The organism is Megasphaera sp. AM44-1BH, from assembly GCF_003467125.1.
In the GTDB taxonomy this organism is placed as follows: domain Bacteria; phylum Bacillota; class Negativicutes; order Veillonellales; family Megasphaeraceae; genus Megasphaera.
Map to the genome: position 1 here is coordinate 5,725 of NZ_QSFA01000008.1, position 99,065 is coordinate 104,789.

Annotated in this window: 87 protein-coding genes, 1 pseudogene, 2 riboswitches and 1 other annotated feature; of the genes and pseudogenes, 37 read left to right on the plus strand and 51 right to left on the minus strand. The window is 50.0% G+C overall.

Translation table 11 applies throughout. The annotated features are described in order from the left end of the window. Positions 1-1,058: acetyl-CoA hydrolase/transferase family protein (locus DW949_RS06770; RefSeq protein ID WP_233539519.1), on the minus strand; the 1,058-nt coding region annotated here is incomplete at its 3' end. 275 nt (positions 1,059-1,333) lie between these two features. Here DW949_RS06770 and DW949_RS06775 point away from each other — a divergent pair. Continuing rightward, positions 1,334-3,208 (plus strand): sigma 54-interacting transcriptional regulator, encoded by a 1,875-nt coding sequence (locus DW949_RS06775; protein ID WP_118022485.1) that lies wholly within the window; start codon positions 1,334-1,336, stop codon positions 3,206-3,208. A gap of 68 nt (positions 3,209-3,276) precedes the next feature. On the opposite strand, the pseudogene DW949_RS13945 reads toward DW949_RS06775, so the two are convergent. Beyond that, positions 3,277-3,396 (minus strand): annotated as a pseudogene (locus DW949_RS13945) (lactaldehyde reductase); the annotation flags it as partial. 341 nt (positions 3,397-3,737) lie between these two features. On the opposite strand from DW949_RS13945, the gene DW949_RS06785 reads away from it, so the two are divergent. Next, a complete protein-coding gene (locus DW949_RS06785; RefSeq protein ID WP_118022486.1) occupies positions 3,738-4,034 on the plus strand; it encodes a type II toxin-antitoxin system RelE/ParE family toxin in 297 nt (98 codons plus the stop codon). Between the two features lie 22 nt (positions 4,035-4,056). After that, the gene (locus DW949_RS06790; protein ID WP_118022487.1) at positions 4,057-5,118 is read left to right on the plus strand and encodes a HigA family addiction module antitoxin; all 1,062 of its coding nucleotides are present in this window, start codon (positions 4,057-4,059) and stop codon (positions 5,116-5,118) included. Between the two features lie 55 nt (positions 5,119-5,173). Here DW949_RS06790 and DW949_RS06795 read toward each other — a convergent pair whose 3' ends face one another. The 7 genes from DW949_RS06795 to iorA all read right to left on the minus strand — a co-directional run bounded on the left by DW949_RS06795 (position 5,174) and on the right by iorA (position 14,210). Beyond that, positions 5,174-6,952, minus strand: a complete 1,779-nt coding sequence (locus DW949_RS06795; protein WP_118022488.1) for a thiamine pyrophosphate-dependent enzyme — start codon at positions 6,950-6,952, stop codon at positions 5,174-5,176. Positions 6,953-7,192: 240 nt separating this feature from the next. Further along, positions 7,193-7,900, minus strand: coding sequence for a B3/4 domain-containing protein (locus DW949_RS06800; protein WP_059076282.1), 708 nt, complete (start codon positions 7,898-7,900; stop codon positions 7,193-7,195). Continuing rightward, positions 7,897-9,234 (minus strand): acetyl-CoA hydrolase/transferase family protein, encoded by a 1,338-nt coding sequence (locus DW949_RS06805; protein WP_118022489.1) that lies wholly within the window; start codon positions 9,232-9,234, stop codon positions 7,897-7,899. The genes DW949_RS06800 and DW949_RS06805 overlap by 4 nt, the downstream gene beginning before the upstream one ends. A gap of 57 nt (positions 9,235-9,291) precedes the next feature. Beyond that, entirely contained in the window at positions 9,292-10,476 is a 1,185-nt protein-coding gene (locus DW949_RS06810; protein ID WP_118022490.1) for a pyridoxal phosphate-dependent aminotransferase, read from the minus strand. Positions 10,477-10,657: 181 nt separating this feature from the next. Beyond that, positions 10,658-11,854: an MFS transporter gene (locus tag DW949_RS06815; protein WP_118022491.1), complete on the minus strand. Its 1,197-nt coding sequence runs from the start codon at positions 11,852-11,854 to the stop codon at positions 10,658-10,660. Next, positions 11,851-12,426, minus strand: coding sequence for an indolepyruvate oxidoreductase subunit beta (locus DW949_RS06820; RefSeq protein ID WP_118022492.1), 576 nt, complete (start codon positions 12,424-12,426; stop codon positions 11,851-11,853). Before DW949_RS06820 ends, DW949_RS06815 begins: the two co-directional genes overlap by 4 nt. 2 nt (positions 12,427-12,428) lie before the next feature. Beyond that, positions 12,429-14,210 carry an indolepyruvate ferredoxin oxidoreductase subunit alpha gene (gene iorA / locus DW949_RS06825; protein ID WP_233539521.1) on the minus strand — a complete coding sequence of 594 codons (1,782 nt, stop codon included), beginning with the start codon at positions 14,208-14,210 and terminating at the stop codon, positions 12,429-12,431. Positions 14,211-14,421: 211 nt separating this feature from the next. On the opposite strand from iorA, the gene DW949_RS06830 reads away from it, so the two are divergent. The 4 genes from DW949_RS06830 (at position 14,422) to DW949_RS06845 (ending at position 20,235) form a co-directional block, all read left to right on the plus strand. Then, positions 14,422-16,299 (plus strand): sigma-54-dependent Fis family transcriptional regulator, encoded by a 1,878-nt coding sequence (locus DW949_RS06830; RefSeq protein WP_118022494.1) that lies wholly within the window; start codon positions 14,422-14,424, stop codon positions 16,297-16,299. Between the two features lie 44 nt (positions 16,300-16,343). After that, positions 16,344-17,531, plus strand: a complete 1,188-nt coding sequence (locus tag DW949_RS06835) for a M20 family metallopeptidase (protein WP_118022495.1) — start codon at positions 16,344-16,346, stop codon at positions 17,529-17,531. Positions 17,532-17,615: 84 nt separating this feature from the next. Continuing rightward, positions 17,616-17,830, plus strand: a binding site (T-box leader). Positions 17,831-17,886: 56 nt separating this feature from the next. Continuing rightward, positions 17,887-19,068, plus strand: a complete 1,182-nt coding sequence (locus tag DW949_RS06840) for a M20 family metallopeptidase (protein ID WP_118022496.1) — start codon at positions 17,887-17,889, stop codon at positions 19,066-19,068. A gap of 15 nt (positions 19,069-19,083) precedes the next feature. Next, the gene (locus DW949_RS06845) at positions 19,084-20,235 is read left to right on the plus strand and encodes a hypothetical protein (RefSeq protein ID WP_118022497.1); all 1,152 of its coding nucleotides are present in this window, start codon (positions 19,084-19,086) and stop codon (positions 20,233-20,235) included. A 145-nt stretch (positions 20,236-20,380) separates the two neighbouring features. Here DW949_RS06845 and DW949_RS06850 read toward each other — a convergent pair whose 3' ends face one another. From DW949_RS06850 to DW949_RS06905, 11 genes are all read right to left on the minus strand, one after another. After that, a complete protein-coding gene (locus DW949_RS06850; protein ID WP_118022498.1) occupies positions 20,381-21,055 on the minus strand; it encodes a GntR family transcriptional regulator in 675 nt (224 codons plus the stop codon). A 46-nt stretch (positions 21,056-21,101) separates the two neighbouring features. After that, on the minus strand, positions 21,102-21,785 hold the full coding sequence (locus tag DW949_RS06855; RefSeq protein ID WP_118022499.1) for a GntR family transcriptional regulator: 684 nt from the start codon (positions 21,783-21,785) through the stop codon (positions 21,102-21,104). Between the two features lie 42 nt (positions 21,786-21,827). Then, positions 21,828-22,514: a GntR family transcriptional regulator gene (locus DW949_RS06860; RefSeq protein ID WP_118022500.1), complete on the minus strand. Its 687-nt coding sequence runs from the start codon at positions 22,512-22,514 to the stop codon at positions 21,828-21,830. A gap of 273 nt (positions 22,515-22,787) precedes the next feature. Then, on the minus strand, positions 22,788-23,465 hold the full coding sequence (locus tag DW949_RS06870) for a cyclase family protein (protein WP_118022502.1): 678 nt from the start codon (positions 23,463-23,465) through the stop codon (positions 22,788-22,790). Positions 23,466-23,514: 49 nt separating this feature from the next. Then, on the minus strand, positions 23,515-24,216 hold the full coding sequence (locus tag DW949_RS06875; RefSeq protein ID WP_118022503.1) for a cyclase family protein: 702 nt from the start codon (positions 24,214-24,216) through the stop codon (positions 23,515-23,517). A 54-nt stretch (positions 24,217-24,270) separates the two neighbouring features. Continuing rightward, complete coding sequence (locus DW949_RS06880) at positions 24,271-25,551, minus strand: MFS transporter (RefSeq protein ID WP_158570653.1); 1,281 nt, start codon at positions 25,549-25,551, stop codon at positions 24,271-24,273. Between the two features lie 438 nt (positions 25,552-25,989). Then, positions 25,990-27,009 carry a zinc-binding alcohol dehydrogenase family protein gene (locus DW949_RS06885; protein WP_118022505.1) on the minus strand — a complete coding sequence of 340 codons (1,020 nt, stop codon included), beginning with the start codon at positions 27,007-27,009 and terminating at the stop codon, positions 25,990-25,992. Positions 27,010-27,054: 45 nt separating this feature from the next. After that, the gene (locus DW949_RS06890) at positions 27,055-28,656 is read right to left on the minus strand and encodes a mannitol dehydrogenase family protein (RefSeq protein ID WP_118022506.1); all 1,602 of its coding nucleotides are present in this window, start codon (positions 28,654-28,656) and stop codon (positions 27,055-27,057) included. Between the two features lie 34 nt (positions 28,657-28,690). Then, positions 28,691-29,770 (minus strand): mannonate dehydratase, encoded by a 1,080-nt coding sequence (uxuA, locus tag DW949_RS06895; protein ID WP_118022507.1) that lies wholly within the window; start codon positions 29,768-29,770, stop codon positions 28,691-28,693. A 156-nt stretch (positions 29,771-29,926) separates the two neighbouring features. Further along, positions 29,927-30,874: a 2-hydroxyacid dehydrogenase gene (locus DW949_RS06900; protein ID WP_118022508.1), complete on the minus strand. Its 948-nt coding sequence runs from the start codon at positions 30,872-30,874 to the stop codon at positions 29,927-29,929. 134 nt (positions 30,875-31,008) lie between these two features. After that, positions 31,009-31,563: a 3'-5' exonuclease gene (locus DW949_RS06905; protein WP_118022509.1), complete on the minus strand. Its 555-nt coding sequence runs from the start codon at positions 31,561-31,563 to the stop codon at positions 31,009-31,011. Positions 31,564-31,768: 205 nt separating this feature from the next. Here DW949_RS06905 and DW949_RS06910 point away from each other — a divergent pair, with 205 nt between their 5' ends. Beyond that, positions 31,769-32,488, plus strand: coding sequence for a M48 family metallopeptidase (locus tag DW949_RS06910; protein ID WP_147349049.1), 720 nt, complete (start codon positions 31,769-31,771; stop codon positions 32,486-32,488). Positions 32,489-32,499: 11 nt separating this feature from the next. Here the strand turns inward: DW949_RS06910 and DW949_RS06915 are convergent, their stop codons facing one another. The 6 genes from DW949_RS06915 to DW949_RS06940 form a co-directional block, all read right to left on the minus strand. Continuing rightward, positions 32,500-33,369: a cation diffusion facilitator family transporter gene (locus DW949_RS06915; RefSeq protein ID WP_233539522.1), complete on the minus strand. Its 870-nt coding sequence runs from the start codon at positions 33,367-33,369 to the stop codon at positions 32,500-32,502. Positions 33,370-33,579: 210 nt separating this feature from the next. Then, positions 33,580-34,767 carry an ABC transporter substrate-binding protein gene (locus DW949_RS06920; protein ID WP_233539523.1) on the minus strand — a complete coding sequence of 396 codons (1,188 nt, stop codon included), beginning with the start codon at positions 34,765-34,767 and terminating at the stop codon, positions 33,580-33,582. Positions 34,768-34,845: 78 nt separating this feature from the next. Continuing rightward, positions 34,846-35,790, minus strand: a complete 945-nt coding sequence (locus DW949_RS06925) for a peptidoglycan DD-metalloendopeptidase family protein (protein WP_233539524.1) — start codon at positions 35,788-35,790, stop codon at positions 34,846-34,848. 14 nt (positions 35,791-35,804) lie between these two features. Then, positions 35,805-36,329 carry a DUF4446 family protein gene (locus DW949_RS06930; RefSeq protein WP_118022512.1) on the minus strand — a complete coding sequence of 175 codons (525 nt, stop codon included), beginning with the start codon at positions 36,327-36,329 and terminating at the stop codon, positions 35,805-35,807. Between the two features lie 89 nt (positions 36,330-36,418). Further along, positions 36,419-37,360 carry a ParB/RepB/Spo0J family partition protein gene (locus tag DW949_RS06935; RefSeq protein WP_233539525.1) on the minus strand — a complete coding sequence of 314 codons (942 nt, stop codon included), beginning with the start codon at positions 37,358-37,360 and terminating at the stop codon, positions 36,419-36,421. After that, positions 37,350-38,126 (minus strand): ParA family protein, encoded by a 777-nt coding sequence (locus DW949_RS06940; RefSeq protein ID WP_118022513.1) that lies wholly within the window; start codon positions 38,124-38,126, stop codon positions 37,350-37,352. The genes DW949_RS06935 and DW949_RS06940 overlap by 11 nt, the downstream gene beginning before the upstream one ends. A 196-nt stretch (positions 38,127-38,322) precedes the next feature. Here DW949_RS06940 and DW949_RS06945 point away from each other — a divergent pair, with 196 nt between their 5' ends. Then, positions 38,323-38,979: a hypothetical protein gene (locus tag DW949_RS06945; RefSeq protein WP_118022514.1), complete on the plus strand. Its 657-nt coding sequence runs from the start codon at positions 38,323-38,325 to the stop codon at positions 38,977-38,979. Between the two features lie 155 nt (positions 38,980-39,134). Here DW949_RS06945 and DW949_RS06950 read toward each other — a convergent pair whose 3' ends face one another. Next, positions 39,135-40,418, minus strand: coding sequence for an adenylosuccinate synthase (locus tag DW949_RS06950; RefSeq protein WP_118022515.1), 1,284 nt, complete (start codon positions 40,416-40,418; stop codon positions 39,135-39,137). A 259-nt stretch (positions 40,419-40,677) separates the two neighbouring features. Here DW949_RS06950 and DW949_RS06955 point away from each other — a divergent pair, with 259 nt between their 5' ends. The 6 genes from DW949_RS06955 (at position 40,678) to DW949_RS06980 (ending at position 47,137) form a co-directional block, all read left to right on the plus strand. Then, positions 40,678-41,787, plus strand: coding sequence for an NADH:flavin oxidoreductase (locus DW949_RS06955; protein ID WP_118022516.1), 1,110 nt, complete (start codon positions 40,678-40,680; stop codon positions 41,785-41,787). A gap of 85 nt (positions 41,788-41,872) precedes the next feature. Further along, positions 41,873-42,607, plus strand: coding sequence for a hypothetical protein (locus tag DW949_RS06960; protein WP_118022517.1), 735 nt, complete (start codon positions 41,873-41,875; stop codon positions 42,605-42,607). Continuing rightward, positions 42,600-43,025 carry a GerW family sporulation protein gene (locus tag DW949_RS06965; protein ID WP_118022518.1) on the plus strand — a complete coding sequence of 142 codons (426 nt, stop codon included), beginning with the start codon at positions 42,600-42,602 and terminating at the stop codon, positions 43,023-43,025. The genes DW949_RS06960 and DW949_RS06965 overlap by 8 nt, the downstream gene beginning before the upstream one ends. Before the next feature lie 118 nt (positions 43,026-43,143). Further along, positions 43,144-43,572: an OmpH family outer membrane protein gene (locus DW949_RS06970; protein ID WP_118022519.1), complete on the plus strand. Its 429-nt coding sequence runs from the start codon at positions 43,144-43,146 to the stop codon at positions 43,570-43,572. Between the two features lie 378 nt (positions 43,573-43,950). Then, entirely contained in the window at positions 43,951-44,253 is a 303-nt protein-coding gene (locus tag DW949_RS06975) for a metal-sensing transcriptional repressor (RefSeq protein ID WP_118022563.1), read from the plus strand. 10 nt (positions 44,254-44,263) lie between these two features. After that, on the plus strand, positions 44,264-47,137 hold the full coding sequence (locus DW949_RS06980) for a heavy metal translocating P-type ATPase (protein WP_118022520.1): 2,874 nt from the start codon (positions 44,264-44,266) through the stop codon (positions 47,135-47,137). A 137-nt stretch (positions 47,138-47,274) separates the two neighbouring features. On the opposite strand, the gene DW949_RS06985 is transcribed toward DW949_RS06980, so the two are convergent. The 4 genes from DW949_RS06985 to DW949_RS07000 all read right to left on the minus strand — a co-directional run bounded on the left by DW949_RS06985 (position 47,275) and on the right by DW949_RS07000 (position 50,282). Then, positions 47,275-47,553, minus strand: a complete 279-nt coding sequence (locus tag DW949_RS06985) for a DUF1294 domain-containing protein (protein ID WP_118022521.1) — start codon at positions 47,551-47,553, stop codon at positions 47,275-47,277. Between the two features lie 110 nt (positions 47,554-47,663). Continuing rightward, positions 47,664-48,767, minus strand: coding sequence for a cell wall metabolism sensor histidine kinase WalK (locus DW949_RS06990; RefSeq protein ID WP_118022522.1), 1,104 nt, complete (start codon positions 48,765-48,767; stop codon positions 47,664-47,666). Beyond that, complete coding sequence (locus tag DW949_RS06995) at positions 48,760-49,461, minus strand: response regulator transcription factor (protein WP_118022523.1); 702 nt, start codon at positions 49,459-49,461, stop codon at positions 48,760-48,762. The genes DW949_RS06990 and DW949_RS06995 overlap by 8 nt, the downstream gene beginning before the upstream one ends. A gap of 155 nt (positions 49,462-49,616) precedes the next feature. Then, positions 49,617-50,282, minus strand: a complete 666-nt coding sequence (locus tag DW949_RS07000; RefSeq protein WP_233539526.1) for a DUF6803 family protein — start codon at positions 50,280-50,282, stop codon at positions 49,617-49,619. Between the two features lie 308 nt (positions 50,283-50,590). Between DW949_RS07000 and DW949_RS07005 the strand changes: the two genes are divergently transcribed. From DW949_RS07005 to DW949_RS07015, 3 genes are all read left to right on the plus strand, one after another. Continuing rightward, positions 50,591-51,697, plus strand: coding sequence for a histidinol-phosphate transaminase (locus DW949_RS07005; RefSeq protein WP_118022524.1), 1,107 nt, complete (start codon positions 50,591-50,593; stop codon positions 51,695-51,697). 60 nt (positions 51,698-51,757) lie between these two features. Beyond that, positions 51,758-52,903, plus strand: coding sequence for a hypothetical protein (locus DW949_RS07010; protein WP_233539527.1), 1,146 nt, complete (start codon positions 51,758-51,760; stop codon positions 52,901-52,903). Positions 52,904-53,156: 253 nt separating this feature from the next. Continuing rightward, positions 53,157-54,563 (plus strand): sodium:solute symporter family protein, encoded by a 1,407-nt coding sequence (locus tag DW949_RS07015; protein ID WP_118022526.1) that lies wholly within the window; start codon positions 53,157-53,159, stop codon positions 54,561-54,563. A gap of 83 nt (positions 54,564-54,646) precedes the next feature. On the opposite strand, the gene DW949_RS07020 is transcribed toward DW949_RS07015, so the two are convergent. Both DW949_RS07020 and DW949_RS07025 read right to left on the minus strand, forming a co-directional pair. Further along, positions 54,647-55,453 (minus strand): basic amino acid ABC transporter substrate-binding protein, encoded by an 807-nt coding sequence (locus DW949_RS07020; RefSeq protein ID WP_118022527.1) that lies wholly within the window; start codon positions 55,451-55,453, stop codon positions 54,647-54,649. A gap of 221 nt (positions 55,454-55,674) precedes the next feature. Then, positions 55,675-56,928 (minus strand): NADP-dependent malic enzyme, encoded by a 1,254-nt coding sequence (locus DW949_RS07025; RefSeq protein ID WP_118022528.1) that lies wholly within the window; start codon positions 56,926-56,928, stop codon positions 55,675-55,677. Positions 56,929-57,088: 160 nt separating this feature from the next. Here DW949_RS07025 and DW949_RS07030 point away from each other — a divergent pair, with 160 nt between their 5' ends. From DW949_RS07030 to DW949_RS07040, 3 genes are all read left to right on the plus strand, one after another. Further along, positions 57,089-58,045: a LysR family transcriptional regulator gene (locus DW949_RS07030; protein ID WP_118022529.1), complete on the plus strand. Its 957-nt coding sequence runs from the start codon at positions 57,089-57,091 to the stop codon at positions 58,043-58,045. Positions 58,046-58,237: 192 nt separating this feature from the next. Next, a complete protein-coding gene (gene nifJ, locus DW949_RS07035; RefSeq protein WP_118022530.1) occupies positions 58,238-61,771 on the plus strand; it encodes a pyruvate:ferredoxin (flavodoxin) oxidoreductase in 3,534 nt (1,177 codons plus the stop codon). 84 nt (positions 61,772-61,855) lie between these two features. Beyond that, entirely contained in the window at positions 61,856-63,061 is a 1,206-nt protein-coding gene (locus tag DW949_RS07040) for a CaiB/BaiF CoA-transferase family protein (RefSeq protein ID WP_118022531.1), read from the plus strand. Between the two features lie 59 nt (positions 63,062-63,120). Here DW949_RS07040 and DW949_RS07045 read toward each other — a convergent pair whose 3' ends face one another. Beyond that, a complete protein-coding gene (locus tag DW949_RS07045; RefSeq protein WP_158570654.1) occupies positions 63,121-65,007 on the minus strand; it encodes a PrpR N-terminal domain-containing protein in 1,887 nt (628 codons plus the stop codon). A 228-nt stretch (positions 65,008-65,235) separates the two neighbouring features. On the opposite strand from DW949_RS07045, the gene DW949_RS07050 reads away from it, so the two are divergent. The 6 genes from DW949_RS07050 to DW949_RS07075 all read left to right on the plus strand — a co-directional run bounded on the left by DW949_RS07050 (position 65,236) and on the right by DW949_RS07075 (position 70,854). After that, positions 65,236-66,363 carry an aconitase family protein gene (locus DW949_RS07050; protein WP_118022533.1) on the plus strand — a complete coding sequence of 376 codons (1,128 nt, stop codon included), beginning with the start codon at positions 65,236-65,238 and terminating at the stop codon, positions 66,361-66,363. A gap of 16 nt (positions 66,364-66,379) precedes the next feature. Then, a complete protein-coding gene (locus DW949_RS07055) occupies positions 66,380-66,877 on the plus strand; it encodes a 3-isopropylmalate dehydratase (protein ID WP_118022534.1) in 498 nt (165 codons plus the stop codon). Between the two features lie 10 nt (positions 66,878-66,887). Further along, positions 66,888-68,141 (plus strand): aconitase/3-isopropylmalate dehydratase large subunit family protein, encoded by a 1,254-nt coding sequence (locus tag DW949_RS07060; protein ID WP_118022535.1) that lies wholly within the window; start codon positions 66,888-66,890, stop codon positions 68,139-68,141. Positions 68,142-68,152: 11 nt separating this feature from the next. Further along, complete coding sequence (locus DW949_RS07065) at positions 68,153-68,785, plus strand: RraA family protein (protein WP_118022536.1); 633 nt, start codon at positions 68,153-68,155, stop codon at positions 68,783-68,785. Between the two features lie 18 nt (positions 68,786-68,803). Next, positions 68,804-69,823 (plus strand): 2-keto-3-deoxygluconate permease, encoded by a 1,020-nt coding sequence (locus DW949_RS07070; protein ID WP_118022537.1) that lies wholly within the window; start codon positions 68,804-68,806, stop codon positions 69,821-69,823. Between the two features lie 116 nt (positions 69,824-69,939). Beyond that, positions 69,940-70,854, plus strand: coding sequence for a LysR family transcriptional regulator (locus DW949_RS07075; protein ID WP_118022538.1), 915 nt, complete (start codon positions 69,940-69,942; stop codon positions 70,852-70,854). 91 nt (positions 70,855-70,945) lie between these two features. Here the strand turns inward: DW949_RS07075 and DW949_RS07080 are convergent, their stop codons facing one another. The 16 genes from DW949_RS07080 to rpmH all read right to left on the minus strand — a co-directional run bounded on the left by DW949_RS07080 (position 70,946) and on the right by rpmH (position 87,402). After that, the gene (locus DW949_RS07080) at positions 70,946-71,983 is read right to left on the minus strand and encodes a sirohydrochlorin cobaltochelatase (RefSeq protein WP_118022539.1); all 1,038 of its coding nucleotides are present in this window, start codon (positions 71,981-71,983) and stop codon (positions 70,946-70,948) included. A gap of 124 nt (positions 71,984-72,107) precedes the next feature. Further along, positions 72,108-72,286, minus strand: a riboswitch (cobalamin riboswitch). Between the two features lie 92 nt (positions 72,287-72,378). Continuing rightward, the gene (ptsP, locus tag DW949_RS07085) at positions 72,379-74,010 is read right to left on the minus strand and encodes a phosphoenolpyruvate--protein phosphotransferase (protein WP_118022540.1); all 1,632 of its coding nucleotides are present in this window, start codon (positions 74,008-74,010) and stop codon (positions 72,379-72,381) included. Between the two features lie 62 nt (positions 74,011-74,072). Next, on the minus strand, positions 74,073-74,330 hold the full coding sequence (locus DW949_RS07090; protein WP_118022541.1) for an HPr family phosphocarrier protein: 258 nt from the start codon (positions 74,328-74,330) through the stop codon (positions 74,073-74,075). Positions 74,331-74,396: 66 nt separating this feature from the next. Further along, positions 74,397-76,346, minus strand: coding sequence for a fructose-specific PTS transporter subunit EIIC (locus tag DW949_RS07095; RefSeq protein WP_118022542.1), 1,950 nt, complete (start codon positions 76,344-76,346; stop codon positions 74,397-74,399). A 35-nt stretch (positions 76,347-76,381) separates the two neighbouring features. Further along, entirely contained in the window at positions 76,382-77,287 is a 906-nt protein-coding gene (gene pfkB, locus DW949_RS07100; RefSeq protein WP_118022543.1) for a 1-phosphofructokinase, read from the minus strand. After that, positions 77,284-78,048, minus strand: coding sequence for a DeoR/GlpR family DNA-binding transcription regulator (locus tag DW949_RS07105; protein ID WP_118022544.1), 765 nt, complete (start codon positions 78,046-78,048; stop codon positions 77,284-77,286). Before DW949_RS07105 ends, pfkB begins: the two co-directional genes overlap by 4 nt. Before the next feature lie 242 nt (positions 78,049-78,290). After that, complete coding sequence (locus DW949_RS07110; protein WP_118022545.1) at positions 78,291-79,577, minus strand: OFA family MFS transporter; 1,287 nt, start codon at positions 79,575-79,577, stop codon at positions 78,291-78,293. Between the two features lie 78 nt (positions 79,578-79,655). Beyond that, positions 79,656-79,742, minus strand: a riboswitch (ZMP/ZTP riboswitch). Positions 79,743-79,804: 62 nt separating this feature from the next. After that, positions 79,805-80,848, minus strand: a complete 1,044-nt coding sequence (locus tag DW949_RS07115; RefSeq protein WP_118022546.1) for a D-alanyl-D-alanine carboxypeptidase family protein — start codon at positions 80,846-80,848, stop codon at positions 79,805-79,807. 26 nt (positions 80,849-80,874) lie between these two features. Next, on the minus strand, positions 80,875-81,588 hold the full coding sequence (gene rsmG / locus DW949_RS07120; RefSeq protein WP_118022547.1) for a 16S rRNA (guanine(527)-N(7))-methyltransferase RsmG: 714 nt from the start codon (positions 81,586-81,588) through the stop codon (positions 80,875-80,877). Beyond that, positions 81,575-83,461 (minus strand): tRNA uridine-5-carboxymethylaminomethyl(34) synthesis enzyme MnmG, encoded by a 1,887-nt coding sequence (gene mnmG / locus DW949_RS07125; protein WP_118022548.1) that lies wholly within the window; start codon positions 83,459-83,461, stop codon positions 81,575-81,577. The genes rsmG and mnmG overlap by 14 nt, the downstream gene beginning before the upstream one ends. 41 nt (positions 83,462-83,502) lie before the next feature. Then, positions 83,503-84,882, minus strand: coding sequence for a tRNA uridine-5-carboxymethylaminomethyl(34) synthesis GTPase MnmE (mnmE, locus tag DW949_RS07130; RefSeq protein WP_118022549.1), 1,380 nt, complete (start codon positions 84,880-84,882; stop codon positions 83,503-83,505). Between the two features lie 129 nt (positions 84,883-85,011). Next, positions 85,012-85,863, minus strand: a complete 852-nt coding sequence (jag, locus tag DW949_RS07135) for an RNA-binding cell elongation regulator Jag/EloR (protein WP_118022550.1) — start codon at positions 85,861-85,863, stop codon at positions 85,012-85,014. After that, the gene (locus DW949_RS07140) at positions 85,860-86,546 is read right to left on the minus strand and encodes a YidC/Oxa1 family membrane protein insertase (RefSeq protein WP_370448730.1); all 687 of its coding nucleotides are present in this window, start codon (positions 86,544-86,546) and stop codon (positions 85,860-85,862) included. Before DW949_RS07140 ends, jag begins: the two co-directional genes overlap by 4 nt. A 68-nt stretch (positions 86,547-86,614) precedes the next feature. Further along, positions 86,615-86,824, minus strand: a complete 210-nt coding sequence (gene yidD / locus DW949_RS07145) for a membrane protein insertion efficiency factor YidD (protein ID WP_118022551.1) — start codon at positions 86,822-86,824, stop codon at positions 86,615-86,617. Further along, on the minus strand, positions 86,821-87,180 hold the full coding sequence (rnpA, locus tag DW949_RS07150; protein ID WP_118022552.1) for a ribonuclease P protein component: 360 nt from the start codon (positions 87,178-87,180) through the stop codon (positions 86,821-86,823). The genes yidD and rnpA overlap by 4 nt, the downstream gene beginning before the upstream one ends. Before the next feature lie 87 nt (positions 87,181-87,267). Further along, positions 87,268-87,402: a 50S ribosomal protein L34 gene (gene rpmH / locus DW949_RS07155; protein WP_059076227.1), complete on the minus strand. Its 135-nt coding sequence runs from the start codon at positions 87,400-87,402 to the stop codon at positions 87,268-87,270. A gap of 441 nt (positions 87,403-87,843) precedes the next feature. Here rpmH and dnaA point away from each other — a divergent pair, with 441 nt between their 5' ends. The 8 genes from dnaA (at position 87,844) to DW949_RS07195 (ending at position 96,046) form a co-directional block, all read left to right on the plus strand. Then, positions 87,844-89,451, plus strand: a complete 1,608-nt coding sequence (gene dnaA / locus DW949_RS07160; protein ID WP_233539528.1) for a chromosomal replication initiator protein DnaA — start codon at positions 87,844-87,846, stop codon at positions 89,449-89,451. Between the two features lie 221 nt (positions 89,452-89,672). After that, entirely contained in the window at positions 89,673-90,788 is a 1,116-nt protein-coding gene (dnaN, locus tag DW949_RS07165) for a DNA polymerase III subunit beta (RefSeq protein ID WP_118022554.1), read from the plus strand. Continuing rightward, entirely contained in the window at positions 90,785-91,003 is a 219-nt protein-coding gene (locus DW949_RS07170) for an RNA-binding S4 domain-containing protein (RefSeq protein WP_366516751.1), read from the plus strand. Before dnaN ends, DW949_RS07170 begins: the two co-directional genes overlap by 4 nt. 4 nt (positions 91,004-91,007) lie before the next feature. Next, a complete protein-coding gene (gene recF, locus DW949_RS07175; RefSeq protein ID WP_199595794.1) occupies positions 91,008-92,096 on the plus strand; it encodes a DNA replication/repair protein RecF in 1,089 nt (362 codons plus the stop codon). Next, on the plus strand, positions 92,089-92,967 hold the full coding sequence (locus DW949_RS07180; protein ID WP_158570655.1) for a DUF721 domain-containing protein: 879 nt from the start codon (positions 92,089-92,091) through the stop codon (positions 92,965-92,967). The genes recF and DW949_RS07180 overlap by 8 nt, the downstream gene beginning before the upstream one ends. 2 nt (positions 92,968-92,969) lie before the next feature. Then, positions 92,970-93,215 (plus strand): DUF370 domain-containing protein, encoded by a 246-nt coding sequence (locus tag DW949_RS07185; RefSeq protein ID WP_118022556.1) that lies wholly within the window; start codon positions 92,970-92,972, stop codon positions 93,213-93,215. Between the two features lie 75 nt (positions 93,216-93,290). Beyond that, positions 93,291-95,210 carry a DNA topoisomerase (ATP-hydrolyzing) subunit B gene (gyrB, locus tag DW949_RS07190; protein ID WP_118022557.1) on the plus strand — a complete coding sequence of 640 codons (1,920 nt, stop codon included), beginning with the start codon at positions 93,291-93,293 and terminating at the stop codon, positions 95,208-95,210. Between the two features lie 26 nt (positions 95,211-95,236). Beyond that, positions 95,237-96,046, plus strand: a complete 810-nt coding sequence (locus DW949_RS07195; RefSeq protein ID WP_199595795.1) for a hypothetical protein — start codon at positions 95,237-95,239, stop codon at positions 96,044-96,046. Positions 96,047-96,065: 19 nt separating this feature from the next. Here DW949_RS07195 and DW949_RS07200 read toward each other — a convergent pair whose 3' ends face one another. Beyond that, positions 96,066-97,388, minus strand: a complete 1,323-nt coding sequence (locus tag DW949_RS07200; protein ID WP_255417802.1) for a hemolysin family protein — start codon at positions 97,386-97,388, stop codon at positions 96,066-96,068. 209 nt (positions 97,389-97,597) lie between these two features. On the opposite strand from DW949_RS07200, the gene DW949_RS07205 reads away from it, so the two are divergent. Further along, the gene (locus tag DW949_RS07205; protein WP_199595796.1) at positions 97,598-98,134 is read left to right on the plus strand and encodes a DUF2148 domain-containing protein; all 537 of its coding nucleotides are present in this window, start codon (positions 97,598-97,600) and stop codon (positions 98,132-98,134) included. Positions 98,135-98,216: 82 nt separating this feature from the next. Next, on the plus strand, positions 98,217-98,966 hold the full coding sequence (locus tag DW949_RS07210; protein ID WP_118022559.1) for a hypothetical protein: 750 nt from the start codon (positions 98,217-98,219) through the stop codon (positions 98,964-98,966). Positions 98,967-99,065: the final 99 nt, after the last annotated feature.

Genomic DNA, 99,065 nt, shown 5'->3' on the forward strand with positions numbered 1-99,065 from the left:
TCTGCCGTATAGGCACCGGTGACGAAATCGAGCTGGCCGCCGGTCCCACTGATCTGCCGCGTCCCTGCCGATTCGGAACTGACCTGGCCATAGAGGTCGCAGGCGATACAGCCGTTGATGGAGACGAAATGGTCCAGCTGACGGATCGTTTCCGGATCGTTGACATAATTCATAGGCGCCGACAGGATGTCGATATTGTGGTCCAGAAAATCATAGAGCTCCTGCGATCCGTTACAGACGGAAAAGACGCCTTTCCCATGCTGCAGGGATTTGCGCTTGTTGGTGATCTTACCGGCCTTGTACAGGTCGAGATAACCGTCACTCATAAGCTCTGTATGCATGCCCAGGTCTTTGAGGTCCGATTCGGCAATGAGAGTTCCCAGGGCATTGGGCATGCCGCCGATGCCGAGCTGCAGCGTGTCCCCGTCGTGGATGAAGGGGAAAATCTGGGCGGCAATCTGCTTATCCAGCGCGCTGGCACCGCGGCTGGACACGGTACACATGGGCTGTGTACTTTCGACAACGGCATCGACGTTGCGGATGTTGATGTGGTCATCGGCCATGCCATAGACAAAAGGCGCCCCTTCATTGACTTCCACGATGATATGCTTTGCCGCACCGAGGATTTCCTGGGTGCAGCAATTGGTCAGGCTGTAACTGAAATTCCCATAGCGGTCCATGGGCGATACGGTAATCATGGCCACATCGACCGGTGCCTGGCCGCGGCGGTAATAGGAGCCGCAGAAGCGGAACATCATGGGCGAGAAAAAGGCCCGGCCTTCATCGATATACTTCCGGTCCACCCCCGAGCAGTGCCAGACATTATACGTAAATGCCTGCTGTAACGGATCCTGCTCTACGACCTGGATGGGGCGCATGGAAATGGCATTGCGCACCTTCACATCAGTGAGCTCATCCCGGCGGGCAGCCAGGGCCGCATCGAGGTCCGGCGGAAACGAACAGGCCTGCCCATAATCGACCCAGTCACCGGATTGGACCAGCCGTACCGCCTCTTCCGGCGCACACTGTTTTTCTTCATATAATGATGCAATATCCATAACCAAGATCCTTTCTGATTGTCACCGGAAAAACCGGATTTCCTGTACAGCCCGGTTTTCCTGCCTGTGCATGGTATTTATATCCCGCTCATAGATATGAAATTCTCATGCCATATAGATGTCCCGGTGGGCAGCCCCAGTCTGCCCCCGATTCACCGCCTTGTACCCGGAAGTGCCGCGCCCTCATTTGTATATATTTTTTTACCTTCTTTACATCGGGCATTTACAGCCGTCTCATTCCGGTATACACTGGTACAAAGAAAAGGAGGCCGACTATGGATACTATTTATTTTTTAATCGCCGATACCGTGCAGGAACGCATGATAGAACAGACCTTGTGGTCCTATCAGGAAAGCTTCAATATGCATCACGTCGCCATCAAAATTGAAATCATCGATTTCCCCCGTCTGCTGGACCAGGCCCGCGCCATGATCCGCAAAGGAGCCCGCGTCATCATCACCAACAGCGGGTCCTATCAGATACTATCCAACGCCATCGACGAGGTCCCCGTCCTCTGCCTGTACAGCTCGACCAACGACGTCCTGTACACCCTGCGGGACATCCCCTGCCGGAAAATCCACCTTTTCCTGAACAAACACTTCATCTTCAACATCAACGCCTGCCCGCCGGATATACGCCAGCGCCTCATCGTCCATCCGCCCTACGGGATCGAGCCGACGTATCACAAGCTGCTGAAAATGGTGCAAAGCCTGCCGGTGACGCCCGATACGGCCATCGTCGGCTGCACTCTGCTGCCCCAGATTGCCCGGAACAGCCCCATGCCGATTTATCCCATCCGGCCCAGCGAATCGACCATCCTGTCCGTATATCAGTACGCCCTGGAACTCATTGCCTTCAATAAAAAAGACTGCCGCCAGCTTTCTCTCCTGGCCTCCATCCTGTCCCACGTGACCGATGGCATCATCCTGTATTCCACAGGTGGCGTCATTTCCCATATCAACCGGCAGGCCCGGGCCTTTCTGTCCCTGCCACCCGATACGCGGAACATACGCGATATTTTCCCGGACTGGCAGGAGGGGAGCCAGCCATCGTTCAAAGAAAAAATCATCCAGCGGCCGCCCTATACCCTGGTAGCCAATTCGGACGTCTTCCTCATGGATAAGGAAAAACAATACATCCTCACCCTGCGCGACGTGACCGAGCTGCAGCGCCTGGAAAAAAATATCCGTTACAAACTCTCCCGCACAGGCCTCACGGCCAGCCATCATTTCTCTGATATCAAGACGACTGATCCAGCCCTGCAGACGCTGATCCGCCGGTCTGCCACCATGGCCTCTTACAATGCGCCTATCCTCATACAGGGAGAAAGCGGCACCGGCAAAGAACTCTTTGCCCAAAGCATCCACAACGCCAGTCCCCGGCGCAACGGGCCCTTCGTCGCCATCAACTGCGCCGCCCTGCCACCGGATATCCTCGAGAGCGAATTATTCGGGTATGTCGGCGGTACCTTTACGGGAGCCCGCAAAGAAGGCAAGGCCGGTCTCTTTGAAATCGCCCACAACGGTACGATTTTCCTCGATGAAATCAACAGCATGACTCCGGCTATCCAGTCCAAACTCCTACGGGTCCTGGAAACAAAACAGGTCATGCGTCTAGGGTCAGACTACGTCATCCCCCTCGACATCCGTATCATCTCCGCCAGCAATGCCGATATCATCCAGTCCGTCCGCAAAGGGACATTCCGGCGCGACCTCTTTTTCCGCATCAACACCCTGCGCCTGACCCTTCCCTCCCTCAACGACAGGCCATCGGATATCCCGTACCTGTTCTCCTATTTCCTCAATACCATCTCCGGCACCTCGGTCCCGGTCCCGCAGGCACTGAAAAAAATACTCATCCATCATCACTGGTGGGGAAATATCCGGGAACTGTACAGCGTAGCCCTGCGATACCATATCTATGGCGATACCGGTGATTCGTCCTACCAGTACCTGTTTGATACGACAGAAGACGAACAGACACCGCAGCTCCTCGATACAGGCTCCTTATCCCTCAATATGAAAAACCTGGAAACGACCATCGAACAGATACTCATACAGGAACTATCCGACAAAGGCTATACCCAGACAGACATAGCCAGACTCCTGAACGTCTCCCGCCAGACCGTATTCAACAAGATGAAGAAATGACAAGCAAAAACAGGGACTGTCGCATGAAGGTTTCTACTATCATGCGACAGTCCCTGTTACTTTATATCGATGTCTTTTTCCTGTACGCCCAGTTCGGATAATCTGCGGGGGATACCGACGTCATCGGCCAGTTTCTGGCAGGCGTCGATGGCGGCTTTGCGGTATTCTTCCTGAGTCATGTCATCGACACCGCGGCGCCGGCATTCCTGCCATGACTGGGCTACGAGAGGCGGCAGGAGCGGGTCCAGTGTCCCCTTTTCCATGAACTGCTGCCAGATTCGTTTCCGTTCTTCATTATCCATACTGTCTTACCTCCCAGTAAAAAATAACTCCTGTCTATAAGCGTACCATGACAGGAGTCATTTTTCCATGGGTTTACCCTTCTTTTTTGACAACAGCACTGACCGGGCAGACATTATCTGTATACCTTATGTATTTACAATTTACCTTATAGGTAAATTGTAATGTTGATTTTCTTCTTTAATCAGGGTAAAATATAATTAACCTTAAAGGTAAATGAGGTGAAGCATTGAAAGTCCGTTACAGGAATAATAAAATACGCAAAGTGTGTACAGATGCCAATGCTGCACGTAAAGAATACGGAGAAAAAATGGCTAGGAAAATTCATCAGAGAATCGATGAACTTACTGCAATCGATACCGTTGAAATGATGATTATGTATCATATCGGAAGATGTCATCCATTAAATGGGAACAGAGAAGGGCAATATGCATTGGATTTAGTACATCCTTATCGTTTAGTATTTACCCAAAAAGGCCATGAAATACAGATTGCAGAGGTACAGGAAATTGTAGATTATCATTAATCATTTAAAAGGAGTGAAAGTCATGTTGGAAAGCAAGAGCTACATTGCTACGCCTCCTGGCGCTACAATTAAAGAACAGCTTGAAAACCGGAGCATGACGCAGAAAGAGTTTGCAAAACGAATGGGAATGTCGGAGAAACATATAAGCAGACTTATTAATGGAGAAGTACATCTGACTCCGGATATGGCCGAAAAACTGGAAAGAGTCTTAGGTTTACCTGCTGGGTTCTGGAATAAATTGGAAGCCATTTACCAGGAAAAATTAGCCAAAGTCAAAAATGAGAATGAATTGAGCAAAGAAAAGGAATGGATGAAAAAGTATCCATATACCAAAATTGCGGAATGGGGAATGGTTCCTTTTACCCATAATTGGAAGGATAAAATTGTCAATTTATGTAAATTTTTTGAAGTCAGTAATTTAAAACTGCTCCAAAACAAAGACCTTATCCCTATCGCATGCCGAAAATTATCCGCCACAGAAAAAAGCACTTACATTATGCTTACTCTGGCTCAATACGCAAAAATCAAGTCCCGGCAAATAGAGGTTGCCCCGTTTTGCAAAAATACGCTCGAAGAAAAAATTAACGATATACGTTTGTTAACCAGACATAAAAGCATGGATTTCATGGAGGATTTATCCGATATTTTGAAATCTTGTGGCATAGCACTCGTATATCTTCCTCAAGTCAAAGGATCATTTTTACACGGCATCACCTTTTATGACCGTAATACGAATAAAATTGTTCTTGGTATTACGATGAGGGGAAAGTATGCCGACCGATTTTGGTTCAGCCTTTTCCATGAAATCTCTCATGTCATTCAGGGCCATATTTATCAAAAAAACGGTACTTCAGATGCGGATGAAACAGACGCAGATACGATGGCAGCAGAAATATTGATTCCTTCCGCAAAACTTAAATCATTTTATCAAGAGAAAGATTATTCTATTCGTTCTATAAAGCACTTTGCCGACCTTCTACAAGTCGGTGAATCTATCGTCATCGGAAGGCTGCAAAACGATAAAAAAATCAAACAGAGCCAGTTAAACCAGTACAAATCAAAATATGAGGAGCTTATTTCTTAATTTCATCAGCTGTATGCAGTTATCTACTGGCGAAATTGCGGTAGAACTGCAGCTTTTACCCTTCTTTTTTGACAATAGCACTGACCGGGCAGACCTGGGCACACAGGGAGCAGCCGGCACAGTCGGCCTGGGAGATGCTGGATTTCTTCTGTTCCGTATCATAGCGCAGGGCCGGACAGCCCGTAGAGAGGCATTTGCGGCAGCCGATGCAGAGATCCTGCCGGATTTCATAGGTCGCATCGGTGCGGGTAAATTCTCCCGTATCGAGGGGCGTCCATTTTTTCAGGGCGCAGGGATATTTCGTGACGATGACCACCGGTTCATCGGTAATGGAGAAGGCCCAATCCAGCGTTTCTTTCATGACCGTCAGGTTCTGGGGATTGACCGTGCGGACGTGGCGGATGCCCAGATCCCGTACGATGGGTTCGATATCGATAGCATAGGCTTCCTGACCTTTCAGGGTATAGCCCGTGCCGGGGTTATCCTGATGGCCCGTCATACCTGTCGTACGGTTGTCCAGGATGGCACAGATGACCGGGGATTTATTATACGATACTTCCATGAGGGCATTGATACCTGTATGGAAGAAGGTTGAATCCCCCATGTAAGCGACGATGCGTTTCTGCTGGTCGCTCATGGCAAAGCCGTGGGCCATGCCGTGGCCGATAGAAAAGGCACTGCCCATATTGAGGCCCAGATCCTTGGCATTGAGCGGCGCCGTGCCGCAGAGACCGTAACAGCCGATGTCGCCAATCATGACGACATCTTTGTGTCTGGCCAGTTCGTAGGCAAAGCCCCTGTGGGGACAGCCGGCACAGAGAACGGGCGGCCGGGGGACGCAGAGATGTTCCGGCGCCGATTTTCCAGCATAGCTTTTGCCCAATATGCCTTCGGCGACGATATGGGGATCCAGTTCGCCGATATTGGGAATGACGTCGTGCCCATGGCAGGCAATGCCAGCAGCCTTAATCTGGTCTTCCATGAAGGAGTCCAATTCTTCCACGACGTACAGGGTATCCACTTTTTCGGCAAAGGCGCGGATTTTTTTCATGGGAAGGGGATACGAAAAGCCGATTTTCAGGACCGATACGCTGTCGCCGAAGACTTCCTTGACATAGTTGTACCCGGCGCCGGATGTGACGATGCCGATACTCGTATCACCCGGTTCTTCTACATTCCAGGGGCAGGTTTCCGACCATTCCTGCAGTTTTTTCTGCCGCTGTTCAATGATGACACGGCGCACGCGGGCGACGGCCGGCACCGAATCGATTTCCCCGGTCCGCCTCGTATAGGGAATAGGCGGAGCCGGGACCCGTTCCTGTTCCGTAACCAGGCTCTTGGAATGGCAGATACGGGTCGTCATGCGGACCATGACTGGCACATGGAAGCATTCGCTCACGTCATAGGCCGCTCTGGTCATGTCTTTTGCTTCCTGCGAGTCCGACGGTTCAAACATGCAGATTTTGGCAAATCTGGCAAAATTGCGGTTGTCCTGTTCATCCTGGGACGAATGCATACCCGGATCGTCGGCAGAAACGAATACAAACCCGCCGTGGACCTGCATATAGGCATAGGTAAAAAGGGGATCGGCGGCAACGTTGACGCCGACCATCTTCATGGCGGCAAAAGAGCGCACCCCTGCAATCGATGCCCCGATAGCGGCCTCCATAGCCACTTTTTCGTTCGGTGCCCATTCGGCGTCGATTTCTGTATACGTTCCTGCATTTTCCAGGATTTCTGTACTCGGTGTACCCGGATAGGCTGACGCAAAGCTGACGCCGGCTTCATACAGTCCCCGGGCCACTGCTTCATTTCCTGTCAATAGCTGTTTCATGTACATGCCTCCTATTTCCATCATGCAAATAGGTGATTACGTGATGTGTTTTCTTATCTATATGGAATTGTCATGCCAACAGCCCGTTTCTTCGCAAACCGCCGTCTCTGGCGGTTCAGATAGGGAAAAGCGACCGGAAGGGATGGGGAAATGTAAAAAATATTTGCTCTCTTTGACAAAAAAAGCGGTCAGCAGGCCTATATCAGGCAGTCTGCTGACCGTTCTTTTTAAGTGGACATATTACAGTGTCACATCGACAGACGGATGATCTTTGGTGACGACGCCGCTTACGACAGGGCATCCGAAGACATTTTTCAGGATGTCCGACAATTCGGCGATGACGGCATCGACCCGGTCTTTATTGAAATCGACGAAGCCGTCGATCGGAAAGAATACATAACTCGTATCAGCCGTGATTTTTCCGTGTTCGCTCTGACGCCAGGTCCAGCGGCGCGTGCGGACTTCATGGCCGACGGCATAGACGACTTCATCTTCGCCGGGCGCTTCTTCTTCCGTTTCCCCGAAAGGCAGGAAGTGGTCGCCTTCCCGGGCATAGCGCATTTCCATATCTTCCGGCGACCGGCCCAGGTCATGGGTCCCCATGGGAATGGTATATTTCAGGGACAGGGCATTGTTCAGATCTACCAGCGGATTGATATGGGGCATCCCCTTGCCTTTGCTGATGCGGTTGAACATGGCTTCGACAGAGCAGGGAAAGCGGTTGGGATTGAGGCCCAGCGTACGGAACGCTTCGCGGTAGGGCACGATGTCCGGCGATGTCTTGACTTTGACACCATCGAATTTCTGCTGTGCCGCAGCGATGGATTCGTCCAGCATGGCTTCGATCTGCGGATAGGATTTGCTGTTGTCCACGCCTTTGACGGCGACGACGCCAATATATAAATCAGGTACGTTTTCAAAAATGCGGTCTTCTACGATAAATTTCATCTCTTATTACTGTTCCTCCAGATTTTCTGTTGTTCTGCGGCTTTAATGAGGTCTTCCCGGAAATCGGGATGGGCGATGCCGATCAGTTTTTCCGCCCGCTGCCACGTCGTAAGGCCTGCCAGATTGACCGCCCCGTATTCGGTGACGATGTACATGGTCTGGGCCCGCGGCGTCGTGATGATGTCGCCACCGGTAAAGCACGGCACGATGTTGGAATGGCGGACGCCTTTCTTATCGACCCGGCTCGACGCCATGGCCAGGAAGGTCCGGCCGTGTTCTGCCGTATAGGCACCGGTGACGAAATCGAGCTGGCCGCCGGTCCCGCTGATCTGCCGCGTCCCTGCCGATTCAGAGCTGACCTGGCCATAGAGGTCGCAGGCAATGCAGCCGTTGATGGAGACGAAATGGTCCAGCTGACGAATCGTTTCCGGATCGTTGACATAATGCATAGGCGCCGACAGGATGTCGATATTATGGTCCAGGAATTCATAGAGTTCCTTCGACCCGCTGCAGATGGAGAACACGCCTTTTCCGTGCTGCAGGGGTTTGCGCTTGTTGGTGATTTTGCCCGCTTTATACAGGTCGAGATAACCGTCACTCATGAGCTCTGTATGCATGCCCAGGTCTTTGAGATCCGATTCGGCAATGAGAGTTCCCAGGGCATTGGGCATACCGCCGATGCCGAGCTGCAGCGTGTCCCCGTCGTGGATGAAGGGGAATATCTGGGCGGCAATCTGCTTATCCAGCTCACTAGCTCCCCGGCTGGGAGCTTCACTCAGAGGCTGATTATTTTCTACGACAACATCGACATCGCGGATGTTGATATGATCATCGGCCATACCGTATATGAAAGGCATATTGGGATTGACTTCCAAGATAATCCGGTCGGCGGCTTCGAGCATTTCCTGCATGCAGCAGTTGGTCAGGCCGTAACTGAAATTACCGTGGCTATCCATGGGCGATACGGTCACCATGGCTACGTTGACCGGTGCCTGGCCGCGGCGGTAATAGGAACCACAGAAGCGGAACATCATAGGCGAGAAGAAAGCCCGCCCCGTATCGATATACTTCCGGTCCAGTCCCGAGCAGTGCCAGAGATTGTATGTAAAGGCCTGATGCTGCGGATCCTGTTCTACTACCTGGACAGGACGCATCGATATGGCATGGCGTATTTTGACATCGGTGAGCTCATCCCGGCGGGCAGCCAGGGCCGCATCGAGAGCCGCCGGGAAGGAGCAGGTCTGGCTGTAATCGACCCAGTCACCGGGCCGGACGAGCTGCACCGCTTCTTCCGGAGTACGCCGTTTTTCTTTATATATATCGAATGGATTCAAGGGTAAGACTCCTTTAAGACAAATTCAATTTTCTTTCCGGGCGCATCAGCACCACCATCATTTATACTGATCGATGAGCTTCTGGAAAGCGGCAAAGCTGCGGCGGATCATATCAGCTTCGACGCAGTAGGAAACGCGGACGTAGCCCGGGCATCCGAAGCTGTCTGCCGGTACGATAAGCAGGTTCAGGGCCTTTGCCTTGTCGGAAAACGCCTTGGCATCCGGTTCCGGCGATTTGACGAAGAGATAGAAGGCTCCCTGGGGATAGACGCAGTCATAGCCCATATCTTTCAAGCCATTGTACAGGAGCTTGCGGTTAGCATCGTAGATGCTCATATCGCTGGTCTTGCCCAGGCACTGGAGAACCACATCCTGGAAGAGGTGGGGTGCGCAGACGAAGCCCATGGCCCGGCCGGCACCGCAGACGGCAGGATAGACAGTTTTGTCCGATACGGAATCCGGTACGAGGATGTAGCCGATACGTTCGCCGGGAAGGCTCAGGGATTTGCTGTACGAATAGCATATGAGCGTATCGGGATAAATAGCCGGCATGTAGAGGATTTCCAGGCCGTCGTAGGTGATTTCCCGGTACGGTTCATCGGAAATGAGATAAATCGTGTGGCCTGTTTCGCCACTTTTCTTCTTCAGGATAGCTGCCACTTTTTCCATTGTTTCCCGGGAATAGACCGTGCCTGCCGGGTTGTTCGGCGAGTTGACGATGAGAGCCCGCGTATGGGGTGTGATAGCTGCTTCCAGTTCGTCGAGTTTGATCTGGAAATGGTCCGTATCAGGCGGCAGCATGACTTCTTTAGCGCCGGCATTGGCAATGAAGACCGTATATTCAGGGAAGAATGGTGCTACGACGATGATTTCATCATCGGGATCTTCGACGATGGCTTTGAGAGAAATGGTCAGCGATGCCGCAGCCCCGCAGGTCATGTAGAAATTATCGGCACCGACGCCGGCATTATAGGTCTGGTTCATATACTCTGCCAGGCCTTTGCGGACGGCCAGATCCCCGGCAGCCGCTGTATAACCATGGATAGCGGCGGATTCCCGTGTAGCCAGGATATGTTCAATCGATTCCCGGATGCATGAAGGAGCCGGTACGGTCGGATTGCCGATACTGAAATCGAATACGTTTTCTTTACCAACTTTGGCGGCCTGGGCCTGTCCGTAAGCAAACAGTTCACGGATAGCCGAACCTTGTGAACCCAGTGCATACATTTCTTTATTTGCCATAGAAAATCACTCCTTTGTGATGAATACTTATATTGTACCACAGGTTACCCCTGCAGCGCATTTGTTTCTACAGGCAGCACACAGATAAACCGGAAAGCGTCGTTCCGGCGGGGACCGGAACGGTGAGAGAAGGGAGTACAGCTAGTGCCTTCCGATTCATCCATCTGCTGCCTGTTGCTGGTTACCGGCGGATTGCCGTCGTAATGACGGCACCGATGACGGCCAGTATGGCAATGATGATAAAAGCCGTCATAGGCGCACCATTGGCGAACATAGGGCCAATCGTCGAAGCGCCGATAAGATTGAGATTGACAATACTGAAATTCATGCCATAATTCCGGGAGCCATAGAATGAAGCGGCAAAGGCAGAACCCGTCGGCGGGCATGCGCCATAGGCAAGGCCCGTGAGGATAAAGGCTGCCAGGAGGACAGCCAGGCTGTGGCTCACGTCGGCACCGGCAAGGGCGGCAGCTGCCGCCAGGTAGAACACGGAGACGGTATACATAGTGACTTTATAGCCCTTACTGTCAAAGAGCTGCCCCGAAAGGACCCGGCCTGCACCATTGGCGATAGAAATGACACCGGCAATTGCAGCGGCCTGGGTGAGGTCTCCGCCCACGAAGGTCCCGGCATATCCGGCAGAAATATTGATGATGGAAAGTCCGGCTGCACTCAGAAGAATAGCCCAGAGAAAAAACAGCCAGAACGACCGGCGGCGGAGCATATCCTGCCAGCCGATTTCTTCCCGTGCCGCTTTTCCCTTGGGAAGAGATTCCGACAGAGCTGCCGTAAAGTCTGCATCAGGCTGCCTCAGTATGACGATGGCCAGGGCAATGACGACGGCATAGGACGCGGCGATGAGGAGAAAAGTCATACGCCAGCCGGCCAGAACAATCAGCGAAGCTCCGGCCGTACCGAGTATCATGGCACCAAATCCGAATCCCATGAGGGCAATGCCTGAGACGAGGCCCTGCTTATCTGGAAACCAGCGCATGATAGTGCTGATGACCGCATTATAACCAAGGCCCACGCCGAGGCCGGCCATGCCGCCGTACGTCAGGTATATGCCCATGAGGGAGGTAATCTGCGAGGCCAGCCCGAACCCGGAGGCGAGGAGGACCGCCGCCAGGATGAGGGTCGTCCTCATGCCCTTTCGGGCCGTCAGGACGCCTGATATGAGGCCGCCCAGGCAGAACATGATCATAGAGATGGAAAAGGTGAGCGATGTCCCGCTTTTAGACCAGCCAAATTCCTGTTCCAGCGGTACGCGGAATACAGACCAGGCATAAATGAGTCCGAGGAACAGCAGGAGAAAGACGCTGAGGATCAGATAGGCCCAGCGTCTCCGTTTCTTCTGCATCACAAGCGCCTTCATCATACCGCTGCCATGCCGGCGGCGAAAGCTTTGCGGTTCACGTCAATGAAAGCCGGTTTGACTGTTTTGGCAATGATTGGATCCCAGTCGATGTCAGTCAGCCCCATGGCTTTTACCAGAGCCCCCAGCAGGACGACATTGGCACTCTTGGGATTTCCCACCTTTTCTGCAATTCCCGTCGCATCGAGAGCCATCGTCGATACGCGCTGACGGAGCATGCCGATGATATCATCGGGATAGTCCCGGGTGCCTGTCAGGATCGGCATGGACGGGATACGGTACGTATTGACGACAGCCTTGCCGTCTTTTTTCAGGAAATGAGCATACCGGGCAGCTTCCATTTCTTCAAAAGAAACGAGGATATCTGCCGTCCCTTCCCCGATGATGGGGGAGTAGACTTTCGTGCCGAACCGCACCTGAGTGCTGACACTGCCACTGCGCTGACTCATGCCGTGGACTTCGCTCATTTTGACATCGTATCCATTTTCTATGAGACCCTGGGTGAGAATTTTGCTGGCCAGGATCGTACCCTGCCCGCCGACACCGACGAGGAGTATGCTTTTTACATCGTTCATGATTATTCTCCTTTCTTTACGATAGCCTGTACCGGGCAGACCTGGGCACAGACAGAACAACCGTTGCAGTCAGCCGGAGAGATGCTGGATTTCTTCGTTTCCTTATCAAAACGCAGGGCCGGGCATCCCGTCGAAAGACATTTGCGGCAGCCGATGCAGGCATCTTCCTTCACTCCGTATACGGCTTTTTCTATAGTGAATTCTTTCTTATCAAACGGTGTGAGTTTCTTCAGGGCACACGGCCATTTGGTGATGATGACTACCGGTTCATCCGTGATGGCAAAGGCCCAGTCCAGCGTTTCTTTCATGGCTGTCAGATTCTGGGGATTGACCGTGCGGACATTCTGGATGCCCAGGGCCCGGACGATGGTTTCAATGTCGAGCATGGTCGTGATTTCTTCTTTGAGGTTGTAGCCCGTGCCAGGGTTTTCCTGATGGCCTGTCATGCCCGTCGTACGATTGTCGAGGATGACGCAGATCGTATTGGACTTATTATAGGATACTTCCATGAGAGCATTGATGCCGCTGTGGAAGAATGTGGAGTCACCCATATAGCCGACGACGCGTTTTTGCTGCCCGCTCCGGGCGAAACCGTGTACCATGCCGTGTCCCATGGAAAAGACGGCGCCCATATTGAGGCCCATGTCTTTGGCATTCAGCGGGGGTGCACCGCACAGGCCATAGCAGCCGATATCGCCGAGCATGACCGTATCCTTGCGCTTGGCCAGTTCAAAGGCAAAGCCGCGGTGAGGACAGCCGGCGCAGAGAACAGGCGGACGGGAGACGATGGCTTCTTCCGGGACAGATACCCCCGTATTTCCCGTGCCAGTCAGGGCTTTCTGTACAATATCCGGATTGAGTTCGCCTATATTGGGGATAACATCATGTCCGTGGCAGGGGATGCCGGCGGCTTTGATCTGGTCTTCCATGAAAGAGTCCAGTTCTTCCACGACGTACAGCGTATCTACTTTTTCCGCAAAGGCACGGATTTTCTTCATGGGAAGGGGATAGGAAAAACCGATCTTCAGGACCGATACGCTGTCGCCAAATACTTCTTTTACATAGTTGTAAGCGGCACCGGACGTGATAATGCCCATATTTTTATGGCCTTCTTCTTCCACGTTCCAGGGACAGGTTTCGGAATACGCTGCCAGATCTTTTTCCCTCTGTTCGATGACGACGCGGCGTTTGCGGGAAATAGCCGGTACGGGATCCATTTTTTCCGGTTGTTTCACATAGGGGACGGCCGGCACTTCTACACGGGCCCCTTCTTCGATGAGGCTCTTGGAGTGGCAGACACGGGTCGTCATGCGGATCATGACCGGCGTATGGAACCGTTCGCTGACGGCGTAGGCATCTTTGGTCATATCCTTGGCTTCCTGGGAATTGGACGGTTCAAACATGCATATTTTGGCAAATTTGGCATAATTGCGGTTATCCTGTTCGTTCTGGGATGAATGCATGCCCGGGTCATCGGCTGATACAAAGACAAAGCCACCGTTTACGTGGAGATAGGCGTAGGTAAAGAGCGGATCCGCCGCTACATTGAGGCCGACCATCTTCATGGCCGCAAAGGACCGGACACCGGAAACAGAAGCGCCGATAGCAGCTTCCATAGCTGTTTTTTCATTCGGTGCCCATTCGGCATCGATTTCTTCATACTTGGCTGCATTTTCCAGAATTTCCGTGCTCGGAGTGCCCGGATATGCCGAAGCAAAGGTGACACCTGCTTCATACAAGCCCCGTGCCAGGGCTTCATCGCCCGATACTAATCGTTTCATCATGATACCTCCTCATAGGTTGTACATCCCTTTTGTATAGTGCGGGATAATCTCATATCTTTCGACAATGTATATGAAATATACACGCCAATTTAAACAATGGCCGTATATCCCCATTTTTTTACATTTCCTCCATTTTCCCGTTCAAATTTGTATATATTCGTTGACATACCTTGACAGATTTTCTATGATAGAAAAAATCAGGAGGTACGTTATGGAATCTATTTATTTTCTCGCAGCCAGTGAAACCCTGAAGGAAGAAATAGAAGCAGTCCTCCATCAGGCTTCTGTGGCAGAACAAAAAAACTATATACCCACGAAGGTAGCCGTCCTCGATTTCCCCAACCGCTTCGAGCAGGGCCGGAGCCTCGTAGAGCAGGGGGCCCAGGTCATCATTACCAACACGGGGCCATACTACGAATTGTCCCAGGCCATACGGGATATCCCCGTACTCTGCCTGCATTATTCGACCAGCGACATCCTCTATACGCTTCATCAGGTAGAGAATTATGAAAAAATCCACTTATTCCTCAGTCAGCACGTCATCTTCAACGAAGATATGTGCTGGCCGGAAATCCGCAGCAAACTGGTCATCCATCCTTATAGTGCCGATATTTCCCCCCAGACGCTGGGAGCTCTGGCCGATGCCATCCCGGAATCGCCCGGCACGGCAATCGTCAGCTGCCTGCTCATGCCCCAGATCACGCACACGCGGCTGCCGGTATTTCCCATTACGCCCGGCGAATCGGCCATCTTATCGGCCTATCAGTACGCCCACGATCTGGTGCTCCTGAACCGGCGCGAACAGAACCAGATTTCCCTTCTGTCCTCCGTACTGAATAACGTAGACGAAGGGATCATTATTTATGATAAGAAGGGGAATATTACTCATTTCAATCCCAAGGCGCATCATTTCCTGAAATTTCCCAAGACGCCGGATACGATCCAGCATATGTTCCCCGATCTGGAGGAGGCCTTCAAAAAGCCGCCGTTCTTCCAGAACCGCATCCTTCACTGTCCGCCATACACGCTGGTAGCCACGACGCGGCCCTTCACGCTCAACGACAAGCCATATTTCATCCTCAATATCCGTGACGTCACGGAACTGCAGCGCCTGGAAAAAAATATCCGCTATAAACTGTCCCGGACGGGGCTCACAGCCCGTCACACGTTCAGCGATATCCTGACCCGGGATCCGGCTATGAAACGCTGCATCGCCACGGCAAAAATCATGGCAACCTACAATTCACCGGTCCTCATCCAGGGGGAAAGCGGTACCGGCAAGGAACTCTTTGCCCAGAGCATCCACAATGCCAGCCCGCGTCGCAGCGGTCCTTTTGTCGCCGTAAACTGCGCCGCCCTGCCGCCAGAACTGCTGGAGAGCGAGCTCTTCGGCTACGAGGGCGGCTCTTTTACGGGGGCCCGCAAAGAAGGGAAAGCCGGACTCTTCGAGCTGGCTCATAACGGCACGATTTTCCTTGATGAAATCAATAGTATGTCCGCCAACATCCAGTCCAAACTGCTGCGCGTCCTGGAAACGCGGCAGGTCATGCGCATCGGATCGGATTATGTCATTCCCCTTGACATCCGCATCATCTCTGCCAGCAATGCCGATATCATCCCCCAGATCGAATCGGGCCGTTTCCGCCACGACCTCTATTTCCGCCTCAACCCACTGACACTGGACCTGCCGTCCCTCAATGAACGGCCATCGGATATTTTTTACTTGTTCTCCATATTCCTGGAACGGCTGACAGGCCATGCCGTAGATATTCCCCCTGCCCTGCGCCCGGTCCTGGAAAACCACCGCTGGTGGGGCAACATACGGGAATTGTACAGCGTCGCCTTGCGCTATCATCTCTACGGCGAACAAGAGGACCCGTCGTACAGCTACCTCTTCGACCAGGCCGGTCACGGCTGGACCCGGCGCGATGCCGGGACATTGCACATCGACCTCAAAGGACTACAGGACACGCTGCAGCAGTCGCTCATCCACGGGCTCATCGAACAAGGGTGCAGCCATACACAGGCGGCGCGCATCCTCGGCATCAGCCGTCAGGCCTTATACAATAAATTGAAAAAAGAATCGTAACTACTGTTCTGCTTATATATCCATAACCAGAGGAGGCCACTATCATGTCTGAAACAATGAAAAAATTAGCAGCAGCCTATGCATCGGAAGTCATCAGGAACCGCCGCTATCTCCACGCTCATCCGGAATTATCCTTCCACGAAACGAATACGGCCCAATGGATCCGGGACCATCTGGCAGCCATCGGCATTCCCACACTGCCCGGCATTACCGGCAACAGTACCGTCGGTGTCCTGAAAGGGACACAGCCCGGCCCTTCTATCGGACTGCGCGCCGATATCGACGCCCTGGGCCTCACGGAAGCCAATGACCTGCCTTATAAGAGTACTCATCCCGGCGTCATGCATGCCTGTGGTCATGATGCCCATACAGCGGTCCTCATGGCCATGGCGGAAATCTTTGCCTCTCACCGGGAACTCGTCCACGGCACGATATACTTCGTGTTCCAGCAAGGGGAAGAATTTCTCCCCGGCGGCGCCCAGCAGCTGGTCAAAGACGGCATCATGGACCACATTGACTACATGTTTGCCTGGCATGCCGCAGCCCTTGAAAAAGTAGGCACTGTCGATATCGCCGCCGGCGTCCGCGAAGCCGCTGTCGGAACCTATGACCTCAAGATCACCGGCAAAGGCGGCCACGGCGGATTCCCTCACAAAGCCAACAATCCGGTCATCCCCGCAGCCGAACTGGTCAGCGCCATCAATCTGATTCCGGCCCTGAAATGCGATCCCCTGGAAAATTGCACCGTTTCGGTGAGCTACTTCCAGTGCGGTGTAGACGGCGTAGCCAATGTCATCCCTGAACGGGTCAGCATGGGCGGCAATATCCGCGTCCTCAATACGGATCTGCGCGACTACGTCATGAAAGAAATCGAACGACTGGCCAAAGCCATCTGTGCCGCTCATCAGTGCCAGTGTGACGTACATCTGGTTTATGGCTATCCCGCCAATACGGTCGATGCCACATGTAATGACATATTCCGCAAAGCTGCTGCATCCATGGGGCTTACGGTCCTCGACAACCCGCCCGTCCTCGGTGCCGAAGACTTCGCCTATTATGCCCAAGAAAAACCGGCTGGCATCGCCAAACTCGGCATGGCCGATCCGACCGGTACCATCGCCCCCACGTCCCATCACAACCCCTGCTTTTACATCGATGACGAAAAGGGCCTGCCCCTGGCACTGGAATACATGCTTACGGTCTACGAAATGGCTCTGCAGGAATTGATGTAATGTCAGACTAGACATGTATCTTGACAGAAAAGATTTTTTCAGTATAATTTAGATATATCATTTTTTAAAAATATAAAGCAATTGCAAAAAGTAATGAAGGAACGAGTAGTATGGCTGAACATTTCAGAGAGCTGCCGCCTGGTGCAAGACAGCAGGGACGGCCATATGAAGTACATTCCTGAACTGCCCGGCTGAACGATAAGTAGGCCTGGCCGGAAAGCTCCCGTTACAGAGCACAAAAGCTGATCTAAATTCTTTAGATTAACAGGGTGGTACCGCGGATATATTTCGTCCCTCACGTACCGCCCTTTTTTGTTACCTTCTATCATGATATTGCAGAAAGAGAGTGATTCCTATGACCGATGTAAAAAAACTCGTAGAAGAATATGGTGACCAGATTATAAAGAACCGCCGCTATCTCCACGCCCACCCGGAACTGTCCTTCCAGGAAACGAATACGGCCGCCTGGATCCGGGACCATCTGACAAAGGCCGGCATCGAACTGATGCCGGGCATTACGGGCAACAGTACCGTCGGCGTCCTCAAAGGCAGCCAGCCTGGCCCATCTATCGGACTGCGCGCTGATTTCGATGCCCTGGGCCTTACGGAAACGAATGATCTTCCTTACAAGAGCACCAATCCCGGCGTCATGCACGCCTGCGGCCACGATGCCCACGCCTCTATTCTCATGGCCGTTGCCGAAACCCTGGCCCGTCACCGCGAACTCGTCCGCGGCACAGTCTATTTTGTCTTCGAACAGGGCGAAGAATTTCTCCCCGGCGGCGCCCAGCAGCTGGTCAAAGACGGCGTGATGGACTCTATCGACTACATGTTTGCCATCCACGTCAATGCTTCCGCCCCCCTCGGTCAGATTGATATCCATGATGGCGTCCGCTTCGCTGCTGTCGGCACGTACGACTTCAAGATCCGCGGCAAAGGCGGCCATGGCGGTTTCCCACACAAGGCCAACAATCCTATCTTTGCGGCATCGGAACTGGTAAACGACATCGCCCTTATCCCGGCCCTCAAGTGCGACCCTCTGGCCAACTGCACCGTCTCCGTCAGCTACCTCCACTGCGGTGTCGAAGGCGTAGCCAATGTCATTCCCGAAACGGTCAGCATGGGCGGCTGCGTCCGCGTTCTCGACACGGCTCTGCGCCAGTCGGTCATGGAAGAAATCGAACGCCTGGGCAACAGCATCTGCGCTGCTCACCAGTGCGAAATCAAGACCACCATGGTATATGGCTATCCGGCCTGCAAGAATGATACAGGCTGCGTATCCATCATGCAGGATGTTGCCACCAGTATGGGCATTACCAATGCCGACTGCCCGCCCAGCCTGGGTGCCGAAGATTTCGGCTATTTCAGCGAACAGAAGCCGGCAGCCGTCGCCTGGTTCGGTATGGGCGATCCGACCGGTGCCCACGAACTGACGCCGCATCACAACCCCAAATTCTACCTGTACGATGAAAAAGGCCTGCCCCTGGCCTTTGAATATCTGCTTTCCGTTTACCTGAAAGCAGCCAATACACTATAAAAAGGAGTTGTTACTATGAATGCCCTGGTTGCCCTCGGCCTGGTCTTCCTCATTTATTCCATCGGAGATTTCATCGCCGACAAGACAAAGGCCTTCGTCTCTATGCTGCTGGCCTGTGCCGTCATTTTCACGGCCGGTTTCTGGCTGGGCCTTCCCAAGACGATTTTTGCCGATTCGGGCCTCATCGCCTTTGCCAAAATTACCCTCTGCATGTTTCTCATCCATATCGGTACGGCCATCAAGATCAATGATTTCGTCAAAGAATGGAAGACCGTCTTCGTCACCTTCTTTGCTACCCTTGCCGTAGCCGGTGGCGTCTTCTTTATCGGCCGCCTGTTCATCGACGCCTACTACGCCCTGGTCGGTGCCCCGGTCCTGGCCGGCGGGGTCGTCGCCTACCTGGTCATGTCGCCCATAGGGGATGTCCTGGGCCGGCCCGATATCAAGGTCTTTGCCGTACTGGTCCTGGTGTTCCAGAATTTCGTCGGCATCCCCATTGCCAGCTTTTTCTGTAAAAAAGAAGGGGACCGGGTCCGCACGGAATTCAACAATGGCACACTTACTGGCGGGGAAACAGAAAAGCATCTGAACCTTCGTCTGTTTCACATCCCGGAAAAATACAGTACGCCCAATATCATCCTTTGCAAACTCTGTTTCGTTTCCTATATTTCCATGCTACTGGCCCAGGCTACGGGCATCAGCATCCTCATCTTCGGCCTCATCTTCGGCATCATCCTTCATGAACTGGGCCTTCTGGAAGAAAACTGCCTGACTCAGGCCAATGCCCTGACCTTCGTCATGGCTGGCGCCGTCGCCATGATTTTCGTCGGCCTGACCAACACGACACCAGACATGCTCCTCGGCATGATTGCACCACTGCTGGTCGTCCTGGCCGTCGGTACAGTCAGCTGCTCTGTCATCGCTGTCATCGTCGGCCGGATCGTCCATTTCGACTGGAGACTCTCCATCGCCATGGCCGTCACGGCTTTCTTCGGCTTCCCCGGAACCTACCTCATTTCTCTGGAAGTATCCCGGGCCTGCGGCAGGACCGATGAAGAAAAAGAAGCTATCCTGCATTACATCATGCCCAAACTGGTCATCGCCGGCATCGTATCCGTATCGGTCGTCTCCGGCCTCCTGGCCAGCATCATGGTCCATTGGATCTGATCTGTCTACAGATTTAACGGCAGAACCAAAAGGGTAATCTGGCAGATTCTCACCCGTGATAAACCAAAAGGAAACCGCAACAAAACGGCCTTGAGTGGTCATTTTGTTGCGGCTTCCTTTTTTCTGCCCTTATTCGATGCAGGCCTTACTGAAAATAGCCGGGAAAAGATTGTTTGATCATTTCCTTTTCTTCATTATACCGGTTCAGGTGTGTCCGGGCCAGTTCATAGGCCTTATCCTCATCGCGGGCTTCTATGGCATCGATGAGCTGCATATGATCGGCCAGGACCTGGGAGGCAGGCATGCACTGGAAACTCAGGACAATCGCCCGGTCGAAATGCGGTGCCGCCGCTTCGACGATTTCACTCCAGTAGGGCTTTCCGCACAGCGTATAGAGGAGTCCATGAAATTTCTTGTCCAATTCAAAAATTTTGCGCACCTGCTTGCGGCCGATGTAATATTTCCAGACAATGACGTTTTCCCGCAGCCGGTCCAGATCGTCTGTCGTCAGTTTCCGGCAGGCTTCCCGGGCGATTTCCGCTTCCAGGACGGCCCGCAGCTGGCGCACTTCTTCCACCCGGTCTTCGTCAATGTACGAAACAAAGGTGCCACGCTTAGGCATGACGTCAATGAGATGATTCTTGTGCAGGTCCAGAATGGCCTCCCTGATGGGCGTACGGCTTACCTGAAACAAATCGCAATATTCCTTCTCGATAATCCGTTCACCCGGTTTGATTTCTACATTGACAATGTTATAGAGCAGACAGCGCCGTACATACTGCCGCGATGACTCGTCTTCTTTTTTTGCCAGAATTTCCATACCTATCACCTGTTTCAGCCTGGTTCATCACGCCAAAAACCTCTTTTTATATAAAATAATCGGGATAGAGCTGCATCAATTTACGGATACCCGTTTCCTGATTGGTCATATGCTGGCGGACCAGCCGGGCCGCCTTATCTCCCTCATGCGCTTCTATCGCTTTCAGCATATCTTCATGGACAGAAAGGGGAATATTTTTCGGTTCCAGAAAAGCATTGAGCATGCGGGCACGGGAATAATCGAGGCTGGCCCGCATCAGGGTCTGCCAGATATGAGGCCGGCTGCAGCCAGAAAAAACCGTTTCATGGAAGGCATTGTCGGCTTCAAAAAAAGCCTGTTTGTCCCCATCACCGGCTGCCTTCTGCTGCCGCTCCAGAATCTGATGCAGCTTTTTCAGACCCTCCTGGGGAAAATGCACGCAGGCTTCTTTCATGACCGCTTCTTCCAGGACAATGCGCATAAAGCGGGCTTCCCGTATCATCTGGGTATGCAGCCGGGATACGAAGGTGCCGCGCTGGGGGAGAATATCCAGCAGGCGGTCCTGTCCGAGATGGATGATGGCCTCCCGTACAGGCGTACGGCTCGTCTTCAGAAGATCGGCCACTTCCTGTTCGGACATGGCCGTTCCCGGCGTCAGATGGAGTGACATAATATTATCGTACAACATGCGGTATACATAGGAACGCACCGTCTCCCGCCGGAGAGGTGGCGTAATTGTCAGATCAATCATCGTTATCACCTGATTCACATAGAGTAGCAGACGGGGCCCTCATCACTTGAAAAAATCGGGATGGGCCGCCCGCAGCGCCGCCAGGTCGATGAGGATGCGGTCAATGTGTTCATTAATATCCGCTTCTGCCTGGTCCGTTTCATGCTGCCGTATATGATTTACAAGTGACTGATGTTTGGCATATACAATGCCCATTTCTTCTTTGTTCAGTACAGAAAGCGCACGGGAACGCAGATAATCCAGATTGGCCTGCATCAGTGTCTGCCAGACGTGCGGCTTGCCGCAGCCGGCAAAAATGATGCCGTGCATTTCGTTGTCCAGGGTCATGAAGCGGGCGCTGTCACCGGCATCCATAGCATCCTTCTGATCCTGCAGGGACTGATCGAGCTGTCTCAGGTACATATCCGGCAGGTCCTGACAGGCCAGACGGATGACGGCCCGTTCGAGAGTCAGGCGCATGAAGCGGTTTTCTTCGATCAGTGCCGTATCTATTTTTGAAATGAACGTGCCCCTCTGGGGCAGGATTTCTACGAGTCCGTCCTGGGACAGATGGATAAAGGCCTCCCGTACCGGTGTCCGGCTGATATCCAGGTAGGAAGAAACTTCCTGTTCGGAAACAGCCGTTCCCGGGGTCAGCCGGACCGACATGATATTATGATACAACAGCCGGTATACATAAGCCCTGACGTTTTCCCGCGGTTCCATAGGTGTAATAGTAAGTTCAATCATGGTGTAACCTCATGCAGCTGATTACAGCTGCTTTCTTTATAATATCGATATTCCTGATAATAATATTATATCATACCGTCAATACATAAGCCAGTTCTAATATACGTCCATCACAGGTAAGAAAGAAGCTTCCTGGCAGACCGTTTTTCTGACAGAAAGCATACAGATGACGGCAGTTGCCTTCATATTTACGTAAAAAGGCCAGGCAGGTTGAAAAAAAGACCTGCCGCATGATAGCAGGACTTTTCATGCGACAGGCTTATGATTCATTCCTTATTCAACTTCGGCAATGATAGTAACAGGCGCGCTGTCCACATCCAGTGCCCGGATAGGTGCCACGATGATACTCTTTACCGTTTTTCCATCAAGCGGCGAGAGCATCATATCTTCAATGACGGTTACGAATTTATCCGTATAGTAACCCAAAAGCCAGTGATGGGCTTCTGTCGCGTAGTCATTGCATACCGATCCGAGGGACAGAGAATCGAGACCGATGGTGCAGAGATTGGGGAAATTTTCGACGAGATACTTGCACAGGCCTGGATGGGCGCTCGGGTTTTCGTATTTATATCCCTGGGGATTCAGTTCTTTCTGCTTTTCAAATCCCGTGCGGAACAAGAGCAGTTTTGCTTTGGCAATCTGATCTTTGTACGGCATGACATCTTCCGCCGTAATGACTTCTTTAAATGTTTTTGGAATGTCGAGGATGAGGATATCATCGCCTTTGAAGCAGAAGTAATCCATCGGCAGTTCTGTAATTTTCGGTCCTTTGGCATTGAAATGGCGCGGTGCGTCGTAGTGTGTACCATAATGATTGGGAATAGTCATGACCGACGTATTGCAGAAACTGCCATTGATACCGATGATGTCGTGCCGTCCGGATGTGTAGACCGGCGCGTCAGGCCAGGCAATCTGCCCTTCGGCAATAGGATAAGAAAGATATACGTACATACTAAATCACTCCTTTTTATCAATGGGTAACGCTGTATTCAAGGCAGCATTATTTCTTTTCTACGAAGGCAACGGCACGAATAGGGGAGCCGGAGCCATCTTTAATCTTGAGGGGCAGCGTTGCAAACAGGACTTCATCGGGAAGGGTTCCCAGATTGTACAGGTTTTCGATGATCAGGATACCTTTGGGAAGGAGCGTCTTATGAGTCGGATCCGTCCCGCCGAATACGTCGAGAGCCAGGGCATCGCAGCCGACGATTTTCACTTTCTTTTCTGCCAGATACTGGGCACCGTCTTCTGCCAGACCCGGCCAGTCCGACAAGAATTTATCATAATCCGGTTTCAGGGCGTACAGTTTGTCCCATCCGAAATGGAGAAGTACGACATCGCCTTCCTGAATTTCTACGTGCTCTTTTTCCCATGCGATGATATCGTCTTTATGAAGAAGTCCCAATGCCCCGACCTGTGTCGCTTCGATTTTGACGGCATGACCGAAGAACTGTTTGAGCGGCACTTCATTGACCGGCGTTGCACCTGTTATAAAGTGACGCGGTGCATCGAGGTGGGTACCGCAGTGTTCACCCATGGTAACGGCATAGTGGGTAGCGGGATCGCCCATTTCTGTCGATTCTACAATATTGTGATAGAAATGCTGGTGTGTCGGCCAGACCGGCATGCCTTCTTCCATAGTAAGCGTCAGATCGACAACATCCATTCCTTCTAATGCAGCAGCTAATTCTTTCGTATTCATGTAAAAACATCTCCCTTTCGAAAAATCACACAGTTGCTATCATGAAGACAGATTTTATGCTTCTGCCTTTTCTGCATCTTTATGTACCGTTTCTTTGATAATGGTCAGCGGGATATAGGACAGAGCCAGCATGACAGCCAGTACGACGTAGTGGGTCGTGAAGCCAAAGGTTTCGATAATCCAGCCGGCAGTCGGAGCGGCAAAGAACCCAGAAAGACCGAGGGCGATACCAATCATGAGGCCCATAGAGGAACCAGCCGATTTGGGCAGGGAATCGATGAGCAGGGCATACATGACCGGGAACGGCGAATTACGGAAGAGGCCCCAGAAAATGAGGATCATCCAGGCTGACATTTCCGTATTGATGAACATGCAGGCCAGAGTTGCTACGATCCAGCCGGCAGTGATGATGCGCAGGGCAAATTTACGGCCCGTAGAATCCGATACAGTACCCCAGCCAATCTGGCCGATCCAGCCGGTCAGGCCGGAAGCCCCGGATACGACGGCAGCAGCTGCCAGGGAAATACCGGCAACAGTCGTCAGCTGCAGAGTCATAAATGTGGTGATAGCCGCTTCAGACCAGAGGAAAATGAAAATCGTAATGATAGCCATGACACAGTTGCGGTTCTGAAGGCAGACACCGACGTTTTTGACCATTTCTTTGAGGGACGGCTTTTTGCCTTCTGCTTCGACTTCATCGAGCGGTTTTGTCATCTGATGATCTTCAATCCATTTATATACCTTTTTCTGATTCTTTTCCGTACCAAAAATCAACTGCAGGATGATAATAGGAATGGCCAGGAGGGGAACAAAGGTAAAGGCATCATGCCAGGTGCCTACCGCCAGGATAAAGCTGATGATGACCGGTCCCAGGAACTGGCCAAAGGGGAAACCCGTGTGATGGACGCCGATAGCAAAACCACGGTGTTCTTTTGGCCACCATTCACCGATAATAGCTACGTTTACCGGTTCGGCACCGCCAGTCCCCATACCGAGGACAGCCAGAGCTGCACGCATGGCATTAACCGTCGTACACATAGCAGTGAGGATGCCACCGATGGCTGCAACTACCATGCAGCAAATCCAGGTCCAGCCCCGTTTATAGCCGGAACCGACGGAATCAGAAAGGATACCGAAGAACGTAGCGCCGATAAATGCGCCGATGAACATAGCCGAATTCAGGAACCCGACTTCGGTAGCACTCCAATGAAATTCTTCCATAATGGCCGGCAGAACCGTCGGCAGAATAATACGGGATACAGACGTTGCCAGGATAGCCAGGGTCGTAACCAGCAAAAGGATCCATGATATAGGATGGGCCTTAGGCATTTTCATACAAATACACTCCCTTTTCTTTTTTCCTTCATGACACATAATAAATAACAGTAAGCTTTATTTTCCGCTCATCAAAGACGTACGGTTCTGCCTCCTTTCCTCATTACCTGAACGATGCCGGGACACATTGCGATTTACCGTTCGTATATACATATGTTATTTTATATCCGTACCTCCTTGATATACTAACATTCTAGCACTTGTATGTTAAATTATCAATGAAAGCAACACATTTTTGCATATATATTTCTCATTGATTTATCCATAACGTTGCCTATTTGTAATATAACTTCTTTTTATAAATAAAGTCTAAACCGGAACAACTACAAAAAGACCGTTCCTATTTTCTCGCATTGTGTAACGTTTTAAGAAAAAAATGGGGCCGGCGCATTAAGCAAAAACGCATAATGCACCGGCCTCATTCAAGGTCTTGCGTAATTAATCAAAGGTAAGGACGATTTTCAATACTTTATCCGGATGTTCGTCATTAAAGGCAAAGGCTTCGGCAGCTTTTGCAAATGGGAAGGTATGGGTAATGATTTCTTTCGGCTGGACTTTTCCTTCTTTGAACCAGCCGATGACTTCGGGGAAGCGGTAGTTATTGAGCCGCGTACCGATGATTTCTAGTTCCCGTCCCATGATATCTACCTGGCGGATAGGAAGTTCCTGTGTCGTGAAACCGAGGACGACGATGCGGCCAGCCTGGCTGGGCAGGTCGCGGATGCACGTAGCCAGGATTTTCGTATTGGCTGTCGCTTCATAAATAAGGTTAAATCCTTCACCGTTCGTAAATTCCTTCATGGCATCGACGATATCTGTCGTCTTTCCGTTGACGACCATATCGGCACCCAGTTCTTTTGCTTTTTCCAGACGGCTTTCGACGATGTCGAGGATGGCGACTCTGGCCCCTTTCATCTTGGCAACCTGGAGGATGATCAAACCGATCGGGCCGGCACCGCAGATGAGTACCGTATCGTCACCGGTAAGGCGGCCGCGGTGTGCGACCTGGGCACCGATGGAGTATGGTTCTACTGTCGCTGCGATTTCCCAGGGAAGATTATCGGGCAGCTTATAGGCCTGGCGGTAGTCGGCTGCGACGTATTCCTGGAACCCCCCATCGCGATGGACACCCATGACCTGCAGGCTGGAGCAGACATTGTGCCGGCCGATCCGGCAGGCATAGCAGTGACCGCAGGAAACGACAGGATCGACGGCTACGCGGTCGCCGACAGCTATATTTTCTGTCTGGCTTCCCACTTTGACGACTTCGCCGACAAATTCATGGCCGACGACACGGGGATAGGTGGCAAAGGCATTTTTTCCATGGAAGATATGGACATCGGAGCCACAGATACCGGCAGCCTTCACTTTCACCAATACCTGATTTTCCGTAATTTCCGGTATATCCCGTTCGACAACGGCAATACTGCCCGGTTTTTCAACTACAACTGCTTTCATGATAGTTCCTCCTTCGTATGAGCACAGAGATGTATATGACAGGCTTTAGCCTACATACTTCTTCAGGACGGCACGGACTGCGCCGGGACCGGCGATGAGTTCTTTGAAATAGCCTTCGATGACCGGTTCGAGTCCTGCTTCCGCAAGATCCATACCGCCGAAAATGCTGCGGTTGGACAGAATGGAATGCAGCGCCCCTGCTGCCGTTTCCGGATGGCCGAAGCGGACGCCGGCAAGGGTCTTCTGCAAGTCTTCCAGAAGGGGATCCGGGCTGGGCGTAAAGGCATGACCTTCGTCGTCGATGCCGAGGAGATAGCGGCACCAGCCAGCGATAGCCAGGGGAATATATTTCAGGTCCTTTGCCTTATCGCCATAGGCTTTAATAGTAATACCATAGCGGACACCCACTTTCTGTGACGTATCGGTAGCAATGCGCTGTGGCGTATCGGGGACATTGGGATTGGGCAGGCGCTGTTCCAGAAGTTCATCGATGAACGCTTTCGGATTGAGGACGCCGGGATTGACCACGACGGGCAGGCCTTCGTCATAACCTATTTTTTCAATGAGACCTTTGAGCTGGGGATCTCTGATTTCGTCAGAAATCTTGACGTAGCCCAGAAGGCAGCCGTACACGGCCAGTGCCGTATGGAGCGGATTGAGGCAGGTGCCGACTTTCATGCGTTCGCACTGATTGACCGTTTCCCGGTCGGTAAAGATGACGCCGGCTTTTTCCAGGGGCGGGCGGCCATTGGGGAAGGTATCTTCAATGACCAGATATTCCTGCGGTGCCGCATTGACAAAGAGAGCATAGGTACTGTGGCCGGCTTTGATATATTCTGTATCAGCAAAGCCGCATTCTTTGAGGTACGACTGGACTTTTGGCGACGGACCGGGGACGATTTTATCGATCATGCTGTAGGGAAAGGCCGTCTTTTCTTCAATGTATGCCGTAAAGCCTTTGTCGGTATATCCTTTTGCTTCCCAGGCGCTGGCAAAGGTCAGGAAGGCCTGACGGATCCGTTCGCCATTGTGAGAGCAGTTATCCATGCTGACAAAGGCAATGGGACTGACCGCCGCTTTATACCGGGCATATGCGAGAGCCGCAAGGCTGCCCATGGCGCTTTGGGGATGAGCCGGTCCTTCTTTCAGGTCAGACGCTACGTCATCATAGTAATTGCCGTCATAATCCTTGAGATTATACCCTTTTTCCGTAATGGTAAAGCTGACCATCTGCAGCGACGGCGCCGTAAAGATGTCAAGCAGACGCTGCCAGTCTGCCGGACGGTTTTCCTTGACCGCCACGGATTCACAGACGCTGCCGATGACTTCTTTGCCAAAGTGCCCATCGGCTTCCATAGTGACGTTGACATGGAGATTATCATACGGGCGGAACACATCATCGATGACGGCTGCATTATGAGTCGTAGCGGCAATGATGCCCGTACGGGCCAGGCCCTGGTCCAGAAGGCGCTGCTGGAGGACGGCAATATAAGCACGGAACAGATTACCACTGCCGATGTGAAGCCACTGCGGTGCTTTTTTTGTTTCCTCTATGACCGCTTTATCATCAAACGAATAGAGAGCGAATCCTTTTTCTTCCCAAAGTGAACGATTTTCAGCAATTTCCTGCCGGTTCAGATGCAACATACATAATCCCTCCACTACTAAAATTCAATATGCCTTAAAACTGCCCGCACAGGCGGTTGACCGCATCCCAGAGACCGCAGATATAATTGGCACCGAGAGCCCGGTCATAGAGTCCATAACCAGGCCGGCCTTCTTCACCCCAGATCATACGGCCATGGTCAGGACGGATGGGACCGTCAAAGCGGATGTCATAAAGAGCCTTGACGATTTCAAACATGTCGAGAGAACCAATAGCCGATTTGTGGGCGACTTCGTTGAATACCCACGGTTCGTGCACCTGGACATTGCGCAGATGGACGAACTGGACGCGGTGCTGGCGGCCGAATTTGCGGATAATATGAGGAATATCATTCTGACGGTTCGAACCCAGAGAGCCTGTACAGATAGTAAACCCATTGCTTTCACTATCTACCATGGCAGCGATTTTGTCAAGGTCCGCTTCGTTTTTGACGATGCGGGGCAGGCCAAAGACGGAAATAGGTGGATCATCGGGATGGATTGCCATCTTGATACCGCATTCTTCGGCTACGGGTACGACGGCTTTCAGGAAATAGGCCAGATTCTTGCGCAGCCCGTCTTCATCCATGCCTTCATACTGTTCAAACAGCCGGGACAATTCCTGAAGCCGTTCTGGTTCCCATCCGGGAAGGACAAAGCCGTTGCTGTTATCCAGGATTTCCCGGGCCATATCCTGCGGTGTCTTGCCAGCTACGAGATGATAGTCATAGGCCAGGCAGGTCGAACCATCATAGAGCGGTTTGGCCAAATCCGTACGGGTCCAGTCAAAAATGGGCATGAAATTGTAGCAGACGACTTCAATCCCTGCTTTAGCCGCATTTTTTAAGGACTGGATATAATTTTCGATATATTTGTCGCGGCTGGGCAGGCCCAGTTTGATATCTTCATGGACATTGATGCTTTCCAGATCTTTGAAGACTAAATTATGGGCTTCGGCCTGCTGCTTGATATGAAGCAACGGTTCTACCGGCCATACTTCGCCTACAGGAATATCAAATAACGCCCCGACGATACCATCCATCCCGGGAATCTGGTCAATCTGCTGCAATGTAATATTGTCATCATTTTCGCCATACCAGCGAAATGTCATTCTCATGTTGGTATTCCTCCTTAAAAATTACAGAAGCAGTGTATACTGTTTTTTGCCTCATCTTTGTTAAATACTACCATACAAGAAGATCTGTGACAATAGAAAAGAGAGAAAAAAACAGACGGATGCTATATCTGCATCCGTCTGTCAAAACGTATCTCTTTAGAGAATAACATTCTTCTGATTCCCGGCTAAGTACGCATCGATATTGTCAAAGACGATGACGGCCCGTTTGGCCATGGATTCTGCCGTGGCGAAGGCGACGTGCGGCGTGACGATGGTGTTCCTGGAGTGGAGCAGCGGGTGATTGGTATCCAGTGGCGGTTCGTTTTCAAAGACGTCGATGCCGGCACCGGCAATCTTACCGCTGTTCAGTGCATCTGCCAGGTCCTGGGATACGACGACAGGACCGCGGGCTTCGTTGACGAGGAATGCCGTCGGCTTCATGTAAGATAAGGTTTCCTTATTGATCAGGCCCTTCGATTGATCCGTAACCGGACAATGGAGGCTGACGATATCAGCCTGTTCCATCATTTCTTTCATGGGCAGGTAGGTAATCAAATCCGTATTGGCTTTATGGGAAAATCCGTTATAGGCGATGACTTTGGCTCCAAAGGCATGGACCAGTTCGGCGACGCGATGGCCGATATGACCGGTGCCAACGAGAGCAACTGTCTTGCCTTCCAGTTCATTGCCGACAAGGCCGGCCTTCGTACCGCCAGCACGGCAGGCTGCATCGACCTGAGGTACGCGGCGGAGCAGATCGAGCATCATGGCGATGGTCAATTCAGCTACGGCAACGGTCGAATAGCCGGACGCATTGCTGACCTTAATGCCTTTAGCTTTGGCAGCATCGAGAGCGACATGATCGACGCCTGTAAAGGCCACATCGATATATTTCAATTTCGGGCAGGCATTGATGACTTCTGCCTTCAGGGGCATGTTGGCGATGATGAGGATATCGGCATCCTTTGCTTCTTCAATCTGGACGGCCGGGTCATCATTGCGTTCATACGCAGCAAATTCATACCCTTTTTCTTTCAGGGGTTTCACATACGAATCAAGTAATTCCTGACTGATACCTAACGATTCCAATAAGACAATTTTCATCATAAAAATCTCCTTTCCTCATAGGCAATATCTGGTTTCATTATAGCTATTTTTACACAAATTGTAAGTGCTATATAGCAACTCGGCATAGAGAAATACTGTATATGCAAAAGCCGTATATTGTTTACCTGAAGCTATAACGGCTTCAAAGATAATCCCGTTTTTTCCAGTAGTTCTTCCATGGACGAAGCCCCGACGGCTTCGGCTGCCTTGACGACGATGAGGGCACAGGCCCGGGCATCATCCAGAGCCTGGTGATGGTGGAAGGTATATCCCAGGAAATCCGCCACTGTATCCAGCTTGTGGTTGGGCAGGTCAGGCCAGACGCGGCGTGAAATTTCGACAGTGCAGGCATAGGACGCCTGCGGTTTTTCCAAGTGATAGGTCTTCAAAAGACTGCGCAGGACCCGCGTATCGAAGACGGCATAATGGGCAACCAGGATGCGCCCTTCCAGATGGAGCCGCACCGATGGCCAGAGGCGGTCGAACTTCGGTTTATGCGCTACCTGGTCGGGAGTAATGCCATGAATCCGTACATTATCAGGAGAAAATACCATAAAAGGCGGCCGGATGAGCGTATATCCCTCGCGGACGCACTGGCCGTCATGCATGGTGACAGCCGCTAGTGAGCAGGCACTATTGGCATATTTATTGGCTGTTTCAAAATCAATCGCCGTAAAATCTAACATAAGGCAGACACCTTTCTACAGAGGAAATAACCGTATATCACGGTATTATGTAAAACGTACCACACCTGACAGGGAAATGCAACATGGAGCCTATAGACAAACAGGGTATTTCAGTATAAAGTAGAGGAAGTATGAAAAAGTGCGGGGCCGGTATCATCCCTATACCGGTCCTGCCACAGGAATCTTTCCTTTCAAAGGAGTCACTATGCCACGTTCTGCCCAATGTCATTTCCAAAACGGTGCCCATTCATTTTCCTATGAACTGACCCGGAAAGCCGTCAAAAACATCAATCTCCGCATCCGCCGCGATGGTTCTATTCACGTATCCGCTCCGGCCTTCGTTTCTAAAGACCAGATTGATACCTTTCTGCTCCGGGAAACGCCATTCATTATAAAAACGCTGGCCCAGATAGAGAAAAAGCCGGCATTCAGACTGAATACCGGTGATGTCCTTTATATTCATGGCCGCCCGCTGACACTCTGCGTCGTTCCCGGCCCGGTTGGAAAGGTATATGAAAGAGGGGATTTCCTGTACATGGAAATGCCTCATGGTGATGAGGAGAGCCAGCGGGCCCGTCTCTATCACCAATACCTGCGTCAGCAGGCAGGCCCTTTATTTACTGCCAGTATAGCCCGCATCTATCCCCGGCTGCAGCCATACGGCGTGCCTCTTCCCACGGTCACATTGCGGCGGATGCGCTCCCGCTGGGGTTCCTGTACGCCAGCCCGGAAGCGGATCAGTCTCAATACCTATCTGGCTGTCATGCCCGATGGCTGTATCGATCAGGTCGTCCTCCACGAGTTATGCCATTTTCTGGAATGTAATCATTCCTCCCGTTTTTACGGCTGGATGAGCCGCTTCATGCCCGACTGGAAAGCCTGGCGGCAGGAGCTGGTACGCTACGCACCGTACTGTAACATCTGAATATCATCCGTTTATCTCGGGTCCAGGTGAATCATAGGATCACAGGGCCCGTATTTTTTTTGCAATGCCGATTCTACTTTATCCGAAATGGCATGAGCCTGGGACAGGGGAAGCGTGCGATCCAGTTCCAGGTGGAAATCCATGATAGTTTCCGAGCCGGAAATGCGGGTACGCAGATGGTGATACCCTTTAACTCCCGGTGTTTCCATGATGATATGGCCGATTTTGGATTCTTCCGCATCACTGAGAGACGCATCGGTCAGGTCATCGTAACTGCGACGGCACATTTTATACCCGACGCGGAGAATCCCCAGGGCGACGAGGCAGGCGATGAGCGGATCCAGAATGGCCCAGCCCGTGATTTTCATGAGAAAAATCCCTGCCATGACGGCAGCCGACGTCCATACGTCAGCCCGCAGATGCATGCCATCAGCCTTCAGGGCTTCTGAACCGGTCTTTTCCCCGACATAATACAGACGGGCAGACACAACAGCATTGATCAGGCTGGATGCCAGCATGATGACGATAGCCCAGTCCAGGGATTCCGGTATCTGGGGATGGAAAAATTTACCGGCCGCTTCATAGAGAATGCTCAGGGCCGCTACGATAATCAGCAGGGATTCGAATGCCGCCGAGACATTTTCCACTTTGCCATGACCATAATCATGGTCCTGATCCGGCGGCAGACAGGATTTTCGCACGGCCAGACAGGCAATGGCCGCGGCGAGGAGATCGACGCCGGAGTGGATGGCTTCAGAAATGAGGCTGACCGTACCGGTCAGGAGCCCGATGGATAATTTGCCTATTACAAGAAGAGTATTGCTGAGTACGGAAAGACAAGCCGTACGGCGTTTGAGTGCAATTTCGTCAGTAGTCATCATAAAAACTTCCTTTATCATGAAATAAACAAACAGGACCTGCGGAACCGCATATCCTTACTTATATGTAGTCCCGCAGGCCCTGCCTGCTGCTTGCGCCCGACCGTCTGTGCAGTCTGTTCTTTACGCATATAGTATCATCTTAATTCTCATTTGTAAATATTTTTTGAGAATATCTGTATTGCAATTTTACATATTTTCTATGCCTTTATGCTATTGTATATTGACTGCCGGCTGTTTTTCCAGAAGAGCCGGTTCGCCTTCCCAGAAGGTAAGGATGAAGACGGCCTTGATGGCATCGTGGTTGGAATCAAGGATGATGTGTCCCGTCGCTCCTGTAAAATCGATGGTCTTGGCCAGTTCCTGGGCAATCTGCTGTGGCTTGTCAGAATTCCCACGGCGGATTGCCTCAGCAATCATCATGAGTGAATCATAGCCCAGCGCAGCATAACTGTCCGGCCATTCCCCGTATTTTTCATAATACCGTTCGGCAAAGGTTTCTGCTGTTTCTTCGTGAACGTCATTGGCATAATGATCGGTATACACCAGATTTGTCAGATACGCCGGATCCACGCTTTTGGCAAGAGCCGGCCCGTTCCAGCCATCAGCTCCCAGAAGAGGAGTCGTCATACCGGAAGAGCGGGCAAGGACAATCAGCTCCCGCGCTTTTTTATCATAGAGCGGCACATATACGGCCTGTCCGGGATCCTGCCGCACAGCATCGAGTGCCGCTGCCAGATTGCCATCGTAATCAGCCAGATCGACAAACGTCGTGACGGTGCCGCCGCGGGCTTCTATGGTGCTGCGGTAAAATTCCGCCAGCCCCTTGGAATAGGAGCTTTCCCCGTTATAAAGAACTGCCGTCCGGGTCACATGAAGATCTTCCATAGCATATTCTCCCATAGCCCGGGCCTGATAGGGATCGATGAAGGTAGCCCGGAACATATACTGGTATACCTGCCGTGATCTGGCATCGACGGTAATATCCGGGTCAGTACATGCCGGACTGACTACGGGGATGCGCAGCGCTTCTGCCGGCTGCATGACAGCGGTCGCACAGGCCGTCATGTTGGGGCCTATAATGGCACTGACATGGCGTGTCGCCAGCTGCTGCACTGCCGTAGCCGCATCATCGGCATTGCCATGATTATCTACGCTGACCAGATTGACTTCCTTGCCCAGAAGTCCGCCCTGTTCATTCAGTATATCCCGGGCCAGCTCTACACCCTGTTCCGTAGAACGGCAGTACGTCTCGCCAGGTCCGGTGAGGGAGAGATTGGTGCCAATCAGCACTTCTTGGCGCTGAACGGCCTGTGGAGCCTGTTTGCTGCATCCTGAGGCCAGAAAAGCCAGGGACAGCAGGCAGAGGCCTGCCGCCAGCAGGGTGCTGATACGTTTCATAGCATGTGTCTCCTTTTCGTAAAAAAACAGGGTGGTCCCGTTATCCGTCCCCCCCCTGTTTTATCTTCTTGTGATAAATTATGGTAAAAACAGCAACGGATCCGTCGGAGTGCCGTTGACACGTACTTCATAGTGGCAATGCGGTCCCGTACTGCGTCCCGTACTGCCTGCCAGCGCGATGATATCGCCGGTCTTCACTTCCTGGCCTACGACGACGAGAAGCATCGAATTGTGACCATAGCGGGTGACAAAACCGCCACCGTGATCGATTTCTACGAGATTGCCGTAGCCATCGACCCATCCGGCCATAGTGACTTTGCCTGAAGCCGTAGCCCGTACCGGTGTCCCGTAATCGACAGCGATGTCCAGCCCTTCATGGTAGCCTGTACCACCGCCAATGGGGTTGCCCCGGTAGCCAAAGTTCGACGTAATCGTACCGTTAACCGGCCAGATAGACGGATAATTGGAAGCCTGATACTTTTTGGAAATCTGCTGCATCTCCCGGACCTGCTGACCGGCTGTATCACTGAGCACGGTTTTCAGCGTGATGAAACTGATGATGCGGGCATTTGTTTTAGTTTCCAGCCGCGAGGTGGCATGGAGCAGGTCGTTGTAGTCAGCATGAGAAACGTCCGGTGATTTCTTCTGCTGTCCTGCTACGCCACCTTCACCTTTTGGGCTGTCACCTGTACCTGCCCCCTTGACCATCTGCCGGAGCTCCTGGTCGAGGGCATCCATTTTATCCATTTTTTCCTGGAGAGATGCCGTTTTTTCCCGCATCAGCTCCAGCTGCTGTTCGTGAAGCGCGTTCTGTTCCTTCATGTGCTGCAGCGATATAAATTCATATATGCCGATGCACAGTCCGGCAGCAATCACGACAACGCCTGCGATGACAGCTGCCATTACTTTTTTATACTGCCCCGGTGTCAGAATCAGCGGCTCCGTACGCCTGAGGCGGGGAGCATGGGCTGTCATACCGGCGGCGCTCTGTTTCAAACGCGCAAGAAAATCCTGAAATTTCAAAGATAGTCCCCTCTTTAATCCTTTTGTACCGTATCCAGTGTGCCCGTGTACTGCAGGGCATTATCCAGACTTTCTTTTTCTTCTTCGCTCATACCATACAGACATTTGCCATCGACAATGGGTTTGGCAAAAATACGGGATTCATTACGGCCATAGACGCTGGAAAGACAAAAGCCATCGTTTTTGCCGTCCAGTACGGTAAAGGCAAAACTCAGATTGTTGCCTATATTATCAAAGGCATTGTATTTGACAAAGCCGATTTTGCGGAAACAGTGATTCTGCACGGCCATAATATCTTTCTGGGTCTTGTGGATGAGTTCCAGTGAATCCTGCAGATCATGCAGTCTGGCAACATCTTCATGCAGCTTGGCCTCTACACTCTTTCCCGTTTCATCCTGCATAAAAAACTCGTATTTTTCTTTGAGTTTACCCATGCGATGGGTCAGTACGCCTATGTAGATGATCAACAGCAACAACAGCACTCCCACAGCGCCGGCGGCAGCCAGATAAATAATCTGCCAGTCTAATCCGTAAAACATGTCTTTCCTCCTGCCGTATTTCAAAAAAAGTCTGTACCTTATATTACACAAAAGAACTCTAAAAAACAACCGGTTTCCAGGATTTTTTTCTAAACTGTAAAAGAAGATGGCGTTTCCGTGCCATCTCCGGTCTTTTCTTCTGTCAAAAGAGCCAGGAGCCGCTCGAATTCGGCTTCTGACGCTACGGAGATTTCAATTTTCCCCTTCTGCCTCTTCCGGTTGAACCGGATGGAAACATTGGTCCCCAGGTGCATTTTAATCCGGTCCTGCATGGCTTCCAGATAGGCATCGGGTTCTTTCTGTTCCTTATCCGTACCCCCCTGCAGCATGCGGGCAACGAGGGCCTCACATTGCCGCGCCGATAATCCCTGGCGGATAATCTGACCGGCCGCTGCCAGCTGCCGGTCTTTGTCCGGAAGCTGGAGGAGAGGACGGGCCTGCCCCATAGATAGCGTCCCGTCTCGCAGGAACTGGTGGATTTCGTCAGGCAGTTTCAGCAGACGCAGCATATTGGCTACGTGCGGACGGCTTTTCCCTACTTTCTGCGCCGCTTCTTCCTGAGTCAGCCCAAAAGTGTGGATCAGCATGTCATATGCCGCCGCTTCTTCCATGACATTCAGATTCTCCCGCTGCAGGTTTTCGATGAGGGAGACTTCGGCTGCCGCATCGGGCGTATACTCCCGTACCAGTGCCGGAATCGTTTTCAGACCAGCCATTCTGGCCGCCCGCAGCCGCCGTTCCCCGGCTACCAGTTCGTAGGTGCCATCGGGCTTCTTCTGCACGACCAGCGGCTGAATCAGGCCATACTGGCGGATAGAAGAAGCCAGTTCTTCCAATGCCGCCTTGTCGAACTCCCGCCGTGCCTGACGGGGATTCGGTACAATCGCCGTAATATCCAGTTCGGCCGGCATAGTGCCATCACCGGATGCCGCCTTATCTATTTCATCTATCTTTTTTTCTTTTAATCCCAGTGCCTGAAGCCGGCTTCCCAGAATGGCATTGCTGCCAAGTCCCTTTTTCTTAACCGACACGGCGAATCACCTCTCTGGCTAATTTTCGATACACTTCAGCTCCACGGGAATGAGGATCGTACACGGTAATAGGCTCCCCATGGCTCGGCGCTTCTCCCAGTCGCACATTGCGCGGGATAATCGTGCGGAACACCTGGCCGCTGAAATACTTTTTCACTTCTTCGGCAACCTGCAGGGACAGATTCGTACGTCCATCGAACATGGTGAGCAGCAGGCCCAGCAGGCGCAGACTGCTGTTCATATTATCCCGTACCATCTCAACGGTCTGCATCAGCTGGGCCAGACCTTCCAGTGCATAAAACTCACACTGCACAGGAATCAGTACGTGATCCGATGCCACCAGGGCATTGATGGTCAGGAGTCCCAGGGAAGGCGGACAATCGATGAGCACGAAATCATAAGGCTTCTTCGCCGCTTCCAATAAGGCCGTCAGGGACTGCTTCAGTACCTGTTCCCGCTTATCCATATTGACTAATTCTACGGCTGCCCCGGCTACATCCATGGTCGCCGGAATGACGGATAATTTTTTTACTGCCGTCTTCTGCAGTACCTGTTCCATCGGTACGCCGTCAATCAGGCAGTCATATAAGTTGCCCGAAAGGCTCTCTTTATCGATACCCAGGCCGCTCGTCGCATTGCCCTGGGGGTCCAGATCCACCAACAAGGTACGCTTGCCGCAGTCTGCCAGACAGGCGCTCAGATTGATGCTGGTCGTCGTCTTGCCCACGCCGCCTTTCTGGTTTGTTACGGCAATAATATGAGCCAACGCAGTCACCTCATTTCTAAATTTAAGTCTATATATTAGTATACCTTGCTATGATTATTTTAGCAAATATTTCATGCTCATCAAAAAGGCCCATCCCCGCCTTTCTGTACCTTTTGCTAGCCACAGGAAGAAAAACTTGCTATAATGGAACAAAAAGTCAGGATTATCACCGATAATCCGGGAAAAGAGGATATCTATGCCTGTATATAAAGGAAATCTGAAACATATCGATGCCAATAATGTACTCACCCTGGCAGGTCAGCGCGCTGTTGACGATGCGACACCGGAACTTGCGGAAGAAGTCTGCCAGACCGTCGTACGCCTGGCCCAGCCGGTCAGCGTATTTTATCAGTTCTTTTACGACAAAGATACGCACACATTTTTATGTAATGATCCGTTCGTCATCGAAGGAGAAACGGTCCGCAATTATCTGGAAAATACAGAAGTCGCCATCATCATGGCCGTCACCCTCGGGAAAGAAGTAGAAGATGCCTGTGACGAATTGTTCATGCAGAAAAATTTCACCAAGGGAATTCTCATGGATTCTGCCATTTCCATCGCAACGGAACAGATGGTAGGACAATTATGCGGATATATCGACACCCTCGGCGCGCCGGAAGGTTATAAAATTCTGTGGCGCATCACGCCGGGACACAGCGATACGCCGCAGAAGCAGGAAGTCACGCTGGTGCAGGCCCTGCAGGCTGCCCAGATTGGCATTTCTGTTACGCCGACCAATATGCTCGTACCGCGCAAAGCCGTCACGGCCATCGTCGGCATGAACCATGTCGGTGGAGAAGGGGGCTGCAGCCCGTCCGGTTGTGCCAGCTGCTCCCATAACTGCCATGAATAATCCTGGTACGTCATACCTCTGAAAACTAAAAACGGAACGCTCAAAAAGAGGCTGTCTTCATGGATAGCCTCTTTTTCCTGCCCATAAACGAAAAGCAGGCCCCGTGAGCAGGGCCCGCTTTTCGTTTATCGTTATGGTGAAAACCCAAAATAGCGTTAGAAAATCGGCTGAAGGATAATCGTCTGGCTGCGGTTCGGACCGACTGAGACGATACCCAGAGGTACGCCGACGAGTTCACTGATGCGTTCTACATACTTGCGTGCCGCTTCCGGCAATGCATCATAGGTCTTGCAGGCGGAAATATCCGTCTTCCATCCCGGCATGTCTTCATATACCGGTTCGACCTGTTCCAGCACTTCCAGACTGGCCGGATATTCCGGCAGGAGCTGGCCATTGTACCGGTAACCGGTACAAATTTTTATCGTATCCAGGTCATCGAGGATATCCAGGCGGGTAATAGCCAGATAATCCAGGCTGTTCAGCATGGCTGCATATTTGACAACAGCCGTATCCAGCCAGCCGCAGCGGCGCGGACGGCCCGTTACTGTGCCGAATTCATGACCTGTATTGCGCAGATATTCCCCAACTTCATTATTCTGTTCCGCCGGGAAGGGGCCGGCTCCGACACGGGTCGTATAGGCTTTGACGACGCCCACGATATTTTCCATGCGGCGCGGGCCGACACCAGAGCCTGTGCAGGCACCGCCAGCTGTCGGATTGGAGCTGGTGCAGAACGGGTACGTGCCATGATCGATATCGAGCATCGTTGCCTGGGCACCTTCAAACAGCACTTTTTTGCCTTCATTGACATATACGTTGGCAGAATAGTTTGTATCTTTTACATAGGGACGGATGCGTTCGGCATATCCAAGGTATTCCTGATAAATCGTATCGAAGTCAAAACCCTGGCAGCCATAATAGGTTTCAAAAAGGCGGTTCTTCAATTTCAGATTGACACGCAGTTTTTTTGCAAAAATATCCTTGTCCATCAAATCGCCGATGCGGATGCCGACACGATTGATCTTATCAGCATAGCAGGGGCCGATACCATTTTTCGTCGTGCCGATTTTGGCATCTCCCTTGAGCTTTTCATCTTCTTCATCGATGCGGATATGGTACGGCATAATCACATGGGCCCGCGTGGAAATTTCCAGCTTGCTGACCTTGACTCCCTTTTCTTTCATGCCATCCAGTTCCTGGAGGAGAACTTCCGGGTTTACTACGACGCCACTGCCGATGATGCACGTCTTATCAGAGAACAAGATCCCTGATGGCAGAAGGCGCAGCGCGAAGGCCTTGTCATCTACCACGACAGTATGACCGGCGTTATTCCCGCCCTGGGAGCGGATAACTACATCGGCCTTCTGTGCCAGATAATCAACAATCTTGCCCTTACCTTCATCACCCCACTGGGTGCCTAATACCATTGCTGTTGCCATTGCTTCAACATCCCTTCGTGAATTAGAGATTAAGAAAACAGGATACCGTATGCATGCTCCCGTTTTCCAACGTACGTGTATATTATACACGAATTTAATTAAAATTCCTATCATATTCAAAGAAAAAGCGTACCTGTTTCAAAAGAGCCAGCCAGGATATCCCTAGCCACGTTCCCTATTTTAGTTTATAATAATCAATTATATGGCAGTAATAGTTCCATATAATTGATTACTATAGAATATACAAGGAGAGATTTTCATGTTATTTGATGCGTGTACCATAGGCGGCATTCATGCAGCCTGCCGTATTGTCCGGTCTGCAACGTTTGAAGGTATGGCTGATGCAGAAGGACGTCCGACAGATAAGCTCTGCCACATGTATGAGGCACTGGCAGAAGGAGGAACAGGTATCATCATTACCGGTATGATAGCCGCTTCCAGACTGGAACCGCACCAGCATCACCAGATACTGCTCGATGACGATAGTTGTATTGCTCCTCTGATGGCCGTTACCCAGGCAGTCCATGACAAAGGCGGGAAGATCATCGCCCAGATTGTCCTCATGGGTTCGGCTATCATGGTGCCGGAAGGGGAGAACCGTATCATTGTCAGCCCCAGTGGCATTCCCGATAAAATCGGTCGTGCGCAGCAGGAATCCCAGGCACTTACGATTGAGCAGATCCAGCGTCTCATCGATGATGCAGGCCAGGCAGCGCTGCGCGCCCGCAAGGCCGGATTTGACGGTGTACAGTTCCATGGGGCCCACGGATATCTGGCCAGTAAATTCCTGACTCCCTACTATAACCAGCGCAGCGACGAATATGGCGGCGACCTCATGGGACGCGCCCGTTTCCTCCGTCAATGCATTGCGTCCATCAAAAAAACGGCCGGCAGCGATTTCCCTGTATGGGTCAAATTAAACTGTGCCGATTTCATGAAAGAAGGCGGTATGACTGCAGAAGAAAGCTTGCAGGTCATGCATTGGCTGGCCGACGACGGTATATCTGCCATTGAAATCAGCGGCGGCAATACGTCATCCCTGCCCCGCAAAGGCCCGATCCGCGCAATCCGCCGCACGAAGGAACCCATGTACTTTGCCCCGTACGCAGAAAAAGCCGCCAGAGAACTGCAGGGACAGACCGATGTGGGTGTCGTCGGCGGCTGGAGAAGTGCCTCTGAAATGGAAGAATTCCTTGATGCCGTTCCGGTATCGTTTATATCCATGTGCCGCCCGCTCCTTCGTCAGCCGGATCTGCCAAACCGGTGGCGCAGTGGTGATACAGAACCGGCAACCTGTATTTCCTGCAGCCGCTGCTTCGGCGATACTGATGTAGACTGTATTTTCCATAAGACAGGAGAAGAAGCATAAGGGAAAAAGGAAATTCCTGAACTGCGGCGAATACTCTTTAGTATAACAAGGAATACCGGCAACTGCCGGGGAAGGGGAGAACAACATGCTGATACTGATAAGCCTGCTGGCATTCATCGCTATGCTGTGTTCCCTCTTTCTCTTTCTGCCCTTCACCTATAGTCTGAACCTGGATATCCGGTCCCCCTTTCACGTGCAGGCTGTACTCTCCTTTCTGAATCACGGCCTGTATTATGAATGGGATTACACATTCGGTCAGAAACCCAGGAAAATCTGCTATACAGGCTGGCATGAAAAAATGGCAGTCCGTCAGGAACAGCCGCCCGGCAATGCTCCCGTCCAATCTGCGCCGGAACCGGAAAGCCTGGAAGATGACGATACGCTGTCAGAAGAAATGCTCCGCAAAGCCCTGCATGATCCACAGGTACCGGAATCAGAAGATTCCTCTGCCGCATCAGACACATTCTGGTGGAAGGACTATGTGTTGTCTGAAGAATTTCTTTCTTCCTGCCTGTCTTTCTTCCTGCGCCTGCTGCATCACAGCCGTATCCGCACACTGCAGACAACAGGGACGCTGGGCCTTCCCCAGCCGCATCAGACAGGCATGGTGGCCGGTTTTCTCTATATGCTCCTGCCAGAAGCTGCACAAGATCTGCAATTTGATTTTCTGGAAGAAGTCTACGATTGCCACATCCGGATTGCCGGCCGCATCTATCCCGGTGTCATCGCACTATACGCCCTTTCGTTTATCGTTTCCCGGCCAGTCCGCCGTCTGCTCTGGGCGGCACGTCAGCACAGAAAGGAACTCGCTCATGGATAAAAATTATATAAAAAATAATTTAGAAACAATCTTTGAAAATTTCCAGAATATGATCAAAGTAGAAACGGTCGTCGGCCAGGCTGTACATATCGGCGATACGATTCTCGTTCCTTTTGTAGATATCACCTTTGGCTTCGGTACAGGAGGCGTAAACGGCAAAGAAGAAACAGGCCGCCAGAGTGGCGGTGGCGGCGGCAGTGCTAAAATGGAACCAACAGCCGTCCTGGTCATCAAAGGGGACAGAGTAGAGATGTTTTCCATAAAAAAAGGCGGATACCAGGCCTCTGCTTTTGAAAAACTGCTGACCATGGCCCCGGAAATCATCGACAAGCTGAAAAAGGATAAATACATCTATATCAAAGACGAAGATGAAACTGTGGATGTATCAGAACCGATCCAGCCCGATGCAAAACCTTAAATATTTTGTGAATTATAATCACAGTATGGTCACAACCGTTGTACTTTCCGTTCTATTCTGATATAATATCTAAACAGACAGTAACCCTATTATTTTTAAAATTCAGGAGGATTATATAATGAAATTAAGAAAACAACTGGCTTCCCTCGCCGTAGTAGGGATGATGAGCGTTGTCGCTGCTTCTTCCGCTTTTGCTGCCGGTGTTGGCTATGTCAATTTTGATACCCTCGTCCAATCTCATAAAGATTTCCCGAAAGTAAGCGCCCAGATGCAGTCTGCCATCAAAAACGCCAATCAGGAATTCGCTAAAAAAGCCCCGACTCTGAAAACAGATCAGGAAAAACAGGAATTAGGCCGTCAGCTCGCCCAGAATCTGAGCAAACTGGAAAACAGCCTCATCGTTCCCATTGAAAAAGATGTCGTCAATAAAGTTGAACAGGTCCGCAAAGATAAGAACCTGGACTGCATCGTAGCTCAGGGTGCCATCATCGCCGGTGCCGATAAAGCTACGGACGAAACACAGGAAGTTGCCAAACTTCTCAAATAATTTAGCATAGAGGTAAAAGACCGTGCATGAAGGTTTCCACCATCGTGTACGGTCTTTTTTGCTTGTAACAGCCGGTCATCAAAAGCGCCTTTTTAAGGCGTTTTTATTTTGCTTTTTATAGTATTTGTCGCAAAAACGTCTTTCCTCTGTTATATCGCCGTTTACGCTAATTTTTCTGCATTTATATTTTTCTGCATTTATATTATTTTGTTATTAAAAATTGTCATTCTATATTTTTTGAAAAAAATTCTTGTTTACTCTTGACATATACCCCTCATCGGTATATGATACTTTCAGATACCCGGCAGGGGTATCTGGGAGGATGATACGATGGAAGAGAAAAAGCAACTGACGGAAATGACAGAAAACCAGCCTGCAATGTGCTGCTGTGCCGGTCCCAAACATAAATACCGTGATAAAAACAGTAAAGAATACAAAAGCCTCATTTCCCGCCTCAACCGCATCGAAGGCCAGGTACGCGGTGTCCGCAATATGGTTGAAGCCGACCGCTACTGCGTCGATATCCTGATGCAGGTCAGCGCAATCCAGTCGGCACTGAATTCATTCAATAAGGAATTACTGGCCCAGCATATCAAAAGCTGTGTCGTCCACGATATCCGTGAAGGAAAAGATGAAGTCGTCGATGAACTCGTCTGTATGCTGCAAAAATTAATGAAGTAGGTGATATGAAATGAAACATGAAAAATATGCCATTACTGGTATGAGCTGCTCTGCCTGCTCCAGCCGGGTCGAAAAGGCCGTTTCCAAACTGGACGGCATGAAAAAAGCCAGCGTCAATTTACTGACCAATAGCATGCAGGTCGATTATGATGAAGGAACACTCTCCAGCCAGGATATCATTCAGGCCGTCATAGATGCCGGATACGGGGCAACCCTTTCGGGGGAAAACAAAAAGGCCACAGCTGCTTCAGAACCCAGCCCTTCTGATCTGGCAAAAAAAGATATGAAGGCCATGAAACACCGACTGATCTGGTCTATCCTGTTCCTGATTCCCGTCATGTACATCGCCATGCACCACATGCTCCTGGAATGGTTCGGCATTCCTGTACCGGAAGCATTCCAGGCGGTATTCCACGGCGATGAAAATGCCATTACCTTTGCCTTTATCCAGTTCCTGCTCATACTGCCCATTATGTATCTAAACCGGAAGTATTATATCAACGGCTTCCGGACGCTGTTCCAGGGAGCACCGAATATGGATACCCTCGTCGGCATGGGATCTATGGCTGCAGCGGTATATGGAGTCTTTGCCATTTTCCGCATGAGCTGGGGCATGGGACATGGGGACTGGGCCCTCGTTTCCCAGTACAGTACCAATCTCTATTTTGAATCAGCCGGTATGATCGTCACCCTTATCGACATCGGAAAATACCTGGAAGCCCGGGCCAAGGGCAAAACCAGTACGGCCATTGAAAAATTAATGGACCTGGCCCCCAAGCAGGCAACGGTGCTCCGCGATGGTAAAGAAACGGTCATTCCCGTAGAAGAACTTGCCGTAGGCGATGAAATGGTCATCCGTCCGGGAGAAAGCATTCCTGCCGATGGCATCATTTCCGAAGGATCGACCAGTATCGATGAAGCCGCTATTACAGGAGAAAGCATTCCCGTAGAAAAACAGCAGGGTGATTCGGTCACGTCAGCTACGATTAACAAAACAGGATTTATCCACGTCAGAGCCAGCCGTGTCGGAGCAGATACGACAATCAGCCAGATTATTAAATTGGTAGACGAAGCCAGTGCCAGCAAGGCACCTATTGCCAAAATGGCTGATAAAATTTCCGGGATTTTCGTTCCCGTCGTCATGACCATCGCCGTTATCACAGGTCTGGTCTGGTATTTCCTGCTCGGTGCCGATGCAGAATTTGCCTTCTCTACAGCCATTTCTGTTCTTGTCATTTCCTGCCCCTGCGCACTAGGGCTGGCAACACCGGTCGCTATCATGGTGGGTACCGGAAAAGGAGCCGAAAACGGTATCCTCATCAAATCCGGTGAAGCTCTGGAAACAGCTCATGCCATTGATACCGTCGTCATGGACAAAACCGGTACGATTACAGAAGGCCGCCCCCGTGTAACCGATATATGGGTCCGGAAGGGAACAGAAGATCAGCTGCTTACACTGGCTGCCAGCATGGAACAGGGGAGCGAACATCCTCTGGCAGAAGCTATTATGAATTACGCCAGAGACCATCATATGGTTCCTCATGCCGTAACAAACTTTAAGGCTATTTTTGGCCGCGGCATTGAAGCTGTGTACAATGGCCAGACCTATTATGCCGGTAATACCCGTCTCATGGAAGAAAAAGGAATTTCTTCTGATGCCATTCAGCAACGGCTGAATGAACTGGCTGACGCCGGAAAGACACCGCTCATCTTTGCAGATGCCAAAGAAATCATCGGCATCATTGCCGCGGCTGATATGGAAAAAGCAAGCAGTGCCGAAGCGATTTCGCTCTTTGGTAAAATGGGAATCGACGTGGTCATGCTGACCGGGGATAATCAGCGCACAGCCGAAGCAATCCGCAAGCGTCTACATATCCCACAAGTCATTGCCGGAGTCCTGCCACAGGATAAAGAACGCCATATTGCAGCCCTTCAGGCCCAGGGACATAAAGTGGCTATGATTGGTGACGGCATCAATGATGCACCGGCACTGGCCAAAGCAGATCTGGGAATTGCCATCGGCGCCGGCACAGACGTAGCTATTGAAAGCGCCGATGCCGTACTCATGCGCAATGATCTCCTTGATGCCGTAAGTGCCGTCCGCCTCAGCAAAGCCGTTATCCGTAACATCAAAGAAAATCTGTTCTGGGCATTCTTCTACAACGCTATCTGCATCCCGCTGGCAGCTGGTGTCCTGTACCCGGCCTTTGGCATCCGTCTCAATCCGATGATTGGCGCCGCTGCCATGAGTCTTTCCAGCTTCAGTGTCTGCATGAACGCCCTGCGCCTGCGCTTTTTCAAACCCGATCATCAAAGCCACCATGTTTCACGTGAAACATTACAATCAGAACCCACCCACACTGTCTCAGCAGCTACAACCGATGCGGTTACAACACAGCCAGCAGCGCCCGCAGAAATCGCGGAAGCAAGTGATCAGACAGCACCAGTTGCAGCCCATCAGTATCAATTGACGATTGACGGAATGATGTGCCAGCACTGCGTCCGCACCGTTACGAAAGCACTGGAATCTCTGTCCGGTGTTACGGCGGTACATGTCGATCTCGACAGTAAAGGTGCTACCGTCGCCAGTTCATCTGTCATCCCGGCCGATGACTTTAAAAAAGTCATTACGACTGCAGGATATACATTACTTTCAGAGAAAGAAGAGGAGTCCACTATGAAAACCACATTAAAAATTGAAGGCATGATGTGCCAGCATTGCCAGAAACACGTACAAGAAGCATTATCCGCTATGAACGGCGTCACTGCCGTCTCCGTAGATCTCGATGGCGGTAAGGCCGATGTAGAAGCCAGCCGTGACATTCCTACAGAAGAATTTGCAAAGGTAATTGCTGACGCCGGTTATAAATTGGTAACGGCCTGATAGATACTACGGAGTCAGTCAGGTCATATTGCGAAAAGAGCAGACCGAAATAACAAACGGACCTGCTGTGAGAACGTATCTATACATATCTCACGGCAGGTCCGTTTTGCCCTATACGCATAAGGACACCAGTCTAATCAGAATATGCCCAGGCGGACACAAATTGCAAATTGTACGGCATACAGAGCGAGGATCCCGTATTTAAATTTAGGCCGGTCTTTTTTATACGTAAAGATATAAATAGCAAAAAAAGCTCCCATGGATCCGCCCAATACGGCCAGGACGAGCAGAAACCATTCTGGAATACGTGAAGCACCGCCGTCCTGAAAGCGTTTTTCCAGGCCAAACAGGGCAAAGGTCAGGATATTTAACAAAAACAGGTACCAATACACAACAGTCAGATTAATATTCAACATACAGGTTCTCCTTTCTCTGGGCCGCACGTTCTTATTACACCTATTGTAACATAAAAAGAAAGGACGCTGAACTATGTTTCACGTGAAACATAGTTCAGCGTCCTTTTTCGTTATAAAACGGGGAAACAAATCGTAAAAATCGTACCTTTTCCTTCTATACTCCGGACCCGGATGGTCCCACCCTGACTGATGACATACTGCCGTGCCAAAGCCAGCCCGATTCCGGAACCACCACTCTTGCGGTTTCGCGATGGATCTGCCCGGTAGAAATATTCAAAAATATGGGGGACATCACGGCGGCTGATTCCCGGACCGGAATCAGCAATGGAGATTTCAACGCGCTGTCTGATATCAGTCGTGCGCAGACGGGAATGGACCAGTACCGATGATTCCGGAGATACATAGCGCAAAGCATTATTCAGGAGATTGTAAATGACCTGATTCATCCGGTCCCTGTCCAGCGAAAGAAGGGGGATCCCATCATCCATGGAAAGGCGGACATGCAATTGTTTTTCTTCAAAAAGCGGTTCCAGCATACTCACGGCTTGTCGAAGAAGGTCATTAACCTGTAAGGGCTGAGAGTGGAGTTCCAGTTCATTGATTTCCGCCAAAGACAAATCCCGCAGATTCTGGACGAGACGGCTCACGCGCAGAACTTCGTCTTCCAGTGACAAAAAGGTCTTTTTATCAGCAGGGATGACATTGTCAATCATACCTTCCAGATTTCCCTGAATAATAGCCAGCGGTGTCCGGAGTTCATGGGCTATACTGGCAAAGAGATGGCGGCGCATCGTGTCATTATACTGTAATTTCTGGGACATGGCATTAAACGACTGAGCCAGAAGGCCTACTTCATCCTGCCGGTCTACCAGTACAGTTTCCCCGAAGGATCCGGCCTCGATATGGCGTACCGCTTCGGTCAGATCCTGCAAAGACTGGACAAACCGGCGGATTACGGCCCAGCTGATGAATACACTGAGCAGAATCATAACAGCTCCGACCCAGAGGAGAGACCTGTGGACGGAAGAAACGTAAATTTCCTCTGCCATGCCATGCATAGCCATTCCCATCTCCATAGAATGATTGTAGAGATAATGGGAAAAATGAGTATCCATCTGATAATTTACCAGAAAGAGGAGGATGCCTATGGTCATAATGAACAAGAAAAAAATAATCCCTGTCAGCCGGAAAACCAGACTATGATACTTAGTCATATTCAGTCCCTCCAAATTTATATCCGATGCCATACACGGTCAATATATATTCCGGATGGGCTGCATCCCGTTCCAGCTTCTTCCTGAGATTCCGGATATGGGTATCAATGGTCCGTTCATATCCCTCAAAACTGTACCCGCCCTGGGCACGCTCCATGAGCTGCATGCGACTGAAAACACGGCCAGGAGAAGAGGCCAGCACCTCCAGCAGATTAAATTCTGTCGGAGTAAGAGATACTGCCTTCCCGTCACGGGTAACGGTAAATTTCTCCTTATCAATAACCAGATCTCCCCGTATAAGCTGTGACGACTGCTGCACGACTTCTCCCCGGGCCCGTCGCAGCAAGGCATGAGCACGGGCCATCAGTTCTTTTACGTTAAAGGGTTTGGTCACATAATCGTCGGCGCCGATATTCAATCCGACAAGACGGTCCGTTTCATCGTCTCTGGCCGTCAAAAAAATAATAGGAATATCATTGGTCTGACGGACGCGACGACAGACCTCAAATCCATCCATATCAGGCATCATCAAATCGAGGATCAAAAGCTGCGGCTCATAACGCCGGAGCATATCCAGCGCCTGACGGCCTGTTTCCGCTGTGTATACCAGACACTGATCCTGTTCAAAATAAGAGCGGAGCACATTCAGTAATTTTTCATCATCGTCAGCAATGAGAATAGAATATGGGAGCACACAGGCACCTCCTATCAATACCAGTTTTACCCTTATTGTACATCAAAATAATAAGAGGGAAAACTATCCGGTATCGATCTCATCAAAATATAAAGACAAAAATGCTCCCCATACATCGGCCGTACGAGGAAGCATTTAAACTGTATCATGGACTTTTATTTGTTATTGTTCATCTGATCGTGCATTTGTTCATGATTCATCTGACTATGATCCATCTGATTGTGATTCATGTTGTTTTGATTCATATTATTCTGGTTCATCTGTCCCTGCTGCATAGCGCCCTGATTCGTCATCTGATGATTCATCTGGGAATGATCCATGCTGCCCTGCTGCATATTCATCGTATTCATTGGCGGCTGATATCCTGCCAGCTGGGGATCGGCCATGCCAAATACCATGGCCAGATGAGTAAACAACACGAACAGGACCATAAGCACAATATGACGTTTGATTTTCATGGTGCTGTCCAGCTTCTTGTAGATAATGCCCAGTTCCTGGAGCAGAATCAATACGGCAGGAATAATCGCCAGTACGTAGGACCAGATAGAAATGTAATCTATGGGGCCGCGCCATTCAATAGTCGGGACATAGCATGCCACAATGTAAACCGTGGCGCAGATAAAGAAAATGCCAAGAATCAATCCACAAACATGGCTGAGAGAATCCCATTTAGCACTGCGTTCATCTTTATACAACAAAGAAAATGCACCTGATGCCAGAATCGTTTCTGCCAGTACCATCGGGACCAGCATGAATAAAATTAAAAACCAGGGCTGATGCAGAGACAGCAGCTCCATATAGTGAGTCATTACCATAGTCATACCTTATTCCTCCTTTTGAATATATCCATACTATACACGATAAATATAGAGAACCCGTGCAGAAACTATGAAGAAAATGTGAAGATAGAAAAAGTTCTCATTATAGTTGTTTCACGTGAAACAATTGCCTGTATTTGCAAAAAACGTGCAGGAACCTTGCTATATTGAGACAGCGCTACACTGCCGGAATCCCTTTACAAACCTGCACCGTCACGGTAGAATAGTGGTATTATAGGCTGATAATACGTATCAGAAGACATATTGCCAGCTTTGTAATATATCTATTATTATTAATGTGAGGTGATAGTATGCATTACCATATTCGTCACGCCCTGGAACATGTGACCGTATACAGTTATTTAAAGGATGAAGGCACCTCTATGGAAAAGGACATTATTGACTGCTCGCTGGGAGTCAATCCCTGCGGTGTCACGCCGACCCTGTCAAAAGAAGCCTATGCCGATACGTTCGACCTGATTCATTCATATCCGGCCCATCCATTTACGGAAACACGCCGTGCCATCTGCCAGTATTTTTCAGATATTGCCAATCTGGATGTATCCCAGGTATCCATGCAGAGCGGATCCATGAGCGCTTTATGCCGCATCAACAGTATTTTCCTCGAAGAAGGCACTACTGTCGTAGCACCGCTGCCGTGTTTTTCATCGTATACGTCCAACGCCCGTTCCTGTGGTGCCGATATCGTATCTGTCCCGCTGAAAGAAGAAGAACGATTCGCCTTTGATACAGACCGCTATATTGCAGCACTGAAACCGGGCCAGCGGCTTGCCTATATCGATAATCCCAACAACCCGACAGGACAGGCACTGCCTCTGTCCGAAATCCGCCGGATTCTCGATGCGGCCCTGGAAAAGGAAATCGTCGTCGTCATCGACGAAGCCTACGGTGATTTTCTTGATAAAGATGAGTCAGCCGTCTCACTCATCAACGAGTATGACAACCTGGTCATTGCCCGTACCTTTTCCAAAGGCTTTGGTCTGGGAGCACTCCGTGCCGGTTATATCGTTCTACCCAAACCCATGGTCCCGGTCCTGGCCAAAGACCCTGGCGAAATGACCATCACGACACCGGCAGACAAAATGATTCCCATCGTTCTTAAAGATCCGGGTTTCTTAAAAACATCGCGGGAAATCATTGCCAGAAATAAAAAAGCGCTCATAGACAGCCTGCACGTCCTGCATGTTTCAGAAACCCGCTCCGATGTACCTATCGGTCTGTATTATACGGATACCGATACGGATCTGGGAGCGCTCTTCTGGAAACACGGTATCCGCGTCGAATACGGCGTCGATTTCGAAGGAATCGGAAAACGCCACGTCCGGCTGCGCGTCCCCGATGACGTAAAACCGCTACTTGCACGCATTGCCGCTATTGAACGCGAACTCCGGGCATAGAGTGGGGAATATCTGTGCCAGGAATTTGTCCAACTTTATATGAAACAGGGGGAAAACACATTGGATATCAATAAGACAGGCAAGACAAGTTTGAAAAACATTATTATTTTTGCTGGTGCCTATTGTGCATTCATGATAGGTTCCGGCTATGCTACAGGGCAGGAAGTCCTGCAGTTTTTTGGTGCTTATGGGCCGGACGGATTTATCGGCGCAGCCATCAGCATGGTGATTTTTGCGTTTTTCGGCGGTGCCCTGATGCAAAAAGGCTATGACCTGAAGTTGAAATATCACACCCAGGCTTTTCGTTATTATTGTGGAAAATATGTAGGAACTATCTTAGAATGGGTGACCGTCCTTTTCCTGTTTTCTGTCGTATCTATCATGATTGCCGGGACGGGGGCCATTGCTTCTGAATTCGTAGGTATACCCGCCGATGCCGGCCGTGTCTTCATGGCTGTGCTCTGCGTCCTTACGGTCATGCTGGGACTGATGAAGCTGGCTGATATCATCGGTGCTATCGGACCTGTGATCATCCTCTTTACACTGGGCATCGGCCTCATGACACTCATCAGTTTCCATGGCGGCTGGGCACAGAACTGGGAAGTCCTGTATGATCTGCGCGCTACTAAATCCTGGTGGTTTGCCAAATACGCCTTTCTGGATTCAGCCTGGTTCAGCGGCGTACTCTATGCATCGTGCATGGTATTCGGCTCTATCCCGTTCCTGACCGGACTGGGCGGCAAGGCCAATAACCGCAAAGAAGCATTTCTCGGCGGCTTTTGCGGTGGTGTCGCCCTGATGCTGGCCGGCGGCCTCATGACAGCCGCCATGCTGTGCTTCCCGGAACAAGTCGCCAAACTGCAGGTACCGAATCTGTTCCTGGCACAGCAGTTCGCACCGGCTCTGGCAGCCGTCTTTTCCGTTATCCTGCTTTTGGGGATTTACAGTACAGGTGCTCCCATGTTCTGGGTCGTCATCAACAAACTGGAACAGTGGCTTCCCAATAAAACCGCCAAGATGGCCGTCTCCGTCATCCTGGGCATCGTTGCCTTTTTCGGTGCACAGATTGGTTTCGGCAAGCTCATTGGCTTCCTGTATCCGCTTCTGGGGCAGATTGGTATCATCATGATCATCATCGTCTTCATCAAAGTATATTTCATGAAAGACAAAGAAATTGACCTGGAACGGGAAGATTCAGACAATTAACTGACTATATCCATAGCACCATAAAACGGGCCCATCCTGTGACTATCTGATGGTCATAGGATGGGCCCGTTTTATGTCACTTCTGAGTTTTTCCGACAGCAGCTGTTAAATATATATTCAATATAACAAACTCTTTCACCCTGATGAATTGATTTTTCAACTTTTTTCCCATACAATAAATCCATATACTACATAAATGCCGGCAGCCATAGGGGGAAGCGGTACTGCCAGGCAGGAAAGAGGGGAGTTTTTCATGTCTATTCAGCTCAGTATCGTCATTTTGTATATCCTGCTATTGTTTGGTATTTCTTTATATGTAAAACGCCGGGCCGGACAGAATCCGACAGAATACCTGTTTGCCGGCCGTAAGTTTTCTGCAGGGCTCGTCGCTGTCAGTATCACCGGTATGGCCGTCGGGGCTGCTTCCACAGTAGGTGTCGCCGAAAGCGCCACAAAGATCGGGTTGTCAGCCGGCTGGTATAATGGAGCCTGGGCCATTGGCGCCATCATCATGGGAATCGTCGCCGCCGGCCGATACCGGTCACTAGACTGCACAACCATCCCGGAGCTGTTCGAACGGTGTTATGATAAAAAAGCACGTGTCATCAGTGTCATCGGCCTGTCCCTGATCATGATATGCATTACGTCTCTCCAGTATGTCGCCGGTGGCTCTATCCTGCACGCGCTCATGCCGGATATCTTTTCTCTTCATGGCGGGATGATTACCAGCGCCGTCGTCTTTATCGGCATCACGGCTATAGGAGGTCTCTGGTCCAGCGGCCTTTCCAATGTGCTCAGTGTCGCCATTATTTATATCGGCATTGTGTATTCCATGATACGCATTCTCCTGCGGGACGGTGGGATAGCCGGTATCAATGACGCACTGCCGCCATCTGATTTTAACTGGTTCAGTCCTTTCGATGGCCTGTCTCTGGCCGTACTCCTGGGCTGGATCATTGTCATGACCACTCAGGCCATTACCGCCCAGGGACCTGTCCAGATTGCCTGTGGCGCAAAAAATGCCTCAGCAGCCCGTAAAGGATTTATCCTGGGTGGCCTGCTCATTTTTCCCATCGGCTTCCTGTCCGCCGTTCTGGGACTGGCCGCCAAAGCCCAGTTCCCGGATCTGAATCCTACCATGGCTCTGCCACAGATCATCATGAGTCTGGACCCGTTTTCCTCTGGGATGACCCTGGCTGCACTCTGGGCTGCCGACGTATCAACAGCCTGCACCATCCTGCTCGGCGCCGGCACTCTCGTAGCACAGGATATTTACAAACGGTTTTTCAATCCGTCCATCTCTGAAAAAGGCTATGTCCGGGCCAACCGCCTTATCATCCTGATTATCGGGGCTGGAACACTCTGGCTGGCCTTCAATGCCGTCGGCATCGTCAAAGTCATGCTCATCGGCTTGTCGCTCACGACGGCTTTTACGCTGGTTTTTCTGGCCACCATGTTTTGCCCGTCTCTGTGCCGGAAAAACACCGCCTTCGCCACTACTCTGGTAGGTATTATCGGATTATTCCTGTGGCAGCTGTTCCCACAGATCCGTTTTCTGCCTCACGTCATTTACTTTGAATGGCTCATCTGCCTGATTACCTTTTTCATGGTACGTCTGACCGATAAGACACCGGTCCGGACACCGGAAATAAAAAAATAATAGCTCACCGTCAAAAAAAGAACCTGCCGCGTGAAGAACCCTTTACAGTTCTCCCCACGGCAGGTTCCTGCTATATCAGCATCTTATTTCAGAGCGTCTTCACCGGATTTCGGCAGGTCCGGCATATCGGTATTAAACCATTTTTTATACAATTTCTGGAATTCACCTTTTTCTTTTAGTTTCGCCATAGCATCATTGACCTGGTTCATCAATTCTGTATCCTTCTTATTGAAGGCAAAAGCCAGATATTCCGATTTTGTATTGGGAATATCGATGACTTTGAATTTGCCTTTTCCATCCTGGGTGAGGAAATAATCTGCGACGGGCTTATCGAGGATGGCTGCCGGCGATCCGCCAACCTGCAATTCCATAATGACATCGGAATTATTGTCAAACTGTTTGACCGTATATCCCTGGTTTTCCGCATATTGAGCACCGGTCGTACCAATCTGGACAGCGACCTGTTTACCTGCAATGGCATCTGCCGAATCGATACCGCTGTCATTCGGCGTCAGGACAACTAATTTGGATTCATAGAAAGGAGCGGAGAAATTGACCTTCTGGGCCCGTTCCTTCGTCACGGTCATACCGGCGGCGGCAATATCCATATCTCCCTGCTGCAGGATAGGAATGATGCCTGAAAACGCAATATTATTGATTTCTACATCTCTGCCCATTTCTTTGGCAATAGCCCGTAGCAGGTCCATTTCAAACCCCTGATATTCTTTAGACTGATCGTTTTCTTTGAATTCAAAGGGGACAAAGGTAGCATTCGTCGCAACGCGGAGCGGTTTCTTTGCGTCATCTTTCTTTTCGCTTCCACATCCTGCCAGTACAGATACGGCCAGGATACCTGCCAGACAGGCCGTCATCATCGTTTTCCATTTCATGGTATATCCCTCCATAGGCGAATAAAAATTTGTAATTATTTTGATATTATACATATTTTTACGGAAAATGTAAATAGTTTATACAAAATATCCGCATAAAAAAAGAACCGTCGTATTCTAACTCTATTTCTTATTCCTATATATACAGGAAAAATCAGAAAGACAGCTCTTTTTTTATTGCATTATTATTTTATATTGGCAACTACGGATACAAACACACCTTAACCGTGCAGCTTGTCAATCATGTCATGCAGTGCTGCAATCTGTTCTGCCGCTTCATGACGGATATCTTCGGGGTCGCGCTGGATACGGGCCGAACCAGTTTCCATGGCGGCTTTGGCAACTGCAGCGGCTACAGCCGGGGCAACGCGCTGGTCAAAGGCATCGGGAATGACATATTCATCATTCAGTTCGTCATCACTGATCAAGCCGGCAATAGCATAGGCAGCAGCCACTTTCATGTCTTCATTGATATGACGTGCCCGTACGGCCAGTGCGCCACGGAATATACCAGGAAATACGAGGACGTTATTGATCTGGTTCGGTGAATCGGACCGGCCGGTTCCGACAACACGGGCACCAGCAGCCTTTGCCGATGCATAATCCGTTTCCGGAATAGGATTGGCCATGGCAAAGACGATGGCATCGTGATTCATGGACTGGATGATTTCTTTCGTAAAGATATGAGGAGCCGATACGCCGAGGAGCATGTCAGCCCCTTTTACGACATCGGCCAGTGTCCCCTGTACTTTATCCCGGTTTGTCACGGCAGCCAGTTCTGCCTGGACCGGATTGAGTCCGTCCATACCTTCGTAGAGAGCACCGCAGCGGTCTACCATGGTTACATTCTGTGCACCTGCCCGGACGAGGAGCCGGCCGATGGAAGCACCGGCTGCACCGGCACCGTTAATGACGATTTTGGCCGTTTTCATGTCTTTTCCAACGCAACGGAAGGCTCCGACAGCGCCGGACAGGGCAGCAATAGCTGTACCATGCTGATCATCGTGGAATACGGGGATGTCCATTTCTTTTTTCAATGTATTTTCAATTTCATAGCATTTCGGTGACGCAATATCTTCCAGATTGATTCCGGCAAAGGATGGCTGGAGCAGCTTGACCGTTTCAATAAATTTCTTCGGGTCTTTCGTATCCAGGCAGATAGGAACAGCGTTGACACCGCCGAATACCTTGAACAGGACCGATTTTCCTTCCATGACCGGCATAGCCGCTTCCGGTCCGATATCGCCAAGGCCGAGGACACGGGTACCATCGGATACGACGGCTATCATATTGCCACGGCAGGTCAGATCAAAGGAGAGGTCCTTATCTTTGACGATTTCCCGGCACGGCTGGGCTACCCCCGGCGTATACAGTGTGCTCAGGTCATTGCGGGTCTTTAAAACGGCACGGGGGATAGTTTCAATAATGCCTTTTCTGCCACGGCGCACCTTCATTGCTGCTTCATCAAAATTCATGACATTCACCTCATCGTATGAAAAATACCACTTATTTTTATATGTACCTTGTTCTATGTACATGCTTATCTTATAATGGATTTATCCATAAGTCAAAGTCTTTTGAAATTATAGAATTTATAATATATAACTTATATTACATCAAAACGGGGAATACACGATGCATACCAGTTCAAGGGAATGGGAATATATCACGAAACTGGCCGAAACGGGCAGTTTTTCAGCGGCTGCGGAAAAATTATTTATTTCCCAGCCCTCACTGAGCCAGTTTATCCGGCGGATTGAAAAACAGATGGGTACACCACTGTTCGAACGCCGTGGAAGTGGTGTCATCCTGACAGAAGCAGGACGGATTTATCTCGCCGCGGAAGAAAAAGTGCGGGAAATCTACCGCGAACGGGACAGCCGTATCCAGGATCTGCAGCAGACCGTAAGCGGCACCGTACGCATCGGCAGCTCCTATTACCGCAGCGCCACCATTCTGGCCGCCGTATTCCCGCTGCTGCACAAAACCCATCCTCATATCCGCATCCAGCTGTCGGAAGGAACGACGCGGGAACTGGAAGAAGATGCCCTCGAAGGCCGGACTGATTTCTCCATCGTACTCCATCCGTTTTTCCATGCCGGCCTCGCCTATGAAGAATTGTTCCGGGAAGAATTGCTCCTGGCTCTGCCGGAAGAACAGGCCCGGCACTATGAAAAAATAGCCCGCCCGGTCCCTTACTCCCAGTATCCTGCCTTTGATTACCATCTGCTGGGCAAAGAGCCATTCATTGTAATCAAGGAAGGGCAGAAACTGCGTCAGAACTTTTATGAATTTACCCGGAAAGCCGCTATTTCACCGCCTGTCGTCCTGGAATCCAACGATATGGTAACAGCCCTCACCCTGGCCTCTGTCGGCGTAGGAGCGACGATTATCCCGCAAGGCCGGTCCATATACAGCCGTCTGCCTGCCCAGCCCCGTTACTACACATTGCGCCAGTACACACCCGACTGGAACGTCGCCATCGCTTATAAAAAAGGACGGTATCTCTCCCAGGCGACCCGGTCCGTCATAGACATCATCCATCAGGAGTCCAGCCGGATCGCCCATGCCGGAAAGGGGATAGGGCAATAATAGCAATATGTCGTCATATTCTTAGGCTATGGCCTGCAATAAAATAAAAGTGTTATCTATGGCAAAATAATAACTGGTATAATACATCCTGTAAAGAATATGTGAAGTATTCATACAACCTGTGCACAGAATATAAAGTTTTAGATAGGCAATCTTTATTAATCATTCACAGATATACAGGAGGAATACCGTATGATTGAGCAAATCATTAAAACCGTAGATGGTAATGAAGCCGCAGCTGATATATCCTATGCTTTTACCGATGTCGCTGCCATTTATCCTATTACACCTTCTTCTACAATGGCAGAACATGTCGATACCTGGGCTGCCCATGGACGTAAAAATGTATGGGGGAAAAAAGTAAAGCTCGTAGAAATGCAATCAGAAGCCGGCGCAATCGGTGCTGTACACGGTGCTTCCGAAGCGGGCAGCCTTTGTTCATCCTATACAGCCTCCCAGGGGTTAATGCTGATGATTCCTGTCATGCATCGGCTGGCGGGCCAGTTAAAACCAGTCGTCCTGCACGTAGCTGCCCGGACAGTCGGCAGTAACGGAATTTCTATATGCGGGGATCATTCAGATGTCATGGGATGCCGCAATACGGGATGGGCCATGCTTTGCAGCGCCAGTGTACAGGAAGCTGCTGATCTGGCTGCTGTAGCACATCTTTCAACCATTAAAGGCCGTGTGCCCTTTCTCCATTTCTTCGATGGATTCCGTACCTCTCATGAAATCCAGAAAATTAAAGTGTTACCAGAATCAGTGCTGAAATCGCTCATCGATGAAAAGTCCTTATTCCAGTTCAAACACACCGGCCTGAATCCGGAACATCCAACAATGCACAGTCTCGGCATCAACGGGGACTTATTCTTTCAGAGCCGGGAAGCCAGCAACATCTGGTACAAGAACATGCCAGATATTGTACAGGAATATATGGACAAGATTTCTGCACTGACCGGCCGTTCTTATCATCTGTTCGACTATTACGGTGCTCCCGATGCGGAATTTATTACGATTGCTATGGGTTCGGTCACTGGCACGATTCAGGAAACAGTAGATGCTCTTAATGAACAAGGAATCAAAGCAGGATATATTCAAGTGCATCTGTACAGACCTTTCTCACTCCGTCATTTCCTGTCTGTACTTCCGGAAACAGCCAAAGCCATTACCGTCATGGACCGCACGAAAGAAGCCGGTGCTTTGGGAGAACCACTTTTTGAAGACGTATGCACAGCACTGCGCGATGCTGACAAAGATATTCCCACCTACGCCTGCCGGTATGGCATTTCCGGTAAAGATGTACCGCCTGCCTCTATTCATGCGGTATACCAGAATATGATCAGCGCTGCACCTAAACGTCATTTCACATTAGGCATTACGGATGATGTAACTCATTTATCCCTGCCGGATATCCCCATCGATGTTCATACGAAAAATACAGTCAACTGCAAATTCTGGGGCTTCGGCTCTGACGGTACGGTCGGTGCCAATAAGAACTCCATAAAAATCATCGGTGATAATACGGATATGTACGTTCAGGCATACTTTGAGTACGATGCAAAAAAATCCGGTGGTGTCACCAAATCCCATCTTCGTTTCGGTCACAGTCCCATCCGTTCGGCGTATTACATCAAACAGGCCGATTTCCTTGCCTGCCATAAACAGGCCTATATGAGCTCCTATGATATTGTCAGCGAAGTCAGGGATAACGGTATTTTTCTCCTGAACTGCAACTGGTCTGATGACGAACTGGATCGGGCTCTTTCCAATAATGTAAAACGCCAGATTGCACAAAAACATGTCCGTTTCTATACCATCGATGCCACCAAAATCGCCATTGAAATCGGACTCGGTGGCAGCCGTACCAACACGGTATTACAAGCGGCTTTCTTCAAATTATCCAATATCCTTCCTATAGATGATGCAGTCCGCTATATGAAAGAAGCTATCCAGAAGACTTATGGTGCCAAAGGGGAAAAAATCGTCTCCATGAACCAGGCCGCTGTTGACCGTGGTATTTCTGATATCCATGAAGTTTCTGTACCGGCAGCATGGGCTGATCTTCCTGCCGATGTTCCGCAGACGCAGGATGATCTTCCCGATTTCATCAAAAAAATCATCGTCCCTTGTAATGCCCAGAAAGGCGACGATGTACCGGTCAGTGAATTTCTTCCCTACGCGGATGGCTCTTTCCCTGTCGGATCGACACAATATGAAAAACGCGGCATTGCCGTCAGCGTTCCCAAATGGGATGCCACAAAATGTGTACAGTGCAATCGTTGTTCTCTTGTCTGCCCTCATGCCTGCATCCGCCCATATCTGATTGATAAAGAAGAAAAAATGGCAGCTCCGGAATCATTTGAAACGAAAAAAGCCATCGGTAAAAATCTGGACCGCTATGAATTCCGTATGCAGGTTTCACCACTGGACTGCTATGGCTGTGGAAGCTGTGCAAATATCTGTCCGGCAGAAGCGCTTTCGATGGAACCACTTGAAACGCAACGTGCGGAAAACGAGAACTGGAGTTACGCCCAGACACTTTCTGCAAAACAGACAGATGTTGATATGTTTTCCGTAAAAGGCAGCCAGTTCCAGCGTCCGCTCCTCGAATTTTCCGGTGCCTGTGCCGGCTGTGCCGAGACCAGTTACATGAAAGTCCTGACCCAGATATTTGGTCCCCGTATGCTCATCGCAAATGCGACAGGCTGTACTCAGGCCTGGGGCGCCATGATTCCCAGCTTGGCATACACGAAAAACAGCAAGGGTCATGGACCGGCCTGGTCCAATTCTCTCTTTGAAGATAATGCAGAATTTGGACTCGGCATGGTCCTTTCCACTCAACAGCAGCGGGAAGACCTCATATTGCACACTCATGAACTCCTCTCCCTGACTGATAATCAGGAAGTAAAGGATGCCGGAGAAAAATGGCTCGATTCTATCGGTACCGCTGATGAAGGAAATATCACTACGGAAGTAAGCAATGCCTATGCAAATGCACTGAGCCATGCAGAATTACAAGGCCGTGCCCGTGAACTGGGCGACTATATTCTGTCCCACAGAGAACATCTTACTAAAAAATCTATCTGGATGTATGGCGGCGACGGATGGGGATATGACATTGGCTATGGCGGTCTCGATCATGTACTGGCTATGGATATCGATATCAATGTCATGCTCGTCGATACAGAAGTGTATTCCAATACAGGTGGTCAGTCATCAAAAGCGACCCCTCTCGGTGCTGTCGCTCAATTTGCGGCTGCCGGCCGGCGGATAAACAAAAAAGATCTCGGCCGTATTTCCATGACCTATGGTCATATTTACGTCGCCCAGGTAGCCATGGGAGCCGATTCCAATCAACTCATGAAGGCCATCAAAGAAGCGGAAGCTTATAAAGGTCCCAGCCTGATCATCGCCTATGCGCCATGTATCAACCATGGACTCAAAAAAGGTATGGGAACCGCTCAGATTGAAATGAAGAAAGCCGTCGAATGCGGGTATTGGCATTTATACCGGTACAACCCGGATCTGAGAAAACAGGGCAAAAACCCGTTTACCCTGGATTCAAAGGAGCCAAAAGCCTCGTTCCGGGACTTCCTCATGGGAGAAAACCGGTACGCTTCTCTCGTCCGTACCTTCCCGGAAACGGCAGAAGAACTCTTCACACGGGCTGAAGAATTTTCAAAGGAAAAATATCAGATTTATAAGAAAATGGCTGAAGAACAGTAGTATATCCTGATTTGAAAGCAGCTTTCTCTCTGGAGAAATGCTGGAGAAAAAGCTGCTTTTAACACAATTTACTGAGGTAAAAAAATGGCTGATAAAAATGTTTCTACTATTTTAACCGGACTAAAAGTCTTAGACATGACCCGCGTCATCGCCGGTCCCTACTGCAGCATGATGCTGGCTGATATGGGAGCAGAAGTGGTCAAACTGGAAGTTCCCGGCCGTGGCGATGATTCCCGGTACTATCCGCCTTTTCAAAAAGGCGAGTCTATGTTGTACCAGCTTTTTAATCGCAATAAAAAATCCATTACAATTAATCTGAAAACAGAAAAAGGAAGAACTATCTTCAAAGAAATCCTGCCTCATTTTGATATTTTATTGGAAAATTTCCGCCCCGGTGTAATGGAAAAAATGGGCCTTGGCTATAAGGATCTGGAAAAAATCCACCCCGGACTGATTTATGGCGCCGTATCCGGCTTTGGTCATACCGGCCCTTACTCCCAGCTGCCCGGCTATGACATCATTGGTCAGGCCGTAGGAGGCCTCATGAGTACTACCGGATGGCCTGGTGGCGAACCGACCCGCACGGGTCCGGCAATGGCAGATATTCTGAGCGGACTGAATCTGACTATCGGTATTCTCAGTGCTTACATCCGCCGTCAGCAGACGGGCAGAGGAGATAAAGTGGATATCGCCCTGGTCGATTCTGTCGTATCTGCCCTGGATTTTCTTCCCCAATGGTATTTTACTACCGGTAAAGTACCGGAACGAAAAGGTAATATGTACGATGCCGCTTACCCCTATGATACATTCAAAGCTGAGGACCAGACCTTTGTCATTGCTTGCGGAAATGACAAATTATTTCATATTGTGCTCAATGTGCTCGGCCGTACAGATCTCCTGGATGATCCCCGTTTTCAGACAAATGAATCACGTCTGAATCACCATACTATCATTAAACAATTGATAGAGGACTGGGCTTCCGATAAAAAAGCCGATGACGTCGTCCGTATGTTGAACGACCGTGGCTGTCCTGCCTGTGTCGTATTCGATATTGACCGAATTGCCCACGATCCACATATCGTTGGTAATCGTCATATGTTTGTAGAGGTAGAAAATCCTAAAATAGGAACGATGCATCTCACCGGTTCTGTCTTTAAGTTCACCAACGGTCATACAGGCGAGTATACGGCTGCTCCCGAATTAGGGGAGAACACCCAGGAATACTTAAAAAGATTATTAGACTACGATACCGCTAAATTGAAACAACTAAAAGAAGACCACATTATATGACAAAAAACACCTGTCTGGATTGCTAGAAATTAGTACCCGAATCCAGACAGGTATTTTTATTATTTACGCAGCAGTCTCCACAACGTTGTACGGCTCATATGAAGCCTTGCCGCCGTCTCTTCATAAGTTTCATCAAAGATAGCGCGCAGTACCTGTACTGCCTCCTGAAAAGAGGAAACCTGTTCTACCGGGCGCTGGCAAAGGACAGAGTATTGTGAAAAAATATCCGATTCCAGCAAATCTTCTCCTATCGCTTCCAGCAGAATATGATGCCGGTAACGGGCCGTACGACTGGATGCCTTTTTTAGAAGGACTGCATAGCGGGTACTGACTGCACGAAGTTCGACGACATTACCCGGCCAGCTGTACGTCGTAAGTACCCGTTCCATTGCTTCGTTTACAATACTACTCCGGCTTCCAGGCATCTGCTGGCGGACGTAATTTGAAAAAAGAGGGCAAATATCTTCTTTACGGTCGTGCAAAGGCGGGACCGTGATCATAAGAATAGACACGAGACGACGGAATCCTGCAGGCAGATGATGGAATTCCTCTTCCGTAACGACAGTATAAAACATAAGGTCCAGTGTCACCGGAGCTTCCATGCCAGGGCGGAAAAACTGACGGACTGTAAGAGCCTCCTGCAAGACAGCCTGAAGATGCGGACCTGCCAGACCGGGATGTTTAAGGATGACACTTCCCCCGGAAGCGGTCAGCAACAATCCATCTGTCGTATTCTTTCCATGACTATATCCGTACAAGGTTTCTACAGCCCGTTCATCAATGATAGTAGCGCAGTCAATAGTAATACAAGGCCCGTTGGCCCGGCCCGACGCATTATGCAGGCAGTGGGCCAGTTCTTCCCGGCCACATCCAGACGGTCCGACCAGGGCCGTCGCGTATTCTACAGGAGAAATCTGACGACACAGGCGTACAATCTGGCTCATTATTTTTGATAACGCTGTAACCTTTTCCAGTTTATATACTGGCGCAACGGCATACACAGGATGCTGCCGGTCCTTTTTTCTATTATGCGGATTCGGATGAAAGGTAAGCAGTACTCCGCCTTCGTGGAGGCCGACGACAATACGTCGGAATACACAGCGCATCATAGTAGAGTTAATCAGATGATAACTATCATGTTGATTATATCCACTTTTCAGAAACGAATCTATGGGGACGTTAGAAAAAATGTCCCTGAGCGGCCTGCCACTTACCTGATGCAGCCCCAGTCCGGTATAGTTCTGCATCGTCCTGTTAAAAAACTCTATCACGCCATCTGTATCGGTTACAACAATACCCATCTGGGTTGTGTTCAGCACCGATTCGGCAATAATACGATTACGCCTGGTATCGTACATTTTTTTAATGAGGTCTCCCGCCTTAAGACAGGCATCGCGAACAGCTTCTTTCCCTGCATAAATGAGTAATGAATCCTTTCCCGCTGCATCAGCCGCATCCTGTACGACTACAGGACCGATAAGAACATCACAGGCAGTTTTTTTCGCCATTTCGTAAACCTGGGGAATTTCATCATAGACTAATTCCGTAAGTTCTGTCTGCATCAAATACTCATATTTTTCCAGATTAAGCGGTGGTGCGTAACGGTAATGCATGATACCAATACGATGGTGTCCCTGATGGAGAGCCTTACGGATGGCATTCAGGTAATCCATGTCACTCACATGGAACGAAATGACCGGATAGCTATAGCGGCTGGCAAACAGCGCCGCTCCGGCCGGGCCGGCTATAAATACTTCACATCCCAGACGGCGTGCTTCTTCCACACAGGCAGCCTGTTCGTCTGCCAGTCCCGATTCAAGGATGATGTATTCAATGTCACTGTCTGCCAGTTCACGGACTACCTCCCTTGCCACATGGGCTACACGGCTGTAGGCGAGAATACAGACACGATATCTCTTCTTCATCTGGTTCTGTTCATTTGGCATATTATCCATCCTTTTTACAAAAAAATCTGGGATCTTTCCCGGAACTAACTCCGTCAGAGCCATAAATTGTCGCTTTTTTGTTTCATTATATGAAATATATCTATTTTTGAAACATATATGCTTATTATACCATGTTTTGTCATCAAGTTGGCAGAAAAAAGAAGACACCGTATAATCAAACCATAAGCTATTACGTACAAAAATTACGTACAGAAAAGGAGTTAACATATGATGAAGCAAACGCTAGTACAGCAATTTTCAGAAACGCAACAGACTACCTGTTCTCTCGTGCCTGATTATATTATGCTGACCGACACGATTTCGGATGCCATGTTGGAAAAATTAGAAAATCTGGATATTCCGTCCAAAAATAAACTGATTGTCTGCATTGATCACGACACGCCAAACAGCAGCATTGCTGTCGGGAAAAAACAACGCCGCCTCCTCACTTGGGCATTAGACAGAAACCTTACTGTAGAAAAGTGTCAGGGCGTCGGATATATCCGTCTCCTCGAATCATATGTGAAGCATAATGACATAATCGCTGGAACAGGATATCATATGGCAGGTCTCGGTGCTGCTGGTGCACTGGGAATACGGATGACAGAAGATGAATTATGGGAAACCATAAAAAATGACAAAGTAACACTGCCGCATCCGGTTGTCCTCACGATTTCCCTGACAGGAACCATGCCAAACTATGTATCCATTCAGGACGTTGCTCTGGCAATACAGAAAGAATACAGCAATAAAATCGATGATCATACGCTGATTGTCTTTAAAGATGAAACCGGCCTTACGACAGACCAGCGGTATGACCTCTGTCATTTCGCACAGCAATACGGTGCCTGCAGTGCCTTGTTTACTGAAGAAACAATCTCCTGTAATACGAGATTCGATATATCTGCCACCCAGCCACTGGTTGTCCTTCCGGGAACATCCAATCAGACAGAATATCTGGGTGCTCTGCACGACATCCACGTAAACGAAGTCTTTATCGGCGGATGCCGCGGTGGTAAACTAGAAGATTTGCGGGCTGCCGCTGCGATTCTCAAAGGGAAGCACATCGCCTACCGTCTCCGTTTGGTCGTAACTCCTGCTACCAGCTCCATATACCTGCAGGCATTGCGGGAAGGACTCATTGATATTTTTCTGGACTGCGGGGCTGTCGTCATGAATCAGGGATGCAGCGTCTGCTGGGGGAAAGCACAGGGCATACTGGACGCAGGAGAAGTCCTCGTTTCAACCGGCTCTTATCATTATCCCGGCTGTTGCGGCGACACCAACGCAGACGTTTATCTCGTATCGCCCTGCACGGCAGCACATTGCGCTATTACGGGAACATTGAGTGAATGAGGAGGTAACAATATCTATGGAAAAGTCATTTGAAGGAAGAATCTGGAAACTCGGTGACGATATTGATACGGATATCATCATGCCGACGCAATGGGTCACACTGGATACAATGGACGAAGTCAAAAAACACGCCTTTGAACCACTACGACCGGAACTGGCTGCGGCTATCCAGCCGGGGGACATCATCGTCGCCGGCAACAATTTTGGCTGCGGTTCCTCCCGCGAACAGGCCCCGGAAGCACTGAGTGCGCTCAAAATAAAATGTATCATCGCCAAATCATTCGCCCGTATTTTCTTCCGCAATGCTATCAACAATGGTCTGCTGCTCATCGAATCCAAAGACCTTCCCGACCATTGTCAGGAAGGCGATATAGTAAAAGTCGAAATCAATCACTGCATCTGGTGTAACGGCAAAGAATATGACATTCCCCGGATACCGGAAAATATCTTCCAGATCATCGAAGATGGGGGACTCGTAAAGAGTATGCAGAAACGAAATCATTGTCTGAAATAGGAGGGCCATCATGGGACATACATTAGCAGAAAAAATTCTGATGCATAATACAGGCGTAGCAGACTGCAAGCCCGGTGACATCGTCATCACTCATCCGGACTGCGTCATGTTTCACGATATCTATACGACCAATGTATACCGGAAGTTCAAGGAAATGGGATTTACGAAATCCTGGGATGCAGAAAAAGTCATCATTATGTTTGATCATCTGATTCCAACCTGCCTTCCTCTCGATGGGGACCACATGAAACACGGATATCAATTTGCCGAAGAATTCGGTGCCAGAAAAGTCCATGCTGGCGACGGCATCTGTCATCAGCTCATGCCAGAACTGGGCTATGCCCGGCCTGGTAACGTCGTATTCGTCACCGATTCCCATACGACGACCTACGGTGCTGTCAGCGCTTTTTCTACCGGCATCGGCTACACAGAAATGGCCGCCATCCTGGGGACAGGGGAAATGTGGGTCCGCGTACCGTCGGCCATTAAAATACAGATAGACGGCACACTGCCAGACGGAGTCTGCTCTAAAGACATTGCCCTGCGCGTCCTGGGCGATCTGAAAGCTGCCGGCGGCACCTATAAATCTCTGGAATTCTGTGGCTCTACCATCGATGCCATGCCCGTCGATGAACGGCTGACCATTGCCAACATGGCCGTCGAATGTGGTGCCAAAGTCGGACTGTTTGCACCGACAAAAGAAAGTTGTACTTACAGCAACGTAAATTATGACGACGTGTCGTGGCTCCATTTTGATGACGATGCAGAGTACGAAAAAGTGCTGACGTATAAAGCTGAAGATATGGTACCGTATATTGCGGCCCATCCGTACGTAGATAATGTCAAACCGCTGTCCGAACTGGAAGGAATGAAAGTAGATAAAGTATTCATCGGTTCCTGTACGAATGGAAGGCTGCAGGATCTGGCGGCTGCCGCCCGTATACTGGACGGACATCATATTGCACCTCATATCGAACTGCTCATTACCCCAGCATCGCGGTCGATTTTTAAACAGGCCATTGCTCTGGGGTATGTAGAAAAACTAGTCCGGGCCGGTGCCATGTTCACCCATCCCTATTGTTCTCTCTGTGAAGGACGGAGCGGCGGACTGCTCTGTGATGATGAAGTATTACTTGGAACGAATAACCGGAATTTCCTGGGCCGTCTGGGCAGCCCGAAGTCCAAAACATACCTGAGTTCACCGGCTGTAGCGGCTGCAACGGCTGTAACAGGCTATCTGACAAATCCTGCAGACGTAAAATAGGAGAGCATACTATGAATTTCGATATATCCGAATGGGAAGAAGTTTCTTCTACTTCCTTATCTGATGCCATGCTAGGACTCCACACGATGGAATCCTCTATCAAACCGCTGAACCGGAAAATGCGGGTTGTCGGCCCGGCCTATACCGTACAGATTATAAAAAATGATTGTGCTGTCATCTTCAAAGCTCTTCAGGAAGCTCCGGAAGGATCCGTCCTGGTCATAGCCGCCCAGGGTACGACCGACGTGGCATTCCTTGGGGAAATAGTCACTAAAATCGCACAAAAACAAGGAATTGCAGGCATTGTCATCGACGGCTGTGTCCGTGACAGCCTGGCCATAAGTGAAGGGGCGTTTCCTGTATTTGCCAAAGGAGCGATTCCCAAAATACCCGCCGCCAATTATCTGGGACAGGTCCAGAAGACCATCGTATGTGCCGATGTAATCGTGCGCCCCGGGGATATCATCTGTGCCGACGCCGATGGTGTGGTCGTTGTTCCTTTGGAAGAAACAAGCCAAATTCTGCAGAAAGCGATGGAAAAAGAAACCAAAGATCACTGGAAAATAGAAACGATGATTCCCGATTCCGAAGCACTACAATCTTATCTTGATAAAATAAGTAAAAAATATAAAACCACCCCGTAAATTCGAAAGGAGAAAAAAATGACACATATCTGGCGTGATATTCCCTGCATGATGTTCCGTAAAATTCCGGCAGCAGCCATGATTATTCCTATGTTTTTATCGGTTATTTTCAATTATTTCTTCCCCGATTTTGTAAAAATGGGAAGCCTGACAACAGCTATTTTCTCAAAATCAGCCGTCGTTCCTCTGACAGCAGCGGTATTGTTCTTTGCCGGCACCCAGCTCAAAGTCAATGAAGCCCCGGCTGCATTGAAACGGGGCGGTGTCCTGCTTCTGGCAAAGTTTGCCGTCGGTTATGCTGTAGGCACATTATTTTCCATGACGTTCGGAGCCATCGGTTTTCTGGGGATTTCCACACTGGCCGTATTTACCGCCCTCCTGAGTTCCAATGGTTCTATCTATCTCGCTATTGTCGGCGAATATGGTGATGATAAGGATTTCGGGGCCTACAGCCTCCTTTCCATCAAAGACGGCCCTTTCCTGACCATGCTGGCCCTCGGCGCTTCCGGAGCATCGAATATCCCTGTCATGGCACTCTTTGCCACATTGTTCCCCATGATTCTGGGTATTGTTCTCGGCAATCTGTATCCGGGAATCCGCAATTATTTTAAAGGCGGTGCCCGCCTTCTTATTCCTCTCATCGGTATTTCTGTAGGTTCTTCTTTGAACCTTTCCATGATGTTCCAGGCCGGCCTGAGCGGTGTCGTCCTCGGCATTATCGCCTTCGTAGCCGGCGGTATCATTCTCATCGGCGCAGATAAACTGATTCTCCGCCGCCCTGGTTATGCCGGTGCATCCCTGGCGTCTGTTGCAGGCAGTGCCGTAGCGACACCGACTATCGTAGCCGGCGTTGTCCCGGGGCTCGAAGAAGCTGCAGCCCTGGCATCTGTGCAAGTCGCCGCAGCCGTTATTGTAACAGCTATTCTCTGTCCCATGTTATCATCCTGGGCCTTAAAGAAATGGGGAGCTCCCCGTTATGGCATACAAAAAGAAAAACCTGCAACACAAGTAAATGCCACTGTTAAAACTAATGCCTGACGAGAAACAGCAATGATATACGCATGCTATGTACGGCATGATGAAAACATTGAAATCTGAAGAGGCTGCCTCCAAAGGCAGTCTCTTTTGTCCATATAAAAAGGAAGGCATCCTCTATGACACTGCAAAACCTCCGCTATATTATTTCCATAGCAGAAACCGGTTCTATTACAGAAGCATCCAAACGTCTTTTCATTTCCCAGCCCAGTCTTTCAAATGCCGTAAAAGAAGTAGAAAAAGAAATACATTTTCCTATTTTCACAAGAACCAGCCGTGGCATTACCGTAACAGCAAAAGGCCTGGAATTTATTGGCTACGCACGACAGGTCATCCAGCAAATGAATGTGCTTCAAGATACTTACATTACAATGAGGCCACAAAAAACATACTTCAGCGTATCTACCCAGCATTACGTATTCGCAACGAATGCATTTGTAGATATGATCCGTAAATATGGCCAGGAACGATATGAATTCTGTCTTAATGAAACGCAGACATATCAGATTCTGGAAAATGTTAAAAATCACATCAGTGAGCTGGGAATCATCTATCTGAGCAATACCAATGAAATCGTCATCCGCCGTACTCTGGAAGATATGCACTTAGAGTTCCGCCCGCTTTTTACAGTGAAGCCCCACGTTGCTTTATACGTGAATCATCCTTTAGCTGATCATACATCTCTCAAACTGATAGATTTGATTGAATATCCGCGATTAAAATTCCTGCAGGGAAATTATGAATCTTCCTTTTTCTCAGAAGAACTATACTCGTCACTGCCTGTAGATAAAGAAATCCGGGTAAGTGACAGAGCAGCCATGATCAACATGATGATTGGTCTCAACGGCTATTCCATATCTACAGGTATTTTTCCAAAGTACATGCAGGGAGATGCCATCAAAGGAATCCCTTTACATGAAAAAGAACGTATGACCGTAGGATACGTCGTTAATGCGGGACAGACATTATCTGATCTGGGAACAATGTATATACGGGCGCTGAAACAATATCAACACAGTGAAAACATCACGTAATATTCATCGATTCATTATCATCCTGCAAATACAGCATAAAAAATCATCGCATGATCGTCCAGCTGATTCATGCGATGATTTTTTTATGCTATTAATGACGCATCATATGAGATTTTTCCGGGGTCCGGGTGTCATTTTCCAGGGCTTCCCAGGCTTCGTTGGCCCGTTCTACAAACATTTTGCGTACGGCTGTATTTTCGCCGAGTCCGTGAATATACGGTGTCACTTTGAAGCCTTCCTTTTCCAGAATGCTCTTGTGGGAATCGGCATCAGCACCGGCCATATCGTTGTTGGCGTGATCGCCGGCAACCATCATCATAGGCATGAGGGTTACGTGCTGGATGCCTTTAGCCTTGAGCAGAGGAATGACCGTATCCAGATGGGGCCAGCCTTCAACGGAGTAGACGTAGACATTGCCGAGATGTGCTTCATCAATCCGGTTCTGCAGAACAGAATAGTAGGCATTGGCCGGATGAGGCGTACCGTGAGCCATGACCAGGACGGCATCTTTTTCGCCCAGTTTCGGGAACTGTGTAGAAAGAGCCTGCACGAATTCACTGATATCGTCGCGCTGATTTTCCTGTCCCATCCAGTAGAGGAGAGACGTACCCATAGTCATTTTTTTGAAATCCTTTTTGTACATGTCGTAAATAGCCGTATCGTAGGCGTACTCCATGCCGGGGATGACGTCGAGAGACGTCAGGGCTACCCGGGTATACCCCTGGGCTTTGAGGTCTGCCATGGCTTTTTCCGGGGTAGGAATTTCCAGTCCTTCATTGGCTTTGATGCGATCGACGATGATATGGGAAGTAAAAGCCAGGACGACTTTTGTATCCGGATGGGCCGCCTGGATATCAGAAACGGTCTTATCAATCGTCGCTTTGCGGCTGGCTTTAAATGTCGTACCAAAACTCATCACCACGATGGCATCCTTATTGGCTGCATCCTGCATAGCCGGGTTATTGTACGTACGTACACCAATTTCAGCAGCCTGCTTGAGAGCCGGTGTCGCATCTTTGACTTCCGGATTCAGGGTATACGAGGCCTGGGCCGGCACCCCCGCAAAGGCCCCGAATGCCGTAACAGCCAGGGACAACATTAATACTGTCTTCAATTTCTTACCGAACATGTCCATCACTCCTCAAGAACAATTACAAGGCCTGCCTTAATATGCAAAAGCCGCAAGGATATCCTTGCGGCTTATTGATGCGCCAATTCGCATTATAATCTCCATTCCCATCGCTCGCAGGTCTATCGGTGATTATCAGTCAGGCAGTTCTTCTGGCTTGGATTCATAGCTTCGCTGCGCCTTCCCATACGAATCGTACAGTGACATCATTGCAGCATCGCTCTTCCTTACAGCGGCGGGACCGCGCCGGCTTATACCGGCTTTTCTATTGAGTCTTGCGACACCTGACCTGCATATTAAACTATTTTTACTTTATCACAATTCTTTTCGCTCTGTCAAATAACTGGCCTGGAATATATGTCATGACAGGCGTGGAATTTCTCATACCAGGCAGATTATTTCTTCAAATCGAGGGAACGGATTTTTTCCCGGAGCGGCAATACTGCAGGAGGACTGACAGATAATTCATCGAAGCCCATGCGCAGGAACGTTTCGGTCAGCGTCAGATCTGCACCGAGTTCACCGCAGATACCGACCCAGATTCCTTCTTTGTGGCCATTGGCAATGGTCTGTCCGATGAGGCGCAGCACGGCCGGATGATGGGCATCGAAGAACGCATCGAGCTGGGTCTGCTGCCGGTCGATGGCCAGCGTGTACTGGGTCAGATCATTGGAGCCGATACTGAAGAAATCTACTTCTTTAGCCAGTTCATCACTCATGATGGCTGCAGCCGGCGTTTCAATCATGATGCCCACTTCCATGTGAGGATCATATTTCATGCCCTGTTCATCCAGCTCATGCTGTACATCCCGAAGAATCGCTTTGGCGCGGCGCACTTCGTCAGCAGAAATAATCATGGGGAACATGATGGCAATGGTACCAAATGCCGACGCACGGCAGAGCGCCCTGAGTTGTGTCCGGAACAGCTCCGGCCGGGTCAGGCAGATGCGGATGGCCCGCATACCCATGGCAGGATTTTCTTCCGGGGCCAGGTTGAAATAATCGACTTTTTTATCAGCGCCGATATCGAGGGTACGGATGATGACTTTTTTTCCTGCCATCGTCTGAGCCGTCTTTTTATAGGCTTCAAACTGTTCTTCTTCTGTCGGATACGTATTCCGGCCAAGATAGAGGAACTCACTGCGGAACAAGCCGATTCCTTCGGCATCATTCGAAAGGACCTGGGGCAGATTATCAGGATTTCCGATATTGGCATAGACATCGATATGGCGGCCATCACGGGTCACCGATTCTTTTCCGCGCACCGATTCCAGTTCCTGACGACGGCGGGTTTCTAAATCCTGTCGCTTCTTCATGCGGTCCAGTGTTTCTTCATCGGGATCTATATACACTGTGCCCGTCGTTCCATCGACGACAGCCGTCTTGCCATCGACATCATTATGCAGCTGGGTGCCCGTACTGACGACGGCAGCAATCCCCAGTGTCCGGGCCAGGATAGCCGTATGGGAATTAGTACTGCCGTCGGATGTGACAAATCCTAGGATTTTGTCCGTATCGAGCTGCAATGTTTCGCTCGGTGCCAGATCATCCGCAGCTATGATGACATGATCGTAGGCACTGAAATCGATTCCTTCGCCACCACACAATTCCCGTTCCACACGGCGGGAAATATCCAGGACATCGGCAGCCCGGGCCTGCATATAAGCATCATCCATACCGCGGAACATAGCAGCAAAATTCTGTGCCGTATGTTCGACTGCGGCTTCGGCATTGAGTTTTTCATCCCGTATCTGGGACACGATGTCATCGACATAATCGTCATCATCGAGCATCATCTGATGTACTTCAAACACGGCAGCCTGTTCTTCGCCTACTTTTTCTACAGCCTTTTCATACAGAGACTGGAGCTGGCTGATCGATGCAGCACGGGCAGCCTGGAACCGGCTGACTTCTGCCTCGGCATCGTCAATGGGCCGGACGGCTGTGGAAATCGTATTGCGGTGGAACAGCGCCAGCGGTCCGATCGTAATGCCGGAACTTACACTCTTTCCTTTAAGGGTCAGCATGACTTACACCTCCCGGTTATGGCAAAGGAGGATTGCCCATGCAGTCCTCCTTGCCTCATACATTAGAAATTTTCTTTGAAAAATGCTTCCATAGCAGAAGCTGCAGCTTCTTCATCGGCACCTTCTGCCTGAATAGTTACGCTTTCGCCCTGTTTGACACCCAGGCCCATGACGGTGAAGATTTTCTTCAGATCGCCTTTTTTGCTGCCCTTGGCAATCGTCAGGGACGAGGCATATTTCTTGGCTTCTTTGACCAGTAATCCTGCCGGACGGGCATGGATACCCTGGTGATCCGTAATGGTGTAAGTAAATTCTTTCATGATGATTCCTCCTCTGTATGAAATTCTATTGTTTAGTTTACTCTATGTACATGGGTAAGGCAACCGTTATGACTGAGGCTGCTTCTTGCGGATAACCCCCATGATGACTGCGGCAATGACAGCACCGGCTGCCAGAGATACGAAATACATGGGCCAGTTGGTGACGACCCCGAAAACGAAGATGCCACCGTGCGGTGCCGGCACAGCACACCCGAAGAGCATGGAAAGGGCACCGGCCACAGCCGCCCCGATAGCGCAGGGTGGAATAATGTGAAGCGGGTCCGATGCGGCAAAGGGAATAGCCCCTTCTGTAATAAAAGACAGGCCCATGATAAAGTTGGTAATCGTAGACTGCCGTTCTTTCGGCGTAAATTTCTTCCTGAAGAGCAGCATGGAAAGGGAAATGGCAATAGGTGGTACCATGCCACCGATCATGACCGACGCCATAATTCCCGAGCTGACGGCAGCGCCGGATGCATCCATGAGGGATGCCGTACCAAAGACGTAAGCCGCTTTATTGATAGGCCCACCAAAATCGATAGACATCATGCCCCCCAGGATCAGACCAAGGATAATGCGGCTCGATGTCGTCATAGACGAGAGCGTATCTGCCAGCCAGTGATTGAATACCGATGTCGGGGGATTGATGATATACGTCATGATAAGACCTATAAGGACCAGTCCCAGTACGGGGTAGATGAGAATCGGCTTGGTCCCTTCCAGCGCCTGGGGTAGATGGGAAAAGACTTTTTTCAGCAGGATGATAAGATACCCGGCAATAAACCCGGCAAACAAAGCACCGAAGAATCCTGACCCGCCTGTCGTCGCCAGGAAACCGCCGACGATACCAGGCATGAGTGCCGGCCGTTCGCCGATACTGGCGGCAATATAGCCGGCCAGGATAGGCATCATCATACTGAAGGCCAGACCACCGACATTTTTCAGGAATGCCGAAAGAGGAGTTCCTGTCCCAAACTGGGCCGTGCCGGCATTTCCCATATCGAAGAGAAAGGCCAGGGCGATGAGGATCCCACCGCCAATGACGAAAGGCAGCATATGAGATACGCCGTTCATCAGATGTTTATATATCTGGCGGCCTGTACTTTCACCGCTTTCCCCTTCTGTCACTGCTTCCGACTCAGAAGCCGTACCATGAAATACGGGAGGGGTTCCGTCCAGGACCTGCTGGATGAGAGCCTGCGGCTCTTTGATTCCCGCTGCCACTTTGACGAACAGGACGCGTTTGCCGTCGAATCGTTCCACCGGTACATCTTTATCAGCGGCGACGATGACGCCGGCAGCACGGCGGATATCATCGACAGTCAGACGATGCTTGACGCCACCGGAACCATTTGTTTCAATCTTGATATCAACACCCATATCAGAAGCCTTCTGTTCCAGTGCTTCTGCAGCCATATAAGTATGGGCAATGCCTGTCGGGCAGGCCGTGACGCCGATGACATAGGGCCGTCCTGTATCAGGTGCGGCAGACGGTGTTTCTACTGTGTCATTCTGTCCGGATTCTTCAGCTGCTTCTTCGGCTGCATCTTCAGCCAGCTGGACCGTTTCCGCATCGGTGATGATCTGCAGATATTCATCAGCTGATGAAGCCTGCATCAGTTTTTCCCGGAAGTCATCATCCATGAGCATCCGGGAAAGACGACTCAGAACTTCCAGATGGATATTGGCACCACCGGCAGGAGCGGCAATCATAAAGAACAAATAGGCCGGTTCATCATCGAGGCTTTCATAATCGACGCCCTGACGGACAATCATGGAAGCCAGACCGGGAGTCGCTACGGCATCGGTCTTGGCATGGGGAATCGCTATGCCTTCACCAATACCGGTACTTCCTTCTTCTTCTCTTTTAAGGACACACGCCTTATAGGCCGCAGCATCGTTCAGATGACCGCCTTTTTCCATCAGTCCGACAAGATGATCGATAGCCCCTGCCTTATCGGCAGCCTGGGCCTGCAAATCAATACTTTCCTTTTTTAATAAATCTGCAATACGCACGGAGCTTTCCTCGCTTTCCAGAAAACGCACATCGGTCAAAGTGTTTCATACAATTTTTTTATTTCCTTTTCACCAGCAAGCCAGTCCTGAAAAGCCGTAGCACTTCCGGCAGCGATGCCCCATTTCAGCGCTTCTTCCAGACTGCCGCCAGACGCTTCAAAGCCGGCCAGGAAGCCAGCTACCATACTGTCACCGGCACCGACAGAATTGACCAGCCGCCCCTTAGGCGACGGGCGGCGGTACGTTTTGCCATCTTCGCCAAGAAGTAATGCGCCATCACCACCAAGGGAAACGAGAACGTTGCGGGCGCCCATAGTCTGGAGCCTTTTGGCACACATGATAATTTCTTCGTCTCTGTGCAGGACGACACTGAAAAGTTCACCCAGTTCATCCTGATTAGGTTTGATGAGAAAAGGCCGGTAGGCAATGACGTTGCGCAAAAGATCCCCCGTAGCATCGACAACGGTGCGGATATGACGGAATTCCATACGCTTCAGGATCTGTTCATACATATCACCGGGCAGGGTAGAAGGGATACTGCCGGCCAGTACCAGCGTGTCGCCTTCATCCAGCGCTTCTATCTGTTTCATGAGCTGTTTCAGTTTGTCCTTCGGAACAGCCGGTCCCATCCCATTGACAGCCGATTCTTCTTTGGCACTGACTTTCATATTGATGCGGGAATACCCGCTGTCCAGACGGATAAAATCACAATCGCCTCCGTTTTTTTCACAGAGCCGCTCAATTTCCTGTCCTGTAAATCCTGCCATAAAACCCAGCATCCGTGCCGGTATATGGAGGTTACCCAGGACGAGTGCCACGTTGATGCCTTTGCCACCGGGATAAATCGTTTCTTTTTCTGCCCGGTTGATTGCACCGGCAGCGAATTTCTTCATATGAACGACATAATCCAGGGAAGGGTTAAATGTAACAGTATAAATCAAAGCACATGCACCTCCGTCAAATTCTTATAAGGAGCAAAATCGATATCCCGGCTGCTCCGTGCCGTTATGACTGACACGCCCGCAAGAGGCGCAAATGTGATATGGGAAGCCAGTCCGAATTTACTGCTATCAGCCAGTATAAAGGCCCGGCGGCACTGGGAAAAGGCTGCCGCTTTGGCAGCTGCTTCTTCAGCATCCGGCGTCGTACAGCCTTCTTTCAGGCTGATACCGTTCGTACCAAAAAATCCGCAGGTAAAATGATACTGCGTCAGTGCCTGAAGGAGTTCACTGCCGACGACCGATGCCGTTTTTCCCCGGACATGACCGGGCAGCATGCGGACAGATATGCCATTCCGGGCCAGTTTCTGTGCCAGAGGCAGGCTGTTGGTCAGGAAAGATGCCGCCGATCCTGTCAGGAAATCCGCCATCTGTTCTACTGTCGATCCCGCATCCAGGTAGATAAAATCACGGTCGTCCACACAGGAAGCCGCATACTGGGCTATGCGCCGTTTTTCCGCCATATGGAGTGAATACTTATGTTCCAGTTCTTCCATATTGACTTCGTATTTTCCTTCTTCAGAAGGCAGTGCCGTCGCCCCGCCATGGACACGGCGCAGCCGGCCGGTCTGGTGCAGGACAGACAAATCGCGCCGCACAGTCGCTTCAGAAATATGGAAATAATCAACCAGTTCCTGCACGGAAACGGATCCGCCGGCATTTACCAGACGTACCATCTCATCTTGTCGTTCTTCTGTCAGCACGTATATCACCTGCCTTCCTGTAATTCATGCGAATTTCTTTCTACATCTCGTATTATACAAACATATTCGTTCATTTTCAATCATATTCAATCATTATATTGAAATAGCAATCATTTTCGTTCATCTATACAGGAAGGTAATAGAAAAAAACTGCCCATGAAGTAAAAATTACTTCATGGGCAGTCGTATCTTCCTATACAGGTTTGCCATTTATAGCAGCTATCTGGAAATGGTACACATCACTACTGCATGCTGTGTTCTTTCTGCACACTGGCAGTCACGTTCGCATCACTGGTAACAATACCATGACGGGTCTTGTATTTCAGGACCAGCATGATAGCCAGTGCCAGTACGAAACAGCCGGAGAAGAACTGAAGCGTAATAGCATAGCTGTTTGTCGTTTCTTTGATAAGAGACAGGACCAGGGGACCGGCGACACCGGCAGCACCCCATGCCGTCAGGATCCGGCCATGGATAGCGCTCAGTTCCCGCGTACCAAAGAGATCGGAAAGATAAGCCGGCATGCAGGAGAAACCACCACCGTAACAGGTAATGATGAGCAGGACGAGCACCTGGAAACTGAATGCCCCCGTGACCTGGGACAACTGCCAGAATGCCAGGATTTCAATGGTGAAGAACAGGACATAGGTCATAGACCGGCCGAGATAATCGGAAACCGTAGCCCAGGCAATACGGCCAGCACCGTTCATGAACCCGATGATACCAACCATAGAAGCCGCTGCCATCGGCGACATACCGACGACTTCCTGCGCCATAGGAGAGGCAACAGCCAGAAGAGCAATGCCACAGGTAATGTTAGTGAAGAAGAGCCACCAGATCGTATAGAGCTGCCATGTCTTCATGGCTTTTTTTACGGTAAACTGGGGCATCGAATCAGCATAGACCGGCGTATGACGGGTTCCGGCTTTACGGAGGGCAGCATCGGAAACGGGCACTTCACCCGGTTTGGGAGGAGCCAGATACAGAGACGATGCCGTCATGATGACCATATACACCGCACCCAGGATGAGGAAATTGGGAATGAGGCCCAGATGCTGGACCAGGAGCTGCATGACCGGTCCGGCAATCATACTGGCAAATCCAAATCCCATGATAGCCAGGCCCGTCGCAAATCCCCGGTTGTCAGGGAACCATTTGACCAGGGTAGAAACTGGTGTAATATAACCTGTTCCCAGGCCGATACCGCCGATGACCCCATAGAAGAGGTACAACAAAGGCAGGCTGTGGAAATATAATGCCGCAGCTGTACCGAACATGCCGCTGCAGAAAAAGGTCATAGCCAGCAATCCCGACTTGCGGGGTCCGATTTTCTGGACAAAGCTGCCGAGAAAGCCGGCAGACAGCCCTAAAAACAGAATAGCCAGGGAAAAGGTCCACGTCGTATCTTTGAGGGAAAATCCCATAGCCTGCATAATAGGACGGGTAAGGACACTCCAGGCATAGACACTGCCGATGCAGATGTGGATGCCCATAGCAGACAACGCAATAAGCCAACGGTTCTTTTTCATGAATCCATCTCTCCTTTGCGGTCGGCCGGCAAGGAGAGTGCAAAAAAGCACCGGCCGGCTGGCCAAAGCATATTTTCATATCTTTGCCCAGACGGTCGGCGCTTTTTCTAAGCGACACAGTCCACGTGGTTATTCCACTTTATTCCGTCAGGCCTGCATCGCATATTTTCTTGATGTCCTTTCATTATAACAGGAAACATCAGTCTGTCAATAGGGGAAAACAGGTCCTATTTTTCCTTCTGATTTTCCGCAGTAATCTGGGCAGCCTGTTTCTGCTGGGCTGCTATCTGGGATAAGGTCTGGCCTGCCGGAGCATCGCGCAGGACATAGGCTTCCTCTGCATCGGCCGAAGCATTATACGCATTGGCAGCCTGTGTCACGGCCCGGGAAGCAGCAACTGCAGCTTTTTCAGCAGCCGTGGCATTCGTCGCAGCAGATACCGGTGCTGCCGGAGCTGCCAGTTGTGCAAAACCATAGGTCAGGAGAGCCGCCGCATCACCGGCACGGTCGCTGCTGTTGAGGATAGAGGCGACCAGGGTATGACCATTACGCGTAGCCGAGGCAACGAGGCAGGGACCGCCATCGTTAGTCGCACCAGTTTTGATGCCGTCAGCTCCCGTAAAACCGCTGGTGAGGAATTCGTTTGTCGTTTCGCAGTGTTTCGTACCGCTGTCTGCATAAGGCATGTCAAAGGAAACGTGATTGACGAGGCCGCGGAAATCGGCTGATTTCATGGCATAGGCCCCGATTTTTGCCAGGTCCCTTGCCGTTGAATAATGGTTTTCATCAGGAAGTCCGGCAGGATTGGTGAAATGGGTATGGCTGGCACCAATAGCAGCGGCTTTGGCGTTCATGGCCTGGACAAAACTGTCCAGGGACGGCGAAACCGTAACGGCTGCATCGTATGCCGCATCACAGCCGCCGACCGTCATCATACCCGTCAGGGCATTGCGAAGAGTAACTTTATCGCCGGGATAAATGCCGAGACGGCTCACATCGCCTGCCAGCTGCTGGGAAGCATCGGATACGGTCATAACCGTATCGAGTTTTCCCGATTCGACGCCGAGGATACTGGTCATCATCATGGTCGTACCTCCGGGATACATGCGCTGATCCGCATTTTTGGCATACAGTTCATTGCCTGTCGTAGAATCGATAACACAGGCTGCTTGGGCATCGATCTGCGGTTCTGCTGCCAGCGCCGACGCACTGAACATGGTAAAGCAGGCTGCCAGTACGACAGCTATAGACGTTTTCAAAGACATAATCATACACCCTTTCTCCTGAAGTTTTTATTTTATAATGGATGTTTTGCTGCCATTTTAGGTTTGCGCGGGTATCTGGCCGGGCTCGTACCGCTTTTGCGGATATAGAGGACCGCCCGTTTATCGGAAAGGCCGGGAAGTGTTACCGGGCGGACTTCTTCCAGCGTTCCTCCCAATATGCGCAGGGCATTGGAAGCTTCTTTGAGTTCTTCCTCATACTGGGCCCCTTTAAGAGCTATGAACAGGCCATCTTTCCGCACGTAAGGCAATGCCCATTCACAGAGAATGGAAAGGCGGGCTACAGCCCGGCTGGTCACCAGGTCGAACCGTTCCCGGTATGCTTCCTGATGAGCCATTTCTTCCGCCCGTCCGTGAAGGAATGCTACCTGCCCGAGGCCTGTTTCCAAGCATACGTCGCGTAAGAAATTCAGCCTCTTCTGCAGGGAATCAAAAAAAGTCACCGTAAGGTCCGGCCGGAAGATGGCCAGGGGAACACCGGGAAAACCGGCACCAGTGCCGAGATCCAGCAGGGATGCTCCTTCCGGGAAATACTTCTCATCATAGCAGGACAGGCTGTCAGCAATATGTTTGACCGCCACTTCGCCCGGTTCCGTAATGGCCGTCAGATTCATGACTTTGTTTGTTTCCAGGAGCATTTCTTCAAACCGGCAGAACTGCTGCACCTGACGTTCTTCCAGTATAAATCCCATGGCTTCCATGGCATGGATGAGGTCATTTTGAAACATGGCTGCCCTCCCGCTGATACTGTTCCAGATAAATGAGGAGTGCCGTAATATCTGCCGGAGAGACACCGGAAATACGGCTGGCCTGTCCCAGAGACCGCGGCCGGATTTCATCGAGCTTCTGCCGTGCTTCACCGGACAGGGTATCGATATCGGCGTACACAATATCATCCGGCATGAGTTTTTGTTCCAGACGGTTCATTTTTTCTACCTGTTCCATCTGGCGGCCGATATACCCTTCGTACTTAATCATAATTTCGATTTCTTCTTTGACATCAGCGTCCAGTTCCGGCAGATCAAAGGTCTGGCATAATTTATCATACGTAATGTCCTGGCGGCGCAGCAATTCATACGCTGTAATGCCCGTATGGACCGGAGCTGTGCCGAGGGCATCCAGTTTTTCAGCCATAGCTTTACTCGGCGTGATGGAAATCGATTTCAAGGCAGCTATGCCATCTGAAATGGCCTTCTTTTTAGCACAGAATAAATCATACCGTTCCTGACTGACCAGACCGATATCGTAACCTTTCTGGGTCAGGCGCAAATCGGCATTATCCTGGCGGAGGACGAGGCGGTATTCACTGCGGCTGGTCATCATCCGGTATGGTTCCTGTGTGCCCTTCGTGACCAGATCGTCGATGAGTACGCCGATATACGCTTCAGAACGGGTAAGGATAAAGGCATCTTTTCCCTGAACCTTGCGGGCTGCATTGATACCGGCAATCAGTCCCTGGGCTGCCGCTTCTTCATAGCCACTGGTACCGTTGGACTGGCCGGCGGAAAACAGGCCGCTCACTTTTTTCGTTTCCAGCGATGGCGTCAGCTGGAGCGGATCCAGGCAGTCATATTCAATGGCATATCCGGGGCGCATGATTTTTACATCTTCCAGGCCGGGAATGGTGCGCAGGAACTCATATTGAACATCGATAGGCATACTGGTACTCATGCCCTGTACGTACATTTCTTCTGTAGACTGTCCTTCCGGTTCAATAAAGAGCTGATGTCTTTTTTTATCGGCAAAGCGGACAATTTTCGATTCAATAGACGGACAGTACCGGGGACCGATGCCCTGTATGATACCATTGCACATAGGTGCCCGGTCGAGGTTATCGCGGATGATTTTATGCGTTTTTTCGTTGGTAAACGTCAGCCAACAGCATTCCTTATTCCGGTTTTTCCTTTCTGACAGGAACGAAAAGGCGTGGCCGTCCGTATCACCTTCCTGTACGGCCATTTCCTCTGTACGCAGTGTGCGCCGGTCTACCCGGGCCGGTGTCCCTGTTTTGAAGCGCATCAGTTTCAGTCCGGCTTTTACCAGCGACGCTGATAAATCTTCTGCTGAACGCTGGCCGATAGGACCGCCGGAATAGGTACATTCGCCGATGATGATCTTACCTTTCAGATACGTCCCTGTAGCCAGGATGACACAGGATGCACGATAGACTTCACCCAGCTCAGTCTGCACGCCCGTCACCCTGCCGTCTTCCGTAAGGAGGTCGGTAATCATAAGCTGTTTGACATCGAGATGATCCTGATTTTCCAGTGTTTTGGTCATGGTCATCTGATACAATTTTTTATCGGACTGAGCCCGCAGGGAATACACAGCCGGCCCTTTACCCGTATTGAGCATGCGCATCTGCAGGCACGTCAGGTCTGTATTGATTCCCATCTGGCCGCCCAGGGCATCGATTTCCCGTACAAGATGGCTCTTGCCCGGCCCGCCTACAGCAGGATTACAGGGCATGAGTGCAATATTATCAAGATTCAGCGTCGCCATCAGTGTCCTGGCACCCAGACGGGCACTGGCCAGAGCTGCTTCACAGCCGGCATGGCCGGCACCGATGACAATGACGTCATACGTATCTACTACATACATGGAAATTCCTTTCCTTTCGCAATACTTTTGCAATCTATTCATTATTTACCCAGACAGAACCGGCTGAATATTTCTTCTACAATATCATCATGAACCGTATCACCCGTAATCGATCCCAGTGCATCCCATGCCTGGCGGATATCGACGACGGCGCAATCCAGCGGCATCCCATCCTGCAGGGACTGTTGTGCCCGATTAAGAGCCTCTGCGCTCTGCCGTACCAGTTCGATATGACGGGTATTGGTCAGAAGAGCGCTGGGGCCATCAGTAAAACCGCCTTTCAGCACTTCCTGCAGCAACATGTCTTTCAGCTCATCCAGGCCTTTTCCTGTACTGGCCGAAATAGGGCAGAGAAGGAAACCATAGGGACTCAGGTCCTTACTTGTTACAACCGGAGGCAGATCCGTTTTATTGAGGACGACGATGACATTTTTTCCTGCCACCGACTGAAGAATATCTTTGTCTTCCTCTGTAAGAGGACGGGAGCTGTCTATGACGGCCAGGATGATATCCGCCCGGTCCAGATACTGGCGGGCCCGGCTGACGCCAATTTTTTCGACCGTGTCATCCGTTTCCCGTATGCCGGCTGTATCGACGAGACATACGGGAATCCCCCGCAGAGTGATCCATTCTTCCAGCACATCCCGGGTCGTCCCCGGAACGTCCGTGACAATAGCCCGTTCTTCCTGGAGAAGACGGTTCAGGAGACTCGATTTGCCGGCATTGGGAGTGCCGGCAATGGCTGCCATGACGCCATCGCGGATCATGCGGCCGCTCTGGGATTCTTCCAGCATATGCTGCAATTTTTTCTGCATGCCTTTCAGTGCGCCCGATACGTCGGGAACAGCAATATCTTCCAGATCTTCTTCCGGATAATCAATCATGACTTCCAGCCGTGTTACCAGTTCTGTCAGTTCGTTACGGGTCTTATTGATGACTTTGGAAAGCCGCCCTTCCAGCTGGCTTACGGCACTGGTCAGTCCGGCCCTGCTTTTAGCCTGGATGACATCCATGACGGCTTCAGCCTGAGCCAGATCGATACGGCCATTGACAAAAGCCCGTTCCGTGAATTCACCGGGATTGGCCATGCGGGCGCCACTGCGCAGTATGAGCTGCAGGATAGATTCCAATGCTTCCCGGCCACCATGACATTGGATTTCCAGGACGTCTTCTGCCGTATATGAATGAGGTCCTTTCATAATAAGAGCCAGGACTTCATCGATACAGGTCCCATTTTCATCGACAATCGTCCCGTACTGTATGGAGCGGTCCCGGCGCTCTTTCAGAGGAACTTCCGATTTACTTTTAAATATTTTATCTCCTACGGCATAGGCACCGGGCCCGCTGATACGGACCGCACCGATACCGCTTTCTCCCAGCGGTGTTGTAATTGCCGCAATGGTATCTGCCGTATCATACATATAAACGCTCCTTTCTGACAGAACTATAGGCGGACCGGTCAGATAACAAAAATGGCCAGATACCAGCGGTCCGTGAAAGATTCACTAACCAACTGACACTGACCACTGGTCACTTGCTCCGTTATAGCCCTATTCTGCGTAATAAATGACGACATGACGATACGGATCCTGACCTTCACTTTCCGTACGGACATGGTCCGCATCCTGCAGTGCTACATGGATAATTTTCCGTTCATAGCCGTTCATAGGTTCCAGGACGACTCTGTCGCCTTTCTTTTTTACCCGCCCCGAAAGACGCAGAGCCAGCTGCTTCAGCGTTTCTTCCCGGCGGTGGCGGTAATTTTCAACGTCGAGCATAATGAAATGCCGCGTTTCTTTTCCCTGATTGGTTGTCAGATTGGTAAGATACTGGAGGGCATCCAGAGTCTGGCCATGTTTGCCAATGAGGATACCGAGATTTTTTCCATGGAGATGAAGAATAATTTTATCAGGCTTGATCATTTTTTCAATCACGACCTGCATACCCATATTCTTCAGGACTTCCTGGAGAAATTCCCGTGCTTTGGCAGCCGCTTCTTCGGCTGTAAAATCTTCTTTCTGATCTGCTGCTTCATCTGCAGGAGAAGCAGCTACGGAATCCTTTGCGCCATCAGCAGGATGATTTATTTCTGATTCTGCCGGAGCAGAAACCGGTTCTTCCGGACACGGTGGTTCTGCCTCCGCTATCCCGGCTGCATCAGCAGCTTGCTTTTCCGCTTCTTCTGCCTTGCGCACATCTTCCTGCTGCCGCTGCAGCACGTGTTCTGCTTCTTCTTTTGCAGTCACGCGGACGACAGCGGGCTTGCTGCCAATGCCGAGGAAGCCGCTTTTAGGTTCAGACAGCACTTCTACCGTCACTTCATCACGGGTCAGTCCCAGCTGTACCAGGCCGGAACGGACAGCATCTTCAATCGTTTTTCCTGTCGCTTCTACATGATTCATGCGTTAGCAGCTCCTTTCTTTTTGCCGCGGAACATGATGATCTGCTGCAGCCACTGGAATACGTTGGATACAACCCAGTAAATGACCAGGCCACTGGGGAAACTGATGCTGATCCAGCCAATGAACAAAGGCATGACAATCTGCATGATTTTCTGCTGTTTTGCCTGGGCTTCGTTCATCGCTACCTGGGCACCGCTCATCTGTTTCTGGATGGCAAAGGTAGAAATAGCGGAAAGAATAGGCAGAATATACGTAGGATCGGCATCGCCAAGGCTTGGCATCCAGAGAAAGCTCTTATACGCTTCATCATAAGGATATTCACGCAGTGCGTAGAATATGGAAATAAGGAACGGCATCTGGATGAGAATAGGCAGACAGCCTGAAAAGGGACTGACTTTTTCTTCCTTATATAATTTCTGCAGGGCCATCTGCATTTTCCGCTGGTCGCCCTTATATTTTTTCTGCAATTCCTTGACTTTTGGCTGAATCTTCTGCATGCCTTCCATGGAACGGATCTGCTTGGCCGTCAGAGGCGCCAGTATCAGCTTGATAATAACCGTCAGTAAAATAATGGCAATGCCATAACTCGGATACCCGACCATATGGGTAAACTGGTAGCAGTAATCGAGAAAAACGGACATAATGCCAGCCAGCATGTCCATGATTCCGCTAAAAAAACTCAATACTCTCAACTCCTGTCGAAGATTAAAAATGAAAAAATCAGACAGCCTTCATTTCATCTGCCTGATACCTAGGGTACAGGATCATATCCGCCTTCATGAAAGGGATGGCATTTTAAAATGCGCCTGACTGCTAAATAACTCCCTTTCAGTGCGCCGTACTTCTGCAGTGCTTCAATGGCATAAGCAGAACATGTAGGATAAAAACGGCAGCACGGCAGATGCAGCGGAGATATGCACATCTGATAAAAACGTATCATGAAGATGAATAAGGATTTCATTCACATCGCTTCTTCCATACGTTCGCCCGGCGGAACAATTGCAGAATGCTCCGCTCAGCTTCTTGATATCCAACCTGCTTTAAATAGCCGCGCCCAATCAGTACCAGATCATAGCCGTCTTTCAGCTCGTACTGATGAAGGCGGTATACTTCCTTCATCAGCCGCCGGCATCGGTTGCGTTCTACGGCACAACCGATTTTTTTTCCGGTTACAAAACCGATACGGGTTGGCTGTTTGGGAGAACGGGGCAGTACATACAATACGGCCAGGCGGTTGACAACAGATCTGCCATGGCGGTATACGAGCTGGTATTCCCGGTTTTTGCACAGCCTCTTCTCTTTTTTTAACTCATACATCGTATAGTTCCTAAGCTTGTAATTCCTAAAAATGGCAGAAGAACAGAAAAATTCCTTACAGGAACTTTTCTGTTCATCTCGTAAAAATTAAGCAGAAAGCTTCTTTCTGCCTTTCATGCGGCGTTTTTTCAAAACCATGCGGCCACCTTTAGTCTTCATTCTTTCACGGAAGCCATGAGTTCTTTTCTTCCATAATACATTCGGCTGATATGTCTGTTTCAAGATAGACACCTCCTTCTTATCGATACAACGTATATTGAATTTACACCATAACAGTGTAATTATAGACAATCCCCCTGCTGATGTCAATTGTTTATTGGAAAAATTTCAAAAGATCTGTTACTGCCTGAAAATACATATCTATAGGCTGCATATATAGGTATTATCTAAAATATAATCAGAATCTAACAGGGATATAACCTGTTTCTAACTTCTATTTGTGCATAACTTACTTTTGATGTACAATACAGATGTGGTCTTCGTACAGATATTCACCAAGTTATACACAGTTTATCCACAGATTGTGGATAACTTAATGGGTCGGAAATTCGATATCTATCGGCTTTCCGCTTTTTTCAGCTTATTTTATCCACTTTATCCACAATCTTTTATGAACATATCCACAAAAGAAGTACTTCACCCGATTGGAAAGGAATGTATGACATGATAGACCTGACTGAACTCTGGATCGGTATACTGACCGATATACGGCCTCAGGTATCCCCGCAAATTTATGACAACTGGTTTGAAGCTGCCCTGATTCCCTGCATGTATGAAAACGACGTCCTGACTCTGGACACGACGAGCCGTTTCGTCTGTTCTTTTATCAGCAAAAAATACACAGATCTCCTGGAAACGGCAGCCAGCCATGTAACAGGCCGTCCTACGCAGGTACGTCTCATCTACAGCACGGGAGGCGAAACGGCACCGGAACCGGCAGTATCTCCGGCAGTTCCTGCTCCTTCGCCAGCAGTGCCATCCCCCCGGAAAGAGGAACCAGCCGCTGCCGTACCAGCATCCTCTTTGGAATCACTGGAAGAAGACACGATCCGGGAAAATCAGGAATATGACGAACCAGAATGGGCGCAGACAACACTGGAACCGGTCGATACAGAAAATCCAGATGCGTACGAATACGAAAGTATTTCCCTTCCGGAAATCCGGTCTGCCAAAGACATTACTCCGCCACCAGCAACAGAAAAGCCAGATCCGGTTCCGGTCGTGCAGGTTCCCATTTCTGATGGACTCAACAGTAATTATACATTTGATACCTTTATCGTAGGCAACAGCAATCGTATGGCCAATGCCGTTGCCTTATCCGTAGCCGGCGCACCGGCCCAGAAATACAATCCATTCTTTATCTACGGGGATTCCGGGCTGGGAAAAACCCATCTGATGCATGCCATCGGCCATAAAATCCGGGAAAATTTTCCCAATATGAGTTTGCGCTGCATCACCAGTGAAGATTTTGCCAATGAACTCATCCAGTCCATCCAGGATAAAAATCCGGAAAGTTTCCGTCAGCGGTACCGCAATGTCGATGTACTCCTCGTCGATGATATCCAGTTCCTTGAAAATAAAGAACACACACAGGAAGAATTCTTTCATACATTTAATAAGTTATATCAGGATCACAAACAAATGGTATTTACCAGCGACCGGCCGCCACAAAATCTGAAAAAGCTGGAAAACCGGCTCCGTTCCCGCTTTCAGGCTAGCGCCGTCGCCCGCATTACCCCGCCGGATCTGGAAATGCGGACAGCTATTCTCCGCCGCCGTTCCCAGTCCGAACACATCGAATTTCAGAACGATGCCATCAATTTCATTGCTGCCAATGTCAGTGAAAATATCCGTGAACTGGAAGGAGCTTTTGTCCGGGTCACCCTGCAGGCGGCAGAAGAACATTCACCGGTTACACTCGACGTCGCCCAGAGAGCATTACAGGATCTGGTACAGGCCAGTGATAAGAAAAAATATATTACCATTGATGAAATCACCAAAGCTGTCTGCCAGTTCTATAAGGTAAAATATGAAGACCTCATGAGCAAGAAAAAAACAAAGTCCATTGCCTTTCCCCGTCAGATTGCCATGTATCTCTGCCGGGAACTGACAGAAAATACGTATCCTCACATCGGCACGGCATTTAATGGCAGGGATCATTCTACGGTCATGCACGCCTGCGATAAAGTAACGAAAGCAATGGAAAAAGATAAAAATTTCCGCACCATGATCGAACAGTTGAAGACGCGCATCATGAGCGTGGACAAGTAAGAGGAAAAAATGTGGAAAAAATCCAGTTTATCCACATCTTCCGGAAATGAGTGGATTTGTGGATGGGAAATTCCTATTTATCCACAAGTTATACACACCTGTGGATAGCTTAAAATAAGGCATTCACAGGACTTATGCACAATTTCACATTGCCTATGACTATTACTACGATTTTAACTCATTTTCCAATTAATCTCACCATCATAGAAAAGAGGACAACCATGAAACTCAGATTCAAAAAAGAAGACCTCAACAAAGGACTCCAGTCCGTACAAAAAATCGCCCAGGACAAAAGCAATAACATTTCTTACGAAAACGGTCTGCTCATCAAAGCCGTCGGTGACCTCATCGAATTCCAGGCCAACGATTACGATATGGGAATCCGTACGGAAGTGCCAGGCATCATCGAAGAACAGGGTGAAGTCTTTATTGCCAATCCTTTTCTCATTGAACTGACACGGCGCCTGCCCGGTGATGAAATCGAAATGATTAAGCAGGATGGCGATACACAACTCCTGCTTAAAGGAGGAAAACTGAAATTTGAATGCCTGACCATCAATCCCGATGATTTCAGTGAAGTAGAAATTGTTGATAATGGAACTTCTTCGTTTACGACAGACAGTATTACCCTGAAAGACCTCATCGATCACACGTCGTATGCCTGCGCTACCGATATGGCACGTCCTATTTTTACAGGTACTCATATCGATGTCACCGGGACGACTCTGAATATGGTTGCTACGGATACGCATCGCCTGGCTCTCAAATCAGCCGAACTGGCACAGCCTGTCGAACAGCCTTTCAAGGCCGTCATTCCGAGCCGGCTTCTCATGGAAATTGCCCGGCAGCTGCCGACGGATATGCCCCAGGATGTACAGATAGTAGCGCTTCGCAATTTCATGACCGTACGGTTCGGGAATATTTTCATCCGCACCCGTCTGATAGAAGGAGAATTCCCGAATTACCGCCGTGTTATTCCTACGCAGTTTACCAGTGCAGTGACACTGAACCGCCAGGAATTTACGGCAGCTGTCGAACGCGCTTCTATCGTGGCTAAGGATGCCCAGTATAATGTCATTAATTTTGCTATTCAGGATGATCAGATCAGTCTGACCAGCCAGCATCCGGACTATGGCACGATTGAAGACAGCGTTCCCTGCCAGATTGAGGGAGAATCCATCCGTATCGCTTTCAATGGTAAATTCGTCCTGGACATACTGAAGCACTGCCACAGTGAAGAAATTGTACTCCGTCTGAAGGCAAGCAGTCCGATGCTGGTACAAGATAAAGATGAACAGAATTGTGTATTTGTCGTTACACCAATGAGGGCAAAATGATAAAAAATATTGAAATTAAAACCGATATGATTCAGTTAGATCAATTTTTAAAATGGGCCGATGTCATAGAAAGTGGTGGACAGATCCGTCCTCTTCTGGATGAAAAGCGGATTTTTGTCAACGGCACGCTCTGCCTGGCCAAGCGCAAGCAGCTCCATGCTGGTGATATCGTAGATATAAAAGGCATCGGCACGTATAAACTGACTGGGGAATGAGACCATGCTGATTCATGATATCCGCCTGCTGCATTTTCGAAATTATGATGATGAACGCGTGGAATTTCCCCCATCGATTGTCGTACTGTACGGAAAGAACGGACAGGGAAAAACCAATCTTCTGGAAGCGCTGTATATGGCAAGTATTGGCAAATCTTACAGGGGACTTACCGATGCGGACCTCATTCACTGGCAGCAGCAGACGGCAAGTGTGATTCTCAATTTCAGCCGCAGCGGTGTCATGCAGCAGATTAAAATGATTCTTTCCAAAGAAACAAAAAAAGAACTATGGGTAAATGAAACAAAAGTATCGCGCAGAGAACTTATCGGTACATTGAATGAGGTCCTGTTTTCACCGGAGGATTTACAGCTCATCAAGGCAGGGCCGGCTCTGCGCCGCCGGTTTCTGGACCGTGAATTATCCCAGGTCAGTCCGGTATACTGTCAGACACTGCTGCGGTATCACCGGGCTGTTGCCCAGCGCAATCTGCTGCTGAAGCGCATGAAGTATGAAAAGGTACAGTCCCTGGATGAATGGGACCGCCAGATTGCCAGTCTGGCCGCCGATATCGTGCAGCGCCGTCTGGAAGCTCTGCATAAAATCCGCCTGCTGGCCCGGATTATTCATAAACGTCTCAGCGGCGGCGAAGGATTGGATATTGCCTATGTGCAGCCTTACGGTGACGGGAAGGGGAAAGATGCCCGGTGGTATTACGATACCCTGCAGTCTCATCTGGAGCAGGACCGGTATCGTATGTCTACTTCTGTCGGGCCCCACCGGGATGACCTGGAATTTTCCATTGCCGGGGCTGATTTAAAGAAATACGGATCCCAGGGACAACAGCGCACGGCTGTCTTGGCATTGAAACTGTCCGAATTGGAATATATGAAATCGGAAACAGGGGAATACCCGGTATTGCTTCTGGATGATGTCATGAGTGAACTGGACGGTCTGCGCCGTCAGGCATTATTATCCTTTGTCAAAGGACGCATCCAGACGTTTATTACGACGACGGAACCGGATATGTTCCGGTCTGTTGATGATTGTTCTTTTATCTGTATTGAACAAGGCAGGGTGGCTGTCCATGGTTAAGCGGACCCATGAAATGGGAAAGGCTGGTCTTTCTATACCGGCTGTCCTCAAAGAGAATAAACTGCTGACACCATACCGTTTTTTTCAGGCAAAACGGGACTGGCCTCAGATTATAGGTAAACAAATTGCGAAATATTCTTATATTAAAGATATAGATAAAAACTGTGTAATAATAGGAGTTCTCAATTCTATATGGATGAACCAGCTCTTTATGTACAGTCAGGAAATACAAAAGAAATTGAATGACTATATCGGTGAAGAGTTTATCCATTCTGTACGGTTTGTACGGAGCGGAAAGAAACCGGCACCGGTCGTATATGAAACACTCGATGGAGAAGAGGAATCAGACTACCCTTCTGGCCGTATCGGTGATGTAGTCCTGTCTGACGATTATGTGCAGACCGTGAGACAGGAGACGTCCCATCTTCCGGAACGTATCCGTGAGAAAATGGCAGCCCTGCGTTTCGCCCAGGAAAAAAGGCGCCTGTCCATGGAAGAGGAAGGATTCCGCCATTGCCCGCGCTGTGGCCGCTGGCTGGCCAGAGGGGAGACGGTATGTCTTTTCTGCCGCCTTGAAGACCGGCAGCATAAAAAAAAGCTGGTCCATGACCTTTTGATACAAATGCCATGGTTGTCTCTGGATCAGTTTGCTCATGAAATAGGAGCCGGACGCAGTGACCGGTTGTATATCGAACTGTACAATGAAGTACGGCGGGACTGTATTTATAAACTCATTGAACGGATCCATTATGACAGCGATACGCCGGAAGATGATTTATTCCTGGCTTTGTTCATCACACGGAAAACGCCGGTAGAACTGACAGACGATCATGTCCGCAACCTGGCAAACCGTTATAGAAAGAAGGAGTGACCATGTATCTTCATATCGGCGGCAGCCAGATGATTGATGTACGGCGTCTCGTCGCATTGTTCAAGGCTCACCCAAGCCGTGCCAGCAAATCCAATCCGCTCATCCAGTATTATAAGCCGTATGAATATGTGGGAACCTGCACGGAACGGATACGCACATATGTAGTCACGGAAGATGCGGTATATGGTTCGCCTCTGTCCCTTTCTACACTGGTCAGGCGGTATGAAGAGTTGTTTAGTGTGGATTGAGCGGCTGAAATCTGGTATAATAAGGTGTTACAGGTCCTATGTCATCACAGGAGGACAGAAGAGGAGGAGCATTGCATGTCGGAAGACAAGAAAATAAAGTATGGTGCGGAACAGATTCAGGTCCTGGAAGGACTGGAAGCCGTACGCAAACGGCCGGGAATGTATATCGGCAGTACGAGTCTGCGTGGCCTGCATCATCTCGTATATGAAGTAGTAGATAATAGTATTGACGAAGCATTGGCTGGCTATTGCACACATATCGAAGTGGAAATAGGGGAAGACAACAGCATCAGTGTCACCGATAATGGCCGCGGTATTCCCGTTGCTATGCATAAAGTGGGAAAACCGGCTGTCGAAGTCGTTCTGACCGTGCTCCATGCCGGTGGTAAATTCGGCGGCGACGGTTACCCTATTTCCGGCGGTCTCCATGGCGTCGGTATCAGTGTTGTCAATGCACTGAGTGAATGGACCCGTGTCGAAGTCAAGCGGGACGGATATTTTTATACGATTTCCTTTAAACGCGGCGTGACCGACCAGCCTCTCATGAAAGTACGTCCCCTGCGCCCTGGTGAAGAAACAGGTACACACGTCACCTTTAAGCCGGATAAGGAAATATTCCCCGATACGGTCTATGATTTTGATACGCTCAAAACACGTCTGCGTGAGCTGGCGTTCCTCAATAAGGGACTGCATATTACCCTGACGGATAAACGCGGCGAAGGCAAGCAGGAAGTATACTGTTATGAAGGCGGACTCGTGTCTTTCGTGGAATTCCTGAATGAAAACCGCACGGCTGTCAATCCGACGGTAGTTCAGATTGACGGGGAAAAGAATAAAGTCATTGTCGATGTAGCCATGCAGTACAACGATGGGTACAGCGAAAATATCCTGAGCTTTGTCAACGATATCTTTACGGAAGAAGGCGGGACCCATCTTTCGGGATTCCGTTCGGGCCTGACACGTACGATCAATGACTATGGCCGCCAGGCCGGGCTCATCAAGGATAATGAGGATAATCTGTCTGGTGACGATGTCCGCGAAGGATTGACGGCTGTCATCAGCGTCAAAGTGCGGGAACCGCAGTTTGAAGGACAGACTAAGACGAAACTGGGCAACAGTGAAGTCAAAGGAATTGTCGATAATATCGTATCGGACGGCCTGCGGGAATATCTGGAAGAACATCCGGCAGAAGCCAAAAACATCATTAATAAAACCATTTCTGCTTCGAGAGCCCGTCAGGCTGCCCGTCGTGCACGGGAACTGACACGCCGCAAGAATGCACTGGAAATCAGCAGTCTTCCCGGTAAATTGGCTGATTGCTCGGAAAAGAATCCGGATCAGACGGAAATCTATCTGGTCGAAGGGGATTCTGCCGGTGGTAGTGCCAAGCAGGGACGGGACCGCCGTTTCCAGGCTATCCTGCCGCTCCGTGGCAAAATTATCAATGTGGAAAAGGCACGTCTCGATAAGATTCTGGCCAATGATGAAATCCGTTCTATGATTACTGCTTTTGGCACAGGGATTGGCGAAGAATTCGATATTACCAAGCGCCGGTATGACAAGATTATCATCATGACCGATGCCGATGTCGATGGTGCCCATATCCGCACGCTGCTCTTGACCTTTTTCTACCGGTTCATGAAGCCACTTATCGAACAAGGCCATGTCTACATTGCCCAGCCTCCGCTGTACCAGGTCCGCAAGGGAAAACAGGTATGGTATCTCTATACAGATGAAGCGATGAACGCCAAGCTGGAAGAACTGGGAAAAGATAGTTCCGTCGTCGTACAGCGGTATAAAGGTCTTGGTGAAATGAATCCGGAACAGCTCTGGGAAACGACGATGGATCCGGCAAACCGAACTATGCTCAAGGTCCATCTGGAAGACGCTGTAGAAGCCGATAAGATTTTCTCGGTCCTCATGGGGGACAAGGTAGAACCACGTCGTAAATTCATTGAAGAAAATGCAAAGAAAGTCCGGAATCTGGATTTGTAAGAGGTTTCCTTGAGGGGGGATGTCTGATGAAACGAATTTGGCATGTAAGTCTTTGCGTAGCGCTGTGGTGTGCCTGTACGTTTTCCGTTCTGGCAATGGATACGGCACCGGCTGACGCAGCCTCTGCCCCGGCTGTAGCGGAACATACGCAGCCGGTCGTCATTACTGATCCGGCTGTTCATATGAAAAATACGAACAAGTATTATATTACTTCGGGCCGCGTATATGATACTGTCACAGGAACGATGGAAGAGATTTCCCGTGAAAAGACAGGACTTCCCCAGGATACGGGACGGTATTATTACAGGGTAGAAAAAAATCTTACCGGTGATTATTTCTATAGTGTCAAAGCGTATGATACGGACAGTCATATCCTCATAGGCAGCTATTTTGTAGCCAAAGATGACTCCTGCGTATGGAAATTACAGGATAATGATGATGCTATACTGATTCTGGGGACACCGGAAAAACTTCTGGAAAAAGCGGATGTCACCGTGTATCCGGGAAAACTTCCCATGGGAAGTTTTGGTATCCTGCGTGTCCGCATGCCGGGACGGCTGCCCTATGATATCAAGGTTACCAGTCTGAATCCATCGGTAGCCGATATTTCTGAAAAAATGAATATTGTACCCAAGTCAGAAGGCAAGGCGGATCTGGTCATCGATCTGCGCATGGGAAATACGGTACGGACCATTACCCGGACTGTCAAAGTCATTGAAACGGCGGATTCGTCAGATTACGATTCCGGCCACAGGCCGATTGGTATCGGCATCGGTATCGGGTGGGGTGATGGATGGCACCATCATGGCCATGGCGGTATCGGAATCTGGGTGTAAACAAAAAAAAAGAGACCGCTTATTCAGCGGTCTCTTTTTTTGTTACCAGAATCTTATCGACGCGGAGATTATCCATATCCATGACTTCAAAGGTGAAGTTTTTCCAGCTGCACGTATCTGTCTCTGCAGGGATACGGCCTATTTTGTACGTGACGAATCCGGCCAGGGTTTTGTATAAATCATCTTCTTCACCGGGAAGGTCTTCGTCGAGGTCAAAGAAATCTTTAAATTCCTCAATCGTAAGCAGTCCTTCCATGAGCCATTCGTTCGGACTGCGGCGGATGATGCGGTTGGCTTCTTCCTGTTTTTCCTCTTCACCGGCAGGCATGATGCCCAGGAGTTCTTCCAGAATATCATGGAGCGTGACGATTCCGCTCAGGCTGCCGTATTCATCGAGAACGGCTGCTTCATGGACACCGTGTTCGCGGAAGGTCTGGACGACTTTCATGATATCCATGGATTCGGGAACATAAATGGGACGGCGCAGGCTGTCTTCCAGAATCTGTATCATCGATGGCGTATGTTGTTTCAGGACCGACGCATGATATTTTCCAAAGACGTCCGTAATCGATACGACACCGACAAAATCGTCGAGAGAGCCGCGGCCGACAGGCATAATCAGATGATGGCAGTCGAGCATTTCCCTGATGACCGTTTCTTCCGGATCTTCCAGATCAATCCAGTCTACCTGGGTGCGGTTGGTCATGATATCGCTTACATCCATATCGCCGAGGCGGAAAACGCGGTCCACCAGTTCCGGTTCTTCTTTGGCAAAGGCTCCCAGTTCTGCCCCTTGTTCGAGAAGAAGTTTGATTTCGTCTTCTGTGACCGGTTTCTTCTGGGGATGGCCGGCCCCCATGAGTTTCATGACGGCTGCCGTCGAAGCAGACAAAAACCATACTAAAGGCGTACAGAAAGAAGAGAAATACAGCATGGGACGGGCCAGAAAGCAGGCAATCCGTTCCGGATTATCAATAGCCAGACGTTTAGGGACCAGTTCACCCAGAATCAATGTCAGATAGGTGATGGCGATGACCAGTGTGGTCAGACTTACGGAATAGGCGTATGGTGCAATAGGCGGATACAGAGCGATGAGAGATTGTGACATAGGCTCTGCCATAGCCGTACCGCCATAGACACCGGTGAGCAGGCTGACCAGTGTCATGCCGAATTGTACGGTAGAAAACATTTTATTCGGGTTTTCCCGTAACCGGATGACAATGCGGGCAGAGCGGTTTCCTTCTTCTACCAAAGCTTCCAGGCGGGCCTGACTGCAACTGACGATGGACATTTCCAGCATAGAAAAAATACCATTTCCTATGATGAGCAATACGATGACCAAAAATTGTTCTCCTAGCGAGACATCCAAGTCTGATAACAACTCCTTTTTCCATTCAAAAATATAGGGGATTTGATGTGTATTATATCGTGTTTAGCCTGTTTAGGCAAGATGATGGCAGAAACATTCCGTTTCGTCATACTCTGTACTGGCAGGCATGGGCAGACTCTGGTATGATAAATATAAAAGCGGTATTTCAAGGAGGTTGATGCATGATGATCTATACAGGGGATGAAATGGAAAAGAAAGCCGTCCTGGAAACGGCATCCCGCATGTGTGCGGCAGCCAGGACTGCACCGAAAACGAGACATATTGACGGTATCCATACGCTGGTCGTCACGGGAGAGGAAAAAGATGCACTGGCCGATAAAATGGAAGAAATCGGAAAGAAGTATTTTGGCGATTCCTGGCAGCACTGGTATGGACGGGATGCAGGAAATGTACGGCAGGCTGATGCAGTAGTCCTCATCGGTATCGAAAAAAGTTATCGAGGCCTGGCCCACTGTGATTTCTGTGATTTCGGAGATTGTGGCGGCTGCCGGGAAGCTGGCGGCAACTGTGCGTATATCTACGTCGATCTGGGCATTGCCCTGTCTTCTGCTGCACTGGCTGCACACAGGGAACTGACAGACAGCCGTATATATGCTTCTATTGGAAAAGCAGCCGGTGAAATGCCATACGGCTGTGAATATAAATGGCTGGGTATTGCCATATCCATTTCCGGGAAGGATCCTTTTTTTGACCGGTAAAAAATATAAACGGGTAGTTCACATTTTTTCTGTATCTGCTATACTAGATACGGATTGAAATACAGGGAAAGAAGGAAGTATCATGAAGTTTCAGCAGATTTTGAAAAAAGTATGTATTCTCCTTTCGGGAGCCGTCATGAGCGCCTCTGTCTGTCTGGCTGCCATACCGTACGATCAGGTTCTCATCGGCGGTATCGGACCCGGTTCGGCTGTCAGCTATATGAAGAGTCTCTATGGCCAGCCTGATGCTACGAATTTTGATACGCCGACTCAGGCAACGTATACGTATGGCAATTCCTTTGTCATTACGTCTAACCCATCAGATGTCAGTACGATTTTTACTGTCCTTTCCTCTGGCCATAATGGCCTGAATACGCCGGCTGGTGTCGGTGTCGGTATGGATGAAGCCGTCATTACAGAAAAGTACGGTCCCTGCGAAAGAAAGGGAGAAGTCAATGGTGTCACCTACTATCATTACGCTATGGAACCCAATCCGTCGCTGCCCAATGCCTTTGGGGGATATAGTTTTGGTGTAGAAAACGGTAAGATCATCTCCATCTGGGCCGGTGTTGTAGCCGATGATAATGGAGCAGCTGCCGCAGCAGCCGTGGCAGGTGGCACAGCATCTGCAGCAGATGGAACGGCACAGGCCTCCCAGAATGCAGCTTCCCAGGAATCAGCACCTGTACCGGTCGTTGCTCCCGTCAGTCCGGCTGATGCTAAAACCATAGCAGAACACAATGCGTCGGAACAGAAAGAAACGGCTCCGGATACGACATCCAGGGTCACAACAGACAATGGAACGACTGTCACTATAGAAAAGACAGAATAAGAGACATAGGAACACGTGATGTAAGCTGCAAAAACAGACTGCTGCACGAAGCTTGATATGCTCCCCCTATGAGAGACAGTAAAAAATAAAACTGTCATC

What these genes read in the sequence shown, in the direction of transcription:
- DW949_RS06775 (WP_118022485.1), top strand. Translation starts at nt 1,334, where the DNA reads ATGGATACTATTTATTTTTTAATCGCCGATACCGTGCAGGAACGCATG.
- DW949_RS06790 (WP_118022487.1), top strand. Translation starts at nt 4,057, where the DNA reads ATGTTGGAAAGCAAGAGCTACATTGCTACGCCTCCTGGCGCTACAATT.
- DW949_RS06795 (WP_118022488.1), bottom strand. Translation starts at nt 6,952, where the DNA reads ATGAAACAGCTATTGACAGGAAATGAAGCAGTGGCCCGGGGACTGTAT.
- DW949_RS06800 (WP_059076282.1), bottom strand. Translation starts at nt 7,900, where the DNA reads ATGAAATTTATCGTAGAAGACCGCATTTTTGAAAACGTACCTGATTTA.
- DW949_RS06810 (WP_118022490.1), bottom strand. Translation starts at nt 10,476, where the DNA reads ATGGCAAATAAAGAAATGTATGCACTGGGTTCACAAGGTTCGGCTATC.
- DW949_RS06815 (WP_118022491.1), bottom strand. Translation starts at nt 11,854, where the DNA reads ATGATGAAGGCGCTTGTGATGCAGAAGAAACGGAGACGCTGGGCCTAT.
- DW949_RS06820 (WP_118022492.1), bottom strand. Translation starts at nt 12,426, where the DNA reads ATGAACGATGTAAAAAGCATACTCCTCGTCGGTGTCGGCGGGCAGGGT.
- iorA (WP_233539521.1), bottom strand. Translation starts at nt 14,210, where the DNA reads ATGATGAAACGATTAGTATCGGGCGATGAAGCCCTGGCACGGGGCTTG.
- DW949_RS06830 (WP_118022494.1), top strand. Translation starts at nt 14,422, where the DNA reads ATGGAATCTATTTATTTTCTCGCAGCCAGTGAAACCCTGAAGGAAGAA.
- DW949_RS06835 (WP_118022495.1), top strand. Translation starts at nt 16,344, where the DNA reads ATGTCTGAAACAATGAAAAAATTAGCAGCAGCCTATGCATCGGAAGTC.
- DW949_RS06840 (WP_118022496.1), top strand. Translation starts at nt 17,887, where the DNA reads ATGACCGATGTAAAAAAACTCGTAGAAGAATATGGTGACCAGATTATA.
- DW949_RS06845 (WP_118022497.1), top strand. Translation starts at nt 19,084, where the DNA reads ATGAATGCCCTGGTTGCCCTCGGCCTGGTCTTCCTCATTTATTCCATC.
- DW949_RS06850 (WP_118022498.1), bottom strand. Translation starts at nt 21,055, where the DNA reads ATGGAAATTCTGGCAAAAAAAGAAGACGAGTCATCGCGGCAGTATGTA.
- DW949_RS06855 (WP_118022499.1), bottom strand. Translation starts at nt 21,785, where the DNA reads ATGATTGATCTGACAATTACGCCACCTCTCCGGCGGGAGACGGTGCGT.
- DW949_RS06860 (WP_118022500.1), bottom strand. Translation starts at nt 22,514, where the DNA reads ATGATTGAACTTACTATTACACCTATGGAACCGCGGGAAAACGTCAGG.
- DW949_RS06870 (WP_118022502.1), bottom strand. Translation starts at nt 23,465, where the DNA reads ATGTACGTATATCTTTCTTATCCTATTGCCGAAGGGCAGATTGCCTGG.
- DW949_RS06875 (WP_118022503.1), bottom strand. Translation starts at nt 24,216, where the DNA reads ATGAATACGAAAGAATTAGCTGCTGCATTAGAAGGAATGGATGTTGTC.
- DW949_RS06880 (WP_158570653.1), bottom strand. Translation starts at nt 25,551, where the DNA reads ATGAAAATGCCTAAGGCCCATCCTATATCATGGATCCTTTTGCTGGTT.
- DW949_RS06885 (WP_118022505.1), bottom strand. Translation starts at nt 27,009, where the DNA reads ATGAAAGCAGTTGTAGTTGAAAAACCGGGCAGTATTGCCGTTGTCGAA.
- DW949_RS06890 (WP_118022506.1), bottom strand. Translation starts at nt 28,656, where the DNA reads ATGTTGCATCTGAACCGGCAGGAAATTGCTGAAAATCGTTCACTTTGG.
- uxuA (WP_118022507.1), bottom strand. Translation starts at nt 29,770, where the DNA reads ATGAGAATGACATTTCGCTGGTATGGCGAAAATGATGACAATATTACA.
- DW949_RS06900 (WP_118022508.1), bottom strand. Translation starts at nt 30,874, where the DNA reads ATGAAAATTGTCTTATTGGAATCGTTAGGTATCAGTCAGGAATTACTT.
- DW949_RS06905 (WP_118022509.1), bottom strand. Translation starts at nt 31,563, where the DNA reads ATGTTAGATTTTACGGCGATTGATTTTGAAACAGCCAATAAATATGCC.
- DW949_RS06910 (WP_147349049.1), top strand. Translation starts at nt 31,769, where the DNA reads ATGCCACGTTCTGCCCAATGTCATTTCCAAAACGGTGCCCATTCATTT.
- DW949_RS06915 (WP_233539522.1), bottom strand. Translation starts at nt 33,369, where the DNA reads ATGATGACTACTGACGAAATTGCACTCAAACGCCGTACGGCTTGTCTT.
- DW949_RS06920 (WP_233539523.1), bottom strand. Translation starts at nt 34,767, where the DNA reads ATGAAACGTATCAGCACCCTGCTGGCGGCAGGCCTCTGCCTGCTGTCC.
- DW949_RS06930 (WP_118022512.1), bottom strand. Translation starts at nt 36,329, where the DNA reads ATGTTTTACGGATTAGACTGGCAGATTATTTATCTGGCTGCCGCCGGC.
- DW949_RS06945 (WP_118022514.1), top strand. Translation starts at nt 38,323, where the DNA reads ATGCCTGTATATAAAGGAAATCTGAAACATATCGATGCCAATAATGTA.
- DW949_RS06950 (WP_118022515.1), bottom strand. Translation starts at nt 40,418, where the DNA reads ATGGCAACAGCAATGGTATTAGGCACCCAGTGGGGTGATGAAGGTAAG.
- DW949_RS06955 (WP_118022516.1), top strand. Translation starts at nt 40,678, where the DNA reads ATGTTATTTGATGCGTGTACCATAGGCGGCATTCATGCAGCCTGCCGT.
- DW949_RS06960 (WP_118022517.1), top strand. Translation starts at nt 41,873, where the DNA reads ATGCTGATACTGATAAGCCTGCTGGCATTCATCGCTATGCTGTGTTCC.
- DW949_RS06965 (WP_118022518.1), top strand. Translation starts at nt 42,600, where the DNA reads ATGGATAAAAATTATATAAAAAATAATTTAGAAACAATCTTTGAAAAT.
- DW949_RS06970 (WP_118022519.1), top strand. Translation starts at nt 43,144, where the DNA reads ATGAAATTAAGAAAACAACTGGCTTCCCTCGCCGTAGTAGGGATGATG.
- DW949_RS06975 (WP_118022563.1), top strand. Translation starts at nt 43,951, where the DNA reads ATGTGCTGCTGTGCCGGTCCCAAACATAAATACCGTGATAAAAACAGT.
- DW949_RS06980 (WP_118022520.1), top strand. Translation starts at nt 44,264, where the DNA reads ATGAAACATGAAAAATATGCCATTACTGGTATGAGCTGCTCTGCCTGC.
- DW949_RS06985 (WP_118022521.1), bottom strand. Translation starts at nt 47,553, where the DNA reads ATGTTGAATATTAATCTGACTGTTGTGTATTGGTACCTGTTTTTGTTA.
- DW949_RS06990 (WP_118022522.1), bottom strand. Translation starts at nt 48,767, where the DNA reads ATGACTAAGTATCATAGTCTGGTTTTCCGGCTGACAGGGATTATTTTT.
- DW949_RS07000 (WP_233539526.1), bottom strand. Translation starts at nt 50,282, where the DNA reads ATGACTATGGTAATGACTCACTATATGGAGCTGCTGTCTCTGCATCAG.
- DW949_RS07005 (WP_118022524.1), top strand. Translation starts at nt 50,591, where the DNA reads ATGCATTACCATATTCGTCACGCCCTGGAACATGTGACCGTATACAGT.
- DW949_RS07015 (WP_118022526.1), top strand. Translation starts at nt 53,157, where the DNA reads ATGTCTATTCAGCTCAGTATCGTCATTTTGTATATCCTGCTATTGTTT.
- DW949_RS07020 (WP_118022527.1), bottom strand. Translation starts at nt 55,453, where the DNA reads ATGAAATGGAAAACGATGATGACGGCCTGTCTGGCAGGTATCCTGGCC.
- DW949_RS07025 (WP_118022528.1), bottom strand. Translation starts at nt 56,928, where the DNA reads ATGAATTTTGATGAAGCAGCAATGAAGGTGCGCCGTGGCAGAAAAGGC.
- DW949_RS07030 (WP_118022529.1), top strand. Translation starts at nt 57,089, where the DNA reads ATGCATACCAGTTCAAGGGAATGGGAATATATCACGAAACTGGCCGAA.
- nifJ (WP_118022530.1), top strand. Translation starts at nt 58,238, where the DNA reads ATGATTGAGCAAATCATTAAAACCGTAGATGGTAATGAAGCCGCAGCT.
- DW949_RS07040 (WP_118022531.1), top strand. Translation starts at nt 61,856, where the DNA reads ATGGCTGATAAAAATGTTTCTACTATTTTAACCGGACTAAAAGTCTTA.
- DW949_RS07045 (WP_158570654.1), bottom strand. Translation starts at nt 65,007, where the DNA reads ATGCCAAATGAACAGAACCAGATGAAGAAGAGATATCGTGTCTGTATT.
- DW949_RS07050 (WP_118022533.1), top strand. Translation starts at nt 65,236, where the DNA reads ATGATGAAGCAAACGCTAGTACAGCAATTTTCAGAAACGCAACAGACT.
- DW949_RS07055 (WP_118022534.1), top strand. Translation starts at nt 66,380, where the DNA reads ATGGAAAAGTCATTTGAAGGAAGAATCTGGAAACTCGGTGACGATATT.
- DW949_RS07060 (WP_118022535.1), top strand. Translation starts at nt 66,888, where the DNA reads ATGGGACATACATTAGCAGAAAAAATTCTGATGCATAATACAGGCGTA.
- DW949_RS07065 (WP_118022536.1), top strand. Translation starts at nt 68,153, where the DNA reads ATGAATTTCGATATATCCGAATGGGAAGAAGTTTCTTCTACTTCCTTA.
- DW949_RS07070 (WP_118022537.1), top strand. Translation starts at nt 68,804, where the DNA reads ATGACACATATCTGGCGTGATATTCCCTGCATGATGTTCCGTAAAATT.
- DW949_RS07075 (WP_118022538.1), top strand. Translation starts at nt 69,940, where the DNA reads ATGACACTGCAAAACCTCCGCTATATTATTTCCATAGCAGAAACCGGT.
- DW949_RS07080 (WP_118022539.1), bottom strand. Translation starts at nt 71,983, where the DNA reads ATGTTCGGTAAGAAATTGAAGACAGTATTAATGTTGTCCCTGGCTGTT.
- ptsP (WP_118022540.1), bottom strand. Translation starts at nt 74,010, where the DNA reads ATGCTGACCCTTAAAGGAAAGAGTGTAAGTTCCGGCATTACGATCGGA.
- DW949_RS07090 (WP_118022541.1), bottom strand. Translation starts at nt 74,330, where the DNA reads ATGAAAGAATTTACTTACACCATTACGGATCACCAGGGTATCCATGCC.
- DW949_RS07110 (WP_118022545.1), bottom strand. Translation starts at nt 79,577, where the DNA reads ATGAAAAAGAACCGTTGGCTTATTGCGTTGTCTGCTATGGGCATCCAC.
- DW949_RS07115 (WP_118022546.1), bottom strand. Translation starts at nt 80,848, where the DNA reads ATGATTATGTCTTTGAAAACGTCTATAGCTGTCGTACTGGCAGCCTGC.
- rsmG (WP_118022547.1), bottom strand. Translation starts at nt 81,588, where the DNA reads ATGTTTCAAAATGACCTCATCCATGCCATGGAAGCCATGGGATTTATA.
- mnmG (WP_118022548.1), bottom strand. Translation starts at nt 83,461, where the DNA reads ATGTATGTAGTAGATACGTATGACGTCATTGTCATCGGTGCCGGCCAT.
- mnmE (WP_118022549.1), bottom strand. Translation starts at nt 84,882, where the DNA reads ATGTATGATACGGCAGATACCATTGCGGCAATTACAACACCGCTGGGA.
- jag (WP_118022550.1), bottom strand. Translation starts at nt 85,863, where the DNA reads ATGAATCATGTAGAAGCGACAGGAAAAACGATTGAAGATGCTGTCCGT.
- yidD (WP_118022551.1), bottom strand. Translation starts at nt 86,824, where the DNA reads ATGAAATCCTTATTCATCTTCATGATACGTTTTTATCAGATGTGCATA.
- rnpA (WP_118022552.1), bottom strand. Translation starts at nt 87,180, where the DNA reads ATGTATGAGTTAAAAAAAGAGAAGAGGCTGTGCAAAAACCGGGAATAC.
- dnaA (WP_233539528.1), top strand. Translation starts at nt 87,844, where the DNA reads ATGATAGACCTGACTGAACTCTGGATCGGTATACTGACCGATATACGG.
- dnaN (WP_118022554.1), top strand. Translation starts at nt 89,673, where the DNA reads ATGAAACTCAGATTCAAAAAAGAAGACCTCAACAAAGGACTCCAGTCC.
- DW949_RS07170 (WP_366516751.1), top strand. Translation starts at nt 90,785, where the DNA reads ATGATAAAAAATATTGAAATTAAAACCGATATGATTCAGTTAGATCAA.
- recF (WP_199595794.1), top strand. Translation starts at nt 91,008, where the DNA reads ATGCTGATTCATGATATCCGCCTGCTGCATTTTCGAAATTATGATGAT.
- DW949_RS07180 (WP_158570655.1), top strand. Translation starts at nt 92,089, where the DNA reads ATGGTTAAGCGGACCCATGAAATGGGAAAGGCTGGTCTTTCTATACCG.
- DW949_RS07185 (WP_118022556.1), top strand. Translation starts at nt 92,970, where the DNA reads ATGTATCTTCATATCGGCGGCAGCCAGATGATTGATGTACGGCGTCTC.
- gyrB (WP_118022557.1), top strand. Translation starts at nt 93,291, where the DNA reads ATGTCGGAAGACAAGAAAATAAAGTATGGTGCGGAACAGATTCAGGTC.
- DW949_RS07195 (WP_199595795.1), top strand. Translation starts at nt 95,237, where the DNA reads ATGAAACGAATTTGGCATGTAAGTCTTTGCGTAGCGCTGTGGTGTGCC.
- DW949_RS07205 (WP_199595796.1), top strand. Translation starts at nt 97,598, where the DNA reads ATGATGATCTATACAGGGGATGAAATGGAAAAGAAAGCCGTCCTGGAA.
- DW949_RS07210 (WP_118022559.1), top strand. Translation starts at nt 98,217, where the DNA reads ATGAAGTTTCAGCAGATTTTGAAAAAAGTATGTATTCTCCTTTCGGGA.